Source organism: Aliiroseovarius sp. F47248L, from assembly GCF_023016085.1.
Classification (GTDB): Bacteria; Pseudomonadota; Alphaproteobacteria; order Rhodobacterales; family Rhodobacteraceae; genus Aliiroseovarius.
Map to the genome: position 1 here is coordinate 2,329,330 of NZ_JALKBF010000001.1, position 112,615 is coordinate 2,441,944.

Annotated in this window: 113 protein-coding genes and 1 other RNA gene (2 of these 114 running past the window's edge); 63 read left to right on the forward strand and 51 right to left on the reverse strand. The window is 57.6% G+C overall.

Annotation, left to right across the window (positions count from 1 at the left end; translation table 11 throughout):
• Together MWU51_RS11585 and MWU51_RS11590 are read right to left on the reverse strand one after the other, a co-directional pair.
• A protein-coding gene (locus tag MWU51_RS11585; RefSeq protein ID WP_247037344.1) for a nitroreductase family protein crosses the window boundary here: on the reverse strand, positions 1-234 show its beginning. It extends 345 nt beyond the left edge of the window; only the first 234 of its 579 coding nucleotides appear in the window; the start codon lies at positions 232-234; its stop codon lies off the left edge, out of view.
• Positions 235-332: 98 nt separating this feature from the next.
• Positions 333-1,445, reverse strand: coding sequence for a class II histone deacetylase (locus MWU51_RS11590; protein ID WP_247037346.1), 1,113 nt, complete (start codon positions 1,443-1,445; stop codon positions 333-335).
• 74 nt (positions 1,446-1,519) lie between these two features.
• Between MWU51_RS11590 and MWU51_RS11595 the strand changes: the two genes are divergently transcribed.
• Entirely contained in the window at positions 1,520-1,774 is a 255-nt protein-coding gene (locus MWU51_RS11595; protein ID WP_247037348.1) for a DUF167 domain-containing protein, read from the forward strand.
• 2 nt (positions 1,775-1,776) lie between these two features.
• On the opposite strand, the gene MWU51_RS11600 is transcribed toward MWU51_RS11595, so the two are convergent.
• The 5 genes from MWU51_RS11600 to MWU51_RS11620 are packed head-to-tail and all read right to left on the reverse strand — an operon-like array spanning position 1,777 to position 5,558.
• Positions 1,777-2,241 (reverse strand): DUF805 domain-containing protein, encoded by a 465-nt coding sequence (locus tag MWU51_RS11600; protein WP_247037350.1) that lies wholly within the window; start codon positions 2,239-2,241, stop codon positions 1,777-1,779.
• Positions 2,242-2,260: 19 nt separating this feature from the next.
• Positions 2,261-2,869 carry a glycerol-3-phosphate 1-O-acyltransferase PlsY gene (gene plsY, locus MWU51_RS11605; protein WP_247037352.1) on the reverse strand — a complete coding sequence of 203 codons (609 nt, stop codon included), beginning with the start codon at positions 2,867-2,869 and terminating at the stop codon, positions 2,261-2,263.
• Positions 2,862-4,133, reverse strand: a complete 1,272-nt coding sequence (gene pyrC, locus MWU51_RS11610; protein ID WP_247037354.1) for a dihydroorotase — start codon at positions 4,131-4,133, stop codon at positions 2,862-2,864. The genes plsY and pyrC overlap by 8 nt, the downstream gene beginning before the upstream one ends.
• Complete coding sequence (locus MWU51_RS11615; RefSeq protein WP_247037355.1) at positions 4,130-4,603, reverse strand: hypothetical protein; 474 nt, start codon at positions 4,601-4,603, stop codon at positions 4,130-4,132. Before MWU51_RS11615 ends, pyrC begins: the two co-directional genes overlap by 4 nt.
• Complete coding sequence (locus MWU51_RS11620) at positions 4,596-5,558, reverse strand: aspartate carbamoyltransferase catalytic subunit (RefSeq protein ID WP_247037357.1); 963 nt, start codon at positions 5,556-5,558, stop codon at positions 4,596-4,598. Before MWU51_RS11620 ends, MWU51_RS11615 begins: the two co-directional genes overlap by 8 nt.
• Before the next feature lie 123 nt (positions 5,559-5,681).
• Between MWU51_RS11620 and MWU51_RS11625 the strand changes: the two genes are divergently transcribed.
• The 5 genes from MWU51_RS11625 (at position 5,682) to MWU51_RS11645 (ending at position 12,561) form a co-directional block, all read left to right on the forward strand.
• A complete protein-coding gene (locus MWU51_RS11625) occupies positions 5,682-6,482 on the forward strand; it encodes a uracil-DNA glycosylase (protein ID WP_247037359.1) in 801 nt (266 codons plus the stop codon).
• Positions 6,479-7,081, forward strand: coding sequence for a metallophosphoesterase (locus MWU51_RS11630; protein WP_247037361.1), 603 nt, complete (start codon positions 6,479-6,481; stop codon positions 7,079-7,081). The genes MWU51_RS11625 and MWU51_RS11630 overlap by 4 nt, the downstream gene beginning before the upstream one ends.
• A 9-nt stretch (positions 7,082-7,090) precedes the next feature.
• The gene (moaB, locus tag MWU51_RS11635) at positions 7,091-7,645 is read left to right on the forward strand and encodes a molybdenum cofactor biosynthesis protein B (RefSeq protein WP_247037363.1); all 555 of its coding nucleotides are present in this window, start codon (positions 7,091-7,093) and stop codon (positions 7,643-7,645) included.
• A gap of 125 nt (positions 7,646-7,770) precedes the next feature.
• Complete coding sequence (locus MWU51_RS11640) at positions 7,771-9,231, forward strand: HlyD family efflux transporter periplasmic adaptor subunit (RefSeq protein ID WP_247037365.1); 1,461 nt, start codon at positions 7,771-7,773, stop codon at positions 9,229-9,231.
• Positions 9,232-9,234: 3 nt separating this feature from the next.
• Positions 9,235-12,561 carry an efflux RND transporter permease subunit gene (locus tag MWU51_RS11645; RefSeq protein WP_247037367.1) on the forward strand — a complete coding sequence of 1,109 codons (3,327 nt, stop codon included), beginning with the start codon at positions 9,235-9,237 and terminating at the stop codon, positions 12,559-12,561.
• Here the strand turns inward: MWU51_RS11645 and MWU51_RS11650 are convergent.
• Together MWU51_RS11650 and greA are read right to left on the reverse strand one after the other, a co-directional pair.
• Positions 12,558-13,625 carry a hypothetical protein gene (locus MWU51_RS11650; protein ID WP_247037368.1) on the reverse strand — a complete coding sequence of 356 codons (1,068 nt, stop codon included), beginning with the start codon at positions 13,623-13,625 and terminating at the stop codon, positions 12,558-12,560. The two genes, MWU51_RS11645 and MWU51_RS11650, sit on opposite strands and share 4 nt — an antisense overlap.
• A 29-nt stretch (positions 13,626-13,654) precedes the next feature.
• Complete coding sequence (gene greA / locus MWU51_RS11655) at positions 13,655-14,125, reverse strand: transcription elongation factor GreA (protein WP_247037369.1); 471 nt, start codon at positions 14,123-14,125, stop codon at positions 13,655-13,657.
• Between the two features lie 316 nt (positions 14,126-14,441).
• Between greA and MWU51_RS11660 the strand changes: the two genes are divergently transcribed.
• The 3 genes from MWU51_RS11660 (at position 14,442) to MWU51_RS11670 (ending at position 18,777) form a co-directional block, all read left to right on the forward strand.
• On the forward strand, positions 14,442-16,094 hold the full coding sequence (locus MWU51_RS11660; protein WP_247037370.1) for an electron transfer flavoprotein-ubiquinone oxidoreductase: 1,653 nt from the start codon (positions 14,442-14,444) through the stop codon (positions 16,092-16,094).
• Between the two features lie 131 nt (positions 16,095-16,225).
• A complete protein-coding gene (locus MWU51_RS17150; protein ID WP_247037371.1) occupies positions 16,226-17,950 on the forward strand; it encodes a tetratricopeptide repeat protein in 1,725 nt (574 codons plus the stop codon).
• A complete protein-coding gene (locus MWU51_RS11670; protein ID WP_247037372.1) occupies positions 17,947-18,777 on the forward strand; it encodes a 4-(cytidine 5'-diphospho)-2-C-methyl-D-erythritol kinase in 831 nt (276 codons plus the stop codon). The genes MWU51_RS17150 and MWU51_RS11670 overlap by 4 nt, the downstream gene beginning before the upstream one ends.
• Here the strand turns inward: MWU51_RS11670 and MWU51_RS11675 are convergent.
• Positions 18,770-19,765, reverse strand: a complete 996-nt coding sequence (locus MWU51_RS11675) for a polyprenyl synthetase family protein (RefSeq protein WP_247037373.1) — start codon at positions 19,763-19,765, stop codon at positions 18,770-18,772. The genes MWU51_RS11670 and MWU51_RS11675 overlap by 8 nt on opposite strands.
• A gap of 71 nt (positions 19,766-19,836) precedes the next feature.
• Between MWU51_RS11675 and MWU51_RS11680 the strand changes: the two genes are divergently transcribed.
• The 3 genes from MWU51_RS11680 to MWU51_RS11690 all read left to right on the forward strand — a co-directional run bounded on the left by MWU51_RS11680 (position 19,837) and on the right by MWU51_RS11690 (position 21,104).
• Positions 19,837-20,052 carry a DUF2007 domain-containing protein gene (locus MWU51_RS11680; protein ID WP_247037375.1) on the forward strand — a complete coding sequence of 72 codons (216 nt, stop codon included), beginning with the start codon at positions 19,837-19,839 and terminating at the stop codon, positions 20,050-20,052.
• A 3-nt stretch (positions 20,053-20,055) separates the two neighbouring features.
• Entirely contained in the window at positions 20,056-20,817 is a 762-nt protein-coding gene (locus MWU51_RS11685) for a methyltransferase (RefSeq protein WP_247037376.1), read from the forward strand.
• Positions 20,818-20,936: 119 nt separating this feature from the next.
• Positions 20,937-21,104, forward strand: coding sequence for a DUF465 domain-containing protein (locus MWU51_RS11690; protein WP_247037378.1), 168 nt, complete (start codon positions 20,937-20,939; stop codon positions 21,102-21,104).
• A gap of 16 nt (positions 21,105-21,120) precedes the next feature.
• Here the strand turns inward: MWU51_RS11690 and MWU51_RS11695 are convergent, their stop codons facing one another.
• The 5 genes from MWU51_RS11695 to MWU51_RS11715 form a co-directional block, all read right to left on the reverse strand.
• A complete protein-coding gene (locus tag MWU51_RS11695) occupies positions 21,121-21,996 on the reverse strand; it encodes an EamA family transporter (RefSeq protein ID WP_247037380.1) in 876 nt (291 codons plus the stop codon).
• Positions 21,993-22,934, reverse strand: a complete 942-nt coding sequence (locus MWU51_RS11700; protein WP_247037382.1) for a transcriptional regulator GcvA — start codon at positions 22,932-22,934, stop codon at positions 21,993-21,995. Before MWU51_RS11700 ends, MWU51_RS11695 begins: the two co-directional genes overlap by 4 nt.
• A 286-nt stretch (positions 22,935-23,220) precedes the next feature.
• Positions 23,221-23,943 (reverse strand): acetoacetyl-CoA reductase, encoded by a 723-nt coding sequence (phbB, locus tag MWU51_RS11705; protein ID WP_247037384.1) that lies wholly within the window; start codon positions 23,941-23,943, stop codon positions 23,221-23,223.
• A 172-nt stretch (positions 23,944-24,115) separates the two neighbouring features.
• Positions 24,116-25,291: an acetyl-CoA C-acetyltransferase gene (locus MWU51_RS11710; protein ID WP_247037386.1), complete on the reverse strand. Its 1,176-nt coding sequence runs from the start codon at positions 25,289-25,291 to the stop codon at positions 24,116-24,118.
• Positions 25,292-25,455: 164 nt separating this feature from the next.
• The gene (locus MWU51_RS11715; protein ID WP_247037387.1) at positions 25,456-26,280 is read right to left on the reverse strand and encodes an EAL domain-containing protein; all 825 of its coding nucleotides are present in this window, start codon (positions 26,278-26,280) and stop codon (positions 25,456-25,458) included.
• A 106-nt stretch (positions 26,281-26,386) separates the two neighbouring features.
• Here MWU51_RS11715 and MWU51_RS11720 point away from each other — a divergent pair, with 106 nt between their 5' ends.
• Entirely contained in the window at positions 26,387-26,986 is a 600-nt protein-coding gene (locus MWU51_RS11720; RefSeq protein WP_247037389.1) for a DNA-3-methyladenine glycosylase I, read from the forward strand.
• Here MWU51_RS11720 and MWU51_RS11725 read toward each other — a convergent pair.
• Positions 26,943-28,139 carry a lytic murein transglycosylase gene (locus MWU51_RS11725; RefSeq protein WP_247037390.1) on the reverse strand — a complete coding sequence of 399 codons (1,197 nt, stop codon included), beginning with the start codon at positions 28,137-28,139 and terminating at the stop codon, positions 26,943-26,945. The two genes, MWU51_RS11720 and MWU51_RS11725, sit on opposite strands and share 44 nt — an antisense overlap.
• A gap of 243 nt (positions 28,140-28,382) precedes the next feature.
• Between MWU51_RS11725 and argH the strand changes: the two genes are divergently transcribed.
• The 3 genes from argH (at position 28,383) to MWU51_RS11740 (ending at position 33,780) form a co-directional block, all read left to right on the forward strand.
• Positions 28,383-29,780, forward strand: a complete 1,398-nt coding sequence (gene argH / locus MWU51_RS11730) for an argininosuccinate lyase (protein WP_247037391.1) — start codon at positions 28,383-28,385, stop codon at positions 29,778-29,780.
• 138 nt (positions 29,781-29,918) lie between these two features.
• On the forward strand, positions 29,919-31,184 hold the full coding sequence (lysA, locus tag MWU51_RS11735) for a diaminopimelate decarboxylase (protein WP_247037393.1): 1,266 nt from the start codon (positions 29,919-29,921) through the stop codon (positions 31,182-31,184).
• Between the two features lie 16 nt (positions 31,185-31,200).
• The gene (locus MWU51_RS11740) at positions 31,201-33,780 is read left to right on the forward strand and encodes a TIGR02302 family protein (protein ID WP_247037395.1); all 2,580 of its coding nucleotides are present in this window, start codon (positions 31,201-31,203) and stop codon (positions 33,778-33,780) included.
• 22 nt (positions 33,781-33,802) lie between these two features.
• On the opposite strand, the gene recR is transcribed toward MWU51_RS11740, so the two are convergent.
• The 3 genes from recR to MWU51_RS11755 all read right to left on the reverse strand — a co-directional run bounded on the left by recR (position 33,803) and on the right by MWU51_RS11755 (position 36,622).
• Positions 33,803-34,399, reverse strand: coding sequence for a recombination mediator RecR (gene recR / locus MWU51_RS11745; RefSeq protein WP_247037396.1), 597 nt, complete (start codon positions 34,397-34,399; stop codon positions 33,803-33,805).
• Between the two features lie 13 nt (positions 34,400-34,412).
• Complete coding sequence (locus MWU51_RS11750; RefSeq protein WP_247037397.1) at positions 34,413-34,757, reverse strand: YbaB/EbfC family nucleoid-associated protein; 345 nt, start codon at positions 34,755-34,757, stop codon at positions 34,413-34,415.
• Positions 34,758-34,843: 86 nt separating this feature from the next.
• Positions 34,844-36,622 carry a DNA polymerase III subunit gamma/tau gene (locus MWU51_RS11755; RefSeq protein WP_247037398.1) on the reverse strand — a complete coding sequence of 593 codons (1,779 nt, stop codon included), beginning with the start codon at positions 36,620-36,622 and terminating at the stop codon, positions 34,844-34,846.
• A 109-nt stretch (positions 36,623-36,731) separates the two neighbouring features.
• On the opposite strand from MWU51_RS11755, the gene MWU51_RS11760 reads away from it, so the two are divergent.
• Entirely contained in the window at positions 36,732-37,223 is a 492-nt protein-coding gene (locus MWU51_RS11760) for a dual specificity protein phosphatase family protein (protein WP_247037399.1), read from the forward strand.
• An 84-nt stretch (positions 37,224-37,307) separates the two neighbouring features.
• Here the strand turns inward: MWU51_RS11760 and rsgA are convergent, their stop codons facing one another.
• The 3 genes from rsgA to MWU51_RS11775 all read right to left on the reverse strand — a co-directional run bounded on the left by rsgA (position 37,308) and on the right by MWU51_RS11775 (position 40,621).
• The gene (rsgA, locus tag MWU51_RS11765) at positions 37,308-38,324 is read right to left on the reverse strand and encodes a ribosome small subunit-dependent GTPase A (protein ID WP_247037401.1); all 1,017 of its coding nucleotides are present in this window, start codon (positions 38,322-38,324) and stop codon (positions 37,308-37,310) included.
• Between the two features lie 248 nt (positions 38,325-38,572).
• An RNA gene (gene ffs, locus MWU51_RS11770) (signal recognition particle sRNA small type) lies at positions 38,573-38,670 on the reverse strand.
• 37 nt (positions 38,671-38,707) lie between these two features.
• Positions 38,708-40,621 carry a bifunctional 2',3'-cyclic-nucleotide 2'-phosphodiesterase/3'-nucleotidase gene (locus tag MWU51_RS11775; RefSeq protein WP_247037402.1) on the reverse strand — a complete coding sequence of 638 codons (1,914 nt, stop codon included), beginning with the start codon at positions 40,619-40,621 and terminating at the stop codon, positions 38,708-38,710.
• 193 nt (positions 40,622-40,814) lie between these two features.
• On the opposite strand from MWU51_RS11775, the gene nudC reads away from it, so the two are divergent.
• The gene (gene nudC / locus MWU51_RS11780; RefSeq protein ID WP_247037403.1) at positions 40,815-41,780 is read left to right on the forward strand and encodes an NAD(+) diphosphatase; all 966 of its coding nucleotides are present in this window, start codon (positions 40,815-40,817) and stop codon (positions 41,778-41,780) included.
• A 45-nt stretch (positions 41,781-41,825) separates the two neighbouring features.
• A complete protein-coding gene (locus tag MWU51_RS11785) occupies positions 41,826-42,305 on the forward strand; it encodes an SRPBCC family protein (RefSeq protein ID WP_247037404.1) in 480 nt (159 codons plus the stop codon).
• A 10-nt stretch (positions 42,306-42,315) separates the two neighbouring features.
• Here the strand turns inward: MWU51_RS11785 and MWU51_RS11790 are convergent, their stop codons facing one another.
• Entirely contained in the window at positions 42,316-43,149 is an 834-nt protein-coding gene (locus MWU51_RS11790; RefSeq protein WP_247037405.1) for a prephenate dehydratase, read from the reverse strand.
• A 120-nt stretch (positions 43,150-43,269) separates the two neighbouring features.
• On the opposite strand from MWU51_RS11790, the gene MWU51_RS11795 reads away from it, so the two are divergent.
• The 5 genes from MWU51_RS11795 (at position 43,270) to MWU51_RS11815 (ending at position 49,701) form a co-directional block, all read left to right on the forward strand.
• Positions 43,270-43,803 (forward strand): cytochrome c family protein, encoded by a 534-nt coding sequence (locus MWU51_RS11795; protein ID WP_247037406.1) that lies wholly within the window; start codon positions 43,270-43,272, stop codon positions 43,801-43,803.
• A gap of 168 nt (positions 43,804-43,971) precedes the next feature.
• Positions 43,972-45,864, forward strand: a complete 1,893-nt coding sequence (locus MWU51_RS11800; RefSeq protein ID WP_247037407.1) for an extracellular solute-binding protein — start codon at positions 43,972-43,974, stop codon at positions 45,862-45,864.
• Positions 45,865-45,908: 44 nt separating this feature from the next.
• On the forward strand, positions 45,909-46,988 hold the full coding sequence (gene yejB / locus MWU51_RS11805) for a microcin C ABC transporter permease YejB (protein WP_247037409.1): 1,080 nt from the start codon (positions 45,909-45,911) through the stop codon (positions 46,986-46,988).
• Positions 46,989-46,990: 2 nt separating this feature from the next.
• Complete coding sequence (locus tag MWU51_RS11810) at positions 46,991-48,097, forward strand: ABC transporter permease (protein ID WP_247037411.1); 1,107 nt, start codon at positions 46,991-46,993, stop codon at positions 48,095-48,097.
• Entirely contained in the window at positions 48,094-49,701 is a 1,608-nt protein-coding gene (locus MWU51_RS11815) for an ABC transporter ATP-binding protein (protein WP_247037412.1), read from the forward strand. The genes MWU51_RS11810 and MWU51_RS11815 overlap by 4 nt, the downstream gene beginning before the upstream one ends.
• 15 nt (positions 49,702-49,716) lie before the next feature.
• On the opposite strand, the gene MWU51_RS11820 is transcribed toward MWU51_RS11815, so the two are convergent.
• A complete protein-coding gene (locus MWU51_RS11820) occupies positions 49,717-51,258 on the reverse strand; it encodes a serine hydrolase (RefSeq protein WP_348646751.1) in 1,542 nt (513 codons plus the stop codon).
• A gap of 450 nt (positions 51,259-51,708) precedes the next feature.
• On the opposite strand from MWU51_RS11820, the gene clpS reads away from it, so the two are divergent.
• The 6 genes from clpS to MWU51_RS11850 all read left to right on the forward strand — a co-directional run bounded on the left by clpS (position 51,709) and on the right by MWU51_RS11850 (position 56,681).
• A complete protein-coding gene (gene clpS / locus MWU51_RS11825; protein WP_247037413.1) occupies positions 51,709-52,050 on the forward strand; it encodes an ATP-dependent Clp protease adapter ClpS in 342 nt (113 codons plus the stop codon).
• A 20-nt stretch (positions 52,051-52,070) separates the two neighbouring features.
• Positions 52,071-53,060, forward strand: coding sequence for a class I SAM-dependent methyltransferase (locus MWU51_RS11830; protein ID WP_247037414.1), 990 nt, complete (start codon positions 52,071-52,073; stop codon positions 53,058-53,060).
• Positions 53,061-53,095: 35 nt separating this feature from the next.
• The gene (locus MWU51_RS11835) at positions 53,096-53,923 is read left to right on the forward strand and encodes an SDR family oxidoreductase (RefSeq protein WP_247037415.1); all 828 of its coding nucleotides are present in this window, start codon (positions 53,096-53,098) and stop codon (positions 53,921-53,923) included.
• Positions 53,924-53,997: 74 nt separating this feature from the next.
• Positions 53,998-54,888, forward strand: coding sequence for an oxygen-dependent coproporphyrinogen oxidase (gene hemF / locus MWU51_RS11840; protein WP_247037416.1), 891 nt, complete (start codon positions 53,998-54,000; stop codon positions 54,886-54,888).
• Between the two features lie 66 nt (positions 54,889-54,954).
• Positions 54,955-55,419, forward strand: a complete 465-nt coding sequence (locus MWU51_RS11845; RefSeq protein ID WP_247037417.1) for a MarR family transcriptional regulator — start codon at positions 54,955-54,957, stop codon at positions 55,417-55,419.
• 86 nt (positions 55,420-55,505) lie between these two features.
• Positions 55,506-56,681 carry an acetyl-CoA C-acyltransferase family protein gene (locus MWU51_RS11850; protein ID WP_247037420.1) on the forward strand — a complete coding sequence of 392 codons (1,176 nt, stop codon included), beginning with the start codon at positions 55,506-55,508 and terminating at the stop codon, positions 56,679-56,681.
• 44 nt (positions 56,682-56,725) lie between these two features.
• On the opposite strand, the gene hemC is transcribed toward MWU51_RS11850, so the two are convergent.
• Positions 56,726-57,682 (reverse strand): hydroxymethylbilane synthase, encoded by a 957-nt coding sequence (gene hemC, locus MWU51_RS11855; protein ID WP_247037422.1) that lies wholly within the window; start codon positions 57,680-57,682, stop codon positions 56,726-56,728.
• A 118-nt stretch (positions 57,683-57,800) separates the two neighbouring features.
• Here hemC and hemE point away from each other — a divergent pair, with 118 nt between their 5' ends.
• Together hemE and MWU51_RS11865 are read left to right on the forward strand one after the other, a co-directional pair.
• Positions 57,801-58,835 (forward strand): uroporphyrinogen decarboxylase, encoded by a 1,035-nt coding sequence (hemE, locus tag MWU51_RS11860; protein ID WP_247037423.1) that lies wholly within the window; start codon positions 57,801-57,803, stop codon positions 58,833-58,835.
• Positions 58,836-58,976: 141 nt separating this feature from the next.
• Complete coding sequence (locus tag MWU51_RS11865) at positions 58,977-60,164, forward strand: MFS transporter (RefSeq protein ID WP_247037424.1); 1,188 nt, start codon at positions 58,977-58,979, stop codon at positions 60,162-60,164.
• Here the strand turns inward: MWU51_RS11865 and MWU51_RS11870 are convergent.
• Positions 60,161-61,450, reverse strand: coding sequence for a DEAD/DEAH box helicase (locus MWU51_RS11870; RefSeq protein WP_247037425.1), 1,290 nt, complete (start codon positions 61,448-61,450; stop codon positions 60,161-60,163). The two genes, MWU51_RS11865 and MWU51_RS11870, sit on opposite strands and share 4 nt — an antisense overlap.
• Before the next feature lie 386 nt (positions 61,451-61,836).
• Between MWU51_RS11870 and MWU51_RS11875 the strand changes: the two genes are divergently transcribed.
• Complete coding sequence (locus MWU51_RS11875) at positions 61,837-62,859, forward strand: aspartate-semialdehyde dehydrogenase (protein ID WP_247037426.1); 1,023 nt, start codon at positions 61,837-61,839, stop codon at positions 62,857-62,859.
• Positions 62,860-62,930: 71 nt separating this feature from the next.
• On the opposite strand, the gene MWU51_RS11880 is transcribed toward MWU51_RS11875, so the two are convergent.
• The 6 genes from MWU51_RS11880 to MWU51_RS11905 form a co-directional block, all read right to left on the reverse strand.
• Positions 62,931-63,467, reverse strand: a complete 537-nt coding sequence (locus tag MWU51_RS11880) for a flavodoxin domain-containing protein (RefSeq protein WP_247037427.1) — start codon at positions 63,465-63,467, stop codon at positions 62,931-62,933.
• A gap of 156 nt (positions 63,468-63,623) precedes the next feature.
• On the reverse strand, positions 63,624-64,157 hold the full coding sequence (locus tag MWU51_RS11885) for an SRPBCC family protein (RefSeq protein WP_247037428.1): 534 nt from the start codon (positions 64,155-64,157) through the stop codon (positions 63,624-63,626).
• A gap of 47 nt (positions 64,158-64,204) precedes the next feature.
• Entirely contained in the window at positions 64,205-64,822 is a 618-nt protein-coding gene (locus MWU51_RS11890; RefSeq protein ID WP_247037429.1) for a CDP-alcohol phosphatidyltransferase family protein, read from the reverse strand.
• 18 nt (positions 64,823-64,840) lie between these two features.
• Complete coding sequence (locus MWU51_RS11895; protein WP_247037431.1) at positions 64,841-65,782, reverse strand: phosphatidate cytidylyltransferase; 942 nt, start codon at positions 65,780-65,782, stop codon at positions 64,841-64,843.
• Positions 65,779-66,417: a lysophospholipid acyltransferase family protein gene (locus tag MWU51_RS11900; protein WP_247038835.1), complete on the reverse strand. Its 639-nt coding sequence runs from the start codon at positions 66,415-66,417 to the stop codon at positions 65,779-65,781. The genes MWU51_RS11895 and MWU51_RS11900 overlap by 4 nt, the downstream gene beginning before the upstream one ends.
• A gap of 16 nt (positions 66,418-66,433) precedes the next feature.
• Complete coding sequence (locus MWU51_RS11905) at positions 66,434-67,081, reverse strand: carbonic anhydrase (RefSeq protein ID WP_247037433.1); 648 nt, start codon at positions 67,079-67,081, stop codon at positions 66,434-66,436.
• Between the two features lie 142 nt (positions 67,082-67,223).
• Here MWU51_RS11905 and MWU51_RS11910 point away from each other — a divergent pair, with 142 nt between their 5' ends.
• The 3 genes from MWU51_RS11910 to MWU51_RS11920 all read left to right on the forward strand — a co-directional run bounded on the left by MWU51_RS11910 (position 67,224) and on the right by MWU51_RS11920 (position 69,894).
• Positions 67,224-67,604, forward strand: coding sequence for a hypothetical protein (locus tag MWU51_RS11910; RefSeq protein WP_247037434.1), 381 nt, complete (start codon positions 67,224-67,226; stop codon positions 67,602-67,604).
• 86 nt (positions 67,605-67,690) lie between these two features.
• Positions 67,691-69,073 (forward strand): leucyl aminopeptidase family protein, encoded by a 1,383-nt coding sequence (locus MWU51_RS11915; RefSeq protein WP_247037435.1) that lies wholly within the window; start codon positions 67,691-67,693, stop codon positions 69,071-69,073.
• Positions 69,073-69,894: a C40 family peptidase gene (locus MWU51_RS11920; RefSeq protein WP_247037436.1), complete on the forward strand. Its 822-nt coding sequence runs from the start codon at positions 69,073-69,075 to the stop codon at positions 69,892-69,894. The genes MWU51_RS11915 and MWU51_RS11920 overlap by 1 nt, the downstream gene beginning before the upstream one ends.
• A 5-nt stretch (positions 69,895-69,899) precedes the next feature.
• Here the strand turns inward: MWU51_RS11920 and MWU51_RS11925 are convergent, their stop codons facing one another.
• The gene (locus MWU51_RS11925; RefSeq protein ID WP_247038837.1) at positions 69,900-70,247 is read right to left on the reverse strand and encodes a DUF2794 domain-containing protein; all 348 of its coding nucleotides are present in this window, start codon (positions 70,245-70,247) and stop codon (positions 69,900-69,902) included.
• A gap of 317 nt (positions 70,248-70,564) precedes the next feature.
• Here MWU51_RS11925 and paaI point away from each other — a divergent pair, with 317 nt between their 5' ends.
• The 4 genes from paaI to MWU51_RS11945 all read left to right on the forward strand — a co-directional run bounded on the left by paaI (position 70,565) and on the right by MWU51_RS11945 (position 73,473).
• Positions 70,565-70,996: a hydroxyphenylacetyl-CoA thioesterase PaaI gene (paaI, locus tag MWU51_RS11930; RefSeq protein WP_247037437.1), complete on the forward strand. Its 432-nt coding sequence runs from the start codon at positions 70,565-70,567 to the stop codon at positions 70,994-70,996.
• 35 nt (positions 70,997-71,031) lie between these two features.
• Positions 71,032-72,339, forward strand: coding sequence for a phenylacetate--CoA ligase PaaK (gene paaK / locus MWU51_RS11935; protein WP_247037438.1), 1,308 nt, complete (start codon positions 71,032-71,034; stop codon positions 72,337-72,339).
• Between the two features lie 3 nt (positions 72,340-72,342).
• Positions 72,343-72,921: a TetR/AcrR family transcriptional regulator gene (locus MWU51_RS11940; RefSeq protein WP_247037439.1), complete on the forward strand. Its 579-nt coding sequence runs from the start codon at positions 72,343-72,345 to the stop codon at positions 72,919-72,921.
• 102 nt (positions 72,922-73,023) lie between these two features.
• Positions 73,024-73,473, forward strand: coding sequence for a cytochrome c (locus MWU51_RS11945; RefSeq protein WP_247037440.1), 450 nt, complete (start codon positions 73,024-73,026; stop codon positions 73,471-73,473).
• A 34-nt stretch (positions 73,474-73,507) separates the two neighbouring features.
• On the opposite strand, the gene MWU51_RS11950 is transcribed toward MWU51_RS11945, so the two are convergent.
• Positions 73,508-73,774 carry an I78 family peptidase inhibitor gene (locus tag MWU51_RS11950; RefSeq protein WP_247037442.1) on the reverse strand — a complete coding sequence of 89 codons (267 nt, stop codon included), beginning with the start codon at positions 73,772-73,774 and terminating at the stop codon, positions 73,508-73,510.
• Positions 73,775-73,896: 122 nt separating this feature from the next.
• Here MWU51_RS11950 and MWU51_RS11955 point away from each other — a divergent pair, with 122 nt between their 5' ends.
• From MWU51_RS11955 to MWU51_RS11990, 8 genes are all read left to right on the forward strand, one after another.
• On the forward strand, positions 73,897-75,009 hold the full coding sequence (locus MWU51_RS11955) for an S-(hydroxymethyl)glutathione dehydrogenase/class III alcohol dehydrogenase (RefSeq protein WP_247037444.1): 1,113 nt from the start codon (positions 73,897-73,899) through the stop codon (positions 75,007-75,009).
• A gap of 128 nt (positions 75,010-75,137) precedes the next feature.
• A complete protein-coding gene (mbfA, locus tag MWU51_RS11960; RefSeq protein ID WP_247037446.1) occupies positions 75,138-76,115 on the forward strand; it encodes an iron exporter MbfA in 978 nt (325 codons plus the stop codon).
• Between the two features lie 84 nt (positions 76,116-76,199).
• Positions 76,200-77,126 carry an AEC family transporter gene (locus tag MWU51_RS11965; protein ID WP_247037448.1) on the forward strand — a complete coding sequence of 309 codons (927 nt, stop codon included), beginning with the start codon at positions 76,200-76,202 and terminating at the stop codon, positions 77,124-77,126.
• Positions 77,123-78,235, forward strand: coding sequence for an NnrS family protein (locus tag MWU51_RS11970; RefSeq protein WP_247037450.1), 1,113 nt, complete (start codon positions 77,123-77,125; stop codon positions 78,233-78,235). The genes MWU51_RS11965 and MWU51_RS11970 overlap by 4 nt, the downstream gene beginning before the upstream one ends.
• A 34-nt stretch (positions 78,236-78,269) precedes the next feature.
• Positions 78,270-79,103 carry an S-formylglutathione hydrolase gene (fghA, locus tag MWU51_RS11975; RefSeq protein ID WP_247037451.1) on the forward strand — a complete coding sequence of 278 codons (834 nt, stop codon included), beginning with the start codon at positions 78,270-78,272 and terminating at the stop codon, positions 79,101-79,103.
• A 6-nt stretch (positions 79,104-79,109) separates the two neighbouring features.
• On the forward strand, positions 79,110-79,559 hold the full coding sequence (locus MWU51_RS11980) for a YaiI/YqxD family protein (RefSeq protein ID WP_247037453.1): 450 nt from the start codon (positions 79,110-79,112) through the stop codon (positions 79,557-79,559).
• Between the two features lie 329 nt (positions 79,560-79,888).
• Positions 79,889-80,743, forward strand: a complete 855-nt coding sequence (gene sseA, locus MWU51_RS11985) for a 3-mercaptopyruvate sulfurtransferase (protein ID WP_247037454.1) — start codon at positions 79,889-79,891, stop codon at positions 80,741-80,743.
• A gap of 3 nt (positions 80,744-80,746) precedes the next feature.
• Positions 80,747-81,931 (forward strand): amino acid aminotransferase, encoded by a 1,185-nt coding sequence (locus MWU51_RS11990; protein ID WP_247037455.1) that lies wholly within the window; start codon positions 80,747-80,749, stop codon positions 81,929-81,931.
• 45 nt (positions 81,932-81,976) lie between these two features.
• Here the strand turns inward: MWU51_RS11990 and MWU51_RS11995 are convergent, their stop codons facing one another.
• The 3 genes from MWU51_RS11995 to MWU51_RS12005 all read right to left on the reverse strand — a co-directional run bounded on the left by MWU51_RS11995 (position 81,977) and on the right by MWU51_RS12005 (position 84,233).
• On the reverse strand, positions 81,977-82,381 hold the full coding sequence (locus MWU51_RS11995) for an SRPBCC domain-containing protein (RefSeq protein ID WP_247037456.1): 405 nt from the start codon (positions 82,379-82,381) through the stop codon (positions 81,977-81,979).
• A 176-nt stretch (positions 82,382-82,557) separates the two neighbouring features.
• Positions 82,558-83,883 (reverse strand): ammonium transporter, encoded by a 1,326-nt coding sequence (gene amt, locus MWU51_RS12000; RefSeq protein ID WP_247037457.1) that lies wholly within the window; start codon positions 83,881-83,883, stop codon positions 82,558-82,560.
• An 11-nt stretch (positions 83,884-83,894) separates the two neighbouring features.
• On the reverse strand, positions 83,895-84,233 hold the full coding sequence (locus tag MWU51_RS12005; RefSeq protein WP_247037458.1) for a P-II family nitrogen regulator: 339 nt from the start codon (positions 84,231-84,233) through the stop codon (positions 83,895-83,897).
• A 266-nt stretch (positions 84,234-84,499) separates the two neighbouring features.
• Here MWU51_RS12005 and MWU51_RS12010 point away from each other — a divergent pair, with 266 nt between their 5' ends.
• Complete coding sequence (locus tag MWU51_RS12010; protein ID WP_247037459.1) at positions 84,500-86,698, forward strand: transglycosylase domain-containing protein; 2,199 nt, start codon at positions 84,500-84,502, stop codon at positions 86,696-86,698.
• A 21-nt stretch (positions 86,699-86,719) separates the two neighbouring features.
• On the opposite strand, the gene MWU51_RS12015 is transcribed toward MWU51_RS12010, so the two are convergent.
• The 3 genes from MWU51_RS12015 to MWU51_RS12025 all read right to left on the reverse strand — a co-directional run bounded on the left by MWU51_RS12015 (position 86,720) and on the right by MWU51_RS12025 (position 88,648).
• Complete coding sequence (locus MWU51_RS12015) at positions 86,720-87,163, reverse strand: MarR family winged helix-turn-helix transcriptional regulator (protein WP_247037461.1); 444 nt, start codon at positions 87,161-87,163, stop codon at positions 86,720-86,722.
• A gap of 143 nt (positions 87,164-87,306) precedes the next feature.
• Complete coding sequence (locus MWU51_RS12020; protein WP_247037463.1) at positions 87,307-87,912, reverse strand: ABC transporter substrate-binding protein; 606 nt, start codon at positions 87,910-87,912, stop codon at positions 87,307-87,309.
• Positions 87,905-88,648 (reverse strand): VacJ family lipoprotein, encoded by a 744-nt coding sequence (locus tag MWU51_RS12025; protein ID WP_247037465.1) that lies wholly within the window; start codon positions 88,646-88,648, stop codon positions 87,905-87,907. The genes MWU51_RS12020 and MWU51_RS12025 overlap by 8 nt, the downstream gene beginning before the upstream one ends.
• Before the next feature lie 259 nt (positions 88,649-88,907).
• Here MWU51_RS12025 and MWU51_RS12030 point away from each other — a divergent pair, with 259 nt between their 5' ends.
• The 5 genes from MWU51_RS12030 to MWU51_RS12050 all read left to right on the forward strand — a co-directional run bounded on the left by MWU51_RS12030 (position 88,908) and on the right by MWU51_RS12050 (position 94,448).
• On the forward strand, positions 88,908-90,593 hold the full coding sequence (locus MWU51_RS12030) for a type I secretion system permease/ATPase (protein ID WP_348646738.1): 1,686 nt from the start codon (positions 88,908-88,910) through the stop codon (positions 90,591-90,593).
• Positions 90,580-91,881, forward strand: a complete 1,302-nt coding sequence (locus MWU51_RS12035; RefSeq protein WP_247037466.1) for an HlyD family type I secretion periplasmic adaptor subunit — start codon at positions 90,580-90,582, stop codon at positions 91,879-91,881. The genes MWU51_RS12030 and MWU51_RS12035 overlap by 14 nt, the downstream gene beginning before the upstream one ends.
• A gap of 122 nt (positions 91,882-92,003) precedes the next feature.
• Positions 92,004-92,465, forward strand: coding sequence for a RidA family protein (locus MWU51_RS12040; protein WP_247037467.1), 462 nt, complete (start codon positions 92,004-92,006; stop codon positions 92,463-92,465).
• Positions 92,462-93,229 (forward strand): glycerophosphodiester phosphodiesterase family protein, encoded by a 768-nt coding sequence (locus tag MWU51_RS12045; protein WP_247037468.1) that lies wholly within the window; start codon positions 92,462-92,464, stop codon positions 93,227-93,229. The genes MWU51_RS12040 and MWU51_RS12045 overlap by 4 nt, the downstream gene beginning before the upstream one ends.
• A 31-nt stretch (positions 93,230-93,260) precedes the next feature.
• The gene (locus tag MWU51_RS12050; RefSeq protein WP_247038842.1) at positions 93,261-94,448 is read left to right on the forward strand and encodes a GNAT family N-acetyltransferase; all 1,188 of its coding nucleotides are present in this window, start codon (positions 93,261-93,263) and stop codon (positions 94,446-94,448) included.
• Here MWU51_RS12050 and MWU51_RS12055 read toward each other — a convergent pair.
• The gene (locus MWU51_RS12055; protein WP_247037469.1) at positions 94,445-94,939 is read right to left on the reverse strand and encodes a peroxiredoxin; all 495 of its coding nucleotides are present in this window, start codon (positions 94,937-94,939) and stop codon (positions 94,445-94,447) included. The two genes, MWU51_RS12050 and MWU51_RS12055, sit on opposite strands and share 4 nt — an antisense overlap.
• 82 nt (positions 94,940-95,021) lie before the next feature.
• Between MWU51_RS12055 and MWU51_RS12060 the strand changes: the two genes are divergently transcribed.
• Entirely contained in the window at positions 95,022-96,230 is a 1,209-nt protein-coding gene (locus MWU51_RS12060) for an FAD-dependent oxidoreductase (RefSeq protein WP_247037470.1), read from the forward strand.
• Entirely contained in the window at positions 96,227-96,787 is a 561-nt protein-coding gene (rsmD, locus tag MWU51_RS12065; protein ID WP_247037471.1) for a 16S rRNA (guanine(966)-N(2))-methyltransferase RsmD, read from the forward strand. Before MWU51_RS12060 ends, rsmD begins: the two co-directional genes overlap by 4 nt.
• Here rsmD and map read toward each other — a convergent pair.
• Together map and sfsA are read right to left on the reverse strand one after the other, a co-directional pair.
• On the reverse strand, positions 96,784-97,620 hold the full coding sequence (gene map, locus MWU51_RS12070; protein WP_247038844.1) for a type I methionyl aminopeptidase: 837 nt from the start codon (positions 97,618-97,620) through the stop codon (positions 96,784-96,786). The two genes, rsmD and map, sit on opposite strands and share 4 nt — an antisense overlap.
• Before the next feature lie 48 nt (positions 97,621-97,668).
• The gene (sfsA, locus tag MWU51_RS12075; protein ID WP_247037473.1) at positions 97,669-98,367 is read right to left on the reverse strand and encodes a DNA/RNA nuclease SfsA; all 699 of its coding nucleotides are present in this window, start codon (positions 98,365-98,367) and stop codon (positions 97,669-97,671) included.
• Between the two features lie 38 nt (positions 98,368-98,405).
• On the opposite strand from sfsA, the gene MWU51_RS12080 reads away from it, so the two are divergent.
• From MWU51_RS12080 to MWU51_RS12095, 4 genes are read left to right on the forward strand one after another with little or no spacing between them, the layout of a single operon-like run.
• On the forward strand, positions 98,406-99,134 hold the full coding sequence (locus MWU51_RS12080; RefSeq protein ID WP_247037474.1) for a molybdopterin-binding protein: 729 nt from the start codon (positions 98,406-98,408) through the stop codon (positions 99,132-99,134).
• Positions 99,131-99,862, forward strand: coding sequence for a GNAT family N-acetyltransferase (locus MWU51_RS12085; RefSeq protein WP_247037476.1), 732 nt, complete (start codon positions 99,131-99,133; stop codon positions 99,860-99,862). Before MWU51_RS12080 ends, MWU51_RS12085 begins: the two co-directional genes overlap by 4 nt.
• Positions 99,863-99,873: 11 nt before the next feature.
• Positions 99,874-100,449, forward strand: coding sequence for a peroxidase-related enzyme (locus tag MWU51_RS12090; protein ID WP_247037478.1), 576 nt, complete (start codon positions 99,874-99,876; stop codon positions 100,447-100,449).
• Positions 100,446-101,387, forward strand: a complete 942-nt coding sequence (locus MWU51_RS12095; protein ID WP_247037479.1) for an OmpA family protein — start codon at positions 100,446-100,448, stop codon at positions 101,385-101,387. The genes MWU51_RS12090 and MWU51_RS12095 overlap by 4 nt, the downstream gene beginning before the upstream one ends.
• A gap of 12 nt (positions 101,388-101,399) precedes the next feature.
• Here MWU51_RS12095 and MWU51_RS12100 read toward each other — a convergent pair whose 3' ends face one another.
• The 7 genes from MWU51_RS12100 to MWU51_RS12130 form a co-directional block, all read right to left on the reverse strand.
• Complete coding sequence (locus MWU51_RS12100) at positions 101,400-102,305, reverse strand: LysR family transcriptional regulator (protein WP_247037480.1); 906 nt, start codon at positions 102,303-102,305, stop codon at positions 101,400-101,402.
• A gap of 132 nt (positions 102,306-102,437) precedes the next feature.
• Positions 102,438-103,358, reverse strand: a complete 921-nt coding sequence (locus tag MWU51_RS12105) for an AEC family transporter (protein ID WP_247037481.1) — start codon at positions 103,356-103,358, stop codon at positions 102,438-102,440.
• Positions 103,359-103,395: 37 nt separating this feature from the next.
• Positions 103,396-105,423 (reverse strand): NADPH-dependent 2,4-dienoyl-CoA reductase, encoded by a 2,028-nt coding sequence (locus MWU51_RS12110; protein ID WP_247037482.1) that lies wholly within the window; start codon positions 105,421-105,423, stop codon positions 103,396-103,398.
• An 82-nt stretch (positions 105,424-105,505) separates the two neighbouring features.
• Positions 105,506-105,991 carry a DUF523 domain-containing protein gene (locus MWU51_RS12115; protein WP_247037483.1) on the reverse strand — a complete coding sequence of 162 codons (486 nt, stop codon included), beginning with the start codon at positions 105,989-105,991 and terminating at the stop codon, positions 105,506-105,508.
• Positions 105,992-105,993: 2 nt separating this feature from the next.
• On the reverse strand, positions 105,994-106,374 hold the full coding sequence (locus MWU51_RS12120) for a hypothetical protein (RefSeq protein ID WP_247037484.1): 381 nt from the start codon (positions 106,372-106,374) through the stop codon (positions 105,994-105,996).
• Between the two features lie 12 nt (positions 106,375-106,386).
• A complete protein-coding gene (locus tag MWU51_RS12125; protein WP_247037485.1) occupies positions 106,387-107,160 on the reverse strand; it encodes a DUF6478 family protein in 774 nt (257 codons plus the stop codon).
• 64 nt (positions 107,161-107,224) lie between these two features.
• A complete protein-coding gene (locus tag MWU51_RS12130) occupies positions 107,225-107,989 on the reverse strand; it encodes a hypothetical protein (RefSeq protein WP_247037487.1) in 765 nt (254 codons plus the stop codon).
• Between the two features lie 168 nt (positions 107,990-108,157).
• On the opposite strand from MWU51_RS12130, the gene MWU51_RS12135 reads away from it, so the two are divergent.
• Genes MWU51_RS12135 through MWU51_RS12145 form a run of 3 tightly spaced genes read left to right on the forward strand, consistent with a single transcriptional unit; the run spans position 108,158 to position 111,342 of the window.
• Positions 108,158-109,075 (forward strand): type II CAAX endopeptidase family protein, encoded by a 918-nt coding sequence (locus MWU51_RS12135; RefSeq protein WP_247037490.1) that lies wholly within the window; start codon positions 108,158-108,160, stop codon positions 109,073-109,075.
• 30 nt (positions 109,076-109,105) lie between these two features.
• A complete protein-coding gene (gene accD / locus MWU51_RS12140) occupies positions 109,106-110,071 on the forward strand; it encodes an acetyl-CoA carboxylase, carboxyltransferase subunit beta (RefSeq protein WP_247037492.1) in 966 nt (321 codons plus the stop codon).
• Complete coding sequence (locus MWU51_RS12145; protein WP_247037494.1) at positions 110,068-111,342, forward strand: folylpolyglutamate synthase/dihydrofolate synthase family protein; 1,275 nt, start codon at positions 110,068-110,070, stop codon at positions 111,340-111,342. Before accD ends, MWU51_RS12145 begins: the two co-directional genes overlap by 4 nt.
• A 488-nt stretch (positions 111,343-111,830) precedes the next feature.
• On the opposite strand, the gene zapE is transcribed toward MWU51_RS12145, so the two are convergent.
• A protein-coding gene (gene zapE, locus MWU51_RS12150; RefSeq protein WP_247037496.1) for a cell division protein ZapE crosses the window boundary here: on the reverse strand, positions 111,831-112,615 show its 3' portion. Its footprint extends 298 nt past the window's final position; only the last 785 of its 1,083 coding nucleotides appear in the window; its start codon lies beyond the right edge, outside the window; the stop codon is at positions 111,831-111,833.

The following is a 112,615-nucleotide window of genomic DNA, read 5'->3' on the forward strand; positions in this document are numbered from 1 at the left end:
CTCATTCAATGCTTTGCCCCGTTCACCGACCAGTTCTGCCAGTCGATCCAAAGCGCCACGTTCCAATACGATAAACCGCCACGGTTCCAACTTGCCGTGATCCGGGCTGCGGGCAGCAGCGGTTAGGATGGGTGCAAGGGCCTCGCGATCCGGGGCTGGGCCGGTCAAAGTCTTGGCCGGGCGCGAACGGCGGGTAAGCAGGAAATCCAGCGCAGCTTGGTTGCGGTCAGGCATGGTTTTGTCCTTGGTATGGCAAAATGCAGGCTTGGCCGCAAACGCGGCTGGCTTGGTGCACATGTCGGGTGTCGCGTGGTCCACGTCAAGATGTTACGTCACTTAACATCGAAAAAATCCTGCAGATCGGTGATCAGGTCCGAAAACACCCCGACCATATGCGTGTTGGGTTGGCGCGCGGCAAAGGTCTCGGCCAGTGGATCGGGGGCATGGTGTTCAGCGCCGGACATTTCCTCAAGCACTGCGTGGCCGCAGAACGGCACATAGACTTCGGAATATCCACCCTCATGCGCCATCATGAGGCGTCCACCACACAGATCCTCTGCAAGATCCATGACCATACGTGTCATGTGCCGGAACGTGTCAGCGGTGGCGAGCATGCAAGACAGCGGGTCGATCAGCGCTGCGTCATATCCACAGGCAATGACCATCACCTCTGGCTCATGAGCGCGGATGGCTGGCAGGACAAGACGCTCCATCGCTTCCAAATAGGTAGCGTGCCCAGCGCCCGGTGGCAGCGGGATATTCATGTTTGCGCCTTGCCCAGCCCCTTCGCCACGCACTTCCGCATCGCCTGTGTCGGTAGGATAATTCCTTTCCTGATGCAGCGAGATCGTCAGTACATCGGGGTCATTGATGAATATCGCTTCGGTTCCATTGCCGTGATGAACGTCCCAGTCCACCACCACAATCCGCTTGGCCAACCCATTGGTCTGTGCATGACGGATTGCAATCGCAAGGTTGGCCAACAAGCAAAACCCGTTGGGAAACTCGGGAAGGCAATGATGGCCGGGCGGGCGGGACAGAGCATAGGCGTTGTCCACCTCGCCTTTCAAAACCGCCCCAAGTGCCGCGACGGACAACCCGGCAGATAGTGCGGCAATCTCGTATCCACCCTGCCCGAACGGCGTGCGCAAGCCAAGTTCTCCACCCCCGGCATCAGACACGCGCTTGAAATTGTCAAGGAACACAATGGGATGTACCCGCGCCAGCATCTCGCGCGTGGCTGCAGGGGCAGTCTGTGCATAAAGCGCACCGGTCAGCCCAGTCACATCCATCAGGTTCTTCAAGCGCCGCTTGGTTTCCGGATTTTCCGGCAATCCACCCGCCGCCAAAGGTTGCACCAATCCGCCCACAGGCAGGTTGCCCGCATAGTTGCCACCAGAATGCCAAAAGCACTTTTCGTCCCAGAAAAAGCCGGTTCTTGTCATGTCAGCCTCCCGTATCCGGTGCAGAGTGACGCAGGGGACTTGCGCCGTCCACCCCTGCCCGACAGGATGATGCCATGAAGAAAGGCGACTTGTCTCATCTGGCCAAGCCCGGCGCGTTGCTGTCCGTGCGCGTCACACCCAAAGCGGCACGCAATCTGGTTGAAGAACGGGATGGCCTGCTTCGCGTCTCGGTCACAACCGTGCCCGAGGATGGCAAGGCCACGAAAGCTGTGGTGAAGCTGCTGGCGCAGGCTTTGGGCATATCAAAATCGCGCCTTTTTTTGACACAAGGCGCGACATCTCGAGACAAGGTGTTTCGAGTCGATTAGCCTTAATCGCCTGCGCGCGGAATGGATGACGTGGCATAGGTTCCTTCGTTCGGATCACTGTAGCCACCACCGCCGCCCATCGGATCAGGGCCATATTTGTTGGCGCCGTCCGTGCCTTTGCTGGCATACCAGACAATCAGGATGATGATGCCGACCAGCGGGATCAATGCCAGCCAATACCACCACCCGCTGCGGTCGGTATCATGCAGGCGGCGCACAGTGACCGAGATCATGGGAAGCAAGGTGGCAAGCCCGAACAGGCCAGACAGAACCGGCGTGTTCGTTTCCGCCTGAAAGCCACCCTCCATAGTTGTCACAGTCCCGAAAAGAACGCTGTCAATCATGCCAAGCACCAACTGCCCGGCAAACACGAATAGCACAAACCACCAGAACTCCGACCGCTGGGCACGGCCCTTGAAAGTGACGTATTTCGAGAAACACGCCCGAATTGATTCCATGAAACTCATGATCTGTCCCCTGTTCAGGTTATTTTTTACCACCGATACGGGGTTCATCCCCGGCGATCAGTCGCTCAATGTTTGCGCGATGGCGCAGGAAAATCAACAACGCAAGCGCGACTGAAAGGATCACGTACGCTGGAAAGCCTAACAACACAGCCCAGATCGGCGATAGGGCGGCAGCCGCCAGTGCCGCCAGCGACGAAATGCGAAACAGCACGGCGACCACAAGCCATGTGGCACAGGCGGCCAGTCCGATGGGCCATGCCAGCGCCAGCATCGTGCCCAGCCAAGTGGCGACCCCCTTGCCGCCATTGAAGCCCAGAAAGATGGGGAAGCAATGGCCCAGAAAGGCTGCGAAACCTGCAATCTGTGCGGCGTCCTCGGCCAGAAAAGCTCGCGCCAGCAGAACCGCCGCCGCTCCCTTGCCCGCATCGCCCAGAAGCGTCAGCAAGGCCGCGGGTTTGTTCCCAGTGCGCAGCACATTGGTTGCACCGATGTTGCCCGACCCGATCTGGCGCAAATCACCTAACCCGAATAGGCGGGCCATAACGATACCGAAGGGTATCGAGCCCAGCAGATAGCCCGCGACAGCGACCAGCGCGAGCAAGGGCAGAGAGGTGATCAGCTCAGGCATCATCACCTCCAAACACCCGTTCACCGCCAACCCATGTGCCCAGCACGCGCCCCTCCATCCGCGCCCCGTCGAAGGGGGTGTTCTTGGATTTCGAATTCAGCTTGAACCGGTCCAGCACGAAGGGTGCATCAGGATCGAACAGAACCAGATCGGCGGGGGTGCCTTGGGTCAGTTCACCACCCGGCAAGCCGAAACGACGCGCAGGGTTCAGTGACAGCGCCCGCCACAGCGTCGGCAGGTCAATCAGCCCGGCATGAAGCAGACGCATGGCAGCGGGAAGAAGCGTTTCCAAGGCGACCGCGCCCGAAGCCGCTTCTTCAAACGGCAGGCGTTTGCTTTCTTCGTCCTGCGGGGTGTGCATGGACGAGATGATGTCGATCACCCCGCGCGCAACTGCGTCTGCCATGGCCAACCGGTCATCCTCGGGCCGCAGCGGGGGCTTGACCTTGAAGAAAGTGCGATAGTCGCCCACGTCCAGCTCGTTCAGGGTCAGGTGGTGAATGTTGACCCCGGCGGTCACGTCCAGCCCGGCAGCCTTGGCGCGCTCCAGCGTAGGCAGGGCGTGGGCGGTGGACAGGTTATCAGCGTGATAGGCAACGCCCGTCATTTCGACGAGCGCCAGATCACGTTCAAGCCCCATCCGTTCAGCCATGGGGCTGACAGCAGGCAATCCGCGCAAGGACGCAAATTTGCCCGAGGTTACGGCCGCCCCTTTCGACATATTCGGGTCTTGCGGGTGGCCGATTATCAGCGCGCCAAGGCTGCGCGCATATGTCATTGCGCGGGAATATACCTTGTTGTCGGTGACAACGTGATCGCAATCAGTGAACGCCACGGCGCCTGCATCCAGCATGAACCCCATCTCGACCATCTCGCGGCCCGCGCGTCCCTTGGTTAGTGCGGCCATGGAATGCACGTTGACCGGTGCCGCCTGCGAGGCCCGACGGGCGACGAATGCCAACGCCTCAGGCGTGTCCACTGCTGGTGTGGTATCCGGGCGAATGACCATCGTGGTGACACCGCCCGCTGCAGCCGCCAGCCCAGCGCTGCGGAAGCTTTCCTTGTGGCGTTCACCCGGCTCACCGATCTTCACGCCGATATCTACGATGCCGGGGGCAAGACATTTGCCGCCGCAGTCGATCACGTCGCCGCTTTCCCCGCCATTTACGTCGACGATCAGCCCATCCTCGATGGTCAGACTGCCCAGCGCGTCAGTGCCCGTTTCAGGATCAATCAGGCGCGCATTGGTGAAAGTCGTTGTCATACAGTGTCCCCCATCACACCCCGCGCACGGTCAATCGCGGCTTGGGTGGCCTTGGTGTCGGCCTGATATTTCATCATGTATTTGTCGCCCGTTGTCGTCACCACCTGAGCGGCCGAGAATATGGTGTTCACCTTGGCGATGTTGCCCAGCAGGATCGAGCGGTCCCCCGGTCCAATCAGCCGCCGGTTTGTCAGATACCATGTGAACCCCACCTGTTCGCGCGCCACGTAAACCCCGCGCACAGCGATCGCCGCGACGGCGCCGACAACGCCGGTCCACGCATGGGGATTGCCCATATAGATCAGGATGCCCGACATCAGCACCGCGCCGAGCGCGGCCAGCAGGACGTGCTCTTTCACATAGGTGATCATGTTGCCTGAAAAGCTTTCGATCAACCGCTCGCCCGGATCAAGCTCGGGGCCCGTCTGGCTTTCCAAACGGGGTTCCAATTCGGCATCTTGCTCAGACATAGACACCCTCGGGCTGGGCGGCGCGTTCGGCACGCAGGTTGCGGGCCAGAAGGTCCATCGCGGCCATGCGCACGGCGACGCCCATTTCGACCTGTTCCTGAATGACGGAGCGGTTGATGTCGTCGGCAATGGTACCGTCAATCTCGACCCCCCGGTTCATCGGACCGGGGTGCATGACGATGGCGTCGGGCTTGGCATGGGCCAGCTTTTCTGCGTCCAGACCAAAGCGGTGATAGTATTCACGTTCGGACGGGATAAAGCCGCCGTCCATCCGCTCACGCTGAAGGCGCAGCATCATGACAACATCGGCGTCCTTCAGACCTTCCTCCATGTCGTCATAGACCTCGACCCCGAACTGGTCGATTTGGGAGGGCATCAGCGTTGGCGGCCCAACAAGGCGCACGCGGTTTTCCATCTTGCCCAGCAGGATCAGGTTGGAGCGCGCCACGCGGCTGTGGGCGATGTCGCCGCATATGGCCACGGTCAGGCGATGCAGCCGCCCCTTCTCGCGCCGGATTGTCAACGCATCCAACAGCGCCTGCGTGGGATGTTCGTGCTTGCCGTCACCTGCGTTCAGAACCGCGCAGTTCACCTTTTCGGCCAACAGGTTTACCGCGCCCGAATGGGGGTGACGCACCACCAGCAAATCCGGGTGCATGGCGTTCAGTGTCAGTGCCGTATCAATCAACGTCTCGCCTTTCTTGATCGACGACGCCTGCATTGCCATGTTCATCACGTCCGCACCCAGACGCTTGCCAGCAATCTCGAAGGAGGCCTGCGTGCGGGTGGAGTTTTCGAAGAACATATTGATCTGCGTCAGCCCGGCCAGAGCGTCAGATCGTTTCTGCGTGGAACGGTTCAAATCCACATAGCTGTCGGCCAGATCAAGAACGGTTTTAATCTCTTCGGGGTGAAGCTGTTCGATCCCCAAAAGATGGCGTTGGCGGAATGTCATTTGGGCCTCCGTCCTGTGGTTAGGTGCTTATAGGATCGGGGGGCGGGCGCGTCCATCCCTTCTGCGTCTGATTGGCACAACAGATCGTTTACCTTCCTCGCGCGCGCACTTAGGCTGTGCGGCATGGAATCGGCACAAGACTGGCATAGCGCGAAGGCACTTCTGGAGTGGCAAATTGAACTGGGCGCGGTGGACGCGATCGGGGATGTGCCTGTTGATCGCTATACGCTGGAACAAAACCTTGCGAAACACACAAAAGCCTCATCGACCGAGCCGACACCCGTTAGGCCGACAACACCGCCAGCAGTCCCCCAGCACGACCATGTCGCATTTGCGAAGCAGGCGGCTGCGGCTGCTGCTGATCTGGAGGCGCTGCGGGCCGCAATCGACGCGTTCGAAGGCTGCGAGCTGAAGCGTGGGGCGCGAAACACAGTTTTTGCTGACGGCAACCCTGCCGCCCGGGTCATGGTCATCGGTGAAGCGCCGGGTCGGGACGAGGATATCGCAGGCAAACCCTTCATCGGGCGCGCGGGGCAGCTTCTGGACAAGATGTTTGCCGCCATCGGTATGGGCCGCGACACCCCGCTGTCGAAAGACGCAATCTATATCACCAACGTGATGGCGTGGCGCCCGCCAAGCAACCGCGACCCCAGCGCCGACGAGATCGCGATGATGACGCCGTTTCTGGAACGCCATGTGCAACTCGTCGCGCCCGATCTGCTGGTCTTGATGGGGAACACACCCTGCCAGACCGTGCTGGGGCGCAAGGGCATTATGAAGATGCGCGGAAATTGGGATGAGGCATGGGGCAAGCCCATCATGCCCATGACCCACCCCGCCTATCTTCTGCGCAACCCCGCCGCAAAGCGCGAGGCTTGGGCGGACCTTCTGGCGATACAGGCAAAACTGCGGGATCTGGCGTGAATATCCTTGCCTTTTCAGACCTGCACCTGAGCCAACCTGCAGCAGACAGGTTGCTCGAGGCCGCAAAGGACGCTGATCTGATCCTGGGTGTGGGAGATTTCGCCAGTCGCTGCGAAGGGTTGGTGGATTACATCGCGCAATTTGCCGGTTGGGGCAGGCGCGCAGTTTTCGTTCCCGGCAACAACGAAACAGAAACCGAATTACGTGCAGCTCTTGCAGACAGCGACATCACGGTGCTGCATGGGGACAGCGCAACCATCGGCAACGTTACCATTGTTGGCATTGGGGCGGCAATCCCGCCCTTGCCGGCGTTACCTTGGCAATCGTTCGACCTTACGGAAAACGAAGCAGTTGAAAAGCTGTCGTCAATCAAGCACGCCGATATTCTCATCTCGCACTCTCCGCCCAAAGGCATCGCCGATCAACACACAGAACTGGGGTCGCTAGGATCACAGGCGGTGCTTGATGCGGCGAAACGCCTGTCGCCAAAATGGCTACTTTGCGGTCACATTCACGATGCCTGGGGCACACGCGGACAGATTGGGGCTACACAGGTCTTGAACTTGGGTCCGACGCCCAACTGGATCACACTCTGCTAGGATCAGACGATGTCCCATATCACACCTCAAGCCGCTGCCACCCGTGACTTCATCCCGGTTCGCATCGCCATTTTGACAGTTTCGGACAGCCGCCAGATGCACGAAGACCGATCTGGCGACACGCTGGTTGCGCGGTTGGAACAAGCCGGTCACATCTTGGCCGACCGCAAGCTTTGCCCCGATGAACGTGATCAGATTGCGGATCAACTGCGCGCCTGGTCTTTGGATCCTGACATTGATGTGGTCATCACGACTGGCGGAACTGGTCTAACCGGACGTGACGTGACCGTCGAAGCGCATCGCGATGTATACGAGAAGGAAGTCGAGGCATTTGGCACGGTTTTCACCATCATCTCGATGAACAAGATCGGCACATCGGCCGTGCAAAGCCGCGCAACGGGTGGTGTTGCGAACGGCACCTATCTGTTTGCCCTGCCCGGCAGCCCGGGTGCTTGCAAGGATGCGTGGGACGATATTCTGGTGCATCAACTGGACTATCGCCACATGCCGTGCAACTTCGTCGAAATTTTTCCGCGTTTGGACGAACACAAGCGACGGAAATGATCTGCTCGTTCGTTTGAAACGTAACTAGGATGCACACCGTCGACGTGCCGAAACTGTGACTACGCGCCGCTTGCCTGCCACGTCAGAGCAGGACAGGATGTTTTGGCGATCAGTGGAGTAGTAATATGCGATTTATAGGCCGCAGCCTGACCGGGTTGTTCCTACTGGCGTTAACCATCGGCTTGCTGGCAATGGCCGTCAGCATGGTCAACTCGGCTTTCAAAACACGAGCTGAACGCGACAGCGCAGAACCCAGCGCCAGCGAACGAGTATTTTCTGCCAATGTCATGACTGTCACCGCGCAAACCCTCACCCCTGTACTGATCGCCTATGGCGATCTGTCATCGAGACGAGCACTGGATGTGCGCGCCTTGACCGGCGGCACTGTCACCGAAATTGCAGCGAATTTTGTAACCGGTGGCGCGGTGCGCGAGGGCGATCAGCTTTTGCGTATTGATCCGACAGACTTCGAATTTTCACTGGAACTGGCAAAAACTGACGTTTCTCAGGCCGAGGCCGAATTGCGGGATGCGCTTGCAGCGCTGGAACTGGCCCGCGACGATCTGGATAATGCCACCCGGCAGGCCGACTTACGCGAAGCTGCTCTGACCCGACAGCGCGATCTTGTTGAACGCCGAGTGGGAACCGAGGCAGCGGTCGAAACGGCTGCGCTAGCCGCTTCGGCGGCGCAACAGGCAGTGCTGGGCAAACGGCAATCTGTAATCACCGCGCAAGCCCGCGTCTCGACTGCAGAAGCTGCCCTGCGGCGCAGTGAAATCCAACTGGACGAAGCTGAACGTCGCCTTGAAGAAACACAGATCACGGCTGAAATCAGCGGCATTCTGACAGATGTCTCCGTGCTGCGCGGTGGGGTTGTTACGGCGAACGAAAAGATCGGACGTATCATTGATCCGACCGCGCTTGAGGTTCGGTTTCGCGTGTCAGCAGCCCAGTATGCAAGGCTTCTTGGCCCTGATGGTCGACTGACCAACACCGACATCACGGTCCAACTGGCCGCTGCTGGTCTTAACCTGACAGCAACCGGACGGATCGACCGTGAAAGTGCCGATGTGGGCGAAGGTCAGACTGGACGCCAGATTTTTGCCACGCTGGAACCCTCACCCGGTATGCGACCGGGTGATTTCGTCACGGTCAGTGCGGCTGAACCGGCCCTGCAGGAAACTGTTCTGTTGCCCGCATCCGCGCTAAGCGCCCAAGACGAAGTTTTGGTGTTGGGGCCGGAGGACCGTCTGAGCAGCGCCAAGGTCGAGCTTTTGCGTCGCCAAGACAACAACGTCATCGTGCGTGCGACTGCACTGGAAGGCAAAGAGATCGTGACCGAGCGCACCCCCGCGCTGGGCGCCGGTATTCGTATCCGCCCGGTCCGCCCCGGTGAAAGCGTTGCGCCCGAACCTCAGGCCGAGATGGTCACCCTTGCCCCCGAGCGGGTCGCGGTTCTGCGCACGTTTGTTGAAAGCAATAGCCGCATGCCGGAAGAGGCTCGCGAACGCATTCTGGCCCAACTTGATACCGGCACCCTGCCCGCAGACACGCTCGCGCGGCTGGAACAAAGGATGGGGAACTAGCGCATGGGACGCGGTCTGAACCTTCTGTCCTATTTCACGCGCCACGCCACGGTGGCGAACCTTCTGCTGCTGGTACTGATCGCCCTCGGCCTGTTCGCCTACCCTAGGATGCGCGCGCAGTTCTTTCCCGATGTGGTGATCGAAAGCGTGTCGGTCCAGACATCGTGGCGGGGCGCAGGGGCTGAAGATGTGGACGAGGCAATTGTGCAGGTCATGGAACCTGCCTTGCTGACGGTCGAAGGTGTGGAAAGTGTCAGCTCGCGTTCCTTCGAAGGCAGCGCTAGCATCACGTTGGAGTTCGAACCTGGCTGGGACGTTGCCCGCGCCGCAGATGACGTGCAAACGGCGGTGGATGAGCTATCCGACTTGCCAGAGGATGCCGACACCCCGCAGGTCAGGCGGGGGGCTTGGCGCGACAGCGTGACCGATGTTGTCATTTCTGGTCCTGTCGGAATTGAACAGCTTGGTCGTTTCGCCGACGAAATGATTATCCGCCTGTTCGAACGCGGCGTGACGCGCACGGGTATACGTGGATTTGAAGCACCGCGAACAATTGTCGAGGTGACCTCGCTGTCATTGATCGAAAACGATGTCACCATGGCTCAGATCGCCGAGGCCATCGCAGGCGAGGCAACCGCTGCGCCGGCAGGTGATGTCGCGTCAGGTGCGGCCCGAGTTCGCACGGGGATTGCCAAACGCAGCGCCGATCAGATTGAAGCAATTGTTCTGCGCTCCAATCCCGACGGATCGAAACTAACCGTCGGCGATGTGGCACAGGTGAATGTGGAAGGGGTCGACCGCAACCGATCTTATTTCGTGGGCAGCGATGCCGCGATTGCTTTGAACGTGTCCCGTTCAGCGCAAGGCGACGCCATCCGCATGCAGGAAATCGTCGAAGAGGTCCGCGCCGAGCTTTTGCCCACCCTACCCGACGGGGTGAAGATATCGCTGGTGCGCACTCGCTCCGACCTGATTACGGCGCGGATCAACATCCTGATGAAAAACGGTTTGCAGGGCTTGGCCCTAGTACTTTTACTGTTGTTCCTGTTTCTGAATGCTCGCACCGCACTTTGGGTCGCCGCAGGTATACCCGTCGCGATGACTTCAGCGATTTTTCTAATGTATATGTCGGGGCTAACGCTGAACATGATCTCGCTGTTTGCGTTGATCATCACGCTTGGGATCGTGGTCGATGATGCGATCGTCGTGGGAGAACATGCCGACTTCCGCGCCCGCAGGCTGGGGGAAGGTCCGGTTAAGGCCGCCGAGAATGCCGCCAAGCGTATGTTCCCACCCGTCTTTTCGGCCACACTCACTACGGTGATTGCGTTCTTTGGCCTGACCGCCATCGGTGGACGGTTCGGCGATATGATCGCAGATATTCCCTTCACCGTGATCGTGGTGCTGGCGGCGTCACTGATCGAATGCTTCCTGATCCTACCGCACCACATGGCACACGCCTTGACCCACACCGCGAAGGAACACTGGTATGACTGGCCGTCGCGGCAGGTGAACAAAGGGTTCCGCTTTGTCCGCGATAAAGCGTTCCGACCCGTGATGGGATGGGTGATCAAAGCCCGCTATCCGGTCATTGCAATGACGCTTTTGATCCTGGCCAGTCAGGCGTCGATTTTCATCCGCGGTGACCTGGCATTCCGTTTTTTCAATGCGCCCGAACGGTCTTCCGTCACAGGCAACTTCGCGATGGTATCGGGCGCGACACGCGACGACACATTAGAGATGATGGGTCTGGTGCAAAATGCCGTGGAAAAGACGGCCGCCGAATTTGAAGAAAAGCATGGTCGTAATCCGGTGGTGCACGCTCTGGCCCAGATAGGTGGCAATGCCGGTCGCGGCCTATCGGGTGTGGACGGAAAGGACAATGATCTTCTTGGCTCGGTATCAGTCGAACTGATCGATGCGGACCTACGCCCCTACAGCGCGTTCGCCTTCGTTGGCGCCTTGCAAGACGCCGTTGACAACCACCCGTTGCTTGAAGTTCTGTCGTTCCGTGGCAACCGCTATGGCCCTGGTGGCGACAGTTTGGATGTGGAGCTTTACGGGGCCACATCCGATCAGTTGAAAGCCGCGTCCGAAGCGTTCATCACCCGCATGTCCGCCTTTCCCGAAGTGTCTGCGCTTGAGGACAGCCTGTCCTATGACAAGGAAGAGCTGATCCTTGACCTGACCGCGCAAGGGCAGGCGCTTGGTTTTACCATCGACGGGTTGGGGCGCGTTCTGCGCAACCGCCTGAACGGGATCGAGGCGGCCAGCTATCCTGATGGAACGCGGTCAGCCGAGATACGCGTGCAACTGCCTGAATCCGAGCAGACATCGGACTTTCTGGAACGCACCCAACTGCGCACTGACAGCGGCACATATGTGAACCTTGCCGATCTTGTTTCGGTTCGGTCACGCACCGGCTTTGCCAGCGTGCAGCGTGAGAACGGCATCCGACTGGTCAAAGTCACGGGCGATATCGACGAAAACAACGCGGCTCGAGCCGAGGAAATTCAACGCACCACCGAAACAGAGATCCTGCCGCAACTGGCCGAGGAATTCGGCATCGCCTTCCAACTGGGCGGCTTGGCCGAGCAACAACAGGAATTCCTGTCCGACGCAAAATCCGGTCTGATCCTCGTCCTTTTGGGCATTTTCCTGACGCTGGCATGGATATTCTCAAGCTGGACGCGACCGCTGGTGGTCATGGCGATCATCCCCTTCGGTCTGGTCGGTGCCATTTTTGGTCACGTTCAGTGGGAAGTGCCATTGTCCATGTTCTCGGTGGTCGGCTTGATCGGTATGACCGGGATCATCATCAACGATTCCATCGTTCTGGTCACGACCATCGACGAATACGCGCGTGAACGCGGATTGGTGCCCGCCATCATTGACGGGGCGGCAGACCGACTGCGGCCGGTGATGCTGACGACGATGACGACGGTGCTGGGGCTTGGACCGTTGCTATATGAGACCTCGCGACAGGCGCAGTTTTTGAAACCTACGGTTATCACCCTGACCTATGGGCTGGGCTTCGGCATGGTGCTTGTGCTGCTTGTCGTGCCCGCGCTGGTGGCTATCCAAGCGGATATGGGTCGCATGGTTCATGCGCTGAAACGGGTCTGGCGGGGACGTGGGCGCGAAGGATTGAAACCTGCCATCCTGCTGGTTGCTGGCGTAGCGCTATCAATGCTGGCAGCATTTGTCCTTGCGGTTGGCCTTTGGGGGCTGACCACGCAAAGCATCGCAGTCTTCGTGGCAATCAGTGCAGGTATAGCGGTTCTTGGCTATCTGGCTGGAGCAGTCGCAATGCGCGGGCGCCGGGCTTAATCAAACGTCCCCGTCACACGCCCCAGCAGCATAAACGCCCGCGCGGTTCGTGTGTCGGCCAACGCCGCGATATCCGCGTCGGACGCATTCTTTTCGAAGCCTGCGAAGGTCTGATCGAACCGGCGCAGAAAATGGTGGGCTGCGTCGCGGAAGATCGGGTCTTGCTTCATCCGCCCGGCGGTCAAGGCCAGCGACGAGCGATCACGCACACCGCCCAGAGCAGCAACGCCGCGCCCGCGTTCACCCGCAGCAAACTTGCGCCAGATTTCAGGGCGCGCACGGTCAGGACGCAGATCGTCCATGTAAATTCCATCTTGCGACAACAGGGTCAGAACGTCTTGCGACGCTTGCACCAGACCGGCAACCTGCCGGTCATCCAGCGCCCGGCGCAGCGCCCGGAAGCCATCAGAATCTTCGGCTGTTTCTGGGAAATGCAGCGCGCGGATGAAATCCTCGATCGATAGAGGCGGGTTCAGCTCTTCGACCGGCGTGCCCAGCGCAAGGCTGGTCTGGTCGGCAGTGGTCTGCGCCGCGCTTTCGGTAACAATCGCCGGGCTGGGATTGACCGGTGTCGGATTGGCGAGTGTTGGCATACCAGGACGGATTGAGGTAAACGTCGCCAGAGCGCTTTCCGTCTTGCGGCTAACCTGGGCGATCTCTTCCAGCTTCTGTTCCACCTTTGACGCCTGAGCGGGCGTGCCGGTGAAGCCTTGCTGTTGCTGGATGTAAGCTGACCGCATCGCATCTATTGCGGCACTCAGACGCACGCTTTCCTCGCGCATGATGCGCGCCGACCGCAAAGCAGCAACCGCAACCCAAATCACGGCCACGGGCATGATAACCGCCACCAAGGTCATCAGAAATTGCAGCGGCTGCGACAGGCCGTCGCCATCGCTGCTGCCGAAGCCCAGAACCAGGAAAAACAGGATACACCCTGCCAGCCACAGGCCAGACAGCAAAAGGCCGATGACCTCGCCCCCGCTCAGCGACGGAACCTGTGCGTTCAAGGCGCTCAAACGCCCTGTTCCCAGACTTGCGGATCCGCTTTTCGTCTTGTCGTTCATCCTGTTCCTCGTGTCCGCATGTTGCGGCGTCAGATCCATTCGATCTTCAGGATCTCGTAGGCCTTTTCACCGCCCGGTGTGCGCACTTCAACGCTGTCGCCTTCTTCCTTGCCAATCAACCCACGTGCCAGAGGCGACTTGATGTTCAGCTTGCCGTTCTCGATATCGGCTTCCGGCTCGCCAACGATCTGATAGGTCTTTTCTTCATCCGTATCTTCATCGACGATCGTGACCGTGGCGGAAAATTTCACCGCCCCAGACAAGGTGGCTGGGTCGATCACTTCGGCCAGCGACAAAACACCTTCCAGTTCCTTGATCCGGCCTTCAATAAAGCTCTGCTTTTCGCGGGCGGAATGGTATTCAGCGTTTTCGGACAGATCGCCATGCTCGCGTGCTTCGGCAATCGCGCGGATGATCGCCGGGCGTTCCTCGGACTTGAGTAGTTTCAGTTCGTCGTTCAGCGCAGTGTGACCCGCGCGCGTCAGCGGTATCTTATCCATGAGGCCTATCGTTCTGCCGTGGCCACTGCGCGCGGGGCACAGTGGCAATGTTCATTGTCGTATCATCTTGATCATTGTTGCGGGAAATCAACCCGGTTGCGCCGAAAGTCTAGCAAACACGCGCGATTTGCAACGGCATTATTTGGCAAAGTGGTTCCAAATGGGCACGACATCGCCGAAAGGGAATGTCAGCGCAAACAGGCGAAAAAACCGGCCAAAACCCCGACGGAATGCCTTTGTAACGCAGTGTCCCAATTGACCCGCGGGGTGGGCCAAGCTAACGATCTTGCGAAACGGACCATCCGGGGAAAAGAAAATGAGCGACATAGAACGCGAGAGCATGGAATACGATGTGGTCATCGTGGGCGCAGGCCCGGCTGGCCTATCTGCTGCGATCCGCCTGAAGCAACAGAACGCCGACTTGAACGTCGTGGTTCTGGAAAAAGGGTCCGAGGTGGGCGCGCATATCCTGTCCGGCGCCGTGCTGGACACCTGCGGTCTGGACAAGTTGATCCCTGACTGGAAAAACAAGGGCGCACCGATCAACGTGCCGGTAAAGAAAGACAACTTCCTTGTGCTTGGCCCGGCGGGCCACATGCGCGTGCCCAACTGGCCAATGCCGCCGTTGATGAACAACCACGGCAAATACATCGTCTCGATGGCGAATGTCTGCCGCTGGATGGCTGAACAAGCCGAGGAGCTGGGCGTTGAAATTTTTCCCGGCATGGCCTGTTCCGATCTGGTTTTTGGCGACAAAGGAGAGGTCAAAGGCGTGATCGCCGGAGTCTTCGGGTTGGAAGAAGACGGCAGCTATGGCCCGAACACCGAGCCTGGGATGGAACTGCACGGGAAATACGTCTTCATCTCGGAAGGGGTGCGTGGGTCGCTGGCGAAAGAGATCATCGCCAAATACGACCTGCAAGCCGGACGCGACGCGCCAAAATTCGGCCTTGGCATGAAAGAAATCTGGGAAATCGACCCTGAGAAGCACCGCGAAGGCACCGTGACCCACACGATGGGCTGGCCCTTGGGCAAGAACGCAGGTGGCGGATCCTTCATCTATCACCTTGAGAACAATCAGGTGTTTGTGGGCTTCGTGGTTCACCTGAACTACAAAAACCCGCACTTGTATCCCTATATGGAATTCCAGCGCTTCAAGCATCACCCTGAGATCGCGAAGCTGCTTGAGGGCGGCAAACGCGTGGCCTATGGCGCGCGGGCCATTTCCGAAGGCGGGTATCAGTCGATGCCGAAAGCCTCGTTCCCCGGCGGGGCACTGTTGGGCTGTTCAGTCGGGCTGGTGAACGTGCCGCGCATCAAGGGTAACCACAACGCCATGCTGTCAGGTATTGCCGCCGCAGATGCCGCGGTAAAAGCCATCGCGGCGGGTCGTTCGGGCGATGAGCTTGCCGATTACGAAGAAGAACTGCGCACCGGCGATGTTGCCAAAGACCTGAAAAAAGTGCGCAACGTGAAACCGCTTTGGTCGAAGTTTGGCCTGACTGCTTCGCTGATGCTGGGCGGATTTGACATGTGGGTTCAATCCCTCCTTGGCTTTTCGCCCTTTGGCACGGTCAAGCACGGGAAGAACGATGCGCAGGCCACCGGCAAAGCAGCAGATTACCCGGTCATCGACTATCCGAAACCCGATGGAAAACTGTCCTTTGATCGCCTGACCAACGTGTCATTCTCGGCGACTAACCACGAAGAAAGCCAGCCCTGCCACCTGAAACTGATCGACCCCAGCGTGCCGATCGGTGTAAACCTGCCAGAATACGCAGAACCTGCGCAACGCTATTGCCCGGCTGGCGTTTACGAAGTGGTCGAGGAAGACGGCAAAGACCCGCGCTTTGTCATCAACTTCCAGAACTGCGTGCATTGTAAAACCTGCGACATCAAGGACCCCAGCCAGAACATTACCTGGACGGTCCCGCAGGGGGGTGATGGGCCGAACTATCCGAACATGTGACACTCAGACTTGGAAAAAACGCAAAAGTGAGGGGTGGCCATGTGCCGCCCCTCATTGTTTTCACCGAACATGCCGATTAGGTTCCATCTCAACGCTTCCACCTGCGAAGCCATCTAACAAGAAAGTTGTCCGTGGTGCCTCTTAGATCTTCCACTTCTCGCCAACTTGTTGCGGCAATTGCAGCAGCCGTCTGTCTTGCCGATTTCACCCCTTCTGCAGCTTCGGCGGATGCGGCAGGCCCGTATCTTGCGGCGCGCCAAGCCGACCTTTCGGGCGATTTCGCGAAGGTGGTCGAATATGGAACGCGGGCGCTGGTCGATAACCCTGAACGCGCGGATGTTCTGGAAGGGCTGGTTGTAGCACACACCGCAATGGGCGATATCGACAAGGCCTTGCCAATTGCGCACCGTTTGGCCTCGATCAATCCCGATAACCAATTGGCGGGTCTTGTGCTTCTGGGCGATGCGTTGGCCAGCGAAAACTGGGAAGAAGCGATTGCGCTGCTGCAAAGTGGTATATCGGTGGCCGGAGTCGTCGACCAGATGATCACCGCGTGGGCCAGCCTTGGCCAAGGCCGCATGTCGCAGGCGCTTGAGATTTTCGACGCTCTGTCGGAAGACCCGAACAGCCGCAGCTTTGCGCAGTTTCAAAAAGCCCTTGCACTGGCACAAGTGGGGGATTTCGAAGGCGCTGCAAACATCTTCAGCGGCAGCGAAGGCGACATGCAACTGAACCGCGGCGGCATTCTGGCTTATGCTCAAGTTCTCAGTCAACTTGATCGGCATGCCGACGCACTGGAACTTATGAACGCCAATGCTTCTCCGCTGGTTGACCCCGAGGTTGACGACATCATCGCCCGGCTTGAAGCAGGTGAAGTGTTGCCGTTCACTGGCATCACCTCGCCAAATGACGGTGTCGCGGAACTGTTCTACGCCGTCTCTGAAAGCCGTAGCGTTGACAGCGATCCGACCATCGCGCTGATTTTCAGCCGTTTGGCAGAGTATCTGAATCCCAAGAACGCCGTCGCAACTTTGCTATCTGCGCGTTTGCTGGAGCGTTTGGAGCGTCACGAACTCGCGGTCGAGGCGTATGGCCGTGTGCCGCAGGACAGTCTTCTGTATCAGGAAGCCGCATTGGGGCGCACCGATGTCCTGCGCAGGTCTGATAAATTCGAGGAAGCCATCGACGAGCTAAAAGCATTGGCCGAAGCCTATCCCGACACTCTGCGGTTCAGGGTCGCCTTGGGCGACACGCTGATGCAGCTGGACCGGTTCAAAGAGGCACGTTCGGCGTATGATCAGGCCATTGCCGGATTTTCGAGCGATCTTCCCGGCCAGTGGGCCACCTATTTTCAGCGTGCAATTGCGCTGACCAAACTTGACGAATGGACAGCCGCTGAAGCCGATTTCCGCAAAGCGCTGGAACTCAGCCCTGAAGAGCCAAATGTGCTAAACTATCTTGGCTATACCTATGTCGAACGACAGGAAAACCTAGACGAGGCGCTGGACATGATCGAACGCGCCGTCGCTGCCCGCCCAGACAGTGGATACATCGTTGATAGTCTGGGCTGGGTCTTTTTCCGGTTGGGACGCTATGACGAAGCCGTTGAACAAATGGAACGCGCGGTCGAACTTATCCCCGTCGATCCCATCCTAAATGATCATCTGGGCGATACTTATTGGGCGGTGGGTCGCAAACGCGAAGCCGAATTCCAGTGGAGCCGCGCCCTTAGCTTTGTCACTGACGACACGGATATTGAGGAAATGAACCCAGATCGCGTCCGTCGCAAGCTTGAGGTCGGATTGGACGTTGTTCTGGAAGAAGAAGGGGCCGCCCCCCTGCATCAAGCCGAATGACCATCAACAAGGTTTTTGCTCCTGCGAAGGTGAACCTGACACTGCACGTGACAGGCCAGCGCAAGGATGGCTATCACCTGCTGGACAGTCTGGTGGCGTTTGCAGATGTCGGTGATCGGATCACCGTTATGCCCGCCGACACACCACGATTCGAGGTTATCGGGCCACGCGCCGCCGGTGTGCCGACAGATGACACCAACCTAGTTGTGCGCGCTGCCGCACTTTTTGGAATCCCGGTTCACATCATCCTATCCAAATACCTTCCCGCTTCGGCTGGGATCGGGGGTGGCAGCTCGGACGCTGCTGCAACCCTTCTTGCGCTGTCTGATCTTGCCGGTGACACACGGCTGCCCAACGGGGCCGTAGAACTGGGGGCGGATGTGCGGGTTTGCCTGCTGCGGCAGGCTGCGCGGATGCGTGGCATTGGCGAGGATGTGATCCCCTACTCCGATTTGCCGCCGCTATATGCTGTTCTTGCAAATCCGGGCATCGAGGTGCCGACGCCTGCCGTCTTCAAGGCGCTTGAGGACAAAGAAAACCCACCTATGCCCAAACGACTGCCGCAGGGTATGAAGTCGCGCGCGTTCATCAAATGGCTGGCTAGCCAGCGCAACGACCTGCAAGACCCCGCGATCGCCGCCGCGCCGGTGATTGGTGATGTTCTGAACGCACTGTCATCCCTGCCCGACGCCCGCCTTACCCGTATGTCGGGGTCCGGGGCGACATGCTTCGCCTTGTTTGATACAGAAAAGGCCGCGCAAGACGCGGCCAGATTGTTTTCAAGTCAACAACCGGGCTGGTGGATCGAACCCGCCCGCCTTAGCTGATCCGCGCCACTACATAATCCGCAATATCATTCAACATATCGCGAATGGGATCGTTGGGAAGCGCCTTCAAAGCGGTTTTCGCCTTGTCGGCCCAGACCATCGCATCGGCGCGCGTATCTTCCAACGCACCATGCTTGTTCATCAATTTCAGTGCATGATCCAGGTCACCATCCTGCTGGCGACCTTTTTCGATAGTGCGGGTCCAAAACGCGCGTTCTTCGGCATCCGCATTGGCAACGGCTTTTATCAACGGCAATGTCAGCTTGCGCTCGCGGAAATCATCACCAATGTTTTTGCCAATCGCATCACCGCCGGTGAAATCCAACAGATCATCTACGATCTGGAACGACACGCCCAGCGCATCGCCATAGTCGAACAACGCCTTGACCTGCGCCTCGGAAGCGCCGGCAATCACGCCTCCCACTTCGGTGGCGGCTGAAAACAGCGCGGCGGTCTTGCCGCGCACAACTTGCAGATACACAGCTTCGTCCGTTGCCAGATCCTGCGCAGCAGTCAGTTGCAACACTTCCCCTTCGGCAATCGTGGCCGACGCGTTGGCCAGAATGTCCAGTACCTGCAAGTTGCCGGTCTCGACCATCAACTGAAAACTGCGTGAAAACAGATAATCACCCACCAGCACGCTGGACTTGTTGTCCCAAAGCAGGTTGGCAGTGGGCCGCCCACGCCGCTGACCGCTTTCGTCCACCACATCATCATGCAGCAGCGTAGCGGTATGAATAAACTCTACCGTGGCAGCCAGATGAATGTGATACGGGCCCGTGTAGCCACATAGCTTTGCCGCCGCGAGTGTCAGCATGGGGCGCAGACGCTTGCCGCCTGCGTCCACCAAATGCGCTGTTACCTCAGGAATACGCGGTGCATTCTTCGATGCCATCCGCTGACTGATCAAGGCATTCACAGATGCCATTTCGTCCTTGAGGTGCGCGCCCAAACGTTCGTGCGGTTTATGTGCTGCTTCGATCAGCATGATCACCTTCCCGTCAACTTGCCCGACATCCGGCTCGACAAAGCAATGGCCCTGTCATTAAGTCCATATCTATGAGAGAGCTTCTTCGGACAACAGACCCAACTTTGATCCCTTTTGTCACAGCCCTGCTTGATGGCGAGGATATAGACTGCTTTGCAATGGACGTCCATATGAGCGCGCTGGAAGGTTCGATTGGAATCTTGCCCCGACGCCTGATGGTTCTTCAACGCGATCTGTTCCGTGCGCGCGCCATCCTGCGCGACAATGGCGTGGACTATGAAGGCTGACCGATGAGTTCTTCCGCCCCCGAGCTGACGAATGACGCGTTTCTAGGCGGACAGTTGACACTGACGCAACCCGCCGCAGGCTATCGTGCTGGCGTTGACCCGGTGTTTCTAGCCGCCGCCATTCCCGCCCATACAGGGCAATCCGTGCTGGAACTGGGCTGTGGGGCAGGTGCAGCAAGTCTTTGTCTTGGGCACCGCGTCGCCGGGTTACGCCTTGTGGGGCTTGAACGACAAACCATCTATGCCGACCTGGCCCGTCACAATGCCCAGCAGAACGCCATTCTCATGACCGTTTACCAAGGCGATCTGGAAAATATGCCGGCCGATTTGCGGCAAGACCGGTTCGATCACCTGATCATGAACCCCCCCTATTTTCGGCGCGACCGAGGCACCGCTTCGCCCAACGAGGTTCGCGAAGGCGCATTGGGCGAGGATACGCCCCTAACCGCTTGGCTTGATCACGCCACCCGTCGCCTTCTGCCCGGCGGTTACATGACGCTGATCCAGAACGCAGAGCGTTTGCCCGAAGTATTGCGCGCCATGGACCAAAGGCTGGGGTCTGTCGTCGTGAAACCCCTTTGCCCGCGTATTGGGCGTGCAGCATCACTGGTGATTGTTCAGGCGCGCAAGGGTGCGCGCGGTGCGTTTCGTCTCGCGGCCCCGCTTGTTTTGCACGAAGGGGCACAACACACGGTAGACCGCGAACACTATACTCCTGAAGTTGCTGACATTTTGCGCAATGGTGCTGCAGTTTTACTTGAATGAGTGAGCCAGTTTGTTCCGCTTGTTCCGGCTTTTTTTACCAACTCCCCTTCACTCTTAGTGACAAGCCCCCAAATATGTGGTGCACTTAACTTGTCCAAATACATCAGAGGAGGAACGCCATGAGCTTGAGTTCGCATCTTGAAGAGCTGCGGAGAAAACACGAGGTTCTCTCTGAAAAGGTCGAGGCGATCCAACGGTCGCCCGGCAGCAGCGACCACGAGATTTCTGAGCTTAAGAAGCAGAAACTCCTGCTCAAAGAGGAAATTGAGCGTCTCGCAACCGCCTAAGGCCAATCAGACCGGGTCAGTTGCCTGCGCTTCGTGCCGAACTGGCCCGCGCGGCCATCGCCGCGCCGAATGTGATTAAAACACCGGCAAGAATCAATGATGGTCGAGGAGTTGCCACACCGGCAACGACCAGAACAAGCGTCGACAACAACGGTGCGCCATAACTCGCAACGCCAAGAAGCTGTATGTCGCCCTGCTTGACGCCGATATCCCACACATAAAACGCCAAACCAACCGGCCCCAGTCCAAGCCCCAGAACGGCGGACCAGCCAAGTGTATTTGTTGGCCAAACCGTTGCTTCCCAGAGCAAATGCGCCCCTGCCGAAAGAACCGCCGTTGACAGGCAAAACACCACGACAGAAGCCGTTGGCGTATGGCCCAACTTGCGCGACAAGACGGAATAGCCAGACCAGCTCAAAGCACAGAGAAAAGCCAACCCAAACCCTGGAAGCGCATCCTTAGCGAACCCACCGGCACCCCCCAGAACGATGATCGCTGCGCCGATAAAAGACACAATCGCACCAACTATGTGCAACGGCCTAAGACGCTCGCCCGGCAATAAGCCCGAGAACAACACGATCAACAGCGGCCACAAATAGGCAATCAGTCCAGCTTCAGCGGCCGGAGCCATTCGCAACGCCGAAAAATATAACGCGTGATATCCAAACAAGCCCAGCGTTCCGAACAGATAAACGCGCCAGCCAATCTGTCGCAACACATGGAATTCACCCGTCCAGCCGATCCAAACCAGCCCTACCGAGCCACCGATAAGAAACGCCATCGCCGTCAACTGAAACGGCGGCACTGGAACAGTACCCACCGTAAACAAGGCCAATAACGACCAAAGCAGCACCGCAACGAAGCCGGTAACTGTCGCCTTGCCTCGCGTCATGATAGCACTTCCACCGGAACGACGGTCATGTCCGTTGCACAGGATGCTGTTTTTGCCATCTCGGCCAAGATCCAGTCTCGAAAAGCAGCGATTTCTGGCCGAACTTCTTGGCCCGGACGGCAAAGGAACCGAAACTTTGCAGCCGTCCCCAACGCGATTTTGAACGGCGCAACCAATCGTCCATCTGCCAGATATTTAATGACGAATGCACGGCGCCCCAAAACCACGCCAGCCCCGGACAAAGCAGCGTCTAATGCGTGGTCGGGCTGTGAAAAACTCGAAGAAATCCGCGGCACCTCGTCAATACCGACCGCCTTGAACCAAGCTGGCCAGTCACAGCGAGGGTTCAAGAAATCGTCCGAACTGTTGTGGATCAACTGCGCATTCAAAAGATCCTGCGGCGTAGTAACCCGCTTTGCAAGCTCAGGCAGCATAACCGGCGCTAGCCACTCAGGCTCAAGCGGCTGCGAAAACAGCCCATCGTCCGGCCCATAACCAAACCGGATCGCGACATCGACTTCATCTTTGGTCAGATCCATTATGCGCAAGCCTGCGGTAAACCTAAGTTCGATATCGGGATGGTCTTGCGCAAAATCATACATACGCGGAGCAAGCCATTTAGCAGTAAAAGCAGGCCCAGCAGTTACTGTCAGCACATCGGTTTCCACACTACGCCGCGCTCCTCTCCAGGCCGCAGTCAACGCCGCAAACCCCTCGGATGTCCCAGAGGCAAGAACGCGCCCTGCTTCGGTCAATTCAACAGCCCTATTCAGCCGGTTGAACAGCGGTGCGCCAAAATGTTCTTCAAGTGATTTGATCTGAAACGACAAGGCTGCCGGGGTTACGTTCAGTTCAGCCGCTGCACGTTGAAAAGACATGTGACGCGCAGCGGCGTCAAAGGCACGCAATGCAGTCAGCGGAGGCAGTCTTTCATTCATTTCGGTTAAGTATCATTAATGTGAAACCAGTAAAAGTCTCATTTGTATAAATATTACATTCATACAATATCCTATCAGGAAAGAATATTTAAAGGATAGCGCTATGTTGGAAACAGCGACAAATGATAAACGGCTTCGTCGGGCATATGACCGCGCGCATGCGCAACGTGCAATCATTTTTTGTGCCTACCTCCGCCGACTGCGCTCGTTCCTGCACTGGCCACTTGCGAATAGAAACGGGGCCAGCCTGTTCAGCCAGCCCCGAAAAAACGATTGCCCTGCGTGATCAGACGAAGAATTGTGCCCCGTTGGCCGAAATGGTTGATCCGTTGATAAACTGCGCGTCATCGGATGCCAGGAACGTTACACAACGCGCGATCTCTTCTGGTTCGCCAAGACGACCTGCCGGGATGCCCGAGATGATCGACTCGCGCACTTTTTCCGGCACAGCCATCACCATCTCGGTGGCGATGTAGCCGGGGCAAATTGCGTTGGCGGTGATGCCCGCACGCGCGCCTTCTTGGGCCAGAGATTTGACGATCCCAAGATCGCCCGCTTTGGTCGCAGCGTAGTTCACCTGAGCGAACTGACCTTTCTGGCCATTGATTGAACTGATGACGATGACACGGCCAAACTTGCGTTCGCGCATGCCGGGCCAGATCGGATGGACCGTGTTGAACACGCCCGTCAGGTTGGTGTCGATCACCTCCTGCCACTGTTCAGGTGTCATTTTGTGAAACGGAGCATCCCGTGTGATTCCAGCGTTGGCAACCACAACGTCGATTGGTCCGACTTCGGCTTCGACTTTCGCCAAACCGGCCTTGGACGCCTCGTAGTCACCAACATTCCATTTGTATGTCTTGATGCCGGTTTCTTTGGTGAAGGCCGCGGCCTTTTCGTCGTTGCCAGCATAAGTGGCAGCCACGTCGTAGCCTTCTGCTTTCAAGGCCTTGGAAATAGCCGCGCCAATACCGCGCGACCCGCCTGTGACCAGTGCAACTCGAGCCATGTAATCCTCCATTATTGAATCTAGGTATGGAAACACTGTTACCTTTTACGCACCTACTGCGCAATATTGTTGCGTAAACATTTTGCCGCAATGCAGATATATTTTTCTGCATTACCTCAGTGTAACAAAAAAGGCGCCCGCGGGCGCCTTTTCTTCAAGATATTTCGATGCGTTAAGGACGTTCAAGGCACATGGCAACACCCATGCCGCCACCGATGCACAGTGTCGCCAGACCTTTCTTGGCATCGCGGCGTTTCATCTCGAACAACAGTGTGTTCAGGATACGGCAGCCGGATGCACCGATTGGGTGGCCGATGGCAATCGCGCCACCGTTCACGTTCACGATGGAGGTATCCCAATCCATATCTTTGTTGACGGCGCAGGCCTGAGCCGCAAATGCTTCGTTTGCTTCGACAAGATCAAGATCCTGCGCTTTCCAGCCGGCCTTTTCCAACGCTTTGTTCGACGCATGGATCGGACCGACACCCATGATCGACGGGTCCAGCCCGGCGGTCGCATATGAGGCAATGCGCGCCAATGGTTCCAATCCGCGTTTTTCCGCTTCATCGGCTGTCATCAGAAGCACTGCCGCAGCTCCGTCATTGATGCCCGAAGCATTCGCGGCCGTCACCGAGCCGTCCTTGGTAAAGGCCGGGCGCAGTTTCTGCATGGCTTCCATAGTTGCGCCGTGGCGGATGTACTCATCCTGATCGACAACCGTCTCGCCTTTGCGGGTTTTTACGATGAACGGAATGATTTCATCTGCGAACTTACCCGCTTTTTGGGCCGCTTCCGCCTTGTTTTGCGATGCAACCGCAAATTCATCCTGCATATCGCGGGTGATTTGCCATTGCTGGGCAACATTCTCGGCGGTTTGCCCCATGTGATAGCCATTGAAGGCATCCCAAAGACCGTCTTTAATCATGCAATCGATGAACTTCATATCGCCCATCTTGTGACCTGCTCGCAGATGCGCCACATGGGGGCTGAGCGACATATTTTCCTGACCACCTGCTGCGACAATGGCGGCGTCCCCAAGCATCACATGTTGCGCGCCAAGAGCGACGGTGCGCAGGCCAGATCCGCAAACCTGGTTGATCCCCCAGGCCGAGCTTTCTTTGGGCAGCCCTGCATTGATATGTGCCTGGCGTGCGGGGTTCTGACCCTGACCGGCTTGCAGCACCTGCCCCAAGATGGTCTCGCTGACTTCAGATTTGTCGATACCGGCACGGGCAACGATCGCCTCAAGCACAGCGGTTCCAAGGTCGTGGGCAGGCGTGTTGGCAAATGAGCCCGAAAAGCTGCCGACGGCAGTCCGCGCAGCAGATACGATTACAACGTTGGTCATGATGGGTCCTTTTCCTCCGAACTGACGGATCCGCACCTTCAAATCGTCGCCAAAGGACGGAATTAAGGCAGGAAACCGATGTTAGGCGCATCCTGTGCTGCATTGCAGAGGAAATCAAGTCGCACGCACAGCTTGCGACCGTACGCCCCCTTCGCACGATTGGTTCAGGCGACCTTCTGCCAATAGGGATTTATCGTTGGCGCACCAAAATAATACCCCTGCATGCAGTCCACACCGATTGAAGCCAAATAGGCTGCGTCCAGATGGTTTTCGACGTTTTCGGCCACCGTGAACATGTCGAAGTGCCGGGCCAAAGACAGCATGGCTTCGGTCAGGATTTGATTATCCGCGTTCTGGTGAATACCCCGAATGAACTCGCCATCAATTTTTAGGATATCGAAATAGAAGTCCTTGAGATACCGAAAGGAAGTGAAACCGGCACCAAAATCATCCAGTGCAAAGCTGATCCCTTTTTGTTGCAGCTCTGCCATGAACACCTGAACAAGATCGGGCACGGTGATCGCGGTGCGTTCCGTAATCTCTAGGATCAGACGTTCGCCCACTGTTGGGTTGTCCTGCAATCCGCGATCCAGAACCTGCTTCCATCCCGGATAGGCTATGGAACGGGCTGACATATTGATCGCCAACCGCAATCCGGGTTCTGCTGTCAGAACCTCAAGCCCTTTTTCCAGCGCAAGCATGTCCAGAATGCGCCCTTGTTCGGTGTCTTCAACGGCGTCGATAAAGCTTTTTGCGGGAATCACTCGGCCTGAACTGTCGTGCACGCGAAGTAAACCTTCGTAGAACGCCATACGGTCGGGATTGGCGGTTTGTACAACGGGCTGATAGGCAAGTTTGACCTGCTTGTGGCGCAATGCATGACGCACAAGGTCCAATGCTTCGCTATCACGCAGTTCAACCGCGACAGACAACGGGTCGCTCATCACAGACGGTATTGGCGTATCGTCCCGTTTCAAACTGTGCATCATTGAATCTCCGTCGCAGCAATGAGACATTGATGTGCGATAGATGCTAACAAGCTGTAAAATCCCGAATTTGCGGATAATTGTAAGTATTGACCGGAAAGGAGCCGCCATGACCCAGCGCTGCACATGGTGCGGAGAGGATCCTCTGTATGTCGCCTATCACGACGCCGAATGGGGGGTGCCTGAATATGACGGGCGGGCTTTGTGGGAGAAACTGATCCTTGACGGGTTTCAGGCCGGCCTGAGCTGGATCACCATCCTGCGTAAGCGTGACGCCTTTCGCGAAGCATTTCAGGGGTTTGATCCTGCAGTTATCGCCAACTGGGGCGAAGACGATGTTGTTCGCTTGCTCGGCAATCCTGGCATTGTCCGCCACCGCGGTAAAATAGAGGCGACCATCGGAAACGCGCGGGCCTATCTTGAACTTGGTGGCGCACAACCGTTCGCGGACTGGATCTGGGGATATGTGGATGGCGAACCACAGGTGGGAGCCTATACCAGCTTGGTCGAGATTCCGGCCTCGACCCCGCTGACGTCCCAAATCTCGCAAGACCTGAAGAAAGCCGGGTTTAAGTTTTGCGGTCCCACCATCGTTTATGCGTGGATGCAGGCCTGTGGATTATTCAACGACCATGTCACCGGGTGTTTTCGCTTTGATCAAGTCTCTAGCGAAGTGCCACCAGCAAGTCCCGGCTGGGAACTCCCGTAACCGGAACACCACGTGCCGTTTCATAGGACCTGATCGCTGCGCGTCCCATTTCCCCGATCACACCATCTGGGCGTCCGGCTTTGAAACCAAGCGCATTCAGACGTTTCTGAAGCTCTTGTCGTTCAGCCGTCGTCATACCCCACGGGTTACCAGGAAATTTCGCAGCAATAGGAGCGCCACCAGCCAGACGATCGGATAAGTGACCGACGCCGATCGCATAACTGTCAGCGTAGTTATACGATTTTAACACATGAAAATTGTCAAACACCATGAACACCGGCCCAGTGGGGCCTGCAGGCAGGATCAGCGCCCCTGCGTCTGGCCCGCTAAGTTTCTTGCCCGACGCGTGCATCACACCAATCTGCGCCCAATCCCGTAGCCGCCGCGCATACACCCTGCCGGTGTGGGCTAGATTAAAGCCTTTTGGTAACTGTACTTCATAGGCCCAGGGCTGGCCTTGGCGCCACCCTTTAGCCCGGAGGAAAGCGGCAGTCGAAGCCAGCGCATCAGTCGGATCATCAGCCCAGATATTGCGCTGCCCATCACGGTTGAAATCAACCGCATAACGTAGAAATGAAGTTGGCATGAACTGTGTATGGCCCATCGCCCCTGCATAAGATCCGGTTAGTTGCGCGGGCGTGGTGTCGCCTAACGCAAGGATCTGCAAAGCGGCCATAAGCTCGTTTTCGAACAATGCGCGGCGACGGCCTTCATACGCCAGTGATGCCAGAGTTGACAAAACCGGAACCGAACCGCGCACCGCGCCAAAACTGCTTTCCATCCCCCAAATGGCAACGATCACTTCTCGTGCCACACCATATTTTTGTTCGATTCGCCCTAGCAACGTCGGATAACGCGCCATCACGACCTGCCCGGCCTTGATTCGCTGAGGCGACACTGCTGATGCTATATAGTCACCAAGCGATTTTGTTGTTTCTGCAGGCGTATTGTCCAAGGCGACGACCTTGGGAAGGAACCGCGCCTCGTCCAACATATTCAAAGCATCTGAGGGCACACCAGCCGCGACTGCGCGCGCGCGAAAATCGGCGCGCCATGCTTCAAACCCTGCATTGGCCATCACCGCCTTGGGCATCATGCTGGCAGCTACAAACAGCCCCGCAGCCTGCCGCCGAGTAAACGTTCCTGTGTGCATGTCTTTCGACACCCCTGTTATCGCAGCCTCAACCACGCACCCTCACAATGCGTCGGTGGCGCACAATACGCCTGTTTAAGCGCACCTCAAAGCGGCGTGGTTTGGATCGGCAATCTGACGCTGATCGGGCAAAACTAGCATATCGGACCATACCAATGTGGCCAATTTCCCTTGCCCAATTGCGCCTTCGGCCCGTGCCGCGTATAGCAATCCAAACAAGCTTGAAGACCCGAAAGGCCAACCATGAGTGACGACAGCAAATCCGCAAACGCTATGTGGGGTGGCCGCTTTTCCGCAGGCCCCGATGCAATCATGGAAGCGATCAACGCCTCGATCGGCTATGATCAGCGCATGGCGCGGCAGGACATCGACGGCTCGCGTGCGCATTCCTCGATGCTGGCGGCAGTTGGTGTCATCACAAAAGAAGACGCCAGTGCGATCCACGACGGTCTGTCGCAAGTCCTGACCGAGATCGAGGATGGAAAATTCGCGTTCTCAACCGCGCTGGAAGACATCCACATGAACGTCGAGGCCCGGTTGAAAGAGATCGTCGGCGAACCCGCAGGCCGCTTGCACACGGCCCGATCACGCAACGATCAGGTCGCCACCGATTTCCGCCTGTGGGTGCGTGATCAAATGGACGCGGCGATTGACGGGTTGGAGGCGCTCATTCGCGCGCTTTTGGGTCAGGCCGAAGCTGGCGCTGACTGGGTCATGCCCGGCTTCACCCATCTGCAAACCGCGCAGCCCGTGACGTGGGGCCACCACATGATGGCCTATGTCGAGATGTTCGCGCGCGACATGTCCCGTTTTCACGACGCGCGTGCCCGGATGAACGAATGCCCGCTTGGGTCCGCCGCGCTGGCCGGCACATCCTTCCCGATCGACCGCTACATGACCGCGCAAGCTCTGGGCTTTGACCGCCCCACCGCCAATTCACTGGACGCCGTGGCTGACCGCGATTTCGCGCTGGAATTCCTCTCCTCTGCCACGATCTGCGCCATGCATCTGTCGCGTTTTGCCGAAGAGCTGGTGATCTGGTCCTCGGCCCAGTTCCGGTTCGTCCGCATGTCGGACAAGTGGTCGACGGGATCGTCGATCATGCCGCAGAAACGCAACCCCGACGCCGCCGAGCTGATCCGCGCCAAGATCGGCCGGATCATGGGGGCGAATATCGGGTTGATGACCGTGATGAAGGGACTTCCGCTGGCCTATTCCAAGGACATGCAGGAAGACAAGGAGCAGGTGTTTGACGCCGCCGATAACCTGATGTTGGCGTTGGCTGCGATGACCGGGATGGTGTCGGACATGGCTGCCAATACGGACGCGCTTGAAGCTGCGGCGTCGTCCGGCTTCTCGACCGCCACAGACCTTGCCGACTGGCTGGTGCGCGCGCTGAACATGCCGTTCCGCGACGCCCATCACGTGACCGGTTCGCTGGTCGCCATGGCCGAGGGTCGCGGTTGCGACCTGCCCGATCTGTCACTGGCCGACATGCAATCGGTCCACGATGCGATCACCGAAGAGGTGTTCGGCGTGTTGGGCGTCCACAATTCTGTCGCAAGTCGCACGTCTTACGGCGGTACGGCCCCATCCGAGGTTCGCAAACAAATCGCCCGCTGGAAGGAGAAACTGGCATGATCCGTGTGACCCTGATCCTTGCCCTGTTGGGCCTTGCCGCCTGCGGCGCAGATGGCGAGCCCATCCGCCCGGGCAGCCCGGAAGACATCGCCGAACAACAAGCCCGCCAATAAGCCCAGACGCCCGAAAGGCCCGCCCATGGACCATTTCCTTTACCGCGACGGCATCCTGCACGCCGAAGATGTGGCCATCCCCGAGATCGCCGCGCAGGTCGGCACGCCCTTCTATGTATATTCCGCCGCCACCCTGCGACGCCATATCGGCCTGTTTACCGAAGCATTGGACTGGGCCGATCATCTGGTGTGCTTCGCAGTCAAATCCAACTCGAACCTTGCCGTTCTGAAACTGCTGGGCGACATGGGCGCCGGCATGGACGTGGTGTCGGGCGGGGAATACCGCCGCGCGCGCGCCGCTGGAGTGCCCGGGGATCGGATCGTCTTTTCCGGCGTCGGCAAGACGCGCGATGAAATGCGGCTGGCCCTGACCGAAGGCATCCGACAGTTCAACCTGGAAAGCGAACCGGAAATGCGGGTGTTGTCGCAAGTGGCGACCGAGATGGGCGTGGTGGCCCCCGTCACCGTGCGCGTAAACCCGGATGTGGACGCCAAGACCCATGCCAAAATCTCGACCGGGAAGTCTGAAAACAAATTTGGCATTCCGATTGCCCGCGCCCGCGACGTCTATGCCGAGATTGCCACCCTGCCCGGCTTGAAGGCCGTCGGCATCGACGTGCATATCGGCTCGCAGCTGATTGAGCTTGAGCCATTCCGGCAAGCTTATCAAAAAGTCGCCGAACTGACCGAGGCGCTGCGCGACGACGGCCACGACATTACGCGGCTCGATCTGGGCGGCGGGCTTGGCATTCCTTACCAACGGTCAAACACCGCCCCGCCCCTGCCTATCGAGTACGGCCAGATGGTGCGCGAAACCGTTGGCCACCTTGACTGTGAGATCGAGATCGAGCCGGGTCGGTTGGTGTCAGGTAATGCCGGGCTGATGGTCACTTCAGTCATTTACGTCAAAGAAGGCGAAGGCCAAGACTTTCTGATCGTAGATGCCGCGATGAATGATCTTTTGCGGCCCGCAATGTATGAAGCACACCATGATATTGTGCCGGTCATCGAAGCAAAGCCCGGCTTGAACAAAGCACGCTATGACATCGTGGGACCAATTTGCGAAACCGGTGACACCTTTGCCAAGGGTCGCGATCTGGACACATTGCAACCCGATGACCTGATCGCTTTCCGGTCGGCGGGGGCTTATGGTGCAGTGATGGCATCAGAGTATAACTCCCGCCCTCTGATCCCCGAGGTTTTGGTAATGGGTGATCAATTTGAAGTCATCCGGGCCCGACCCACCTATGAAGACATGCTGGGACGGGATACCATCCCTGTATGGCTGTGAACCCAACGCGGGTCCAATGACCCGCCCCACCTTACCCAACGAGGTACATCAGCACCTCAAATGGCCCCTGCGTCTGACAGGGGCAGGGATGGTATTGGAACGATTCTGGCAGGCTTTCTGGCCCCTTATCTCGATCCTACTGACGGCATTCGCAATCTGGAGCTTCTGGTCCATTGGTCCGTCAAGCGTGGCAACCGGCTTGATGTCCTTAGGCGGCATTGCCACCCTGACCGCGCTGGTCTGGGGTGCGCACAAGTTCTCATGGCCCAGCCACGCGGAGCAGTTGGCGCGACTGGATAACAGTCTTTCCGGCCACCCGATCGCTGCCTTGATGGATGATCAGGCCACGGGGCGCGACGATATCGCTTCGCGCAGTCTGTGGCAGGCACATCTGACGCGTATGACCCAACGTCTAAAGGGCGTACGGCCCGTATCACCCAACCTGCGCGTGGCCCGAGCCGACCCCTTTGCACTGCGTTTGATCGCGGCGACTGGCGCAGTGCTGGCCATCGGTTTCACCCCGTGGCTAGAGCGCTTGGGCGCGCCGACAGCGGCCAGCAGCGCTACAAGGGCACAGCCAGCTGCGAGCGCCAGTTGGGAAGGCTGGATCGAGACGCCCGGCTATACTGGTCGCCCAAGCCTGTATCTGGCCGACCAGTCCCCTGGTCTGCTATCCGTGCCGGAAGGCAGTCGCCTGACGCTGCGGCTTTATGGTGATCTGGATACGCTCGGGGTGTCAGCGGACCTGTCCGACACACCGATTACCGGACCGGCACAGCAAAGCTACTTGCTCGTAATAACCAAAAGCGGACCGCTGGACATCGAAGGACCGGGCGCCGCGCGCTGGCAAATCAACGCGATTGGCGACGCTCCGCCGACCGTGAGAACGGTTGGTGACCTGACCCGCCGCCTTGCCGGCGATTTCTCGCTGCCGTTCGCGGCCACGGATGACTATGCCGTCACGAAGGGCAGCGCTGCGGCGACCCTTGGGTTGGCGCGCGTCGACCGCCGTCATGGTCTGGCAACCGATCCCGAAGTTCGCCCACCGCTGATTGTAGATCTGCCTCTGCCCTATCGCGGCGCGCGGACACAGATTGACGGCGTATTGGAAGAAAACCAGATCGAACATCCATGGGCCGGGCTGCCCATTGATCTGTCCCTGAGGGTCGAGGACGGGGCCGAACAGTTTGGCACATCGCCCCCCCTGAACATCATCTTGCCTGCGCGCCGGTTCTTGCATCCGGTCGCTAAGGCACTGATCGAACAAAGACGCGATCTTCTCTGGTCACGCGACAATGGCCGCAGAGTGGCGCAGATTCTGCGCGCAGTTTTGAATCGCCCGGATGATCTGGACCTGCCTGAGGGCGTCTATCTGCGCCTGCGCAGCGCCATTCGGCGGCTGGAAGGCGGTCTGGCGTTTTCCGATCTGCCATCGGGTTTGCCGGAAGACTTGCGGGACGAGGTTGCGGCGCTGCTTTGGGACGTTGCTGTCGAGCTTGACGACGGTCGCCTTGCCGACGCGCTCGCCCGGATGCAACAGGCGCAGGATAGGTTAGAGCAAGCCATGCGCGACGGTGCCAGCGAAGAAGAACTGGCCGAGTTGATGGATGAGATGCGCGAGGCTATGCGCGATTATCTTGAGCAACTGGCCGAGAACCAAAAAAACGGTCCACAGTCCGACCAACCCCCGCCCCAAGACGGTGTCGAAATGAGTATGGCTGACATCGAAGACATGATGGAACGGATCGAGGAATTGATGCGACAGGGGCGCGAGGACGAAGCGATGCAGATGCTCGATCAGTTGCGCCAGATGATGGAAAACATGCAGATGGCCCAGACCGGCCCATCGAACCAGCCCGGCCAAAGTGCCCGCGAAGGGTTGCAGGAGACATTGCGCGAGCAACAGGGCCTGTCGGATCAGGCCTTCCGTGATCTTCAGGAACAAGGTCAGGGATCACAGGCTGGCGAAGCAGAAGGCAACGAAGGGCGCGATGGCGGTCAGGGGCGCGGGCAAAGCCACAATGGCGCTGACGGTCAGCAAGGGCAGGACGGTCAGGGGGCTGGCCCCGAACAAGGCGGCAATGAAAGCGGGCAAGGACGTGATCTAGCCCAGCGCCAAAGTGAATTACAGCGACAACTGGAAGCTCAGCGCCGTAACCTTCCCGGTGCCAGCGACGAAGCCGGACAAGCTGCCCGCGATGCATTGGACGAAGCTGGCCGCGCGATGGGCAACGCCGCAGATGCTCTTGAGCAAGGCGATCTTCCCGAAGCACTGGACCGACAGGCCGATGCCATGGAAGCTCTGCGTGAAGGCATGCGTCAGTTTGACGAAGCGATGGCGAACCAACAGGCCGAGCAACAAGGTGAACAGGGCAGCAATCCGGGCGAAGGCCGGCGCTCTAGCCAGCGCGACCCGCTTGGTCGCAGCCCGGACGGCCAGAACGGCGCCACCGCTACAGATAGTCCTCTGGAAGACGGTGAAGACGTCTATCGCCGCGCGCAGGAGTTGATGGAAGAATTACGCCGCCGCTCAGGCGAGGGCGACCGCCCGGATCTGGAACGCGATTATCTGAAACGTCTGCTGGATCAGTTCTGAACGGGTGCGGACTTCGACAGTTTCAGAACCGCTTGCGCGCTGCCAGTGCCGCCGAAATCGTGCCTTCGTCCAGATAATCCAGTTCGCCTCCAATAGGCACGCCTTGTGCCAGCGACGACACTTCGCATCGGCCTTCCAGTTCTTCAGCGATGTAATGTGCCGTGGTCTGACCATCTACGGTGGCGTTCAACGCTAGGATCACTTCGGTGACCCCTTCATCCTGAACCCGCTGAATCAAGCGCGGAATGCCCAGATCATCCGGGCCAATCGCGTCTAAAGCGGACAAAGTGCCACCCAACACGTGATAGCGCCCCTTGAATCGGCCGGCGCGCTCCATCGCCCACAGGTCGGCAACGTCTTCGACCACGCAAATCTCGCCCACTGCGCGCTTTTCCGACAAGCAGATATCGCAACGATCCGCGGTCGAGACATTACCACAAACCACACATTCCCGCGCCGTTTCCGCCACGGCCTGCATCGCATCCGCCAACGGCATCAACACCAGCGCCCGTTTGCGGATCAGATACAGCACCGCACGCCGGGCCGAGCGTGGCCCAAGCCCCGGCAGCTTCGCCATCAGCTCGATCAGGTTCTCGATATCGCGTGGGGCTTCCGACATGCGTATGCCTGCCTCAGAAAGGCAGGTTCATGTCCTTGGGAAGACCAAGTTCTTCGGTCAAACGTGACATCTCGCTTTCGCTTCGTGCCTGCGCCTTGGCTTGCGCATCCTTGATCGCGGCCAAGATCAGGTCTTCGACCACTTCCTTTTCGTCCGGGTTAAAGATCGACGGATCTATATCCAACCCAGTCAGCACTCCCTTGGCGGTGGCCGTGGCGCGCACCAGACCCGCGCCGCTTTCACCTACTACGGTCATGGAAGACAGGTTTTCCTGCAGATCGGACATCTTGGTCTGCATCTCTTGTGCGGCTTTCATCATCTTGGCCATGTCGCCAAGACCACCCAGTCCCTTCAGCATGTCATGCTCCTCGAAAAATTCTCATTGGTTCCGTCTTAGATACGGTCAGGCGGCAGGGCTTACAAGAAGCCCGTACGACGAAAACCCTACTCTTCCTCAAACGGGTCCCACTCGTCTTCCACTTCGGGCAAGGCGTCGGACGCGGCTTCATCGGCGATATCTTCTGCTGTGCGAATCTCGGTGATCCGCGCTTTTGGGAAGTTGGCGATCACCGCCTGGACCAATGGATGCGCAACCGCTTCCTGTTCTAGTGCAAGCTTTTCTCCATCCAGCGTCTCGGTGATGGTTGCGGCATCACATCCGTTGACCAGCGTCACACCCCAACGCACCCCGGTCCAAGCCTGCAAACGCTGCGCCAAACGAGCGGCAAGATCAGATGGGGCATTGTCACTTGGCGTAAACTCGATCCGTCCGGGCGCGTATGAGGCCAGCCGAACACCGCCCTCTACTTCGACCAGCAGTTTTACATCGCGGTTGGCCCGGATCAGTTCGATCACATCCTCAAACCGGGCATAGCGTGCCAGCGCATTTTCCGGCGCTTGAGACACCGCCAGGGCGGTCGCGCCAGACCCGGCGGAGTGAGTCCCACCCGACATCCGAGGCGTGTTCGATGCCTGCCCCACTGGCCCACTATCACCGGACGGTGAAGGTCCGCCACCTGACGGCCCTGCAAGCGGAACGGGCTGATCTTTCAACTTGCGCACCAGTTCCTCGGGCGAGGGCAAGTCGGCCACATGAGTTAAGCGAATGATCGCCATCTCAGCCGCCATCATCGCGTTGGGCGCGACCGACACCTCTTCAATTGCCTTCAACAGCATTTGCCACATGCGCGAAAGAACCCGCATCGGCAGTGCTTCCGCCATCGCCTGACCACGACGACGCTCGTCAGAAGACACAGTTGGATCTTCAACCGCTTCGGGCGTGATCCTGATCACGCTCACCCAATGCGACACCTCAGCCAGATCGCGCAAAACAGCCATCGGATCGGCCCCATCGGCATATTGCCCCCCAAGTTCAACCAACGCGCCTGCGGCGTCGCCCTTCATGATCATATCCATCAGATCCAGAACCCGACCACGGTCGGCCAGACCCAACATGGCCCGCACTTGTTCAGCTGTGGTTTCCCCCGCACCATGACTTATGGCCTGATCCAGAAGCGACTGCGCATCCCGCGCCGACCCTTCTGCCGCGCGCGTAATCAAGGCTAGTGCGTCATCTGCAATCTCGGCCCCTTCGGCATCGGCAATCCGGCGCAACATGGCCAGCATGTCCTCAGGCTCAATCCGACGCAGATCGAACCGCTGGCACCGACTTAGAACCGTGACCGGCACCTTGCGAATTTCTGTCGTCGCAAAAATGAACTTCACATGCTCCGGCGGTTCCTCCAACGTCTTCAGAAGCGCGTTGAACGCGTTCTTCGACAGCATGTGAACTTCGTCGATGATATAAATCTTGTATCGCGCCGAAGCTGCCCGATAATGCACACTGTCAATGATCTCGCGAATATCATCCACACCGGTGCGCGAGGCTGCGTCCATCTCCATCACATCCACGTGGCGGCCTTCGGCGATCGCCACGCAATGCTCGCACTGACCACATGGCTCGACGGTCGGTCCGCCCTGCCCGTCGGGACCAACGCAGTTCATGCCCTTGGCGATGATCCGTGCGGTGGTGGTCTTGCCGACGCCCCTAATGCCCGTCATCACAAAGGCCTGCGCAATCCGATCCGCTTCGAACGCGTTTTTCAGCGTGCGTACCATCGCCTTTTGCCCGATCAGATCGGCAAATGTTTCAGGGCGGTATTTCCGGGCGAGAACCTGATAGGGCTTTGCCTTTGGCGTATCTGTGGAAGCTGCGTCTGACATGTGACCCTTCGGTGCCGGATTCGTATCCGGGACAGATTAGGCCGGGCATCACACGGCGTCCACCGAACTCTGGGTTGGAGCCGTCCTGCCCGCATGATAAACGCATAATATGCCAAACAGCTTCACCATTTCAGACCTTGCGCTGGGAAGCGGACATCTGGGCATCTGCCCGCTTCCGGGGCGCTGGGGCAGATATTCTGATGACATTGCTACGATACGGAAATGGCGTCCATCGCTTGTTCTGTCCATGACCACTGTCGACGAAATGGCCGCATATGGGGCATCCAGCCTTAAGGCTGATCTGACCGCAAGCAGCATCGCGTGGCATCACTTGCCCGTTCGCGACTTCGGCGCACCAGAAGCAGAGACAATCGTTCGTTGGACCGAGATATCATCCCTCGCACAGCAGGCTTTATCCCAAGGCGGCAAGGTGCTGGCCCATTGCAAGGGCGGTTGTGGACGCTCCGGCATGATTCTCTTGCGCCTGATGGTCGAAATGGGCGAAGCGCCTGACGATGCTCTTTCCCGCCTGCGCACGACACGCCCCTGCGCTGTCGAAACGGATGCACAGTTGCACTGGGCCAGCCTGCCGGCACGCTAACCCCTCCTTCCGTCTGCTGTTTCTTCTGGTCGAAAATATCCTGGGGTGAATGCGCGCATCGCAGAGGGGCTAGCCCCTCTTTTTTTACCGCCCCTTCCGCTTTCCCGCGCCTTTCGTGACCCCCTTCACCATCTTCGAGAACTTTCGCTCCCGTGCCCAGCTTTCTGCCAAGGTCTCGGTGTTCTTGGCCTCGCCTGCCCGAAGCTTACGCCACCGTTGCAACCGTTCCAGATCCAACTCTCCGGCCTCAATAGCCGCGCGGACGGCACAGCCCGGCTCAGTTTCGTGGGCGCAGTCCGAGAACCGACATTGCGTCTCCAACTCGGCCAGATCGTCAAAAACGCTGTCGATCCCCTCTCGCGTGTCCAGCAGGCGCAAGGCCCGCATCCCCGGCATGTCGATGATCCAGCCACCGTTCTGCATAGGGTGCATACTGCGCGCGGTCGTCACATGTCGCCCTTTGGCATCATCCTCGCGAACGCCACCGGTCGCCGCATCGCCCCCAGTCAACCCATTTGTCAGGGTGGTTTTCCCCACACCCGATGACCCGATAAACGCCGCTGTCTGTGGCGGTTTGCACCACGCGGCCACAGCTTCGGCGGCATCAGGGTCACGCGCATTCACGGTCAGGATTGTCAGCATAGAGTCCAGCGCCTGCGCTTCGGATTCGTACTGGCGGGGATCATCGCACAAATCGGCTTTGGTCAGCACCAGCACGGGGTAACACCCAGCCTCGTGCGCAAGAGCCAGAAACCGTTCGATGCGGGCGATGTTGAAATCGTCGTTGCACGAGGTCACGATGAAAAGCGTGTCCACATTCGCCGCGATCAATTGTGTCTGTGCATCCGTTCCCGCCGCGCGTCGTTGCAGCAGAGACTTCCGCTCTAACACCTGCTGGATACGCATCTCGGGATCCGCAAGCACCCAGTCCCCGACCGCCAGTTCACCTGCGGCCAGTTTGGGTGAGGTCAGCGTTACCTCTCCTACGGCGCCCAGCGCGTTCATTTGGCTGCGATGGATTTCCGTAAGACGATAAGGCGTTAACCCAACTGCATCATCACATTGGGATTGAAAATAGGAACACCATCCAAGGTCCGTCATTTGATATGTCATTGGTTTGCCTGTTTCTGCATGGCATTTCACCCCGCGCGCAGTTGCGGCTTGGGATGTGCGTGCTCAGGCAGAAAGGCGATACACCCGCTTAGCAAATTCCTGCCCGAAGGGGGGTGACGTCAATCATGATATCCCTCCGTTCATTGGTCCGCGCTGGCGCAAACCATAATCAGTATCCCGGTTCGACAAAAAAATGTTTTGCCTGTCGGTGTTTCAATTGTTTTGCAATTGAAAGTAGGTGAGAGGCTGAACACGACCCAAGCGGGGCTCGTTGTGGCTGCTTCCTTCCGGACCTGACCAGATTGGCGAGGCGCCTGCCCGCGCCAACCTCTCGACCCTCATATATGAGGCAGATTAGACCGATGCAAGCCTCAGAGTTCCATCTCGTAATGTGCAAACCCTTGGTGGTCACACATATCTACACAACGGATGGGCAACCAAGGATAGTGCACACGCGATTTGCAGGCCGCGGGCGACGACTTGAACCGGACACTGGCCCCGGCCACTTCGGCGAACCGCCAGATCGGGTCAGTTGAGATATCTACCAAGCCCGTCCGTAGCACAAAGCTTTTCAGTACATCGCGGATGGCGAAAGGGGGCATGACAACAACCCGATCCTTGGGGACAGCCGGATAACCGCCGCCTCCGCAGACGCGAAAATCGCTGGTTGCCAGCAGAAACTCATCCGCGTCCTGAACCCGCCGCCCCTTGTGCTTCAGATCGACGATGCGTCGACCGCTTAACCCAGATGCAGCCCCGTCTGGCGTGAAACGAGCGGGTTGGCTTAGATCTATCTGATACGTTAACCCCAACACAGACTCGAGCAGATAGCCCGGCGTTCCATCGTCTTTCAACGGAACAGCCCGCTCCCCCGGCAACACCCGATTGAACAGGCTCGCGGATCGCTCAAGCCAGCTATACAGATAGGCGCCAGTTGCACGGATCAATGTCAGTTCATTCGGGAACACATACAGGTCGGACAAGCACCGCAGTGTCATCTGTCCTGCACGCACATTGGAATAGTAATTCGGCCCGGCCAATCCCCCAGACTTGAACGGCGCGCTGGAGGCAAGAACGGGTAGATCCCAACCCAGATTATCTGCCTGATACTGTGTGGCGTGGGCGATCATCGCCTCTTGCACAAGACGTGTCGCGTGATCACCCCCAGCCAGCGCAAAGAAGTTGTCGAGATCTTTTGCACAACGGGCAATCGGCGTGCGCATATGACCAAGTGTGCTTTCATGCAGTTTCTGAACCCAGTTCGGAAATTGCTTAGGCGCCTTGGGCACCGCGCATATATCCCGCACGCCCTTGACCTTTCTTAACGCGGCTTGACCTGCTGCGACGGACCACCGGTCGCCATCATGGACCAGATCAAGGTCAATCACCCCAAGATGCGACCCCCAGAAGCCCGGCACGATGGTTGGCACATTGTTCAGATGCTCGCTTAGCCCGTCTGACCCGACGGGAAAGGTACCTTGCTCGGGAAAGACCTGATGGGAATGACCGCCGACAATCGCATCAATTCCCGCCACACGCGACAAAGGAAGTAACGCGTTTTCCATCCCTTCGACATATGTTTCGTCACCCAGTCCGGAATGCGCCAAAGCTACAATGATGACCGCCCCACGCGCTTTAAGATAGGGCACAAAGGCCTGAGCAGTTTGGATAATATCGCGTGTCTGTGGCGCTGCGCCCGAATTGTGCCCAAGTTTCAGTGACCCTGGAGGAAGAAACCCGATTACACCGATGCGGATCGCGCGCTCCATGCCCGTTGAATCGATAATCTTTCGGTTCAGAATGGTGAAGGGCGGAATAAGCGTGGCATCCTGCAAAGGCGTTGCCGCCCGCCGAACGATTGTGTTGGCGGACACAATGGGAAACTCTGCTTGTTCGATGGCGTCAAACAGAACTTCGATCCCGCGATCGAAGTCGTGATTGCCCAACGTCGCTGCGTCATATCCCAAATGATCCATGGCGGCGATCATGGGATGCACCGAGGGAACGTCCGCCCCACCTGCCACACGATACTGTTCGACAACTAGATCACCCATTGCAGTGCCATGCAGGAAGTCCCCGTTGTCGACTAAGATCGTATTCGGTTCTTCGGCGCGCGCATCCGCAATCAGATCAGCTGTATTTGTCAAACCCCAACCATCCACCGGCCTGTCAGCCAGATAGTCATAAGGCAGGATGTGCATATGCAAATCGGTCGTTGCAAGAATGCGCAACCGGGCGCGGATCGTCTCCTCGCAGCCTGAAATCTGCTCAACAAGCGTCGACACCAATGTCCCTCCTGCCCGTCTAGGGATGTTCCCTTTGGGAAACTCTTTCGTTCATTGAAAAACATTCAAGAGTAATTTGAAAGAACTCATTTGCAACTTTAACGTGCTTAATCGCAACTTCAATAATGCGGGTGTTAAATTGTTGACGTCCTGTTAGCGTGCCCTAACGCAACACGACACGTTTGAGGTAAGTATGAAAATTGCCGAACAGGTTACTTTCGGCACCGGACTTCTGGACCGTGCTACGGAATTGCGCACCGACAGCTCTGAACTGCTTCGTCTGACCCAGATCGCACGCATCCTTCCCATCTGGCGCGGAAAACCATTATTCGAACGCGGACTGGAACATCACCTCACACTGGCTTTTTTAGAACTGGACCACCCGCAACTGCGATCGCGGCAAGATCGGTTGGTATTTCTCGGCCGTGACGAAAGTGGCCCGATATTTGCCGTAGATGTCTCGGACTGGGTCGCCGAAGGGGATATCCCTGATCCCAGTGCCTTCGTTGATCAAACATGGCAACACTTCCCCGACACGCCCGACACCCAGGGATTTGCTGAACTTCGCGGTGTCATGGCACAACTGACACCGCTGGAGGCAGAGATCGCCGCAACCGGCCGCAGTATATTGGAATGGCACCGCATCCATGGGTTCTGCGCCAACTGCGGGAATAAAAGTGATCCTGTGCTGGGTGGCTGGCAACGGGATTGCCCGACCTGTGCTCGGCCACATTTTCCGCGCACCGATCCCGTGGTCATCATGCTGATCACGCATTGCAACGCAGTTCTGGTTGGTCGCAATGCCCTGTGGCCAGATGGTATGTTTTCACTGTTGGCCGGGTTTATGGAGCCGGGGGAAACCATCGAAGCTGCGACCCGCCGCGAGGTATTTGAAGAAACCGGCGTGCGTATCGGCATAGTCAACTATCTGGCATCCCAACCCTGGCCTTTTCCATCATCGCTGATGATCGGAACTCATGGGTTGGCAACCACAACAGACATCACGCTCGACCCCACCGAGTTGGAAGAAGCAGTATGGGTCAGCCGAGAAGAAATGCTGGAGGTGTTCGCCGGGCATAACCCTGATATGTTGCCTGCCAGAAAGGGATCAATCGCGCATTTTCTACTGTCAAACTGGCTTGCAGACCGGCTTGAATAAGACCACAACCGGCCCGACAGCATCCGAAACAAAAAGAGACCCCGTATGAAGTTCAAGACCCGCGAAGACATAGAGGCCACACTGGAGCAGGTGTTCGAAGCTGTGTCAGATTTCGATGGGATCGAGCGGGCCGCTATGCGTCGCGGAGCCGAAGTCACGCGCACCGACAACCTTACTTCACCGGGTCAGGGCATGACATGGCATGCGTCATTCCCGTTTCGCAATCGCACCCGCACTGCGGACATGTTGTTGAAAACCTACGAAGCCCCGCATCAGATCGAACTGTTTTCGAAAGTCTCGGGGATCGAGGCAACGGTCGAGGTGGAGCTTATGTCGCTGTCACGCAATCGTACGCGCATGACAATGAGCATCGACATGCGACCCAAGACCATTCCCGCGCGACTGCTTTTGCAATCCATGAAGCTGGCACGCGCGTCTTTAGTGAAACGCTATCGCAAGCGAGTGGCGAACTATGCGCAGTCCATCGAGAGCCGATATCGCACCACAGTTCATCCGATTCGCTGATCGGTTTTGATCAATCGCGGGCCGGATCGCGCGGATAGACCCCCAGAATTTCAAGCGTCGAAGTGAAATAAGCCAGTTCTTCCAGCGCAAGCTGAACCGGACGATCTTCCGGATGGCCCTCAATATCGGCATAAAAACGGGTCGCCGTAAACGATCCGTCCACCATATAGCTTTCCAGCTTGGTCATGTTCACGCCATTGGTCGCAAACCCGCCCATTGCCTTGTAAAGGGCGGCAGGGATGTTGCGCACTTCGAACACAAAGGTCGTCATCATGCCATGATCGCCACGACGCGAAAGATCGGCCTCGCGCCCCATGATCACAAAGCGCGTCGTGTTGTGGCCATGGTCTTCCACGTCCTCGGCCAGCACATCCAGCCCATAAATCTCGGCGGCCAGGGCCGAGGCGAGCACGCCTTCACCTTGCGCCTTTGTCTGGGCGAGCGTCGCTGCCGCACCGGCACTATCCGCCGCAGAAACCCCGCGAATACCATGGCTTTTCAAAAAAGCCGCCGATTGCGGGATCAGCACCATATGGGCACGGACTGTCTTGATGTCATCCACCTTTGCCCCCGGAAGGCCCAATAAGCTGATACGCACACGCACGAAAGCTTCATCCAGAATGTGAAGCCCACTTTCGGGTAGCAGACGGTGAATGTCAGCGACCCGGCCATAGGTCGTATTCTCGATGGGCAACATTGCCTGTTCGGCAGCGCCACCGCGTACAGCCGCGATCACCTCTTCAAAGGATTCGCAGGGCATTGGCTCAAGATCAGGACGGGCTGCAATACAGGCTTCGTGCGAATACGCGCCAGGCTCCCCCTGAAAGGCGATACGGCTGGTCATTTCGCAGTCCCCTTTTTGCCGGTTAGCGTTAAAGTGCAACACGTCGCGCCTCATATCGCTTGAAACATGGCAATGGAAGCGGCTAGAAGGCTTTTGACTTTGGATGAGACGGAACGCGACATGTTCGACACAATGACAATGACGAAAGCCGGGGCCGCTGTAATCGGCGCCCTCCTGTTCTTCCTGCTGGGCTCTTGGGCGGCAGACGGACTGTATTCGACCGGTGCCGGTGGCCACGGTGGCGAAGACGGTCATACTGAAACCGGCTATATGATCGCGACCGACACGGATGGCGGCGAGGCTGAAGTGGAAGAAGAGGCCGTGCCGTTCGCCGACCTGTTGGCTGCAGCCGACCCCGCCAAGGGCGAAAAGGTCTGGGGCAAATGCCGCGCCTGTCACAAGCTGGAAGATGGCGCCAATGGTACCGGGCCGCACCTCTATGGTGTTGTCGGCCGTGAAGTGGCCAGTGTCGGTGGCTTCAATTACTCCGATGCGTTGGCTGGACATGGCGGAAGCTGGGGACCGGACGAGCTAAACGAATGGCTGGCCAATCCCAAAGCTTATGCACCTGGCAACAAGATGACATATGCCGGTTTGAAGAAAGTCGAAGATCGGGCTGACCTGATTGCCTATCTTCAAACCATTGGCGGCTAGACGCTGACAAATTCAAAATTTCTGGGCCGCTCCTTATCTGGGGCGGCCCTTTTTCTTTGCGATTTCACCTGATCTCGGCCAGATCACCAAATCGCGCCTTGCAGTTTATCAGGCAGCCCCATTAGCTTACAAAAAACGATTTTCGTCGATCCGCTGAAGGAGTCCCAGATGAAGCCAATCCAAACACGCGCCATCGCTCCCATATCCAATACCCGTATGCAGGCATTCTGGGGTTTGCTGATTGGGTTAGTGCTGTTGCTTTCGCCACTGCTTGCGCAGGCCGAAACGACTGTTAAATCCCATGCTTACTCATACTTCGGCACCCCGAAATATGGGCCGGACTTTCCCCATCTGGATTATGTGAACCCTGACGCACCAAAGGGCGGTGAAATAATCATATCGTCCGAGAACGGTACGTTTGACAGCTTCAACCCCTTCGCGCGCAAAGGCGTGCCGGGTGCGCTTGCCTCCAGCAACATTGAACGGCTGATGACCGGCACCGCGGACGAGATCGGCACTTCTTACGGGTTGCTGGCCGAAAACCTTGAGTATCCCGAAGACGAAAGCTGGGTAATCTTCACATTGCGGCCTGAGGCTCGATTTGCTGATGGCACCCCAGTAACCGCCGAGGATGTAGTGTTCACCCACGATCTGTTCATGGAGCAAGGGCTGGTGAGCTTCCGTGAAGGTGTCAGCCGGATCATCGCCAGTGTCGAAGCCCTTGATGCACACCGCGTCAAATTCACCTTTCATCCCGACAGCTCAGTCCGTGATCGCATCGGGCAGGCCGGAGCAACTCCGGTATTGTCGAAAGCGTGGTTTGAAAAGACCGGCGCGCGTCTGGATGAAAGCCGTCTTGAACAAGCCATGGCCACAGGCCCCTATGCGCTCGACAGCTATCAGATCAACCAGCGCATCGTTTACAAACGCAACCCGGACTATTGGGGGGCGGACCTGCCGATCAACAAGGGGCGCTGGAACTTTGATACGATCCGGATCGAATACTTCGCCGACAGCAACGCCGCGATGGAGGGCTTTTCTTCCGGCAGCTACACATTCCGCGTCGAAAACAGCTCGAAAGAATGGGCAACGTCTTATGACTTTCCGGCGGTGAAGTCCGGCCATGTCATCAAGGCCGAATTGGATGACGGCAATCAAGCCTCGGGTCAGGGGTTTGTCTTCAACTTACGTCGAGAGAAGTTTCAGGACATTCGCGTGCGCGAAGCACTTGGCCTGATGTTCAACTTCACATGGTCGAACGAGGCGCTTTTTTATGGCCTTTACGAGCGGGTGAACAGCTTCGCAGAAAACTCGTATCTGGAAGCTACGGGCTTACCCTCGCTCGAAGAATTGGCCTTGCTGGAGCCGCTGGGTGACAAGCTGCCAGAAGGAGCATTGGGCGAAGCCATCATGGCACCAACATCTGGCGACAAGCAGTTTGACCGACGCAATGCCCGCGAAGCGTCGCGGTTGCTTGAAGATGCAGGCTGGACGGTTGGCAATGACGGAATGCGCCGTGATGCTGCAGGAAAAACGCTGAAGGTCGAGTTTCTGACCTTCTCTCCTACTTTCGACCGGGTGATCACGCCCTATGTTGAAAACCTGCGCAAGATCGGTGTCGATGCAGTTCTGAACAGGGTGGACACTTCGCAATTTGTCGATCGTCGCTATGCATTCGACTATGACATTATCACCGATCAACTGGCATTCGGTTCTGAACCCGGCAGCAATCTAGCACAGGCTTTCGGCTCGAAAGATGCTGCCGTTTCCGTCTTCAACTCGCCCGGCGTTGCTGACCCGGCAGTGGACAGCTTGATTGAGATCATTCGCAATGCCGACACCGAAGAAGAACTGATCACCGCAACAAAGGCGCTGGATCGGGTCATGCGTGCAATGCGGATTATGGTGCCACAATGGTATAAAAACAAGCACACCGTCGCGTACTACGACCAGTTCGAACATCCCGACCCCATGCCCCCTTATGACCTGGGCTATCTGGACTTTTGGTGGTTTAACGCAGAAAAAGCAGAAAAACTGAAGGCAGACGGCGTGCTGCGTTGACGCGACCCGCACGACCAAGGCACGAATAAGAGAGCGAGACCCAAATGGGCGCATATATTCTGCGCAGGCTTCTTCTGATTATCCCGACCCTGTTTGGGATCATGGTGATCAATTTCACCCTCACCCAGTTTGTCCCGGGTGGCCCCATCGAACAGATCATCGCCCAGATGGAGGGCGAAGGCGACGTGTTTGCCACCATTGCCGGCGGCGGAGCTGATGCAGGCGGCGGCGGTGGTGATGAACGCTATCTCGGCGCTCGGGGGTTGCCGCCCGAATTCATTGCGGAGCTAGAGATAGAATTTGGCTTCGACAAGCCACCCGTGGAACGGTTTTTTTCGATGCTCTGGAACTATATTCGGCTGGATTTCGGCGAAAGCTATTTCCGGTCGATTGGCGTCTTCGAATTGGTTGCAGAAAAGTTGCCGGTGTCAATTACTCTGGGCCTTTGGTCAACCGTAATCGCCTATATCATCTCGATCCCATTGGGTGTGCGCAAAGCCGTGCGCGATGGGTCGCGCTTTGACACATGGACATCCGGTGTGATTATCGTGGCCTATGCGATCCCCGGTTTCCTGTTCGCAATTCTTTTGCTGGTTGTATTCGCCGGAGGGTCTTACTTGCAATGGTTTCCGCTGCGCGGCCTGACCTCGGACAATTGGAGCGAGTTGAGCCTTGGCGGCAAGATCATAGACTACTTCTGGCACATCACATTGCCGGTTTTTGCCTCGACCATTGCCAGCTTCGCAACGCTGACCCTTTTGACAAAAAACAGCTTTCTGGACGAGGTTAAAAAACAATATGTCGTCACAGCCCGCGCCAAGGGCCTGACTGAACATCGTGTGCTTTATGGCCATGTCTTTCGCAACGCCATGCTGATCGTTATTGCGGGCTTCCCGGCTGTGTTCCTTGGCGTTTTCTTTGGCGGTTCGGTTATCATTGAAACGCTTTTCTCGCTGGATGGGTTGGGCCGGTTGGGCTTCGAGGCCGCATTGCAACGCGACTACCCCGTGATTTTCGGAACGCTGTTCGTTTTTGGGTTGATAGGCCTTTTGATCGGCATCTTGTCTGACCTCATGTATGTCTTTGTCGATCCGCGCATCGACTTTGAAGGGCGCGAGGTCTGACCATGGCGCTGTCTCCCCTCAATCAACGTCGCTGGCGCAACTTCCGCCGAAATGGCCGCGCCTTCTGGTCGCTGATCCTGTTTTGCATCCTGTTCGGCTTGTCGCTGATGGCCGAGTTTCTCGCCAACGACAAACCAATCTTGGTCAGTTATCAGGGTGAACTGTATGCCCCGATTTTCAAGTTTTATCCCGAAACAACATTTGGCGGCGATTTTAAAACCGAAGCCAACTATGACGATATCGAAGTGCGATGTCTGATCCGGTCGGGAGGGCTTGAAGCCTGCTGGGACGACCCGGAAAACGTGATCGCACAGTCCGAAACTGGTGTGGTTAACGGGACCGAGATCGACAAGGGATGGCTGCTTTGGCCGCCCATCCCTTACAGCTTCACCACCATCGTGGACACGGGTGGCGCGGTGCCTTCACCACCCACCAGCCAAAATATTTTGGGTACTGACGACACGTCACGTGATGTGGCGGCACGGGTGATCTATGGCTTCCGGCTGTCGGTGTTCTTTACCATCATCGTTACTGTCCTGACGTCGCTGATCGGGATCGCAGCGGGCGCAATCCAAGGTTATTTTGGTGGCTGGGTTGACCTTGTGTTCCAACGCATTTTGGAAATCTGGAGTTCGACCCCATCTCTCTATGTGATCATCATCCTGTTTGCGATTCTAGGGCGAAGTTTCTGGCTTCTGGTCTTTGTGACCGTGCTGTTCGGCTGGCCCGCCCTGGTGGGCGTGGTTCGGGCCGAGTTCCTGCGTGCCCGCAACTTTGAATATGTCCGCGCGGCAAAGGCGCTGGGTGTCGCAAATCGTGTGATCATGTTCCGCCATGTGCTGCCCAACGCAATGGTCGCCACACTGACCATGCTGCCCTTCATCATCACCGGCACGATCTCGACCCTTGCCACGCTGGACTTCCTTGGCTTCGGCCTCCCCTCGTCCGCGCCGTCGCTGGGCGAGTTGACGCGCCAGGCCAAGGCCAACCTGCAAGCGCCGTGGTTGGGCTTTACCGCCTTCCTGACCTTCTCGATCCTGCTGTCGCTGCTCGTCTTCATCTTTGAAGGCGTGCGTGACGCGTTTGACCCGCGAAAGACCTTCCAATGAGCGTTCTTCACGTCAAAGACCTGCATGTCGGCTTCCGTCAGGATGGCCAGCTTCACCCCGCAGTGCGCGGCGTGAGTTTCGAGGTTGGCAAAGGCGAAACCGTTGCCATCGTAGGCGAAAGTGGGTCCGGCAAATCCGTCACTGCCCTGTCCACAGTTTCGCTGCTGCCGGACAGTGCGCAGATCAGCGGGTCGATCACCTATGACGGACGCGAGTTGATTGGCGCGTCACCGTCCGAATTGCGTGACGTGCGCGGCAATGACATCAGCTTCATCTTTCAGGAGCCAATGACGTCGCTGAACCCGTTACACACAATTGAGAAGCAGTTGACCGAGTCAATTGAACTGCATCAGGGGCTGAAAGGCGATGCCGTTCGCGCCCGCATTCTTGAGCTTCTAAACAAAGTGGGCATACGCGATGCTGAAACGCGGCTGGCGCATTACCCGCACCAACTGTCGGGCGGACAGAGGCAACGTGTGATGATTGCAATGGCTTTGGCCAACGGACCAGAGCTTCTGATCGCGGACGAGCCGACCACGGCGCTGGACGTAACCATTCAGGCCCAGATCCTCGACTTGCTGGCCGAATTGAAAGACATCGAAGGGATGAGCCTTCTGTTCATCACCCATGACCTTGGCATCGTGCGCAAGATTGCAGATCGGGTCTGTGTGATGAAAGATGGCATCATTGTCGAGGAAGGTCCGACAGCCGACCTGTTCGCCAATCCCTGCCACGAATACACGCGAATACTGATCAATGCGGAAGCCCAAGGTCGCCCCGACCCCGTTTGCGATGACGCACCCGAGATCGCCGCGACCCAAGACCTACGCATCTGGTTCCCGATCCAACGCGGATTGTTGCGTCGCACGGTTGGGCATGTGAAGGCAGTGAACGCCGCCAGCTTCACCGTGCGGGCGGGTGAAACCGTTGGGATCGTCGGCGAAAGCGGGTCCGGAAAGACAACGCTGGCGCTGGCGGTGATGCGGCTGATCAGTTCGGACGGGCCAGTGGTGTTTCTGGGCGAAGATATTCAAGGACGTAAATCGCGCCAGTTGCAGCCGCTACGTCGCGACATGCAGATCGTATTCCAAGACCCTTATGGCTCGCTTTCACCGCGAATGACGGCAGAAGAAATCATTGCCGAAGGGTTGTCAGTTCACGGGCTGGAACCCGGCCGCGATCGTCGGGAAATGGTCGCGGAGATCATGGAGGAGGTCGGGCTCGACCCCGCCACGATGGATCGTTACCCGCACGAGTTTTCCGGTGGTCAACGTCAGCGTATCGCGATTGCGCGGGCGATGATCCTACGGCCCAAGCTGGTGGTTCTCGATGAACCTACGTCTGCGCTGGATATGACAGTTCAGGTCCAGATTGTCGATCTGCTACGCGAGCTGCAAAAAAAGCATGGGCTGGCTTATCTGTTCATCTCACATGATTTGAGGGTGGTACGCGCGCTTGCGCACAAGGTTCTGGTTATGCGCGCGGGTGATGTGGTGGAAAGCGGCCCCGCAGATCAAATCTTCGACGCCCCGCAAACAGATTACACCCGCGCCCTGATGGCCGCAGCCTTCGATATCGAAGCCGTGCAAGGTGTGTCGGACTAGCGCAAACGTCGCAGCTCAGGACGGCCCCAGCACCTTGCAACGCGTATTGCGAGCGTTCAATCGACGACAAGCCAGATCAGCCTGGGCCTCGGACATGCCCACGAAATTAGCGTGCCAACCATTGGACCGGCGCACCACTTTGCGCAGGGCTTCGTCCAACGTGTCGATCTCTTTCAACGCGGTTTTCAACAACGTGCGTTCGGCCTGATAGCGTGATCCAAGAACACCCACATTGATCGCCCAATGGCGACCGCCAGAGGTCGACATCCGGGTAACAACTTCTGGTTCGGCAGTCGTGTTGGTCTGTGGTTGCAGCGAAGTCAGGACAATCGCTGCAGGGCGTGCAGGCGGTGCCGCAACCGTTACAGGTGCGACAACAGAGGCCGGTTGCACGGCTTCAGGCGCGGCTGTCGCCGTGATCACAGGTTGCGTGGTTTCAGGCTTGGCGAGCGGAGCAGTTGCCACTGGCGCGGACGCTACAACGATCTCGGCAACCGGTTCGGCTGTTTTGGCTGGTTGTTCAGATGCAACCTCTGCCACCACCGACGATTCTTCCACCGGCTCTGCGATCGCGGTCACAACGGCATCTTTGATGCTTTCGGTCAGGGCTGCAAGTTGGGCTTGTGCTGCCGGGTCCTGAGTGATCGGGCGCGGCGTGGGACGCGGGCTAAGCTTAACCGCCCCGACCAAACGAATGGTTTTGCCAGCTGCGCCCGGTTCGGCGGGCTCTGGATCCACATTGGCATAAACGGGAAGGGACGGCTTGCGTGTCGGCGCACGGCTTGGCGCGCGGCGGAAACCAAGATCCATCAGTTCGGCAACTTTCGCGTTACGTGACGCGGTGGACCGCCCCCCAAACACCGTTGTGATTATGCGCTCGGACCCACGTTCAGCGGATGCAACAAGGTTGAACCCCGCGGCACGGGTATATCCGGTTTTAATCCCGTCAGCACCTTTGTAGCTGCCAAGAAAACGGCGGTTGGTATTGGAAACAGCCCGCATCCCCGCATCCGTGGTGATGCGTGAAAACAGGTTGTAGTACTGCGGGTGGTCGAAGAACAGGTGACGACCCAGGTTGGTCATATCCCGTGCGGTTGACAGGTGCCCGTTCTCGGTCAAACCATGCGCGTTTTTGAAATGCGTCCGCGTCATGCCCAGCGCTTTTGCTGTCCGGTTCATCCGGCGGGCAAATGCCGCTTCGGATCCCGAAATCGCGATACCAATAGCAGTGGCTGCATCATTGGCCGATTTCACCGCAGCCGCGCGGATCAAATACCGGAACTTGATTTTCTGTCCTGTGCGCAGGCCCAGCTTTGAAGGCGGCTCTGCCGACGCCTTACTGGTTATTGTCACCACCGTATCTGGAGAAATTTCACCGCGTTTGATTGCTTCGAATGCAATGTAAAGCGTCATCATCTTGGTCAGGGATGCGGGATGAAGCCGCGTGTCTGCGTTGCGCGAATGAAGTACCTCGCCAGTGCGCGCATCTATCACCATCGCCGCATAGGGCGCGGCTTGCGCACGGCTTGGCACAATTTGCACGGCACAGATTATCACTGCAAGAAACAGCCCAAAACGGGCCCACTGCCACGGACGTAAATGCACGTCGTCCACCTTTTCTGCCTCAATCGCCTAGATCTTTTTGTCCGGCTGATTTGTTTTTTTCAGCGTAACACGAAGAATGCGCTCGAGAAAACACCTTATTTTCAATACGCTAATTCGTGGCTGATGGGACACGAACCGCAGATATTGTAGCAAAAACCAAAATCATGCCTATATCTGGGATCAAGCGACCCATTTCGAACCAGATCGCTTTCAAATATTTTCTTACAACGCAACGTTGTGTCATCACTCACATTCAGCGTCGAAACCAATTGTTGTGACTTTGCCGTCCATTTTGTATGTGGCTTTATCAAGACACAGCGCCTTGCCCCTTTTCTTTGGCGGCGGTGACAATATATTCTGAGTGCCAAGCGGCCCAATCATAGCAATCGGAGCAAAGCCCAAATGGCCAAACTGCCCTTCATCATGTCTCAAGGCGATGACGCCGATGACGGCGATGCAGGCCTTGCGGTGGTCACGAAGCCGAAGACCAAGCGGCCTCCCATGTATAAGGTTTTGATTCTGAATGACGACTTCACACCGATGGAGTTTGTCGTCATGATCCTTGAACGGTTCTTCGGGATGAACCACGCACAGGCGTTTGAGCTGATGTTGACCGTGCACAAGAAAGGGCTGGCAGTGGTCGGTGTCTTTTCGCACGAGGTTGCCGAAACCAAAGTGACACAAGTGATGCATTTGGCCCGCGAGCATCAGCACCCGCTGCAATGCACCATGGAAAAGGAGTAGCCGCAACAGCGGTGACCGCCATGTTTCACACTAGATTGTCCTTAGCCTTGCGCGATGGCGCAGTGTCGCTACCGCAGGATGGCCGGCTTTTGGTCATCGGTCCCAGTGCACAACATGATCTGTCGGCTCTGCCCACGGACCGCGTAACCATCTATAGCCGTATCTTCCACGAACATGCCCACTGGACCTCTCGGGGGTATGACACAGTTTCGACATTGCCTGACATAGGGTTTGCCGCCGCACTCGTCTGTGCCCCGCGATCAAAACCCTTGGCTCAGGCCTGGGTCGCCGCAGCAACGAAAGCAACTGATGGTGGGCAGGTTTTGCTGGACGGACAAAAGACCGACGGTATCGACAGCCTGCTGAAAACAATCAGGAAAAAGGCGGACCTGCTTGGGACGCTGTCCAAGGCACATGGCAAACTGGTCTGGTTTGACAAAGCCGACGTTGCCGATTGGGCCACCACCGACACGCAGCTTGATGGCGGCTTCACCACCCGCCCCGGCGTATTTTCGGCCGACGGGATCGACAAGGGGTCAGCAGTGTTGGCCGCGGCAATGCCTGATGACATCGACGGCCGAGTGGCCGATCTGGGCGCGGGCTGGGGTTTTCTGTCGCAGCATATTCTTCAGCGGTCGGGCGTCACGTCGCTGGACCTGATCGAGGCCGATTTGGTCGCGCTGGACTGCGCCAAGCTGAACATTGACGATGCCCGCGCCAATTTCGTCTGGGGCGATGCAACGCAGTTTCGGCCGCCCCAACTATATGATGTTGTCATCTCGAACCCGCCGTTTCACACCGGGCGCGCCGGCAACCCCGAACTTGGGCGGGCCTTCATTCGTGCCGCCGCCGCGATGCTTGCCCCTTCAGGGCGTTTCGTCATGGTTGCCAATCGCCACCTGCCCTACGAAGACACTTTGGCGGAACAATTCAACGTTGTCGAAGATCTGGACGGCACGCCGGGCTTCAAGCTTCTCAGCGGCGTAAAGCCCCGTCGCACACGGCGCTAAGATCAGCTACGCTCATCGGGAATCAGGAGGCACACATGTCCTTTTCCATCGCTGGCAAGACTGCCATCATCACAGGTGCCGCCAATGGCATCGGCTTGTCGATCGCTCGCCATTTTGCCGACAATGGTGCGAATGTCATCTGCGCTGATATCGACGAGGCGCGCTTGCTGGATGAGTGGGGACCGAATCCCGACAACGATACAGACGAACCGTCAAACACTCGCACCTTTGCGGGCGATCTGCGCGAAAAGCTGACCATCGCCAACCTTCTATCCGCCACCATCGACGCGTTCGAGCGGGTCGACATTTTGGTGAACGCCTCGCGGCAGGTCATGCTGACCGATCCACTGGACGCTGATAATAAAGCCGTGCAGATCTTGTTGGATCAGAACCTCATGACCAGCTTGCGGCTGAGCCAATTGGTCGCCAAGCGGATGATACAACAAGGCGAAGAACTGGGGGACGACGACCAGAACTCTCCCCTAGGTGCCATTGTTAACTTATCCTCCATCGCTGCCAGCCGCACCCAGCCTGGTCTGATGGCCTATTCGATCGCCAGCGCCGCGCTGGATCAGATGACCCGTTCACTTGCGGTCGCGCTGGCCGCAAACCGCATTCGCGTGAACGCTGTCGCCTTCGGGTCAGTGATGAGCGCCAGTTTGCGCGACACGATTCGCGAAGCCGGTGAGACCCGCGAAGATATTCTTGAAGGTACACCGCTGGGTCGTATCGCATCGGCCAACGAAGTGGCGGAAGCGGTGCAGTTCCTGTCATCGGAAGGGGCCGGTTTCATGACCGGACATATCCTGACCGTAGATGGCGGGCGCAGTCTTCTGGATGCTGTCGGTAATCCAGCACACTGACCACTTTCCTGACAACTTAACCTTATCGTTTACGACATCAGAACTGTGCAGACCTGCACCTGAAGGAGAGCATTATGACCGACAAGATGGACGATCAAAAAACCCGCGCCAGCGCTTGGTTTCGTGACCTTCGCGACCAGATCGTCGCCGCCTTCGAAGGTCTAGAAGACACGCAAACCACCGGCCCTTTTGCCGACCAGCCTGCCGGGCGGTTCGACATCAGCGAAACATCACGGGCGTCAGACGATGGCGCAGATGCGGGTGGCGGATTGATGAGCGTCATGCGCGGGGGACGTGTTTTCGAGAAAGTGGGCGTCAATATCTCGACCGTTTATGGCACTCTGGGCAAATCCGCACAAAAAGCGATGGCCGCGCGTGGCGTGGCGGGGATGGAGGATGACCCGCGGTTCTGGGCATCAGGCATCAGCCTTGTGGCCCATATGCAAAACCCACATACGCCCGCCGTTCACATGAACACACGCATGTTCTGGACGCCCAACGCCTGGTGGTTCGGCGGCGGGGCGGACCTGAACCCTTGCATTGAATACGCCGAAGACACCGCGCATTTCCACAGCCAGTTGGAAGCAGCTTGTCAGCGCCACGACCTAAGTTACTACGACAAGTTCAAAGCGTGGGCGGATGAGTATTTCTTTGTCCCGCACAGGGGCCGTGCACGCGGCGTTGGTGGGATTTTCTACGACGATCTGAACACCGGCGACTGGGAGGCCGATTTCGCCTTTACCCAGGATATTGGGCGCGCCTTCCTGCCTGCCTTCGTGCCGGTGACGGAAGCCCGCTGTGACACGCCGTGGACTGACGCAGACAAGGACAAACAGCTGATCCATCGCGGTCTCTATGCCGAATACAATCTGGTTTATGATCGGGGCACCAAGTTCGGCCTGACCACCGGGCACGATGCCAATGCCGTCTTGATGAGCCTTCCACCCCTTGCGAAATGGACCTGACCTGAGTGACTTGCCTTGCATTGCAGATAAGGGCAACCTGCTGGGAACAAGACGAAAGGTGAGCGCGTGACCTCATTTAAACTTAACGATTTCCTGCCTTATCAGTTGGCGGTGCTGTCCAGCCGGGTCAGTGCCGGATTTTCCAACCATTACAGGAAAGCCTATGGGATTTCTGTGTCGGAGTGGCGTGTGGTGGCCCATCTGAGCCAGGCTGACAGTGTCAGCGTGCGTGAAATTCACGAACGTGTCGACATGGACAAGCCAAAAGTCAGCCGCGCCGCATCGCGGCTTGAGGCCGCAGGTTACGTCACCAAAACGGTTAACCCGCAGGACCGGCGACTGGTCGAGCTAAGCCTGACCCCCAAGGGGCGCGAGATGATCGAGGTGCTGACACCGATCGCCCATTCCTATGAGGCACAGTTGTCGACACTTCTGGGTGACGATGACGCCGCGTTTCGCCAGCGTGTCGGGAAGCTGATTGCGGCACTCGGGACCGACGCCGTCGACGACGACCCGACGTTCTCGGACTAACCGTCTGGTCTGACGGAGCGTCAGAGGCGACAACAGCGCCACATCTGTGCGATCCTGCCCCTAAACCATATAACAGGGGGATTCTTATGTCCGACATCGTAATTCTTGGCGGCGCACGCACGGCAATTGGCACGTTTGGTGGCAGCTTGGCCGCCACCCCGCCCAGTGCCCTTGGCGCGCATGTCACGCGCGAAGCAATGGCCCGTGCTGGGGTCGAACCCGGTCAAATCGGTCATGTCGCCTTTGGCCACGTCATCAACACCGAACCGCGCGATATGTATCTGTCGCGCGTCGCGATGATCGAGGCCGGCATCCCCGACACTACCCCGGCCATGAACGTGAACCGTCTATGCGGGTCCGGGCTTCAGGCCGTGGTGTCTGTTGCACAATCCCTGATGCTGGGGGATAGCGACTTTGGTGTGGCAGGTGGCGCCGAAAGCATGAGCCGTGCACCCTACATTCTACCCCAAGCTCGTTGGGGCCAGAAAATGGGCGACACTGGTGCACAAGATATGATGCTGGGCGCGCTGAACTGCCCATTTGGCACCGGGCATATGGGTGTGACCGCCGAAAACGTCGCGGCCGAACATGACGTCAGCCGCGCAGACCAAGACGCCTTCGCGCTGGAAAGCCAAAACCGCGCCGCTGCGGCCATAGAGGCAGGCCATTTCGACAGCCAGATCGTCCCGATCGAGGTCAAACAGCGCCGCGAAACGGTGGAATTTGCGCGCGACGAACATCCCAAACCCACGACAGCCGAGGCTTTGGCCGGTCTACGCACCGTGTTCCAGAAGGATGGGAGCGTCACGGCGGGCAACGCCTCGGGCATCAACGACGGGGCCGCAGCATTGGTACTGGCGCGTGCCGACGCGACCGAAAGCGCGGGATTGAAACCCATGGCCCGCATCATCGGCTATGGCCACGCAGGCGTGCGGCCCGAGGTGATGGGCATCGGTCCCGTTCCAGCGGTTGAAAACCTGTTGGCAAAAACTGGGCTGAGCGTCGCGGATTTCGATGTGATCGAATCGAACGAGGCGTTCGCCGCACAAGCCATCGCGGTGAACAAGGGTCTTGGTCTGGATCCGGCCAAGGTGAACCCGAACGGCGGAGCGATTGCGTTGGGACACCCCGTCGGGGCAACCGGCGCGATTATCACGATCAAGGCGCTGTATGAATTGGAGCGGATCGGCGGGTCAAAAGCGCTGATCACCATGTGCATTGGCGGCGGTCAGGGCATCGCGCTGGCGATCGAACGTATCTGAGCCGCACGTATGGTTTTGCCCGGCAAATCGCGCCGGGCAAGTCGTTACTTCCAGTCGAAGAAGTCGTCCCCAACCCGCGACAACAGTTCTTCCGCCAGCTTGACCCCAAGAGCAGGCCCATCCGCAATTGGTCCCGAAATCTGATCTGACCCGGCCTCTGACCCGTCGGTGCGCAGTATTTCCCCGCGCAGGGTAAGCGTGTCGCCGTCCAGCGTGGCAAGCGCGGCAATCGGCGTTTCGCAAGACCCGTCCAATGCGCCCAGAAACGCGCGCTCAGCCGCCAGCCGTTGGCCAGTTTCCGCGTCGTGGATGGCATCCAGCATCTCTTTGGCGCGCATGTCGTCGGCACGGCGCTCGATGCCGATGGCGCCCTGGGCCACTGCATTCAGCATCTCGTCAGTCGGAATAGCTGTTTTCGGCACGCCATCCATCCCCAGGCGGTTGAGGCCAGCCATCGCAAGGAACGTCGCCTCGGCCACACCATCTTCCAGCTTTTTCAGGCGGGTCTGGACGTTGCCGCGAAACTCGACAACCTCAAGATCGGGCCGACGGTTCAGAAGTTGGGCTTTGCGGCGCAAGGACGAGGTGCCGACAACGGCACCCTTGGGAAGATCACTGATCGAGCGGTAATTGATCGAAACGAACGCATCGCGCGTATCCTCACGCGGCAGGTTGCAGTCCAGGACAAGCCCGTCGGGCTGTTCGGTCGGCATATCCTTCATCGAATGCACGGCGATGTCGATACGGCCATCCAGCATCGCCTCTTCGATTTCCTTAGTGAACAGACCTTTGTTGCCAATCTCTTTCAACGGGCGGTCCGCGTCAATCAGGGCACGGTCATCGCCGGTGGTGTGAATGACAACCACCTCGAAGGCCGCTTCTGGCAGGTCAAAGGCCGCCATCAGTCGACGGCGGGTCTCATAGGCCTGCGCCAGTGCCAGCGGGCTGCCACGGGTGCCGATTTTCAGCGGAGCGTCGGGGGTCGGATATGCATGTGTCATGGCACCCCATTTACGCCGGAAGATCGGGGCTGTCCATGCCTGCGGCACCCCGCACGCTTGACATCCTGTCGCGTGTGAGGGACGACGCTTCAAACGCAGTCACGAAAGGCCCGCACTCATGACCCAGCAAAAGACAATTCTGCGCGCACTGGCGGGCGAGACACTTCCCACACCTCCGATCTGGATGATGCGGCAGGCGGGACGTTACCTGCCAGAATATCGCGCCACACGCGCGCATGCAGGCGATTTTCTGAAGCTTTGCTATAACCCCGAGCTGGCCGCCGAGGTCACGCTGCAACCCATTCGCCGTTACGGGTTTGACGCTGCAATTCTGTTCGCAGACATCTTGCTGGTGCCGCAGGCGCTTGGCGCTGATCTGTGGTTCGTCACCGGCGAAGGGCCGCGCCTGTCCACGATCACCGGCCAGACTGATTTCGACAAGCTGTCGGGCAAAGATGACATCCACAAAACACTGAACCCGATTTACGAAACGGTCCGTATCCTGCGGGGTGCATTGCCGGACGAAACCACCCTAATCGGCTTTGCTGGGATGCCTTGGACCGTCGCGACTTACATGATCGCAGGGCAAGGCACCAAGGACCAAGGTCCAGCACATGCGTTAAAAGCCGAGCAACCCGCCGTGTTCGACGCGCTGATGGATCGTCTGACCGAAGCGACCATCGAATACCTCTCAATGCAGATCGAAGCTGGCGCCGAAGTGGTGAAGCTGTTTGACAGCTGGGCTGGATCACTAAACGCTGCCGATTTCCAGAAATACGCAGTCGAGCCTGCCTGTGTGATCACGCAGGCCTTAAAAAAGCGTCACCCTGGCATTCCCGTCATCGGCTTCCCGCGCGAAGCGGGCGATGGGTACATCGGTTTTGCCAAGGCGACGGGTGTGGACTGCGTAGCGCTGGACAACTCTGTCAGCCCGGAGTGGGCGGCCAAGCACGTGCAAGTTGATGGTTGTGTTCAGGGCAACTTGAAATCAAGTCACATGGTCACGGGCGGTCAGGCGTTGGTGGATGAGACCCGCGCCATCGTCCAAGCCTTCAAAAACGGACCGCATATTTTCAATCTGGGTCACGGGATCACACCTGATGCGGACCCGGAAAACGTGCAGTTGATGATCGACACTGTGCGGGGCGGCTAAGGTCGTTGGGGGCGATGCCCCCGTGCGAAAGCCTGTCGGCTTTCACCCTCCCCCAGGATATTTTGGGCCAGAAGAAACACGCGGGCTTGTCAAGTTGAACAGGCCCGTGTCTTCTGACCAGGTTGTCGAAAGGAAGCTGGAATGCGGCTTGGTATTGCCACCCTGATTATCGCTTACGTGCTCAGCCAGTTTTATCGTGCTTTTTTGGCGGTGATGACCCCAGCGTTGAAGGCTGATTTGGGGGCTACTCCCGAAGATCTGGCCCGCGCCTCGGGAGCATGGTTTCTGGTGTTTGCGTTGATGCAGATACCGGTCGGTTGGGGACTGGACAATATCGGGCCGCGGAAGGTGGCGGCTGCGCTTTTGGCGCTTGGCGGTGCTGGAGGGGCGGCACTGTTTGCGATGGCCAACACACCCGATCATATTCTTTATGCAATGGTTCTTATCGGGATTGGTTGCTCGCCAGTTCTGATGGCAAGTTATTTCATCTTTGCCCGAATGTACTCACCTGCTGTATTTGGCACGCTTGCCGGGATGGTGATTGGCATCGGGTCGCTTGGCAATATTGCGGGCGCGCTTCCTCTGGCGCTGGCGGTCGAGCAGTTCGGCTGGCGTTCTTGCCTCTGGGTGCTTTCGGCGGTGACTGTATTGGTGGCCGCGTTGATCATATTGGCGGTGGACAATCCACCGAAGTTGGAACGTCACGAGGGTGCTCCAAAAGGGTCGGTGTTGGACCTTCTGAAGATGCCTGCGCTGTGGGCAATCTTTCCTATCATGTTCGTGAATTATGCCGCTGCGGCTGGGCTTCGCGGCAGTTGGGCTGGGCCTTATCTGCGAGACGTCTATGGGCTGGACACCACTGGCATTGGCTGGGCAACCATGGCGATTGCACTGGCGATGGTTATCGGCAGCTTTGCCTATGGCCCGATGGACCGGATATTTGGCACGCGTAAATGGGTGGTATTTTCCGGCAATCTGCTGGCGACTGGGCTGGTGTTTCTGCTGTGGGCGGTGCCTGACGCTGGGGTTTGGAAGGTGTCGCTGACAATGGCCGCCATCGGGTTGTTGGGGGCAAGCTATCCCTTGATCATTGCACATGCACGCAGCTTCGTGCCCGACCACTTGATCGGACGCGGCGTGACCCTGATGAACATGTTCGGGATCGGTGGTGTCGGATTGTTCCAATATGCTTCGGCAGGCGTGTATCGCGCGGCCCAAGATGCGGGCGGGCCAATCACGGCCCCATATCAGGCCGTGTTCCTGTTTTTTGCGGTACCTGGTTTGATCGGCTGCCTGCTGTATCTGCTGAGCGCCGACCGCACCGATTAAGCGCTTCTACGACGCCGTGGGCGATGTTTTTTCGCGGGACCTGTTTCCGTGCGAGGTTTGGCGGGCGCAGCACCTGAAGATCTGGGATTGCGACCTCCGCCTCCGCCGCAGCGTCGTCCGCCGCCTTGATTGCGGGTCGGGCGTTTTTCTTCGGCCGGACGTTTGCCACCAAGGATCGGGATCTCGATCTTCATGACTTTTTCAATATCGCGCAACAAACCAAGTTCGACGCCCGAAACGAAGGAGATCGCATCACCATCGGCACCTGCCCGTGCTGTCCGTCCGATGCGGTGCACATAATTATCCGCAACCTCGGGCAGGTCGAAGTTGTAGACGTGGCTGACGCCCGGAATGTCGATACCACGCGCGGCCACGTCGGTGGCGACCAGCACGCGAGCTTCGCCCGACCGGAATGCTGCCAAAGCACGATCACGTTGGCCTTGGCTCTTGTTGCCGTGGATGGACACTGCCTTGAACCCCTCGGCCACCAGTTGCTTCATCAACTTCTCGGCTCCGTGCTTGGTGCGCGAAAATACCAGCGAAAGCGCGTCCTTGTCATGGCCCAGCAGGTCGATCAGAAGCGAGATCTTTTCGTTGCGACCGGGGACGTAGTAAAGCCCCTGTGTCACCTTGTCAGCAGCCTTGCCCGGAGGCGAAACCTGCACTTTTGCTGGGCTCGTCAAATAAGCGCGCGAAAGTTCCTCCATCTGTTTCGGCATGGTGGCCGAAAACAGCATGGTCTGGCGCGGTGTACCCAGTTCAGGCGCGATACGGCGCAGCGCATGGATGAAACCCATGTCGAGCATCTGGTCGGCTTCGTCCAGCACAAGGAAGGTCGCGGTATCAAGGCGAATGGCCTTGCGATCCAACAAGTCGATCAAACGGCCCGGCGTGGCGACAAGTATGTCGATCCCCGGTGCCAACATGCTGATTTGTTTGTTGATTGACATACCGCCGACAACGGTGCGCACCTTCAGATGTGTGCCCTGGACATAGTCTCGCAGGTTCACTGCAATCTGGTTCACCAACTCACGGGTCGGCGCGAGGATCAGCGCCTTGACCGACTTGGCTTGGCGTTTGTCGTGATTGGACAGAAGCTGGTGGATCAGAGGCAGGCCGAAGGCTGCTGTCTTGCCGGTGCCCGTCTGGGCCAGTCCCATCACATCGCGGCCTTCAAGCACCAGAGGAATGGCCTTGATCTGGATTGGCGTCGGCGTTTCATATCCGGCTTCGGTCACGGCTGTGACCAGCTTCGGGTCAAGCCCGAGCTCTGCAAATTTTGTCATAATCGTCTTTCTGGCGCACACTCTGGAACGCCGCTGTCACACGGGTGGGGGCTTTAAGCCCATCGCATCGGTTGCGGTCAATACTCGCGCCGGGCCGATTGCCCCATGCGCCGAATGGCCGTCAGAACCCCGCGTGATTTGGGAACTTGTCGAAAGGGGCGTGTTGCCCCGAGCTCTGTCTGCCTCGTGTTTCTTGGGCGGGTCGCTCACGCGTCGACCGGACAGATTGCGCCCGTATCACAGCGAAAAGCACACAAGTCAACGACAAATCATGGCAGATCGCGCGTATGACGCTTTCGCAGGCGCGGCAATTGCGCTATGGACGCCCTCGGTTCGACCAGACTCACAAGGGGTTTGGGGGACCGAATGACAAAGAGGAGGCCGTGATGGGCTATAAAATCGCTGTCGTTGGTGCCACGGGGAACGTGGGCCGCGAGATGCTGAACATTCTGGCAGAACGCCAGTTTCCTGTGGACGAGATTGTCGCGCTTGCGTCGCGTCGGTCGCTCGGCACCGAAGTCAGCTTTGGCGATACCACCCTGACCACCAAAGATCTGGACGCGTTTGATTTCACCGGCTGGGATATCGCGCTGTTTGCCGTGGGGTCCGAGGCCACCAAGAAATACGCGCCCAAGGCGGCGGCGACAGGCTGTGTCGTGATCGATAACTCGTCGCTCTATCGTTATGACGCCGACATTCCGCTGATCGTGCCCGAGGTGAACCCGCAGGCGATCCACGGCTATGCCAAGAAAAACATCATCGCAAACCCCAACTGCTCGACCGCGCAAATGGTCGTGGCGCTGAAACCATTGCACGACCGCGCAAAGATCAAACGCGTTGTTGTGTCGACATATCAGTCGGTATCGGGGTCGGGCAAAGACGCGATTGACGAGCTGTGGAACCAGACCAAAGGCATGTATGTGCCCGGGCAAGAGGTTGACCCGAAGGTCTATCCCAAACAGATTGCCTTCAATGTGATCCCGCACATTGATGTCTTCATGGACAGCGGCGATACGAAAGAAGAATGGAAGATGGTCGCCGAGACGAAAAAGATCGTCGATCCTTCGATCAAAGTTACCGCGACTTGTGTGCGCGTGCCGGTTTTTGTCGGCCATTCGGAATCGGTGAACATCGAGACCGAGGAATTTCTGGACGAAGACGAAGCCCGCGACATCCTGCGCGAAGCCCCCGGCATTCTTGTCGTGGATAAGCGCGAAGACGGTGGCTATGTCACCCCTGTTGAATGCGTTGGTGACTTCGCCACCTTCATCAGCCGCATCCGCCAAGACGTGACCGTGGAAAACGGCCTAAACCTGTGGTGTGTCTCAGACAACCTACGTAAAGGTGCTGCTTTGAACGCGGTGCAGATCGCAGAGCTGCTGGGCCGTGAGGTTTTGAAAAAAGGTTAACCCCCTATCGCACCGATATTAAGCCCCCGCATTGCCGGGGGCTTATTTGGCTTCCGAGCAGACCTTGGTCTCTATTCAGGAATTTTAGCCAGCCAAGCGTCCACTTCTGCGCCGAGTGATTGCCAATCCGTATACTCGTGGTCGATGCTCAGATCTTTGTCCGGATCTTTCTGCGCTATTACTCGCCGCATCACAAAGCGGCGAACCATATCGTACTCCGACGGTTTATAGGCCCCGGCAACCTGCACAAACCGGTCCGGGGACCACCCGGTCGCCGCATAAAACTCTTCTGAAATCCGGTCTAGACCACGCCAATCTTCTGCGTCATGTCCGGCCGCCGCCAGCGAAACCGACAGGAATAATGTCGGCTGATTTACAAGCTGTTTTGCGGCTTTGTGCGCGAACTCGGCAACCTCGGGTTGGTAGTGACCCAAATGGATTGATGCCGCCAGAATCACACCATCGAACCGCCTAAGCTCAATGTCATCGATCTCTGAGAGCGGAGCAATTTCGACGGTATGTGACTGCTCAAACATCCGGTCCGCAACCCATCGCGCAACCTTTCTTGTTTGCCCTTCGGTCGTTGCATATGCGACCAGAATTTTCATTGTGACCTCCTTTTACCTGCCCATTGACAGGTGCCAATGTCGCGTCGGCACGCGGCGTGAAAACGCCAAGTGCCCTCTGCTTGAAGCAGGGCATTTCGGGGCAACACACGCCATGATGCGTATCAAATAGAGTGTCATTTCTAAGGGTTTCAGCGGCTATTTTCCCTCGACCAAAGCCTTCAGATTGGCCAGGCCTTTTTCATAGTCTGCACCGATCCAGCGGTCGAACATCAAACCCATCCAGCGGGCAAAGGGGTTCATGCCTAACTTGGTGTCAAAACCCCATGTCACCAATGTGCCGCCGTCCGCCGGTTGCAGATCGAAATAGGCATTCGCAAGACCCTGAGGCCCAAAATCAATCGCGGTATCCACCCGTTCGTTCGGGGTGCTGGCGGTGATCACTTGAATGCCATTGCCAACGCTTGGCTCGTCTGACGACCAGCGAAGCGTGTTGCCAACACCCTCTTCCGGACCTTCATAAGCAAGCTCTACATTCGGATCACGAGACAACCACGGCGACCACGCCTCAGTGGCTTGCATCGAGTTGACATGGGGGAACACTTCCTCGGCCGGTGCCGCAATGACCGTTGAACGACTGACCGACACTTCCGACGGCAACAAAAATGCAATCGCGATCAGGGCGACCACGACAATCGCGAACCCTTTCAGCAGGCCAATAACGAGTTTCATAATTAATCCTCTCCATACAATGGACGAAGGATAGCATGGATTGAGGTTTAACGCGATTTCAGCTCGGCAATCATATGTTTACCACGCCGAAGCGCTGTGAACACGGTGCCCAGGAAAATGACCCACAGCGCAAGTTCCAGAGTGTTTAGTCCGAAGACCACCGGCGCAAACACCGCGACGATGGCAGCCATGGTGGCCAATGCCATGCGATGCTGCTTGGCCATCGGGCCGGTAAAGTCAGGCTCCAACCCCTGTGCAGCGCCGGCTTCGCGGGTATAGGCGGTCAGAACCGCCATCGTGGCAGTGGCCCAGCCCAACGCGGGTGCGCCAACCCCGAACCCAATACCGACAAGGATGAGGATGTCCGCATATCGATCCGGAGCCTCGTTCCAGAAAGGACCATCGGGTTCCGCACGTCCCCCCTCAACGGCGACCATCCCGTCAAACAGGTTGCACAACAGTCGTCCTTGCACCGATAGAGCGGCAATGATCAGCCAGACAGCCGATGCCCCGCCTGACAGCCAGAAGGCCACCCCGGCAAACATCGCACACAAGATAGACGCCTGGCTGATCTGGTTCGGCGTTATGTCTTTCTGCGCAAGCCAAGTGGCTGCTCGCTGTGCCCATTTGCGGTCACGGGTTGCGATGGGACGTCGTTGTACCATGAGACCTCGTTCTATTAATCAAACGACGGACCAGAAATAGCGCGTCAGGTGGAAAAAAATGGGTGCGGAAAAGACCACACTGTCCAGCCGGTCAATGAACCCACCGTGACCTGCGATCAGATGCCCCCAATCCTTCACCCCTTTGTCGCGTTTGATAGCGGACATCACAAGCCCGCCGAAAAAACCCATCAGGGTGATGATCAGGGACAGACCCGCCGCCTCAAGAGGGGAAAACGGTGTCATCCACCACAAGCCTGCGCCCACTGCCGAGGCGCTGAGAATACCGCCCAGAAACCCCTCCCATGTCTTTGACGGTGACAGCCGCGGCGCAATCTTGTGGCGCCCAATCAGCTTGCCCCAGACATATTGCAGAACGTCCGACAATTGCACCACGACGACTAGAAACGCGACCAGAAGCACGTTCTTGCCTTCATATCCGGGAAAGTTCAACGACAGCAGTGCAGGTACATGGCTGGCTGCAAATACACAGATCATGAGCCCCCATTGCGTCTCTGCGACGCGGGTCAAAAACCCGTCCGTGTCGCCGTGAACGGCCATAATGATCGGCAACAAAAGGAAGGCATAGACCGGGATGAACACGGAAAACATCCCATACCAATCTGCCCAGATCAGGACGTATTGCACTGGCAGGATCATAAAAAAGCTGACCACCAAGGCCCAGTGATCGGCGCGCCGCTTGGCGGTCAGGGTCAGAAACTCCCGTAGCCCCGCGAAGCTGAGGATCGCAAACAGGATGACAACTCCAGCCTGCCCGCCCAGCATGGCCAACGCCAGCAAGACAACCATGCCCCACCATGCGTTGATCCGCGCCACAAGGTTGTCGATTACGTCGTTGCCTGGCCCCACTTTCGCTTTCAGCACCTGTCCAATGACGGAGGCAACGATCAGGATTGCCAGCACCCCTCCGATCAGGGTCGTGAACTCTGCAGGAGCATTCATCGAGCAACCTCTTCTGCGACAGCTATCAGGGCTGCTTCGGCGCGCGCCAGAAAAGCCGCCTTGTCTTCGTTCTCGACCACACAGAGCGGTTCCCCAAATGTGACCGAGCATAAAAGCGGCACCGGGATCACCTTGCCCTTCGGCATGACCGAGGTCAGGTTGTCAATCCATGTCGGCACAAGCTCCACATCGGGTCGCGCCTGCGCTAGATGGAAAAGCCCCGGTTTGAACGGCAAAAGCGTGTCGTCTGTCATGTTTCGGGTGCCTTCGGGAAACAGGATAAGGCTTGCATCGTCATCCAGCGCAGCGACCATTTGACCTATGGGATCTTCGCGGCGTGTTTCGGGATTGCGATCAATCAGTACAGCGCTAAAAACCTCGCGCCCGATAAACGTCTTCAATCGGCCTTTCAGCCAGTAATCCGCTGCCGCAACCGGACGGGTGCGCGCCCTGAGCGCAGGCGGTAACACCGTCCAGATCAGCACGAAGTCACCGTTCGAGCTGTGATTGGCAAAATAGATACGCTGGCGCGGCGCTGGCTCGACCCCCTGCCACACTCCGCGAACGGCAGTGATCAGACGGGCAAAAAGCGCGATCGTAGTACCCGCCAACAAGGATAAACTGTCACGAAACATCCGCCCGGCAGACCGGTCAGACGGGACGGAAAGACTTGGCCTTGGCGTCATAGAATTCTAACCCGCCTTCACCAATGTCATTCCACAACCCGTGCAACGTCAGCTTGCCATCTGCCACCGCGTCCTGAATAAAGGGAAAAGTCAGCAGGTTTTCCAACGAGATCAGCACGGCTTCTTTTTCAAGTGTTGCGCTGTCAATCTCGGCGTCATTTCCCCCAAGACGCTCATACCCCGGCTTCAGAATGTCAATCCAGCGCCCGACAAAGGACGTTTTTTCGGCCAACTCTGGTGCGCGCCCATGACACAGTTCGTGAAACCCTTTCACACCGCCGCAGCTGGAGTGGCCTAGCACGATCAGATGGGCGACCTTCAGGGCGGTCACCGCATATTCGATCGCCGCCGATGTACCGTGATAGTCGCCATCCGGCGCATAAGGTGGAACAAGATTGGCAATATTGCGGTGAATGAAAAACTCGCCCTGATCTGCACCGAAAATGGCGGTGACGTGTACCCGGGAATCGCAGCAGGAAATCACCATGGCGCGTGGATGCTGCCCTTGTTCGGCCAGTTGACGATACCAGGATTGATTGTCGGCATAACCCGTGGCTTTCCAGCCTTGATAGCGATGTACAAGGTATGATGGCAGTGGTTGCGCGCGTTCCATAGTGTCCTCCGGTTTCAGTTGACCAGTATGTAAGCGGCAATCGTATGTAATTCGAGGAAATTTTGCAGTATCGATATACGATTTCTTGAGGCCGTTACGTCACGATCACCACGAGAGGGAATTTTTTACTAGGGGTGAACAGGTGACTGTCGTTGTTAAGTTATGCCACAGGGAATCCGTGCGTCTGGATCGCGCGCAATTGGAACGCATGTATGTGCAATGGGGGCCAGTGCGCGCCGACAAAGAGGTCAATCAGGCCCTTGAGGAATTGGCGATCGGCATGGCAGATGTTCAAAAATCGCACCGTCAGGGGCGGCATGAGGATTTGCGCGATCACGTGCGCGATCTGATTGGGATTGCCAACAGAATCGGAATGACTAGCCTTGGTCGGGTAGCCCGCGACGTTCTTGATCTGTCGACGGCAAACGACATCCCGGCATTCAACGCAACGGTCGCACGGCTGGGTAGGATCAGCGAACGAAGCCTGATTGCTGTGTGGGATATTCAGGATATGTCGATCTAGGCCGCTGGCAGCCGGGTTGCGGCTTTGCCTTGCGGTGCTGCGCTGGAGCGTTAAGTTGGCTTCAACTCAACTTCTCCGAGGCCAAGATGACACTAACATTTGCCCCCGAAACTCCTGACGCCATCCCATTGATCGCGATCGAAAAAGGTGATGAAACCGTTCTGAGCGCCTTGCCGGAACCCGCACGGTCCTGGGCCCGTGCGAACGGATTTCAGGGCGCATTGGGTGAAGTTCTTGTCGTCCCAGACGAGAACGGCGTACCAGCACTGGCCCTGGTCGGCAACGGAGATGAAGCCACTCGCGGCCGCAACCGCTTTGGCATGGCGGCGGCACGCGCCAAGCTGCCCAAGGGCACCTATCGTCTGCAACACGCGCTGGAGACGACCGCCTTGGAAGAGGCTATGCTTGGCTGGCTTCTGGAAGGTTATCGGTTCGACCGCTATGCCAGCCAGAAACGGCCCGAGGCGATGATCGTCGCACCAGATGGGATCGATGCAAATCGGTTAGAGGTAATCGCGGCAGGCGAAGCGCTGACGCGCGACCTGATCAACACCCCGACCGAGGATATGGGGCCGGATCAACTGGAACAGGCCATCGCTAAGCTTGCCAAGGATCACGGCGCCAAGATTTCTGCAACCACGGGCGATGCGCTGTTGAAAGACAACTTTCCGATGATCCATGCCGTGGGCCGTGCAGCAGACCGCGCACCCCGGCTGATCGACTTGCGCTGGGGGAATGCGGGCCCGAAGCTAACGCTTGTTGGTAAAGGCGTCTGCTTCGATACGGGTGGCCTGAACCTGAAACCCGGTTCGTCCATGGGTCTGATGAAAAAGGATATGGGCGGGGCGGCGACTGTATTGGGTCTGGCACAGATGATCATGTCACTGGGTCTGAAGCTCCAACTTCGAGTACTAATTCCCGCAGTGGAAAACGCGGTCGCAGGCAATGCGTTTCGTCCTAGTGACATCCTGACATCGCGCAAAGGGTTGACGGTCGAGGTGAATAACACCGACGCCGAAGGGCGACTGGTTTTGGCCGATGCGTTGGCCTTGGCGGATGAAGAAACGCCTGACCTGATCATATCGATGGCGACCTTAACCGGGGCCGCACGAGTCGCGGTCGGCCCCGACCTGTCGCCCTTTTATGCGACCCGACCTGCGGATGCCGATGCGCTGCGCAAAGGGGCCGCTGCCGCAGCTGATCCAGTCTGGGAGCTTCCATTGTGGAAGCCATATGAAACCATGATCGAACCCGGTATCGCCGACCTGGACAACGCGCCCAAGGGCGGCTTTGCAGGCTCGATCACCGCGGCATTGTTTCTGAACCGATTTGTCACCGACACTCCGCGCTACATGCATTTCGACATTTATGGCTGGAATCCCACCGCTGCCCCAGCCCGCCCCAAGGGCGGGGTCGGCATGGGTGCGCGGGCGCTGTTGGCGGCGCTTCCTGACATGTTGGATCTGTAATGGACCCCCGCGTGACCCCCGCCAACACCCGCGTCGCGCATGAGAGCCTGCGCGGTCAGGTTGATGCACCCGTGTATACCAAAGGCACTTGGCGACGAATTTCGGTCGGTGTGGTCGATATCCTGAAAGCACCCGGCGGGCCGCGAAACCGTCAGGCTCTATGGGGCGAACGCGTGCTGGAACTGGAAATCCATGACGGGTTCGCCTTCGTACGAGCCGAGAAAGACGGTTATGTCGGATACATCGCCGCAGCATGCCTTACAGACGACGCCGAGGCCACGCATTGGGTCAGCAGTCTTGGCTCTCACCTGTATCCTGCCCCCGATATGAAACATCACGAAGTTGATACGTTGTCCTTCGGCGCGCGTGTGACAATCATGGGTGCGGTCAACCGGTTCTTGGAAACCGACACCGGACATTTCGTGCCGACGGCGCATCTCAGCCCGGTAGGAGCGGTGCGAGACGATGTTGTTGCCAGTGCGGAGTTGTTTTTAGGGACACCCTACTTGTGGGGTGGCAACTCGCGCGCAGGCATAGATTGTTCGGGTCTGGTGCAGGCGGCCCTTCTGGCAGCAGGCCATGACTGCCCGGGCGACAGCGACATGCAGGAAATGCTGGGCACCGCGATTGCAGATGGTGCAACGCTTGAACGCGGCGACCTTCTATTCTGGAAGGGTCATGTTGCACTGGTCGTCGATCAAACGCGGATGATCCATGCCAACGCTTATCACATGGCCATTGCGTATGAAGAGATTGACGCTGGCATCGCACGGATCAAAGCTCAAGGCGACGGGCCGATCACGGCACGCCGGCGGCTCTGACATCTTTAGTCGACCGCGCGGATCAGTTTGCGTTCCAACACCCTAAGCACGGCTTGAAGATCGCTGCCACGTTTCAGAATACGCCCATCCATACCGATCACCGCATATTGCCCTTGCTTATTGCGCAGCTTGGGGCGTTTTTCGATCCGGTAAAGGGGGGTTTCCGCCGTACGACGAAAGACCGAGAAAACCGCGACCTCTCGCAGAAAGCTCATCCCATAGTCGCGCCATTCTCCGGCAGCGACCATGCGCCCATACAGGCCCATGATGGTGCCAAGTTCCCTACGATGAAAGACAACTTGGTCGGCTGGCTGGCCTTGCCCGGGAAAGGGCGTCAGGTTTTGCATGTTCATATGTTCAGCTTGCCGTTCAATGATAAACAAATCAATCCCTGCCCAGATTTGGTCGCGTTTTCGTGCGGAAGATACCACAACACCTCCTTTTTGACGCCGCGTTAACGCGCAATACGTAACCTTGTAGAGAGAGCGTAAGCTCAGCCCGGTGCCGTGGTAACAGCCCCCACCCAGTTTGCGGCACCGGGTCTACTGTTAGCCCCCCTTGCTTTTGTCGAAATGCTTCGCCGCGCACATTCATGTGAGTGGTTAAACACAACACTATTGACCGAACGGTCAGCTTTGTGCATCCTCAAGTAAACGAGCTCGGGGGAAATATGACGCCACAAGACCGTGCAGAACGCGCCGCCAAGGTGATGTGGGACGACGATCCCGCCTCGCAAGGGTTGGGAATGTCATTAGATCAGATTGGCCCCGGTCATGCTGTTCTTTCGATGACAGTGCGCGGCGACATGTCGAACGGGCATGGAATTTGCCATGGCGGGTTTATTTTCGCGCTGGCAGACAGCGCCTTTGCCTTTGCCTGCAACAGCTACAATCACCGCGTGGTCGCACAACACAACTCGATCACCTATCTGGCGCCAGGAAAGCTGGGTGAACGCCTTGTGGCAACTGCCAACGAAACAAGCCGCGCCGGCCGGTCCGGCATCTATGACGTGACTGTAGCGGGAGAAGACGGGCGCAACGTCGCCCTGTTCCGCGGTCACTCGCGCCAGATTTCCGGCGCACATTTCGACGAGAACGAATGACATGGGGTGGGACTCGGTCCCGCCGGAGGAGAGACATGAAAGACCTGACGCCCCGCAAGGAAGATCTGGATCCGATCGAAATCGCATCCCGCGACGAGATTGCCGCAACCCAACTTGAGCGCATGAAATGGTCGTTGAAACATGCCTACGACAACGTGCCGTTCTATCGCAAAAGTTTTGATGATGCGGGTGTTCATCCGGATGACCTGCACAGCCTGTCCGATCTGGCAAAATTCCCATTCACCGTGAAGCAAGACCTGCGTGACAACTATCCATTTGGCTTGTTTGCCGTGCCGCGTGGTGAAATCGCGCGCGTTCATGCAAGCTCGGGCACCACGGGTCAGCCGACCGTAGTTGGTTACACCAAGAATGATCTGAAAATGTGGGCGACTGTTGTGGCGCGGTGTATGCGCGCCTCGGGTCTGCGGCGCGGCGACGTGCTGCACAATGCCTATGGCTATGGGCTGTTCACCGGCGGTTTAGGCGTTCATGGTGGGGCCGAGGAGTTGGGCCTGACAGTGGTACCGGTGTCAGGAGGTATGACCCAGCGACAGGTGCGCCTGATCGAGGATTTTCGCGCCGACGGCATCACTGTGACGCCATCCTATGCACTGTCCATTCTTGATGAGTATGCCAAGCAAGGGCTGGACCCGCGCAAAAGCCCGCTCAAGGTCGGCATTTTCGGAGCCGAACCTTGGACCAACAACATGCGCCGCGAAATCGAAGATGCGTTCGACATGCATGCGGTCGACATTTATGGGCTATCCGAAGTAATCGGGCCGGGTGTCGCCAATGAATGCGTTGAGACCAAGGACGGTCTACACATTTGGGAGGATCATTTCTATCCCGAAATCATCAACCCAGACACCGGCGAAGTGGTCGAGGATGGCGAACTGGGCGAGTTGGTTTTTACCTCTCTGACCAAAGAAGGCTTCCCGATCATCAGATATCGCACCCGTGATTTGACCCGCCTTCTGCCGGGCACGGCCCGGTCAATGCGACGGATGGAAAAGATTACCGGGCGGTCCGATGACATGATCATTCTGCGCGGCGTCAATGTCTTCCCGACACAGATCGAGGAGCAACTGATGGACGTTCCTGCCCTGAGCCCGCACTTCCAGATCGAACTGATCCGCCCCGGCCGCATGGACGAAATGCATGTGCACGTGGAAATGGCCGAGGGTGCGCCGCAAGAGGGCGCTGAAGCCGCCGCCCGCGCCTTATCAGCCAAGATAAAATCCAACGTGGGTGTCAGCGCCAAGGTGCATGTCGCAGACGGTGGAAAGGTTGCGCGCAGCGAAGGGAAGGCTGTAAGGGTCGTCGACAGCCGACCGAAGGAGTGACCGATGCCACGAGGGATCGCCCGCGACCATGAAGAAAAACGTGCCGCCATCCGCAAGGGGGCGGCTACATATTTCGCCAGACATGGATTTGACCGGGCTTCGATGACAGCAGCGGCCAAGCATTGCGGTGTGTCGAAGGCTCTGATTTATCACTACTATGACAGCAAAGAGTCGCTGCTTTTCGATATTTTGGACACCCATCTTTCGGGTCTCGTCGCCAGAGTTGAAGCCGCGCCCCAGACCGACGGGTTGCGCGGTTTGGTGCGGGCCATCCTTCAGGCCTATCGCGGTGCCGACGCAGAACACAAACTTCAACTGGACAGTCTTTCCGTGCTGGAACCGGAACAGCAGGCTCCGCTAATTGACCTTCAGCGCCGTTTGATCGACATGATGGGTACTGCCCTACAAAACGAAGCGCCCGAGGCATTCACCGGCAACCGCAATTTGCGCGCCGTGACGATGTCAGTTTTTGGTATTCTGAACTGGTATTACATGTGGAACCGGCCCGGTAAGGGACTGGATCGCGACGAATACGCTGACCTTGTCACTGACATGGTTCTAGGCGGTATCCACGCGCTGTAACCAGATGCCTGATCCGGGCGGTAGTGATCACAGCCCTGTCATTTTCCTTTTTCCTTTCCGTGCGTAAGATTGCCGAAACACGACACACTAAAAGGATCACCCATGACGTTTCTCAGACCCGCTTTGCTCGCCCTGACCATCAGCGTTCCACTAACGGCCCCTCTATTTGCCCATTCTGAAGTAAAGAACCCGGTCGTGATGGAACGCATGAAAACGATGGAAGCCATCAGAGACGGGATGAAAACACTGGGGGACATGGCAAAGGGTAAAGTCCCGTTTGATGCGGATAAAGCCACTGCCGCCGCGGCCATAATCGCAGAAAGCGCCGAACAGGTTCCCCAGAAATTCGAAGCCAACGAAATGGATCCGGCTTCAGAAGCTCTGCCTGCAATCTGGGAGAGTTTTGACGATTTCGTGCAGAAATCCAACGATATGGTGATTGCTGCAAAATCTGTGGGGACAATCAGCAACGAGTCTGCACTGGGGGCTGCATTGGGCCAGATCGGCGGCACCTGTAAGGCTTGCCATCGCGACTACCGTGCAAAGAACTAGCCCTTAAACTCTCGGCTAGTCGGCACGTCAGAGGTCATGAGCACCAGACGCGATCGATTATCCCATCTCCGTCAATCGAGATGTTCAGTCTGTCCGGTCGGTAATCCTGGGTTAGGGCCATGCCGGGTTTCACCACACGGGTCGCGCTTGGCAGGTCAATCTCGCGCAGGGTTCCCGCGTCCTGACCGACCAGCCCACGGAAACGGTCCTGTCCACAATTGGGAATAAAGGTGTCCGGTTCTGGCGCAAGTGGTACAGTCGTCAGACATCCGGTTAGGGCCATAGTGGCGGTCAGGATCATGATAAGTCTCATGCTCCTATTTGTGCTGCAATGTCGCGACATGGCAAGGGGAGGTCGCTCCGAGGTTGATATATTCGCGCCTTTACCGCAACCTTGTTCAAGAGACAAATAGGAGAGACACCATGCGCACCCGTGCCGCTGTTGCCGTCGAAGCCGGTAAACCCCTTGAGATCATGGAGGTGAACCTTGAAGGCCCTAAAACGGGCGAGGTTCTGGTCGAAGTCAAAGCCACCGGGCTATGCCATACCGATCTGTTTACCCTGTCAGGTGCTGACCCCGAAGGGCTTTTCCCCGCAATCCTTGGTCACGAAGGGGCCGGCGTCGTGGTCGAAGTTGGGCCGGGCGTCACCTCGCTTGAGGTTGGCGATCACGTGATCCCGCTCTACACCCCCGAATGCCGCGAATGCGAATACTGTCTGAATCCAAAGACGAACCTTTGTCAGTCGATCCGCATAACTCAAGGCCAAGGCCTGATGCCCGACGGCACCAGCCGGTTCTCGATGCTGGATGGCACGCCGATCCTGCACTACATGGGCTGTTCGACCTTTGCCAATCACACCGTCCTGCCCGAAATCGCACTGGCGAAAGTGCGCAAGGACGCGCCCTTCGACAAGATTTGCTATATCGGTTGCGGTGTGACGACGGGCATTGGGGCTGTGATCAATACCGCCAAAGTCGAAATCGGTTCAACCGCAATCGTCTTTGGTTTGGGCGGCATCGGTCTGAACGTTTTGCAGGGCTTGCGCCTTGCGGGTGCGGATCAGATCGTCGGTGTAGACCTGAACGATTCCAAAGTCGACATGGCGACCCGGTTCGGCATGACCCATTTCGTGAACCCCTCAAAAGTCGAAGGCGATCTGGTCGCCCATCTGGTCGAACTGACAGGCGGCGGTGCAGACTATACCTTCGATGCCACCGGCAATGTGGGCGTTATGCGCACGGCGTTGGAAAGTGCGCATAAGGGTTGGGGTGAAAGCGTCATCATCGGCGTGGCCCCTGCCGGGGCCGAAATTTCCACCCGCCCGTTCCAGCTGGTCACTGGTCGCGTCTGGCGCGGCACGGCATTTGGCGGCGCGCGCGGTCGCACAGACGTGCCGCAGATCGTCGATTGGTACATGGACGGCAAGATCGAGATCGACCCGATGATCACCCACACAATGGGACTGGAAGACATCAATAAAGGGTTTGATCTGATGCATTCGGGCGAAAGCATCCGTGGCGTAGTCCTTTACTGACTCTGGTTTCAAAGTTGAAGAAGATGACGAGGCAGGTGGCAACACACCACCTGTCCCGCGTCAATTTGCAGGCTTGCGTTGCTACGGAATATCCATAAGTTAGAACCATTCTAAAACAGGAGCTTTCCATGCTGTCTGGCACCCTTAACCGTCGTCGTTTTTCTGATCTGTCCGAACAGGAAATTCTTGCCCTCGCCATTTCGAACGAGGAAGACGATGCGCGTATTTACCGTCAGTATGCCGAGCTTCTGCGAACGGGCTTTCCAGCCTCGGCCAAAGTGTTCGACGGCATGGCGGAAGAAGAGGACGAGCATCGGCGGTTGCTGATCGACGCGCACAAGGCGCGGTTTGGGGATATGATCCCATTGATCCGCCGCGAACATGTCGCGGGTTTCTACGCCCGGCGCCCCGTTTGGCTGGTTGAAAACCTTGGACTAGAAACCATCCGGGGTGAGGCGCGCGAAATGGAGCGTCAGGCCGAACAATTCTATCGCAAAGCAGCTGATCGTACATCGGACGCGAATGTGCGAAAGCTGTTGGGCGATCTGGCTGCCGCGGAAGCCGATCACGGCAATGTCGCAGGTCAGTTAGAAGCCGATCACCTTAGCGGCGATGCCCGGTCAGAAGAGGATGCAGACGCCCATCGCCAGTTCATTCTGACATGGGTTCAACCGGGTCTTGCGGGCCTGATGGATGGGTCGGTTTCGACCCTTGCGCCGATCTTTGCCACCGCTTTTGCCACGCACGACACCCACACGACTTTTCTAGTGGGGCTCGCCGCCAGTGTCGGGGCGGGTATCTCGATGGGGTTTACTGAAGCTGCATCGGATGATGGCGAGCTGTCGGGGCGTGGCAGCCCAGTAAAGCGCGGCTTTGCCTCGGGCATCATGACCACATTGGGCGGGCTCGGGCACGCCCTGCCCTATTTGATTACCGATTTCTGGACCGCGACGACCATCGCCCTTATTGTTGTGTTCGTCGAACTCTGGGCCATTGTCTGGATTCAGAACCGTTTTATGCAAACACCTTTCATGCGGGCCACTTTGCAGGTGGTTGTCGGTGGTGCACTGGTTTTCGCAGCGGGGGCACTTATTGGCGGCGGTTGACGTCTGCTGATGGGGTCAAAACATTGCCGTAGAACAGCACACTGCCATCTCGTCAATGCGCAATCCTCATGCTAGGGCTTGGCGATGATCGACGTTTTGTTACAAACACTTCCGTTCTTCGCTGTTATCGGGCTGGGTTATGGTGCTGCTGTTCGCGGCTTCTTCCCGCCCGAGGCTACGGCCTATTTGACGCGGTTTGTGTTCTACTTCGCGCTGTCTGCCATGCTATTCCGGTTCTCGGCCAACCTTGGTTTGTCCGAGGTCGTCAGTTGGCCGTTCATCTGGGCATACGCGATTGGTGGCGGGGCGGTCTATCTGCTTGCGACCGCCGTTGCTTTGTTTCGCAAACGCGGACTGGAAGAAGCTGCCGTCGAAGCACAATGCGCCGTCATCGGTAATACAGGGTTTCTCGGGGTGCCAATGCTGGCGCTTCTCATGGGTCAAGAGGCCGTGGGGCCAGTGATGTTGGTCTTGGCTGTTGATCTGTTCCTATTCGGCAGCCTTATCGTCATATTGATCACCGGATCACGCGATGGTCGGATCAGCCCAGCGGTATTGGGAACGGTGGGCAAAGGGTTGATCACCAACCCAATGATTGTTTCGATGGCCCTTGGTTTTGCATGGGCCGCATCTGGTTGGACCTTACCCGAACCATTCAGTCGGTTTCTGGACCTGCTGGCTGGCGCGTCGACACCCGGTGCCTTGTTTGCCATCGGAGCTTCGCTTGCCGCCAAATCTGCCGAGCGGATCAGCGTCGCAGCATGGCTGTCATTCGCAAAGCTGATCCTGCACCCGCTGGCCGTTGGCATTCTTGCGTTTCTTGTCTTTCCAGTGGATACATTCTCAGCCAGTGTGATGATCGCCGCTGCCGGGCTTCCGGTTGCTGGCAACGTCTATATCCTGGCTCAGCACTACGGCGTTGCGCCGCAGCGCGTATCGGCGGCAATCCTGATATCGACAAGCGCATCGATACTAACCGTTTCCGCCATTCTTGCCTGGTTGTCCCCATGATCCTACTTGCTGGTGCTTACCGACTTTTCTTTCCCTTCGCAGCCCTGTTCGCCGGAACTGCCATCCCCATTTGGCTGATCTATCACGCCGGGCTGGTCGAACGCATGAACGACCCCCTGCTGTGGCACCAGCACGAGATGCTGTGGGGCTATGTGCCCGCTGCACTTGCAGGTTTTCTGTTCACGGCGATCCCAAACTGGACGGGCCGCCCGGCTTTGGGACCAAAGATGGTGTCCGGGCTGTTTGCTCTATGGATGACCGCGCGTATTGCCATGTTTGCCACCCCCGAAGGTGCGCTGTCACACACTGTGGCCTTGGCGTTTCTGCCGATCATTGCCCTGCTGGTGCTGCGTGATCTGATTGCCGCGCGCAATCGGCGCAACTATGTCGTCGCAGGCGTTGTACTTGCTCTGGGATTGGCGCAAGCGGTGTTCCTGATGTCGGATGCCCATCTGGGCCTGACCATGGGCTTTGCCTTGACCTTTATTCTGATGGTTCACATCGGCGGACGCGTGACCCCCGCTTTCAGCCGGAACTGGCTCAAAAAACGTGGCGAAACGAAGTTGCCCGCCGCGTTCGGCACCGTCGATCAAGCCGCCATTGGTCTGAGCGCGGCAACAGCAGCAAGCTGGATCGTGTTCGACACAGGTGTGATGACCGGCGTGCTGGCCACACTGGCCGCTATCGCCCTTGCCCTTCGCCTGTCTCGCTGGCGGGGCTTTTCCGTCACACAAGAGCCGCTTTTGTTCGCACAACACGCTGGCTACGCTTGGCTCCCGTTTTCAATGGTGTTGTTGGCGCTGACCTCGCTGACGACTCTGGCCAACATCGGGCAGGTTCATCACGCACTTGGGGCTGGAGCCATCGGTTCGATTACGATGATCGTAATGCTACGCGCCTTACTGGGCCATTCAGGCCGCCCTATTGAAGGCTCCCGTTTTGACCGTGTGTATCTGAACTTTGTGCATATTGGCGCGGTCCTGCGCGTTACCGCCGATTGGACCGGCGACCCCACTCATTTCTACCACCTTGGGGGCGTATTCTGGTCGGTGGCGATGATCTGCTTTTTCATTCGCGTATTCCCCATTGCACTGGCGCCGCGTGTCTAGTTAGCTCTAGTGATTGAATTGGGAGGAACCGCAGATGAAAACGCTATCAGAGAACGCCTGTTTCGGAGGCACACAAGGCGTCTATGAACATGCCTCGAAGGCCACCGGCACTGATATGACCTTTGGCCTATTCGCTCCCGTTGAGGCGCAGGATGGCCCGGTGCCCGTCCTTTGGTATTTGTCCGGTCTAACCTGTACGCACGAAAACGCCATGACCAAAGCAGGCGCTCAATGCTGGGCGGCCGAACATGGCATCGCCCTTATCTTCCCCGACACCAGCCCGCGCGGAGACCATGTGGCGGATGACGAAGCCTATGATCTGGGAAAAGGCGCAGGCTTTTACGTTAATGCCACCCAAGATCCGTGGGCCGCGAATTTCCAAATGTGGGATTATATCACCGAAGATCTGCCCGGTCTGGTATTCGACCACTTCGCGTTGGACCCGGAACGCCAGGGGATTACCGGGCATTCAATGGGCGGGCATGGTGCGCTGACCATCGCGATGACATTGCCTGAGCAGTTTCGATCCGTCTCGGCCTTCTCTCCGATCTGCAATCCAACCGCATCCGACTGGGGTCGAAAGCAGCTTGAGGCCTACTTGGGCGACGAAGACGATGTCGACTGGCTCGCCCATGACGCAAGTCACCTGATGGCCCAGCGTGGGTTTGACGGTCCGATGTTGATCGACACAGGTACGAAGGATCAGTTCATCGACCTTTTGCGCCCCGAAACTCTGGCCCAAGCCATCGCCGCACGCCGCCAACAGGCTGTGTTTCGAATGCAGCCGGGTTATGATCACAGCTATTTCTTCGTGTCTTCATTCATGGAAGAGCATATCGGTTTCCACGCCGAAGCACTCTGGGCTTGACCTGGCATGGTGGTCTATGTCGATGCCGATGCCTGCCCGGTTAAGGCCGAAGCTGAAGCCGTCGCAACCCGCCACCAGACCAAAATCCTGTTCGTGTCCAATGGTGGTTTGCGCCCGTCGCAAAACCCGCTGGTCGAAATGATCTATGTTCCCGATGGTCCCGACGTGGCCGATATGTGGATCGCTGATCGCGCGGGGCCGTCGGATGTTGTGGTCACTGGGGACATTCCGCTTGCGGCCAAATGCGTCGACGCCGGCGCACAGGTGTTGCGTCATTCTGGCGAACGTTTCACCGAAAGCAATGTCCGTGAACAGCTTGCGATGCGTGACTTGATGACAGACTTGCGCGCCGCCGATCCGTTTCGACAAGGTGGCGGGAAAGCCTTTTCGAAATCTGATCGAGCGCGGTTTCGCGAGGCCTTGGATATCGCGCTGCGCCGTGTCGCATCTACCTAGGCGATAGTCTGAATTACCCAACAATACCAGACGGTAAGGGGGAGCCGCAGGAAGCGATTCCCCATTCATCATTCCCCCGGCATCGTGTCTAGTGAACTTGACCAGAGGCGCTGCCGGACTGGGGCCATCCAATGCACCCCCGACGGCAAATTTGCCCACTGGCCTGTCTAGAACGAGAGATTAGGCAACAAGACCTTTTTATAACGAGTGACAAGGGAAGGCTTTGGCCTTCCCTTTTTTCATTTGCGCTTTTCATGTTTGCGCGCTCAGTCTTGCTTATCCGCGGCTTGCGCTCTAGGCAGTTATGCAAACTGACCGGAGGGAAAGTCATGCCGCATAGCGACCCGAGAACGCTGGTTTCAACCGACTGGCTTGCCAAACATTTGAAAGACCCGGACCTGCGCGTCATCGACGCCAGCTGGTATATGCCGGACATGGACCGCGACGCGCGTGCCGAATATGACGCCGCCCATATTCCCGGCGCACGCTATTTCGACATAGACGAAATTGCAGACCTGCGATCAGACCTTCCGCACATGATGCCACCGGTTGAAAAGTTCATGTCCCGCGTGCGCGCCATGGGCATCGGCGATGGCCACCAGATTGTCGTCTATGATGGTATGGGCCTTTTTTCCGCCGCGCGTGTCTGGTGGATGTTCCGCCTGATGGGTCACAAGGATATTGCCGTTCTGGATGGCGGTTTCCCGAAATGGCAGGTCGAAGGTCATCCGATCGAAGACCTGCCCCCCGTCGTCCGCGATCGCCACATGTCGGTCGTGCGGCAAGCGCACATGGTCAAGGACGTCACGCAGGTGGCTGCGGCGTCGAAACTCGGCGATTATCAGATCTTCGACGCGCGCTCGGCCGAGCGGTTCCGCGGCGAAGTTCCTGAACCGCGCGAAGGCTTGCGCTCGGGCCATATCCCGAACTCAAAGAACGTCCCCTTTGGCACGCTGCTCAACAATGACGGCACAATGAAATCACCTGACGAGATGCGCGTGACCTTCGACGCGGCGGGTGCCAATCTTGAAAAACCCGCGATCCTGACCTGCGGGTCGGGCGTGACCGCAGCCATCCTTGCGCTGGCGCTGGAACGGATGGGCCATGACCGCCACGCTGTCTATGATGGCAGTTGGGCCGAGTGGGGCATGTATAACGACCTGAAAGTCGAGACCGGAGAATAGACGATGTTCAACAATCTGAACCCTCAGCCCAAAGACAAGATCATTGCGCTGATGAGCCAATACCGCGAAGACCCGCGTGAAGGCAAGATCGACCTTGGCGTCGGTGTCTACAAGAACGCGCAAGGTGTGACCCCGGTCATGCGCGCTGTCAAAGCGGCTGAGAAAGTCTTGTGGGAACTTGAAAGCACGAAATCCTACACCGGACTGGCAGGCGATCCTGCCTATGGTCGCGCTCTGTCTGGCTTGGTCTTGGGCGATAGTGTAGCGACCGACCGTCTGTCCATGGCCGCCCAACCCGGCGGTACGGGCGCCATTCACCAAGCTGTCGAACTGATCAAGATGGCGTCACCTGATGCCACGATCTGGCTGTCGGCGCCGACGTGGCCGAACCACCCCTCGATCATCAAGCATCTGGGCATGAAGATGGCCGAGTATCGGTATTTCGACAATGAAAGCCGCGCGGTGGATTTCGACGGAATGATGGAAGACCTGAAGGGCATCGAAGCGGGCGATGCTGTGCTTCTGCACGGCTGCTGCCACAACCCGACCGGCGCGAACCTGACCCCGCCCCAGTGGAAAGAGGTCGCCGCGCTGATCGTCGATAAAGGCGCGACGCCATTGATCGACATCGCCTATCAGGGCTTTGGCGACGGCCTGGAAGAAGACGCCGCTGGCGTGCGCCTGATCGCACAATCGGTGCCCGAAGCGCTGATCGCCGCAAGCTGTTCGAAGAACTTCGGCATTTATCGCGAGCGCACCGGGCTGCTGGTGGGGATCTCGGAAACAGCCGAGCAGGCGGGCATCACCCAGCAAAACCTGACCCACCTGAACCGCCAGAACTTCAGCTTCCCGCCCGATCACGGCGCGCGTCTTGTGACCATGATCCTTGAAGATGACGGCCTGAAAGCCGACTGGATGGCCGAGTTGGAACAGGTCCGGTCAGGCATGTTGAAACTGCGCGAGCAGTTGGCGGGAGAGCTGCGCGTCCGCACCGGATCGGACCGCTTCGGCTTCATCGCCGACCACCGCGGCATGTTCTCACGCCTCGGTGCCACGCCCGAACAGGTAGAGGCCCTGCGCGTGGATCACGGTATCTATATGGTCGGAGACTCGCGCATGAACATTGCGGGGCTGAATGAAGAAACCGTGCCGCTGCTGGCGGAGGCAATTGTGAAGGTTGGGGTTTAATATGTACCCCAGCGCGTCCTGAACCAACGATCGGGGCGCGCTTTCCTACTTTGCTTCGACAAAACGCTTGAAGTTGTCCAGTATCGCTTGCCACCCGGCGCGCTGCATGTCGATGGAGTTCATATCCTCAGGCTCAAACGTTTCGCGCACCGTTGTTTTCCCATATTCTTCTGAGAATTCAACACGAAGCATCCGCCCACCAAACTCCGCCTCCAGCAGATTTGGTTTCTCAATACGCGTATATATGCCTGCGAAATCAAACCCCATCGAACCATCCTTGGCTTCCATCCGACTGCTGAATTCTCCGCCTACGCACAAGTCGACGCGAGATGTGGTGGTGTGCCAATCCTCTGACGCCGCATTCCACTGAACGATAGTCTCTGGGGTGGTCCAAGCGGTCCAAACCGATTCGATGGGGGCATTGATCGTCGTTTCGATGGTGATTTCCATATCAATTCTCCTTTAGCCGTAGCTGTGAAACCGGCGGGCAAGTCGGACGGCAGTATCCACGATCCGCGTGTAAAAAACAAAAGAGAAGGGGGCAATTGCCCCCTTCTCTCTCCCTGTTGGCCTTGGCTTTGCGCGGCCAACGCGTGCCGGGGTTGATCCCCGGCACATTTTTTTGATTACCCGTTGGTGAACTCGGGATAGGCTTCCATGCCCAATTCGGCCATATCGAGGCCGTTGACCTCTTCCTCTTCACTGACCCGCAAACCTATCGTGGCTTTGATGATCGAGAAGACGATGAAGCTGACCACGAAGACAAAGATGCCGATGGCAAGGAACCCCATGATCTGTGTGCCGAAGCTGGCGTCTGCGTTGGTCCAGGCCACGATGAAGGTGCCCCAGAAGCCAGCGACCAGGTGAACCGGGATTGCACCGACCACGTCGTCGATTTTCAGCTTGTCCAGCAGCGGCACCATAAAGACAACGATCGCACCACCAATGCCGCCAATGATTAGCGATTGGAACAGCGACGGGGCCAGCGGCTCGGCGGTGATCGACACCAGACCGGCAAGTGCACCGTTCAAGGTCATCGTCAGGTCGACCTTTTTGAACATCACTTGTGTCATGATCATCGCCACGATTGCACCGGATGCAGCGGCCATATTGGTGTTGGCAAAGATACGCGCCACGTCCGAGACATCGCTGATCGTGCCCATGGCAAGCTGCGAGCCGCCATTGAAGCCGAACCAACCCAGCCACAGGATAAACGTGCCCAAAGTGGCAAGCGTCAGGTTGGAACCGGGCATCGGAACCGTGCGGCCATCTTTGTATTTGCCGATACGCGGACCAAGGATCAGAGCGCCAGCCAGGGCCGCGAAGCCGCCTGCTGCGTGAACAAGGGTCGAGCCTGCGAAGTCCGAGAAGCCTGCTTCCGACAACCAGCCACCGCCCCACTGCCAGCTTGCTTCGATCGGATAGATGAAGCCGGTCAGCACGACCACAAAGGCAAGGAAGGGCCACAGCTTGATACGCTCTGCCAATGTGCCTGACACAATCGACGCCGTGGTGGCACAGAACATCAGCTGGAAGAAGAAGTCCGATGCACCCGAAGCATAACCTACGTCCACGGATTCGGCCGCAACGCCAGCCGGGTCAAGCGATGTGACCGCGAAGAACGGCCCCAACCAGCCTTCGATCAGCCAGTCAGCGGGATACATGATGCCGTAACCAGCCAGCCAATACATGACCGCCGCAATGGAAAACAGCGCGATGTTCTTGGTCAACTGCATGGTCACGTTTTTGGACCTGACAAGGCCAGCTTCAAGCATCGCAAAGCCTGCCGCCATCCAGAACACCAAGGCCCCGCCCAGAAGGAACAGAACGGACGTCAGAATAAATTGTGTGTGGGCAGCCGCTTCGCCGCTTGCTGCCTCTTGCGCAAGGGCCAATCCCGGCAAAACCGCCAGAAGGGCCGATGAAATCATTAATTTGCGTGTCATATTCATTCCTTTCACGCTTACACCGCGTCCATGCCGGTTTCGCCGGTGCGCACGCGCATGGCATCAGCCACATCAAGAGTGAAGATTTTGCCGTCCCCGATTTTGCCGGTATGGGCAGCCTTCGCGATGGTCTCGACCACATCTGTCGCCAGATCATCGGCGACGACGACCTCGATCTTGACCTTGGGCAGGAAGTTCACGGCGTATTCCGCGCCGCGGTAGATCTCTGTATGCCCCGACTGTGCGCCGAAGCCTTTGATTTCGGAAACCATCATGCCGGTTACACCCACAGAGGTCAGTCCTTCACGGACCTCTTCGAGCTTGAACGGCTTGATCGCTGCTATGATCAGTTTCACGATCTTGTCCTTTCTGAATCGCTGCGGCACTTGCTTGGTGCAAATCCGCTTGGCTTAATTCAAAGAAGGAACCGCGTCGTAAGGACAGGTGCGGCAGAGGTCCGCCTACCCCTAAAACAGCGGTTGCGCAAAAATTGCTGCACCTGCACAATGGTGTGCTTATATTTTGGACATTGCGAAAAGTCGCAGGCGCCGGGTGAACCGGCTACACTCTAGTAAAACGATTCGTTACATTGGATCGACCGAGCAGACGCGGAACCAGTATCATGAGCCCATCCGGACCAAAGCGCCCCAAACTGGTGGCAGACAAGCGGTATTCGAAAACCAAGCCGGCGGCCAAGAAGCCCGCGCGGCGTAAATCGCGCAAACCCGCCACCAAACGCACGGCACGGAGCAAACGGCCCAAGGGTATCCTGGGCTGGCCAATTTTTCTGATCGGCTGGGTTGTTCGTCTGATCTGGCGGCTGACATGGAAAAGCGCGGCGGTTGTCGCACTACTTGTTGCGGCGGCGGTGTTCTACTTCGCTTCGACAATTCCTGATCTGAATGCACTTTTGGATGGCCGGGCGAAGGGATCGGTCACGATTTTGGACCGCTATGGCGCGGTTTACGCATGGCGGGGCGATCAGCGTGGTCGCACCATCACCACCGAAACTGTCAGCCCATATCTGCGCGACGCGGTTGTAGCGAGCGAGGACAAACGGTTTTATGGCCATCTGGGGTTAAGCCCACGAGGTATCGCCAGCGCGATCCGCATCAACCTGAGCGAAGGTCGTGGCCCCTTGTCTGGTCACGGCGGTTCAACTCTTACCCAACAGGTCGCAAAGCTGCTGTGTCTGGGTGTGCCGTTTGATCCCGACCAGTGGAAGAACGAAGCCGCTTACGAGGCTGACTGCCGCCAAGGCTCATTGCGCCGCAAGATCAAGGAAGCGGTTTATGCGTTGGCGCTTGAGACCAAGTTCTCGAAAGATGAAATTCTGACCATCTACCTGAACCGCGCCTATCTTGGGGCCGGATCGCACGGCTTTGATGCCGCAGCGCAGCGTTACTTTGCCATCCCGGCGTCGGATCTGAATCCCGCTCAGGCCGCGATGTTGGCGGGCATGTTGCCGAAGCCCTCGGTCTATGCCCCCACCGCCAACTTGAAACGGTCGCAAGATCGGGCGGCAACGGTTTTGCGCCTGATGAACGAGCAAGGCTATTTGAGCGACGCGGAGACGGCTCAATTCCAAGCCGACCCTGCAACCTTGTCCAGTGCGGCAAAAGCTCAGGCGGGTGGGTATTTCGCAGACTGGATCATGGGCGACCTGCCAGCCTTCCTGACGCGCAAGACAACCGAAGACGTGATCATCAAGACCACGCTGGACCCGCGTATTCAGACTGCCGCAGAAGACGCTTTGGCCGAAATCTTTAAAACGAAGGTCTCGGAAGGATCCGAAGCCGAAGCTGCGATCGTGGTCATGAGCTCGGACGGTGCCGTACGCGGCATGGTCGGGGGGCGTGAAACCAAAGTGACGGGCGCATTCAACCGGGCCACGCAGGCGAAACGCCAAACCGGCTCTGCGTTCAAACCCTTCGTCTATGCCGCCGCGTTGGACATGGGCTATCGCTGGGACGATTTCATTCTTGATGAACCCTATTGTGTGAATGTGGCCGGATCGGGCGAATGGTGCCCAAAGAACTATACACGCAAACATTACGGCAATGTCAGCTTGACCGAGGCGCTGGCCCGTTCTTTGAACATCCCCGCCGTGAAAGTCGCTGAAGATGTAGGGCTTGAAGCAGTGCGCAGCGTCGCGTCGATGTTCGGTATTGAAAGCGATCTGGCGGCTGGCCCCGCGTTGGCACTGGGCGCGTCAGAAAGCACATTGCTTGAAACCACGGGTGCCTTTGCGGGCATTTTGAATGGCGGTTCGGCGGTAATACCCTATGGCTTGACGGAACTCAGCCTAGTCGGTGAAAGCGATCCTCTGATGACGCAAACGGGCGGCATCGGCGAGCGTGTCATCTCGCAACAGGCCGCGCAGCAACTTGTCTATATGATGAGCCGCGTGGTCGAAGCCGGCACCGGCACGCGCGCCAAGATTGACGGGCTTGAGATTGCCGGCAAGACCGGCACCACCAACTCAGCGCGCGATGCTTGGTTCATCGGATTTACGGCCGAATATGTGATGGGCGTTTGGATGGGCTATGATGACAATACGCCTTTGAAAGGTGTCACGGGTGGTGGTCTGCCTGCCGAAATGTGGCACGAGGCGATGGTCCGCATCCAGTCAGAGCTTGTGCCTACACCACTTCCGATGATCAGACCGGGCAGCGCACCGCAATTTGATGGACAGGTAATCACATCCGATGGCCGTGTCATTCAGGGTCAAGGAAACCGGCCGCAGGGTGGACAGAATGTCGGACAAGCCGTCGAAGACGCGCTGATTGGTGTCCTTCGCTCTATCTTCGGAAAAAACTGAGGTTCGGCCGGAAATAAGAGATCAGTCCGTCAAAGACAGGATCCGTTGCAGCATGTTAATCAGCGTGACCCGCTCTTCGTGGGTCAGCGCGCTTAGAAAGCTATCATTCAGGTTGTTGATCAGCGGTGGCAGTTGCTGTGCCAGTTCGCGCCCATTAGCCGTCAGAAACACCAGAGTGGTGCGGCGGTTGGACGGGTCTGTCCGCCGTTCAATCAAGCCATCCGCAGCCATGGTATCCAGGTTTCGGCTCACCTGATATTCTGGCAAGGACAGCTTTGCGCCCAATTCACGCTGGCTTTGCCCATCCTCGGCGAGCAGTTGCATCAGGGTCATGAAGAACCGGAAATCCAAGTTCAAGTCGGCCAACTGCTTTTTCATCGCCTGGTCCACGCGACGCGCCAACACTTGCGACAGAAACCCGAAGCTCTGATTTTGCGTGCCTTTGGGCCAGTTCGCGCCCGTCATTGCATGTCTCCCATCACACAGCCTCATGGAATTGCTTGCGCTTGCAACATTTGTCAACCCTGCGGATTAAGCACCCCAACAACGAAAAACGCCCCCGTGACAACACGAGGGCGTTCAAAAACCTGAAAGATAGAGTGGTTGGATCAGCCTGCCTTCAGATCAGCAATCAATTTGTTCAGGTCGCCGCCGCGGCGATCCAGCATCGCGCCAATTTCCTTGCGTTCGGATTTTACGATGGAGATTCCTTCGACCTGCATGTCAATGAACTTTCCGTTCTTGGCAGATACGACAAACACAACATCGAATGGAGATTTCCCCTTGAGCTGGGTTTTGGTCAGAACCTCAAACCGGCTTTTCACCTCTTTCGTACCGACGACATTGATGCTTCCACCCTCGAATTCGCGGAAACGGCTGCCATAACGGCGGGCGATGTAGACGCGGAAGGCTTTGATGAACGCGCTTTTTTGCGAAGCGCTGGCCGAACGGCCATCCGGGCCAAGCGCCGACAACGCGATGAAACCGACATCCGCATATTTTGCGAACACGTTTTCGAACCGTTTGATCATCGTCGCCTCAGACGCACCAGAATTGATGATCCCATTGATTTCACTAACAACCTGATCAATCAGGCTTTCCGCTTTCGCGGCACTGATTGCAGCCATCGCACGACCCGGCAGCAAGGCCATCACGCCCAGTCCGGCCAGCCCGCCCAGAACAGCGCGGCGAGTCAGTGAGGTTTGGTTACCCATCATACGCATCATAAATATCCTCAAGTTCATTGTCCTCGACTTCGATGCCAAGCTCGTATCGGCGCGAATCGAGATAATAGAGCCGCATCAGCTCATATCCCTCTTCACTATTATAGAACTCTTCAATCGTATCTCCGAACGTGTAGCGATCACCAAATTTTGACAGAACCCATGTGGCCTTGGGAAGGTGTTTAACTTCGGTCGGCAAAGCTAAGCTTAGCGGGTTCAGCACAAAATCGACAAGAATGCCAAATCCATCCCGCTCGGTCGACGGTCCGAAGAACGGCAGCACGACATAGTCGCCTTCAGGTGCGCCCCAGACGTGAAGTGTTTCACCAAAATCGCTGTCGCGCTCATCCAGACCGATGTCAGTTGCGACATCTACCATACCCAACAGCCCGAAGGTCGAATTGAACAGGAACCGTACGGTGTTGTGAACCGCATCCTCGACATTGCCTTGCAGGATGTTGTTGGCCACGACCCCCGGCAGTCCGGCATTGTCCGAAAACACCGAAATCGTGTCACGTACGCCGCGCGGCAGAATCTCGCCATAGGCGGTCGATGCAGGGGAGACCAACGCCCGGTCCAAATCAATGTTCGCACCATGGGTGCGACGGTTCTGAACTTCATGCGGGTCGTCATAACCCGATGGATTCGGTGCCTTCGCACAAGCCCCCAGCGTCAGAAGCAGCAGGCCAGCCATCGCCGGTAATGTGTTCGAAATCGGTTTGGTCACAGTGATATCTTTACTTTGGCAGCAATCTGAAGAGTTGGGGGTCACACATAATGCGCAGCGTATCAATGCAAAGCCGTTAAGGGATTTGCAGCCTTTTATGTGTCTATTTGGCGACAGTTTACAAGCCGAATCCCGCCAATATCTGTGCGCTTTGCTTGCGCGCTGAAACGGGCGGCCATTTTTAGGTCAGATTGTTATGAGGCAACAGCAACACGCATACGGCCAAGAAGAACTGCGCAAGGTCTGCCGCAGAATGCGAATGCTGCTGTTCAGCGCCGCAGTCTTTTCATTTTTTGTGAATCTTCTGATGCTGACAGCACCAATCTACATGTTGCAGATCTATGATCGCGTCCTGACCAGCAGGTCGGAAGCTACTCTTGTCACGCTATCGCTATTAATGGCCTTCCTGTTTCTTATGATGGGCAGCCTTGATTACGCCCGTGGACGTCTGCTTACGCGGGCGGGCGCTCGATTTCAGACCGACCTGGATGAGCGTGTTTTTCTGTTGGATATAAACGCTGATCAGAAAAATAAGGATCGACCGGCCCCCACGGGCGCGACACGCGATATCGACGCCATACGACGGCTGTTTTCAAGCCCGGTTATGACCGCCTTATTCGATCTTCCCTGGACGCCGTTTTTTTTACTGGCAATCACGGTCTTTCATCCGTGGCTGGGGGTGCTGGCGGTGGCAGGCGGGGCTATTCTCGTGACAATAACGCTTCTTACCCAATGGGTTTCACGGGGTCCAATGTCGGTGTTGCGGGCGCAAGTATTGCACACGGATCAGGTTGCCGGGCGGTTGCAAACCGAAGGGCAATTGGTTCGCGCACTTGGATTGGCGGAAGTTACAGCCCGACACTGGTCGCAGCTTCGCAATGCAGCAATGGAAACCGGGTTGAGGATATCTGACCAGCAAAGCCTGTTCGCTGTGATGACAAAGACATTTCGGCAATTTCTTCAGTCAGCAATGCTGGGCTTAGGGGCTTATCTGGCATTGCAGGGCGCGATGTCGCCTGGGGCCATGATTGCCGGATCCATTCTTCTGTCGCGCGCGCTCGGGCCCGTCGATATTGCTGTCGGGCAGTGGTCCGTGGCCCAACAGGCAAAAGCGGCTTGGCACTCTCTGACTCTGCGTTTGTCAGAAACTCCGACCGCAATCGTGAAAACGGCACTACCCGTGCCCGTGGCCAATGTCGCTGTCAGCAATCTGACCGTGATACCAACTGGCCAGAGCTTCGCAGTCTTGCGGAATGTATCTTTCGTGCTGTCACCGGGCATGGCATTGGGCGTTATTGGCCCGTCGGGTGCCGGAAAATCGACGCTGGCGCAGATCATGACTGGCGCGCTTCGCCCCACTGCTGGCTCGGTGCGGTTGGGTGGTGCGGCGCTCCACCACTATTTGCCCGAAGTTCTTGGTGGGCATATCGGCTATCTCCCACAGCGCGTAACGCTGTTTGATGGCACAGTTGCGGACAATATCGCGGGGTTTCGCGCGAATGCCGATGACGCCGATATCGTGGCCGCGGCCACCGCTGCCGGAGCGCATGAATTGATCCTGTCCCTTCCCGATGGCTATGACACAGTTGTCGCGCGGGGAAGTAGCCCTATTTCCGGCGGCCAGTTGCAGCGCATTTGTCTGGCACGCGCACTGTTTGGCGAACCAACATTGGTGGTTCTGGACGAACCAAACTCCAATCTGGATCATGACGGCTCAGTTGCGCTCAGCACAGCCATACACGGGGTGAAAGCGCGCAACGGTGCAGTCGTGATCATGGCACATCGTCCATCGGTCATCCAACACTGCGACCAGCTAATGGTTCTGGATCATGGCCGTATCTCCAACATCGGACCGCGCGAGGATATCCTTCGGAAGACCGTGCGAAACGCGCATCAACCATACTCCCTACACAGCATCGAGCGAGGTGGCGATGGACAAGCCTGACCTATCCGCACGCGGTATTACTTTGTTTGGGTTCCTTGCTCTGGCGGTCTTGATCGCCGGTTTTGGCGTATGGTCTGTCACGGCGCAGATTGCGGGGGCTGTGGTGGCCGATGGCATCATCCGCCCGGATCAGGTTCACCATATCCTGCGCCACCCTGAAGGTGGCGTGGCAACCGCGATCCGGGTGAACGACGGTATGCGGGTCAATGTGGGTGACAGTCTTCTTACATTGGATGATACGCGTCTCAGGTCACGACGCACAGTGTTGGAAAGCCAACAGGGCGAAATTCTCGCCCGTATCGCTCGACTGAAAGCAGAACAAGACAGCGCGGCGAACATCACATTTTCAGCCGATTTGCATCTGTTGATACAGAACAGACCGGACCTTGCTGAGGCGATGCAAGGGCAGATCCGCCTGTTTCTGTCGCGCCGCGACCTCGCGCAATCACGGTCGGCCCAGCTCGATCAGCGCGCATCACAGATTGATCAGCAAAAAAGCGGGCTGGATGCACAGGCATCAGCATTGACGCGGCAGATCGCGCTGCTGCGGGATGACTTGTGGCGGCAACGCGAATTGCTGGAACAAGGTTTGGCCCAATATCCGCGGGTCGCAGCGCTAGAACGAGAAGAAGCTTTGCTTGCCGGCCGTTTGGCCGAAGTCGCGGCCTCCAAGGCCGAGGCGGATGTTCGGCTGACCGAAACCCACCTGCAGAAGTTGTCGATTGAAGCTGAGCATCGCGAGCAAATCATCGCAGAACTGCGGGACTTTCAGTCCAAAGCAGCCGAACTGTCCGAAAACCTCCGCGCCATTGATTTCGAATTGGAACAACTGACTCTTCGTGCCCCCGTGTCCGGCCTGGTCCATCAAATGACTATCCACACGCCGCAATCTGTGGTTCAGCCCGGCCAACCCATTCTGACCATCATCCCCCAAGACGACGCAGTGCGCGTCGCGGCACGGATTAGCCCACAGGATATTGATCAGCTTTTTGTAACCCAGGAGGTCACATTGGCCTTCCCAGCGCTTGCGCGAAAAAATGATCCAGTTTTAAAGGCAAAGATCGAGAAAATATCGGCGGATGCGGTGACGAATGAACAGACCGGGCAGCGTTACTACGAGATCGAGATGGGCATCCACCGAACGCAACGCGCCCAGCTTCCCGACGATGTCATTTTACTTCCAGGGATGCCAGTCACAGCGTTCATCAAAACTGCAGATCGCAGCCCACTATCCTATCTGTTGCAACCATTCAAAGAGTTCTTCCGAAGCGCCCTTCGCGAAAAATAACTGGTGGATTGCAGCAAGCGCCAAATTATGATCGCTTTCACCCTTTTCAGCAACCAGATGGCAAGCTAGCGTCCCAGAAACCGCCCCGCGCGATACGACGGACCAATAGAGAAGGAACCAGTATGAGCAAATTTGAAACCAGACTTGCAGAATTGGGTGTCACCCTACCCGACGCACCGGCACCGGCTGCAAATTATGTGCCATATGTCAATATTGGCGATCTTGTGCATGTTTCCGGGCAAATTTCCATGAAGGACGGCGCATTCCTGACCGGAAAGCTGGGAGAGACCATGACAGCCGAAGAGGGTGCACAGGCCGCGCGAAGCTGCGCAATCAGCTTGCTGGCACAGGTCAAAGCCGCCTGTGACGGAGATCTCGATCGCCTTCAACGGGTGGTCAAACTGGTCGGCTTCGTAAACTCGACCGACGCGTTTGGCGACCAACCCAAAGTGATCAATGGAGCGTCGGATTTTATGGTTGAAGCACTAGGTGACGCCGGGCGACACGCACGTTCTGCTGTCTCGGCAGCCAGTCTGCCATTTGGCGTTGCGGTTGAAATCGAAGGCATCTTCCAGATCAAATGACGCGATCCCCGATCCCACTGCCAGAAAGCTTTTTGGCCCGCCCGATTGCCCACCGCGCGCTGCACGACGTGGCCGCGGGTCGCCCTGAAAACTCGCGCGCTGCCATACATGCCGCCATCGACGCAGGCTATGGGATCGAGGTTGACCTGCAACTGTCAAAGGACGCGCAGGCAATGGTTTTTCACGACTATGACCTGCGGCGATTGACCGGTGAAACTGGGCCGATCCAGCAACGCACGTCTGTTGAACTGGGTGGGGTCGAACTGTCTTATGGCAATGAAGGCATTCCAACTTTCGCAGAGGTGCTTCAGATCGTGTCTGGCCGCGTGCCTTTGTTGGTTGAGATGAAGGATCAGGATGGTGCGATGGGCCCACGCACCGGACCGCTTGAACAGGCTGTGGCATCTGCGCTTGCCGGTTACGAAGGTGACGTGGCTGTCATGTCGTTCAATCCGCATTCGGTCGCCACGCTTGGCGAACTTGATCCCGGCTTCGCTTTGGGCCTGACCACCGAGGCTTTCCTGGAAAAGGATAACCCGCTTCTGCCTGCAGCCACACGTCGTTACCTTCGCGATATTCCGGATTTCGACCGCGTGAACGCAAGTTTCATCAGCCACGACATTCATGACCTTCGAAGCCCTGCGGTGGCGAAGTTGAAGGCAAAAGGTGTGCCCATTTTGTGCTGGACTGTGAAATCAAAAGCCTCTGAGGTTGAAGCGCGCAAGATTGCCCACAACATCACGTTTGAAGGTTATGTGGCTTGACCGCATCGGTCGGGTTGGGCCCAATGCCACGGTGACAGATACTCAGATCGAAATCTGCACCCATCAGAGCATTTCCAGTATTGCAGCCCGCGACTGGGATGCCTGTGCCTGCCCTGAAACTTCGGATGGCGGACGTCCTGTCGATCCGTTCACGACACATCGTTTCCTGACAGCGTTGGAAACATCTGCCAGCGTCGGTGCTGGAACTGGCTGGCATCCGCATTACCTGAGCGTTCATGCTGATGGCCAAGTCATAGCCGTTGCACCTGTCTATGTAAAAACCCACAGCCAGGGTGAATACGTGTTCGACTACAGCTGGGCAGATGCCTATGAGCGCGCGGGTGGAAGATACTATCCGAAGCTGCAAGTTGCGGTTCCTTTCACACCTGTCACTGGCCGCCGCTTTCTGACGCAAACTCAATACCAAACCGTTGGTCGAGCCGGTTTGGTGCAGGGACTTGTGCAGATCGCCGCAGATAAAGGCCTGAGTTCTGCACACGTCACCTTTTGCACAGACGAAGAAGCGCAGGTGGGCAAGCAGATGGGTCTTTTGCACCGGGTCGGGCAGCAGTTTCATTGGGAAAACGATAGCTACCAGACTTTCGATGCGTTTTTAGACAGCCTAAGCTCGCGCAAACGCAAACAGATCCGGAAAGAGCGACGGCAAGCGCAGGGGTTTGGCGGAAGGATCGTCACGCTAAACGGCGACGCCATCGAACCGCACCATTGGGACACGTTCTGGCGGTTCTATCAGGACACAGGTGCGCGCAAATGGGGTCGACCTTATCTGACGCGCTCCTTCTTTGATGAAATGCATCAAACTATGCGCGATGATGTTCTTTTGGTATTGGCATTAGAAGGTGATCACGCTGTTGCCGGGGCACTGAACATTATCGGACGCGACACATTGTTCGGACGCTATTGGGGCGCGCTGGAGCACCATCCCTGCCTACATTTCGAGCTTTGTTATTATCAGGCCATCGACTTCGCAATTTCGCAAGGGTTGCTCAGGGTCGAAGCTGGGGCGCAAGGCGAACATAAACTGGCGCGTGGCTATTTGCCCGTGGCAACCCATTCGTTGCATTGGATCGCAGAACCCGGATTTCGAAATGCGGTCGAACAGTTCGTAACCGCCGAAAAAGAGGCCGTTGAGGGAGATATCGACATCCTCACCTCTTACGGCCCCTTCCGAAAGACGAATATACGCGAGCGTGATTAGTCTGACATATCGGCCAACAGTGCTTCACCGCCGGAGGTCTCACACACACCCGGGTTTTCTTCGGCATTCAGCACTTTAACCACCCCATCATCGGCATAAAGCGCATAGCGGCGCGACCGGTTAATCAATCCCACAGGTGGTGCGTCAAAGCTCATACCGACAGCCCTTGTGAACGTGCCCTCTGCGTCACCCAACATGGTGATCCCTGCCGCTGCCGCACCAGTGCTTTCACCCCAAGCATGCAAGACGAACGGGTCGTTGACGGAAATGCAGATTACAGCATCAATACCTTTTTTATCGAATTCCGGTTTGGTCCGCATAAAACTGGGCACGTGAGCCGTCGTGCAGGTGCCGGTATAGGCACCCGGCAACGCAAAGATCACGGCCTTCTTCCCCTTCGTCAGTGACGAAAGTTCGACCGGTTCCGGTCCGTCCGCGCCCATCCGCAACAACGTCGCATCTGGCAGATTGTCACCTACTGAAAGTGTCATTATCAACATCCCTGATTGTGTTTCTGGTTCCTCTAGTCATAGTCTGCAAACCGCGTCAGGTCAGTAAGAATGGAAACCCATTATGCCTCACATTGTTGTCATCGGTGCCGGGCAAGCCGGTGCATCATTGGTTGCGAAGCTTCGAAACTCTGGATTTGACGGCGATATCACCCTGATCGGAGCCGAGCCAGCACCACCGTACCAACGCCCACCGCTGTCAAAGGCGTATTTGCTGGGGGAGATGGAGTTGGAACGCCTGTATCTGCGCCCGGAAAGCTTCTACTCCGAAAATAACATCACCTTGCGGCTGAACACCCATGTGGAAGCGATTGATACCGGCTCGCGTGAGGTGGTGATCGGTGACGAACGCATTTCTTATGACCAACTCGCCCTGACAACAGGGTCAGTGCCGCGACACCTTCCTACTGCGATTGGCGGAACGCTTCAGGGCGTCCATTTGGTGCGTACTCTGGAAGATGTCGACAGAATGGCCACCGAATTCACGCAAGGCCGCCGTGTTTTGATCATCGGTGGTGGCTATATCGGGCTGGAAGCTGCTGCCGTGGCCGCCAAGAGGGGGCTGAACGTCACCTTGGTTGAAATGGCCGACCGTATCTTGCAACGGGTCGCAGCCCCTGAAACATCGGACTACTTCCGAGCACTGCATCGCGCCCACAGGGTCGATATTCGTGAAGGGGTGGGGTTGGATCGCCTGACAGGCGACGGTCGGGTGACCGGAGCGGTCTTGTCAGATGGCAGCATGCTGGACGTTGATTTCGTGGTGGCTGGTGTAGGGATCGTCCCGGGCACGGCCCTGGCTGAAGCGGCCGGGCTTGAGATCGACAACGGGATCAAGACCGATGCCCATGGCCGCACGTCCGACCCAGTAATCTGGGCGGCAGGTGATTGCGCCTCGTTCCCCTATCGCGGCACACGTATCCGGCTGGAAAGTGTGCCCAATGCCATTGATCAGTCAGAAGTGGTGGCGCGCAACATGATGGGCGAAAACGCCGAATATGTTGCCAAACCGTGGTTCTGGTCGGATCAGTATGATGTAAAACTGCAAATTGCAGGTTTGAACATAGGCTATGACAATATCGTATCACGGACAGGCGAACACGAGGGCAGCATGAGCTGCTGGTATTATCAGGGTGACACGCTTCTGGCGGTGGACGCGATGAACGATCCGCGCGCCTATATGATTGGCAAGCGATTGATTGAAGGCGGCAAATCGCCGGACAAGGCAATCATTGCCGACCCAACTGCAGATCTGAAACCGCTGTTGAAATGAGGATCATCGCAGGTCGATTTCGCGGACTGGCACTGGCCAATGTTGGCAAGGGAGACACGGGTGCTCATCTGCGCCCCACCACTGACCGTGTGCGCGAAAGTCTGTTTTCGATTCTGACCGGGGGACGGTTTGGCAACCCGATCAATGGCGCGCGCGTGTTGGACCTGTTCGCTGGCACTGGCGCATTGGGTCTGGAGGCCCTGTCGCGCGGAGCTATTCATGCGACATTTGTCGATGACGGTCGCAAATCTCTGTCCCTAATCCGTGAAAACATCGCCAAATGTCGATGCGCTGAGGAAACCACGATCATAAAGCGCGATGCCACCCGGTTGGGGGATGGCCAACCCCACAATCTTATTTTTCTGGACCCGCCTTACGGGAAGAGGTTGGGGGAAAAAGCGATGGACGCAGCCATTGCAGGTGGCTGGGTGGCCGAAGATGCATTGATCGTTTGGGAAGATAACACGACGCTTATGCTGCCCGATGGTGTGTCACAGTTAGACACCCGTCGTTATGGCGCGACAACCATCACCATCTGTACGTTTTCAACAGCTTAACCCCAAGTCGGGTGGAATTTACCGGCAGGCGACAGCGTGAAGATTTCGCAGCCATCCGCCGTCACGCCGACCGAGTGTTCAAACTGCGCTGAAAGTGATTTGTCGCGGGTGATCGCGGTCCAATCATCGGCAAGTATCTTGGTCTCGGGGCGCCCCAGATTGACCATTGGCTCGATAGTGAAGAACATGCCTTCTTCCAGCACTGGTCCAGTTCCGGGTCGACCGTAGTGCAACACGTTGGGCGGGGCGTGGAAAACTTGGCCAAGACCGTGTCCACAGAAATCGCGTACAACCGACATACGCTGGCTTTCCACATGGGACTGGATCGCGTGGCCGATGTCGCCAAAGGTGTTGCCGGGGCGCACAGCCTCGACCCCTTTCATCAGGGCGTCATGGGTCACTTGGATCAGGCGTTCCGCAAAAGGTTTCAGCGTGCCAACCTTGTACATGCGGCTTGTGTCGCCATACCAGCCATCAACGATCACCGTCACATCGACGTTCAGAATATCGCCATCAATCAACTCATCATGTTTGCGGGATGATTTCTCGTTCTTGCCCCTGGGCGTCTTTGATCCGGGAATGCCGTGGCAGACCACATGATTCAATGAGATGCAGGACGCGTGTTTGTAACCTTTATAGCCAATCGTTGCAGACACGGCGCCAGCCTCATCAACCATCGCCTCGATCGCGGCGTCAAGCTCGGCTGTTGTCACGCCAAGTTTCACCATCGGTGCGATCCGATCCAGAATGTCGGCTGCCAGACGGCCCGCCGCATGCATCCCGGCGAAGTCGGAAGTGTCGTACAGGCGGATGCCTTCTTTTGTCACGCGCATGGTGTCGTCCACGGTTTGGTCCTCTTGCTTCGCCCCTAAATAAGGTGTTCAGGCCAAAGACACCAGAGGGCCTGCAATTTCAATGCCCTCGGGGTTGATCCGGGTGCCAAGCACAATGATCTTCACCCCAGCAGCGCGGGCGTCATCGAAGGCGGCGCCATAAGCTGGATCAATATCCCGCGCCAGATCGAACTGATCACAATCGGTGCGCTGCACCAGATAGAGCATCACCGCGCGATGGCCTTGCGCAACCATATGCTCAAGCTCGCCCAGATGTTTGGTGCCGCGCGCGGTCACGCTGTCGGGAAACTCGGCAAGACCAGATTGCCGACATAGAGTCACCGACTTCACCTCAACATAGGTCAGCGCATCACCTTCCAACAGGAAATCAATGCGGCTGTTATCGCCGTATTTCACCTCGGGTCGGACGGAATGATAGTTGGCTAGACCCGGTACAGATCGCGCTTCAAGCGCCGCGCGCAAGGCACGGTTTGGCACCGAAGTATCCACACCTGTCAGATGCCCATTCTCGTGATCCACCAATCGCCAACCAAATTTCAACTTCTTCTTGGGGTCGTCATTCGGCTCAAGCCAGATTTTCATGCCCGGCTCTGCCAGTCCCATCATCGATCCGGGGTTGGCGCAATGCGCCACCACCTCACGACCGTCTTCCAACCGACAATCAGCCAGAAACCGTTTGTAGCGTCGAATAAGTCTGGCGGGCACAAGAGGGCTGGGAAATTGCATGGAGCGGGCCTATACCGGAAGTAGGATAGGAGCAAGCAATGCCAAACCCAACCGCCGCCATGTTGGTCATTGGTGACGAGATTTTGTCAGGCCGGACAAAGGATGCAAACATGCATCACCTGGCGGGCAAACTGACCGAGCATGGCATTGATCTAAAAGAAGTGCGCATCGTATCCGACGATGCTGCCGCCATCGAAGCTGCGGTAAAAGCCCTTTCCAACAGCTATGACCACGTATTCACATCGGGCGGTATTGGCCCCACGCATGACGACATCACCGCCGACTGCATCGCGCGCGCTTTTGATGACCACATCGACATCAGAGACGATGCACGTGCCCTTCTGGCCACCCATTACGCGCGGCAAGGGCACGAGTTCAACGCAGCACGCCAGCGTATGGCCCGCATCCCAGACCGCGCTACATTGATAGAAAACCCAATCTCGGTTGCACCCGGATTCACGCTGGAAAATGTGCATGTGATGGCAGGCGTTCCATCCGTCTTCGAGGCTATGGTCGACAGCATTTTGCCCAGCCTGACAGGCGGCGCGCCCCTGCAATCCCATTCGATCCGGATCGAACGCGGAGAAGGCGAGATCGCTGGCCCCTTGGGGAAACTGGCAAACGAGTACACAGACCTGAGTTTCGGGTCATATCCATTTATTCAAAACGGCGTTTTTGGTGCGAATATTGTGATCCGGGGTACAGATTCCTCCCGACTTGATGCAGCCGCCCGAAGCCTGTCCCAGCTATTTTCGGAGGACATATGAAACACACTCTTCCCAGCGTTGACCAAGTTATAGAGGCTTGCGAAGTGACTTGGCCACCTGCCGCCACCAAACGTGTCGGCGCATGGGTCATCCGTGATGGAGCGGGCGGAGGCAAGCGTGTCTCGGCTGCGACCGAAAACTGGCCGACCACAGAAGCAGACCTGCCGGTCGCAGAAAAAGCGATGCGCGATCTTGGGATGGACCCGTTGTTTCAGATCCGTCATGGCGATGAGCATCTGGATGAAATGCTGGAAAAGCATGGCTATCACATCGTTGATCCGGTCAATTTCTGGGTGATCGAAGTTGAGGAACTGATCCAAGACGCACCACCACCAGTATCTGCCTTTTCGATCTGGCCAACCTTGTCCATCATGCATGAGCTATGGGACGCAGGTGGCGTTGGCAAAGAACGACGCGCCGTGATGGAGCGGGCTGACTGCCCCAAAACGGGCCTGCTGGCCCGCACCGATGACGCACCCTCAGGCGTTGGGTTTGTCGGACTGCACGGCGAAATCGCGATGGTCCATGCATTGCATGTGGACAAGGATATGCGTCGGATGGGCACAGGGTTGAACCTGTTGAAGCAGGCGGCAATTTGGGCCAGTTCACAAGGGGCTAAATATGTTGCTTTGATCGTCACACAGGGCAACCATGCGGCCAATCCCCTTTATGCCAATATCGGGATGCACCTGATCGGGCACTACCATTACCGCACCAAGCCACAATAAGGGGAACCATCATGCCGCATAACAACAATGGCGTGACAGCGCTTGACCTGCCGATAGTCGATCCACTGCCCGACGACATTCAGAAATATTTCGACATCTGCGACGAGAAACTTGGCCTCGTGCCGAATGTGCTGAAAGCCTATGCGTTCGACATGGAAAAACTACGCGCATTTTCGGCGATGTATAACGAGCTGATGTTGGGTGACAGTGGCTTGTCGAAGCTGGAGCGCGAGATGATCGCCGTGGTGGTCAGCTCGATCAATCGCTGCTGGTATTGTCAGGTCGCCCATGGCGCCGCCGTGCGAGCCCTGTCGGGCAATCCGCAGCTGGGTGAAGCGATGGTCATGAACTGGCGAATGGCTGACTTGGACAAGCGTCAGCGTGCGATGTTGCAGTTTGTCGAAAAGGTCACCAAAACCTCGTCCGAAATCTCCGAGCCGGATCGAGAGGCTTTGCGACAAGCCGGCTTTTCAGATCGCGACATCTGGGATATCGCGGCAACCGTGGGTTTTTTCTCGATGTCCAACCGCATGGCGTCGGCAGTAGGCATGCAACCAAACGACGAATACCACGCCAAAAACCGATGATCTGCCCGTCACGACAACTTTGGATTGCCGTCTTTCTGGTGTGCGCGACCATTGCGACGCACCCTGCCCGTGCCTTTGACCTGCCAGCCGGTGCGAAGCTGCGCGCAGAAGAGCGGGACGATGCAAACCGTGCATCCCTTGCGACAGATCGTTATAACGGCGAAACGGTACCATCCTTCTTTGCAGAAGGTCAGATAGTTCGGCAGGCTTGGAAGGTGGATGGCACCAGTCAAACCAGTTTTCAGATCCTGACCGGGTTACGCGACCAGTTGGAGCGGGACGGTTTCGATATATTATTTCAATGTCAGTCCGTGTCTTGCGGCGGTTATGATTTTCGCTTTGGAATCGGCCATTTCCAGGCGCCGGTCATGTTTGTCGATCTTGGCGATTATCACTATTTAAGCGCACAGAAGGGAGACCTGTTGACCAGTGTTCTGGTCAGTCGCTCGAAAGAGTCTGCATTCATCGAAACGCTGCAGGTCAGCCCTGAAGGCAGCACCCCGCCCACCGTTACAATACAGACGACCACCACCCCATCACCGGTGCGCACCCCGGCGTCGGGACCCGTAGGAGCACAGTTGGAAAACAGCGGGCGTACCGTTTTGGACGGGTTGAGTTTCGCAACGGGATCATCCGAACTGACCGATGAAAACGTGCCGATTCTGACTGAACTTGCGACCTATCTGAACCAAAACCCTGACCGGCAGGTGATACTTGTGGGCCATACAGACGCCGAGGGCAGCCTTGCAGGCAATGTCGCGCTATCCCGCAAACGCGCAGCCGCTGTGATGAACAGCCTGATCCGACTTTATGAGGTTAGCCCTGCACAGATGTCTGCTGAGGGCATAGGATATCTGATGCCGCTTGCTCCGAACCTGACACCCGAGGGGCGAGAGGCGAACCGGCGGGTTGAAGCTGTCTTGATCAGCACGGACTAGGCGCCATTCAGATCACCAGTTGTCCGGGCCTTTGTCAGCAAAGGCATGCACCAGAAAATCTATGAAGGCGCGCACTTTCGGCTGAGTAAACCGACCCGGAGGATAGACCGCATAAATGCCCTGCACGTCTTGCGGCAGATCGGGGATTGCATCGATGACCAGCCCTTGTTCCAGCGCGTCAGCATAAAGAAAGCTGGGCAGATAGGCGATGCCAAGACCCGAAATAGCCGCGTTCAGAAGCGATTGCCCGTCATTGACGCTCAGCCATCCGGCCGAGCGGACCTGCCGCACTTCGCCTGACGGGGCCGGCACCTTCCAAACATTGCCTGAACTTTGGTTCGAGTAATGCAGAAGTTTGTGCTCGTTCAGGTCATCAATTCGGGACGGACGGCCATACTGTTCAAAGTACTCAGGGCTGCCAACCATTCGACGCGTGGTCGTCGAAATCTTGCGGGCGCGCAGCGAGCTATCTTCAAGCTCGCCCACACGAATGGCCATGTCGAACCCTTCGGAGATCAGCTCCACATAACGGTTGGCCAGATCCATATTCACATGCACATCGGGGAAATCATGCAGAAACTCGCCCAAAACCGGGCTAAGGTGATTGACGCCAAAATCTGTCGCAACTGAAATTCGCAGAATTCCCGAAGGTGCAGATTGCATGGACGTGACAAGCGCATCCGCTTCGCCTGCGTCGTTCAAAACACGGCGTGCGCGATCGTAATAGGCAAGACCGATTTCGGTCGGGCTGACCCGTCGCGTTGTGCGGTTTAGAAGCCGCGCTCCAAGCCGTGCCTCAAGGCTAGACACGTGTTTGGACACCGCGGATTTCGAGATCCCCATCTTCTTGGCAGCGTCCGTGAAACCGCCTTGATCCACAACAGTGGCGAAGGCTTCCATTTCGGTCAGTCGATCCATTTCACTCTTTCCAACAAGTTCTCCCCAGTGCCGTCGTTTATCCGGGCCAATTGGGGCAAGACTGTGAAGAACAACCGACAATACGGGGGTAATTGCAGGGATCGTTACAGCTCTGGAAACGGTGGTGGTCGGCTATCGTGTTGAAAAGATTAGCTCTGCGACACTGATCCAAATTGGCAATGTGACAGCGGCCAATAAAGTTGTCTGCGCGATCAGTGTTGCGACCAGATTTCGGTTTGCCCCGAAGGCCGAAGCTAACACATGCGCCGCTGAGGCGGTCGGAAGGGCTGCAAACACGATCAGCACCGATGCGATGGCTGGATCAAGCGACAGAGCCAAGCTGACACCCAAAGCAAATGCAGGCAGCGCCACCAATTTTATCGCACAGATCGCCCCATTGAAGCGGTCCAACCGCGCCAGTGCGCCCCAATTCATCGTCGCACCGATTGACAGAAGCGCAATGGGGATGGCAGCACGCGCGAGCATTTCGATCGGGGCCATGATTGGTGTGGGTAAACGCCAACTCATCACGCCAAATACTACGCCACCTAGGCTGGCCAGCAAAAATGGGTTCAAGGCGATCTTCGCCACCGTCGCACCAAGCCCCAACGCACCGCCGCGGGACAAGGCAGAAACTGCAAAAAGGTTTGCGACGGGCACACCCATGCCGACTGCTACAGCCATCTCGCCCACTCCGCCATGGGTCAGCAATCCGACCGAGACCAGACCAAGGGCGGTATTGAAACGCCAACACACTTGCCAAGCCCCCGCGAAGTCCAGAAACCTCTCGGGTCCGACGCGGCGCAAAAACCACCCCAGAACCAACCCCATGGACAAGATACCCCAGACAATGGGTGCCATGACGAACAACTTTTCGGGATCAATGGGGCGACTTGCGGCCGCGACGAACAGAAGGGCGGGAAACAGGATCTCGAAGTTCAGACGATCCAGACCTTGCCACGCATTCTCAGACAAGCGGTTGCGCAAGAGCCCACCCAGTCCAACCAAAAGGAAACTGGGCACAATTCCGAAAAAGACGGCGATGAAAACCATGTGACCTCCGGGCCGAACCCAAGATCACATGATCAGATCAGAGCGAGGCCGCCAAGCGCGATCCTTGGTCGATTGCCCGTTTGGCGTCAAGCTCGGCCGCCACATCTGCACCGCCAATCACATGCGGAGACTTGCCGCGCGCTTCAAGCGCATCTGCTAGGCTTCGGTCGCTGATCTGACCGGCGCACATGATGATATTGTCGACCTCGACCAGACGCGGGTTCTCACGCGCCTCGCCATTCGAGACCATCAGGCCTTCATCCGTAATGCGTTCGTAATTCACGCCGCCCACCATCTCGACGCCTTTCATCTTGAGGGTTGCCCGATGGATCCAACCGGTCGTCTTGCCCAACCCTTTGCCCAGCGCTTTGGCTTTGCGCTGCATCAAGGTGACGTGGCGCACGGGCGCTTCGGGCTTCGGCCCGTCGGGCGACAACCCGCCCCGCGCGGTGGCGGGATCGACCACGCCCCATTCGGCCAGCCATTCGTCAAGGTTCTCGGTCGGGCTGTCCCCGGCCTGGGTCAGATATTCAGCCACATCAAAGCCGATGCCACCGGCTCCGATGATGGCCACGCGGTCGCCCACTGGAACCTCGTGGCGCAGCACGTCTATATAGGACAGGACGTTGTCAGACCCCTGCCCGTCGATCCCCGGATCGCGTGGGATAACACCGGTGGCAATGATCACCTCGTCAAACCCATCAAGGTCATCCGCCGTGACCTCTTTGCCCAGTTGCAGGTCGATGTCCGAGGCCGCGACCATCCGGTCATACCAATCGACCAGTCCGATGAATTCTTCTTTGCCGGGGATTTTCTTGGCCATGTTCAGCTGACCACCCACCTGATCGGCCCTATCAAACAGCGTGACCTTGTGGCCGCGTTCGTCTGCCACCAGCGCGGTGGACAGACCCGCGGGGCCAGCGCCCACGATGGCGATGGATTTGGGCGTGTCGGTCATGTCATAGCGCAGCTCGGTCTCGTAACAGGCGCGCGGGTTCACAAGGCAGGTCGAGATCTTGCCGCCGAACGTATGGTCCAGACAGGCTTGGTTGCATGCGATGCAAGGCGCGATATCGCCTGCGCGCCCTTCGGCGGCCTTCGCCACAAAGTCCGGGTCGGCAAGGAAAGGCCGTGCCATCGACACCATGTCAGCTGCGCCGCCCGCCAGAACCTCTTCGGCCACGTCGGGGTGGTTGATCCGGTTTGACGTGATGATCGGCAGCGACACTTGCCCCATCAGCTTTTTCGTCACCCACGTAAAGGCCGCGCGCGGGACCGAGGTCGCGATGGTCGGAATGCGTGCCTCGTGCCAGCCGATGCCTGTGTTGATAATGGTGGCGCCCGCTTTCTCGATCTCTTTGGCCAGTTGGACAACCTCGTCGAAGGTCGATCCGTTAGGCACAAGGTCGATCATCGACAGTCGATAGATGATGATGAACTCAGGCCCAACAGCGGCGCGCACGGCTTTCACGACCTCGATGGGCAGGCGCATCCGATTTTCATACGACCCACCCCAGCGGTCTTCGCGTTTGTTGGTGTGGGTGACAAGGAACTGGTTCAGGAAATAGCCTTCCGACCCCATAACCTCGACCCCGTCATAACCTGCCTCTTGCGCGCGGGCGGCGGCGGTGGCGAAATCGGCGATCTGTTTCTGGATGCCGTCTTCGTCCAGCTCTTTCGGCGGGAAAGGCGAGATTGGGGATTTGATCGCACTGGCCGACACACAATCGGGACCGTAGGCATAGCGCCCCGCGTGCAGAATCTGCATCGCAATTTTGCCGCCTTCTGAATGCACGCGGTCGGTGACGATGCGGTGATTGGCGATGTCTTCGTCGGCGTAAAGACCTGCCGCGCCGGGATACACACCGCCTTCGGGGTTCGGGGCCATCCCGCCGGTCACGATCAACGCCGCCCCACCACGGGCGCGTTCGGCATAGAACTCGGCCACGCGCGGCCAGTCGCCACGTTCCTCAAGCCCGGTGTGCATGGACCCCATCAGCACGCGGTTCTTCAGGGTGGTGAAGCCCAGATCAAGGGGGGCGAGAAGGGTCGGATAGCTGGTCATGCTGGCGGTCTCCTGTGGTGTCGGGCAAATCTGGACGAGCGGCTTTGCGCTGTCACCCCAAACGCTGCGTAACCAGATGGGTTTACCACGCGCAATCCAAGGACAAGGCGTCGATCTGATGCGGAGCATAAACGGCCACCCCTGCCGCCCGCAACGCAGCCGTGGTTACCCCGAACCCTGTCCGCCGCATGCCATTGTGATGCCCACTGTAAAGAAAGCTTGATCCACAGGACGGACTGGCTTCGGTCAGCAAAGCGTGGGAGCAGCCGCGAGACTGGGCTATCTTCACGGCCTGAGCTGCACCTGCAAGAAAGGCGGCCGTAACATCACCCCCGGCACGGTCCACAACCTTTGCCTGACCAGCCAGAACGTCATCACCGTCCTGTTCCGGTTCGATCTCGGCGGGTAGACGTGGAACGGCCAGACCTCCTGCCAACTCCGGGCAAAATGGAACAACCCGACCTTCAGAGTTCCAGCGCGCTAAACACGTGTGCAGAAGCGTTTTGGCTTGCCCATCATAGCGCACCTTCTGTCCCATCAGGCACGCGCTAACCAACAGACGGGACATAATCAGCTACTTTCCATACAGTGCCGCCGAAACGCGCGTTTGAGCATGTCCAGCTCTTCCCGTAACAGATCGACCTCGGCCCGAATATCAGTCTCAAGCGGTTGCCCGGTCACAATCGAAAATGAATTCAGGGTTGCACCACTGTTCTTGTCGGAGATCAGAAAGGTCTGGACGCCATCAGTCAGCAGTTCTGCCGGGATCGGCACTTTGACAGCATATCTGCCGGGCTGATCCGGCTGCGGCACCGCTGTCAAACCATCAATCTTCTGGGAAAGATGTGTTACCTGAAGCTCGGGCGGCGTGCCCTGCGTGTCTGCAATTGTCAGAACGCCTTCCCATACGCCCGCTTGAATGCGCGCTTTTACCAGCTGGGGTTTTGTCACTTCACGCTCCTATCAAACCTCTGCCCGCGGACGTCGGCTGAATGTAACGTCGCGCAGGATCACTTGGCTCATTTCGGGGTTCTCGAACACCAGATCGACCCACATCCGGTCGACCCGTTTTTCGTTCAAGTTTGTATAGGCGAGGTCGAATTCGACTATCGCCTCGGTCTGTTCGACCGGTAAGGCGCGGACGATTTGTTCTGTGTTCGGCCCATGTTGGATATTCAGACGTGCATATACTTCAAGCGGCTTCTCCATCTCGACCAATGCGGTCAGACGCACAAGGTGGTTGCGTTTAAGCCCATCGACGGCAGATTGCGGAAGTTCGACCACGAGCGATAGAAACGATCCGTCAAACCCAAACACATCCATCCTAAGACCAAAGGGCGCAAGGTCACTTTCACGGGTATTGCGGATCTGCCGGACCGTCAGTTCCGACACCCGACAATCGTGAAATACGGTCGCCTCGCTACCGAAGTTCGACTTGCTTTCAACAGCTGCCCGCCCCGGTGGAGACAACGGGCCGCGCCACAGTTCTGGGCGATAAGCCCAATCACTGTGCAAAGGCTTTTGGATCGCGCCTGAGCCGATCAACGGCAGTGTCAGTCGCCCATCCGCGACGTGGAGAACCCGATCCAACGCCTGCCGCAACATGCGCGCGCGTGTGCGGACACTGCGTAAAGCCGCAAGATCAAGAGCTTCAGCGCGCTGCAGAACAGAATTCCAGCGCAGCAGTGAGCGTCGCTGAAGCCAGTGATCAAGGATGCCGTTCACACGTCGCGCCATACTGTGGTGTCGCCCTGCTTAGATTCGTCCGCCTGCCCGCTCTTATTCTTAGAACAGAATCGGATCAGTTGCGCAAACCGTCTAGCCAACCTTTGACGCCGCCAGCGCCCTTGCTGATCTTGTTTGCCTTGCGGATCTGGGCGACGAATTCGCGCAGCAGTTCATAACCTTTGCCCTGCCCAAATGGTTGTTCCGCGAACGCCGTAGCACTGGCAGTGACCAGCCGTCCGTTCACCTCGAGAAACGCGCGCCAAGTTGTGTTGGAAAGCGCCGCGGGCAAGCCTTCCGAGGTATCCCGAAGTCGGACATACAACACACCGGATGCTGTTTTAACATCCAGTAGTTTGACAGTATCCGCCTTACCCACCCTGCTCAACGCGGCACGCCCTACATCGCTTTGCACAAATTCGCGCGCCTCGCGCAGTCGGATGTTCGGGTCATCTGATATCGCTGTAGCCTGAAGAGGCATGGGCAGCACCGTTGCTGTCAGAAATGCCGGTTTAGGCGGCTTGGGATCAGCTGGGTTTTTGGTCAGGGCTGCGCAGGCCCCGATGGGAATAAATGCGCCTGTCTCGGTATCCTGATAAGACGACGCGTCGATGCAGAACCCCTTCGGTGCCGCGATCGTTACAGCCCCCCCCATGACCGCTTTGTGGCGCATCAGGCTCTCACGCGGCGTCGCCCGCTCGTCCGAGAATATCGGGCTTTCTGACAGATTGGGGCCAGACTTACCACTGCCACCAAAACATCCTGTCAGACCGAGTGCGACACTCAGCACCATACCGGCGCGCAACGCTGCCCTGCCGCAGCACTTCCATTTATTGACCATTACTTCCCCCCCAACCCGAGGCAACATAATCCGGGCACCACTTCAACGCAGACACATGTCCACCAACTTTTCCCGGTTGTCCATCCATCAGATCACCCTCATCATACCGCAAATCAGTTTACATCGTCAGGTATCCAAGTGCCCGCTTCCCACCATCAAGACGACCTTTTGGCCAAGCAAACCTTCTGGTCCCCTGCTTATCCGCGTATTCAGCTCTGGCGCACGATCGTTGGCATACTTGTCATCCATGCCCTGTTTTTTGCCGCGACTTTTCTGGTTTTCATCGTCGGCGCCCGTTTGCTTGGCACCGATCCGGGTCTTATGCTAGGAGCTTCAACCCCGGCCGAGGCGACGGTGTTCTTCCTGACCTTTCTGGGGTATCACATCGGGCTTTGGCTGACGGTCAGGATGCTGCACAAACGCGGATTTCGCAGCCTGTTCGGACCAGCTCTTCGCGTGAATTGGCATCATTTCAAGCGGGGTCTGATGGTGGCCATCGGGATCAGCATCGCGGCCATCCTGTTGCAACTCGTTCAATCCCTGCTCTTGCCACCGGGTCCGGAAACCTCGGCCCAGCAATCCATGCGGTTCGTCGACTGGGCGCTGTTGGTGGTGCCCGCGCTGATGCTGGTACTAATGCAGGTATTTGCCGAAGAACTGGTATTTCGGGGCTATGTCCTGCAACAGTTACGCGCACGATTTCGGTCAATCTGGATCTGGGCGATCCTTCCCTCGCTTGCCTTTGGGGTTTTGCATTACGACCCTGTGACCTATGGCATCAACGGTGTATTCTATGTCACGCACACGGCGGTTATTGGGATCCTGTTGGCGGTCGTTACCTTGCGCACAGGCAATATCGGTGCCGCTGCTGGTCTGCATTTCGGCAACAATGCCATGCTGATCTTTTCCGGCACCAAGGGCACGTTGGATGGCTTTTCTCTGTTCCTGACCGAAATGGACCTGACCAGCGCGCAGATGACATGGTCCATCCTGACCCAGACCTTCGCTGTCTTGGCCGCGTTTGCCCTTTGGTGGAAGTTGACCCAGCACAACCAGCCAATTGCAAATGCCGCACAGGCGGACTAGTTAAAACGAAACGACCAAGGAAGACAGGCGATGAACTGGATATCGAACTACGTCCGCCCCCGCATCAACTCGCTGTTCTCACGCCGCGAGGTGCCCGAGAACCTGTGGACCAAATGCTCGGAATGCGGGACGATGCTGTTTCACCGCGAAAGTGCCGAGAACCTGAACGTCTGCACGAACTGCGACCATCACATGGCGATCACCCCACGCGAACGGTTTCAAGCACTGTTCGACGCCGGTGTATTCACCGAGGTGGACGTTCCAGCCCCGGTTGATGATCCACTGCATTTCAAGGACCAGAAGAAATATCCAGAACGCATGAAAGCCGCCCGCAAGGAAACCGGCGAGCGTGAGGCAATGCTGGTCGCCGAAGGCGAGATCGGGCGCACCCCAATTGTGGCCGCGGCGCAGGATTTCAGCTTCATGGCCGGGTCGATGGGCATGTATGTGGGCAACGCCATCATTGCCGCGGCAGAACGCGCAGTCACAGCCAAGCGCCCGCTTGTCCTGTTTTCTGCTGCTGGTGGCGCGCGGATGCAGGAAGGCATCCTGAGCCTGATGCAAATGCCGCGCACCACGGTTGCGGTGCAGATGCTAAAAGAAGCCGGGCTGCCCTACATCGTTGTATTAACTCACCCCACCACGGGTGGTGTTACAGCATCTTATGCCATGCTGGGCGACGTTCACATTGCAGAACCCAACGCACTGATCTGTTTTGCCGGTCCGCGCGTGATAGAACAGACCATCCGCGAAAAGCTGCCGGACGGTTTCCAGCGCGCTGAATACTTGCTGGATCATGGGATGCTGGATCGCGTGACCCATCGCAAGGACATGAAAGACGAGCTTGTCACGATCCTGCGCATGCTGACCGGCCAAGGCCCGGCGATCAAAGGCGATCTACCGAAGCCCGAAGACGTTGCAACACCGCAGAATGACGCCAAAACGACACCCTCCAAGCCGACGACCGAGGCTGAGGTGAAGGCGAAGAAAGCGTGAGCGAAAACGGTTCGGACGTCATCCTTGACCGGATGATGTCCCTTCATCCCAAGATCATTGATCTGACGCTCGATCGTGTCTGGCGCTTGTTGAACGCGGTTGACGACCCACAAGACAGACTGCCACCGGTCATCCATCTGGCGGGCACCAATGGCAAAGGTTCGACTCTTGCGATGTTGCGGGCCGGGCTGGAAGGCGCGGGAAAACGCGTGCATGCCTATACGTCACCGCACCTGGCGCGGTTTCACGAGCGTATCCGGCTGGCAGATGAACTGATCAGCGAAGAGTCTCTGACCGAGGTGCTGGACCGCGCCTATGCCGCCAATGGTGGCGATACCATCACATATTTTGAGATTACGACCGTCGCCGCCCTGATGGCATTCGTGGAAACGCCCGCGGACTATACGTTGCTTGAAACCGGGCTGGGTGGGCGACTGGATGCGACTAACGTGGTTGATAAACCTGCGCTGACCATCATCACACCAATCTCGATTGATCACACTCAGTTTTTGGGCGACACGCTGACCGCCATCGCAGGCGAAAAGGCGGGCATTCTGAAGCGTGGCGTGCCCTGCATCGTCGGCCCACAACCAGATGAAGCCCTTGAGGTGATCGAAGAGCGCGCCGCCCGTCTGGGTTGCCCCCTGTTCGCCCATGGTCAGCACTGGCATATGGCTGAGGAGCGTGGGCGATTTATCTTTCAGGACGAAACCGGATTGCTGGATCTTCCGATGCCCGCGCTGATCGGCCCGCATCAATTGCAAAATGCGGGCGCCGCCATTGCCGCCCTGCGCCAGTTGGGGTTCGGCGAATCGGCCTGCGAAGCCGCTATGCGGGACGTAACGTGGCCAGCGCGGATGCAGCGTCTGCGCCACGGTCCACTTGTCGAAGCGGCCGGGGATGCCGAACTTTGGTTGGACGGCGGCCATAATCCAGCGGCAGGTGAGACACTGGCCAAGGTGTTGGCGGATCTGCCTACACGCTCTACCCACCTGATCTGCGGCATGTTGAACACCAAGGACATCGCCGGGTATTTGCGCCCTTTAGCACAAGTGGCCGACAGTCTCATAGCTGTGTCTATCCCTGGTGAGGCCAATACGCTGCCTGCCGATGTCACGGCCCGCGAAGCCCGCGCTGTGGGATTTGATGCGGCCGAGGCAGCCTCGGTCGCGGATGCAATTGCAGCGATCCGAAAAGCGACACCCGACAGTCGTATCCTCATCTGCGGCTCGCTTTATCTGGCTGGTTCGGTTTTGAAACGGAACGGATAGTCACCGAAAGGTCGAAATTTCGTCCGTGATCACAAATAAAATTTCACGAACTCCACCCAGCAGGATTCACTTCGACCACCAACCCCCCGAAAAGAATCACTTTTTTGGACTTCAGCGAATCACCATATGATTCACCACAATATGTTGACAGATTAAGCAGTTAGTCTCTACAAATAGGGTATTCTTCAGGTAAAGTTCACAACAAGTGAACGGCTTGTCGAGCAGTACTTTGACCAGGGGGTCTTATGTTTCGGTTGGCGCGGTATAGAACGGATCATTTTGTGATCACAAACTTGCCTGCACCCGCGATTGAAACCAAGATCACCCTTGCCATTTCCGCTTCCGGCACAGGTTCACCACTCTAGGCACGCTTGTCGCGCCCGATTGTGTTGGTCCTGAACGCGGGTGGCTGAGTTCGGGTTTTGGTCGCGATGCGCTAAGTTAAGCGGGCAGGACAAGACCTTGGGGTCGCCAATGGCGGCCCCGTTTCAATCGCCGCCCCAATCCTTATCCTGCATTTCGCGCAAACGGCTAGCCGTGCGTTCAAACTCGAATGATCCCTCGCCTTCGACATAGAGCATCTCAGGTTGGGCGGCTGCAGAGGCAATCAACCGCACCTTCGCTTCGTACAGTGCATCGATCAGTATGACGAAGCGCTTTGCTTCGTTGAAATTCGAACGGCTGAGGCGTGGAATATTCTCCAACACCAGCAGCTTTACGTTTTTCGCGATGGTCAGATAGTCGCCCGGCCCCAGCATCGCGCCACACAAGTCGTGAAACCCTGCCCGCGCTGCGCCATTGCGATAGGCAGGCAGGACCACATCCCGCCCTTTGACGGTCAGGGTTAGTGGCTCGGCTTCCCCGCCCGTCAGATCGCGCCATATCGCGTCGATCGCCTTGCGCGCATCCACGTTTGCCGGGGTAAAGTAAACCTGTTCGCCCGCAAGACGGTCCTGCCGATAGTCATTCGGGCTGACCAGTTCATGAACGACCATCTGCTCTTTGATCAGTTCGATGAACGGCAGGAAAAGCTGTCGGTTCAATCCGTCCTTATACAATTCGTCCGGATGCCGGTTTGACGTTGTCACCACCACGACACCTGCATCAAACAGCTTCTCGAACAGGCGTCCCACAAGCATCGCATCGGTGATGTCAGTGATCTGCATCTCGTCAAATGCGAAAAGACGGACGTCCGCGGCGATCTGTTGAGCCACCGGGCTAAGCGGATCATCAACACCGGATTTGCGCGCCGCCGCCATGCCCTCGTGCACTT

What these genes read in the sequence shown, in the direction of transcription:
- MWU51_RS11890 (WP_247037429.1), bottom strand. Translation starts at nt 64,822, where the DNA reads ATGGTACAACGACGTCCCATCGCAACCCGTGACCGCAAATGGGCACAG.
- MWU51_RS11925 (WP_247038837.1), bottom strand. Translation starts at nt 70,247, where the DNA reads ATGAACATGCAAAACCTGACGCCCTTTCCCGGGCAAGGCCAGCCAGCC.
- MWU51_RS11710 (WP_247037386.1), bottom strand. Translation starts at nt 25,291, where the DNA reads ATGACCAACGTTGTAATCGTATCTGCTGCGCGGACTGCCGTCGGCAGC.
- MWU51_RS11880 (WP_247037427.1), bottom strand. Translation starts at nt 63,467, where the DNA reads ATGAAAATTCTGGTCGCATATGCAACGACCGAAGGGCAAACAAGAAAG.
- clpS (WP_247037413.1), top strand. Translation starts at nt 51,709, where the DNA reads ATGGCCAAACTGCCCTTCATCATGTCTCAAGGCGATGACGCCGATGAC.
- recR (WP_247037396.1), bottom strand. Translation starts at nt 34,399, where the DNA reads ATGTCGGAAGCCCCACGCGATATCGAGAACCTGATCGAGCTGATGGCG.
- pyrC (WP_247037354.1), bottom strand. Translation starts at nt 4,133, where the DNA reads ATGACAACGACTTTCACCAATGCGCGCCTGATTGATCCTGAAACGGGC.
- MWU51_RS12115 (WP_247037483.1), bottom strand. Translation starts at nt 105,991, where the DNA reads ATGTCCCGTCTGTTGGTTAGCGCGTGCCTGATGGGACAGAAGGTGCGC.
- MWU51_RS12030 (WP_348646738.1), top strand. Translation starts at nt 88,908, where the DNA reads ATGCTGCTGTTCAGCGCCGCAGTCTTTTCATTTTTTGTGAATCTTCTG.
- MWU51_RS11620 (WP_247037357.1), bottom strand. Translation starts at nt 5,558, where the DNA reads ATGACATTCCGCCAACGCCATCTTTTGGGGATCGAACAGCTTCACCCC.
- mbfA (WP_247037446.1), top strand. Translation starts at nt 75,138, where the DNA reads ATGCTGTCTGGCACCCTTAACCGTCGTCGTTTTTCTGATCTGTCCGAA.
- MWU51_RS12125 (WP_247037485.1), bottom strand. Translation starts at nt 107,160, where the DNA reads ATGGCGCGACGTGTGAACGGCATCCTTGATCACTGGCTTCAGCGACGC.
- MWU51_RS12130 (WP_247037487.1), bottom strand. Translation starts at nt 107,989, where the DNA reads ATGGTCAATAAATGGAAGTGCTGCGGCAGGGCAGCGTTGCGCGCCGGT.
- MWU51_RS11795 (WP_247037406.1), top strand. Translation starts at nt 43,270, where the DNA reads ATGTTCGACACAATGACAATGACGAAAGCCGGGGCCGCTGTAATCGGC.
- MWU51_RS12015 (WP_247037461.1), bottom strand. Translation starts at nt 87,163, where the DNA reads ATGACGGGCGCGAACTGGCCCAAAGGCACGCAAAATCAGAGCTTCGGG.
- MWU51_RS11920 (WP_247037436.1), top strand. Translation starts at nt 69,073, where the DNA reads ATGGACCCCCGCGTGACCCCCGCCAACACCCGCGTCGCGCATGAGAGC.
- MWU51_RS11685 (WP_247037376.1), top strand. Translation starts at nt 20,056, where the DNA reads ATGAGTTCTTCCGCCCCCGAGCTGACGAATGACGCGTTTCTAGGCGGA.
- MWU51_RS11755 (WP_247037398.1), bottom strand. Translation starts at nt 36,622, where the DNA reads ATGTCAGACGCAGCTTCCACAGATACGCCAAAGGCAAAGCCCTATCAG.
- MWU51_RS12055 (WP_247037469.1), bottom strand. Translation starts at nt 94,939, where the DNA reads ATGACACTTTCAGTAGGTGACAATCTGCCAGATGCGACGTTGTTGCGG.
- lysA (WP_247037393.1), top strand. Translation starts at nt 29,919, where the DNA reads ATGGACCATTTCCTTTACCGCGACGGCATCCTGCACGCCGAAGATGTG.
- phbB (WP_247037384.1), bottom strand. Translation starts at nt 23,943, where the DNA reads ATGGCTCGAGTTGCACTGGTCACAGGCGGGTCGCGCGGTATTGGCGCG.
- MWU51_RS12085 (WP_247037476.1), top strand. Translation starts at nt 99,131, where the DNA reads ATGAAACACACTCTTCCCAGCGTTGACCAAGTTATAGAGGCTTGCGAA.
- argH (WP_247037391.1), top strand. Translation starts at nt 28,383, where the DNA reads ATGAGTGACGACAGCAAATCCGCAAACGCTATGTGGGGTGGCCGCTTT.
- MWU51_RS11740 (WP_247037395.1), top strand. Translation starts at nt 31,201, where the DNA reads ATGACCCGCCCCACCTTACCCAACGAGGTACATCAGCACCTCAAATGG.
- MWU51_RS11600 (WP_247037350.1), bottom strand. Translation starts at nt 2,241, where the DNA reads ATGAGTTTCATGGAATCAATTCGGGCGTGTTTCTCGAAATACGTCACT.
- paaI (WP_247037437.1), top strand. Translation starts at nt 70,565, where the DNA reads ATGACGCCACAAGACCGTGCAGAACGCGCCGCCAAGGTGATGTGGGAC.
- rsgA (WP_247037401.1), bottom strand. Translation starts at nt 38,324, where the DNA reads ATGACGGACCTTGGATGGTGTTCCTATTTTCAATCCCAATGTGATGAT.
- MWU51_RS11790 (WP_247037405.1), bottom strand. Translation starts at nt 43,149, where the DNA reads ATGACCAGCCGTATCGCCTTTCAGGGGGAGCCTGGCGCGTATTCGCAC.
- MWU51_RS12010 (WP_247037459.1), top strand. Translation starts at nt 84,500, where the DNA reads ATGAGCCCATCCGGACCAAAGCGCCCCAAACTGGTGGCAGACAAGCGG.
- plsY (WP_247037352.1), bottom strand. Translation starts at nt 2,869, where the DNA reads ATGCCTGAGCTGATCACCTCTCTGCCCTTGCTCGCGCTGGTCGCTGTC.
- MWU51_RS11980 (WP_247037453.1), top strand. Translation starts at nt 79,110, where the DNA reads ATGGTGGTCTATGTCGATGCCGATGCCTGCCCGGTTAAGGCCGAAGCT.
- MWU51_RS11590 (WP_247037346.1), bottom strand. Translation starts at nt 1,445, where the DNA reads ATGACAAGAACCGGCTTTTTCTGGGACGAAAAGTGCTTTTGGCATTCT.
- MWU51_RS11625 (WP_247037359.1), top strand. Translation starts at nt 5,682, where the DNA reads ATGGAATCGGCACAAGACTGGCATAGCGCGAAGGCACTTCTGGAGTGG.
- MWU51_RS11835 (WP_247037415.1), top strand. Translation starts at nt 53,096, where the DNA reads ATGTCCTTTTCCATCGCTGGCAAGACTGCCATCATCACAGGTGCCGCC.
- MWU51_RS11760 (WP_247037399.1), top strand. Translation starts at nt 36,732, where the DNA reads ATGCCAAACAGCTTCACCATTTCAGACCTTGCGCTGGGAAGCGGACAT.
- MWU51_RS11800 (WP_247037407.1), top strand. Translation starts at nt 43,972, where the DNA reads ATGAAGCCAATCCAAACACGCGCCATCGCTCCCATATCCAATACCCGT.
- yejB (WP_247037409.1), top strand. Translation starts at nt 45,909, where the DNA reads ATGGGCGCATATATTCTGCGCAGGCTTCTTCTGATTATCCCGACCCTG.
- MWU51_RS11875 (WP_247037426.1), top strand. Translation starts at nt 61,837, where the DNA reads ATGGGCTATAAAATCGCTGTCGTTGGTGCCACGGGGAACGTGGGCCGC.
- nudC (WP_247037403.1), top strand. Translation starts at nt 40,815, where the DNA reads ATGAAAATTGCCGAACAGGTTACTTTCGGCACCGGACTTCTGGACCGT.
- MWU51_RS12090 (WP_247037478.1), top strand. Translation starts at nt 99,874, where the DNA reads ATGCCGCATAACAACAATGGCGTGACAGCGCTTGACCTGCCGATAGTC.
- MWU51_RS11945 (WP_247037440.1), top strand. Translation starts at nt 73,024, where the DNA reads ATGACGTTTCTCAGACCCGCTTTGCTCGCCCTGACCATCAGCGTTCCA.
- MWU51_RS11830 (WP_247037414.1), top strand. Translation starts at nt 52,071, where the DNA reads ATGTTTCACACTAGATTGTCCTTAGCCTTGCGCGATGGCGCAGTGTCG.
- MWU51_RS11895 (WP_247037431.1), bottom strand. Translation starts at nt 65,782, where the DNA reads ATGAATGCTCCTGCAGAGTTCACGACCCTGATCGGAGGGGTGCTGGCA.
- MWU51_RS12045 (WP_247037468.1), top strand. Translation starts at nt 92,462, where the DNA reads ATGACGCGATCCCCGATCCCACTGCCAGAAAGCTTTTTGGCCCGCCCG.
- MWU51_RS11645 (WP_247037367.1), top strand. Translation starts at nt 9,235, where the DNA reads ATGGGACGCGGTCTGAACCTTCTGTCCTATTTCACGCGCCACGCCACG.
- moaB (WP_247037363.1), top strand. Translation starts at nt 7,091, where the DNA reads ATGTCCCATATCACACCTCAAGCCGCTGCCACCCGTGACTTCATCCCG.
- map (WP_247038844.1), bottom strand. Translation starts at nt 97,620, where the DNA reads ATGCGCGTGACAAAAGAAGGCATCCGCCTGTACGACACTTCCGACTTC.
- MWU51_RS12080 (WP_247037474.1), top strand. Translation starts at nt 98,406, where the DNA reads ATGCCAAACCCAACCGCCGCCATGTTGGTCATTGGTGACGAGATTTTG.
- MWU51_RS11850 (WP_247037420.1), top strand. Translation starts at nt 55,506, where the DNA reads ATGTCCGACATCGTAATTCTTGGCGGCGCACGCACGGCAATTGGCACG.
- MWU51_RS11650 (WP_247037368.1), bottom strand. Translation starts at nt 13,625, where the DNA reads ATGAACGACAAGACGAAAAGCGGATCCGCAAGTCTGGGAACAGGGCGT.
- sfsA (WP_247037473.1), bottom strand. Translation starts at nt 98,367, where the DNA reads ATGCAATTTCCCAGCCCTCTTGTGCCCGCCAGACTTATTCGACGCTAC.
- MWU51_RS11815 (WP_247037412.1), top strand. Translation starts at nt 48,094, where the DNA reads ATGAGCGTTCTTCACGTCAAAGACCTGCATGTCGGCTTCCGTCAGGAT.
- rsmD (WP_247037471.1), top strand. Translation starts at nt 96,227, where the DNA reads ATGAGGATCATCGCAGGTCGATTTCGCGGACTGGCACTGGCCAATGTT.
- MWU51_RS11715 (WP_247037387.1), bottom strand. Translation starts at nt 26,280, where the DNA reads ATGATGCACAGTTTGAAACGGGACGATACGCCAATACCGTCTGTGATG.
- amt (WP_247037457.1), bottom strand. Translation starts at nt 83,883, where the DNA reads ATGAATATGACACGCAAATTAATGATTTCATCGGCCCTTCTGGCGGTT.
- fghA (WP_247037451.1), top strand. Translation starts at nt 78,270, where the DNA reads ATGAAAACGCTATCAGAGAACGCCTGTTTCGGAGGCACACAAGGCGTC.
- MWU51_RS11725 (WP_247037390.1), bottom strand. Translation starts at nt 28,139, where the DNA reads ATGCACACAGGAACGTTTACTCGGCGGCAGGCTGCGGGGCTGTTTGTA.
- MWU51_RS11595 (WP_247037348.1), top strand. Translation starts at nt 1,520, where the DNA reads ATGAAGAAAGGCGACTTGTCTCATCTGGCCAAGCCCGGCGCGTTGCTG.
- MWU51_RS12105 (WP_247037481.1), bottom strand. Translation starts at nt 103,358, where the DNA reads ATGGTTTTCATCGCCGTCTTTTTCGGAATTGTGCCCAGTTTCCTTTTG.
- MWU51_RS11785 (WP_247037404.1), top strand. Translation starts at nt 41,826, where the DNA reads ATGAAGTTCAAGACCCGCGAAGACATAGAGGCCACACTGGAGCAGGTG.
- MWU51_RS11955 (WP_247037444.1), top strand. Translation starts at nt 73,897, where the DNA reads ATGCGCACCCGTGCCGCTGTTGCCGTCGAAGCCGGTAAACCCCTTGAG.
- MWU51_RS11870 (WP_247037425.1), bottom strand. Translation starts at nt 61,450, where the DNA reads ATGACAAAATTTGCAGAGCTCGGGCTTGACCCGAAGCTGGTCACAGCC.
- sseA (WP_247037454.1), top strand. Translation starts at nt 79,889, where the DNA reads ATGCCGCATAGCGACCCGAGAACGCTGGTTTCAACCGACTGGCTTGCC.
- MWU51_RS12110 (WP_247037482.1), bottom strand. Translation starts at nt 105,423, where the DNA reads ATGACCAGCTATCCGACCCTTCTCGCCCCCCTTGATCTGGGCTTCACC.
- MWU51_RS11885 (WP_247037428.1), bottom strand. Translation starts at nt 64,157, where the DNA reads ATGAAACTCGTTATTGGCCTGCTGAAAGGGTTCGCGATTGTCGTGGTC.
- MWU51_RS11640 (WP_247037365.1), top strand. Translation starts at nt 7,771, where the DNA reads ATGCGATTTATAGGCCGCAGCCTGACCGGGTTGTTCCTACTGGCGTTA.
- MWU51_RS11680 (WP_247037375.1), top strand. Translation starts at nt 19,837, where the DNA reads ATGAGAGAGCTTCTTCGGACAACAGACCCAACTTTGATCCCTTTTGTC.
- hemF (WP_247037416.1), top strand. Translation starts at nt 53,998, where the DNA reads ATGACCGACAAGATGGACGATCAAAAAACCCGCGCCAGCGCTTGGTTT.
- MWU51_RS11965 (WP_247037448.1), top strand. Translation starts at nt 76,200, where the DNA reads ATGATCGACGTTTTGTTACAAACACTTCCGTTCTTCGCTGTTATCGGG.
- MWU51_RS11660 (WP_247037370.1), top strand. Translation starts at nt 14,442, where the DNA reads ATGAGCGACATAGAACGCGAGAGCATGGAATACGATGTGGTCATCGTG.
- MWU51_RS11940 (WP_247037439.1), top strand. Translation starts at nt 72,343, where the DNA reads ATGCCACGAGGGATCGCCCGCGACCATGAAGAAAAACGTGCCGCCATC.
- MWU51_RS12060 (WP_247037470.1), top strand. Translation starts at nt 95,022, where the DNA reads ATGCCTCACATTGTTGTCATCGGTGCCGGGCAAGCCGGTGCATCATTG.
- paaK (WP_247037438.1), top strand. Translation starts at nt 71,032, where the DNA reads ATGAAAGACCTGACGCCCCGCAAGGAAGATCTGGATCCGATCGAAATC.
- MWU51_RS11720 (WP_247037389.1), top strand. Translation starts at nt 26,387, where the DNA reads ATGACCCAGCGCTGCACATGGTGCGGAGAGGATCCTCTGTATGTCGCC.
- MWU51_RS11970 (WP_247037450.1), top strand. Translation starts at nt 77,123, where the DNA reads ATGATCCTACTTGCTGGTGCTTACCGACTTTTCTTTCCCTTCGCAGCC.
- MWU51_RS11810 (WP_247037411.1), top strand. Translation starts at nt 46,991, where the DNA reads ATGGCGCTGTCTCCCCTCAATCAACGTCGCTGGCGCAACTTCCGCCGA.
- MWU51_RS11905 (WP_247037433.1), bottom strand. Translation starts at nt 67,081, where the DNA reads ATGGAACGCGCGCAACCACTGCCATCATACCTTGTACATCGCTATCAA.
- MWU51_RS12100 (WP_247037480.1), bottom strand. Translation starts at nt 102,305, where the DNA reads ATGGATCGACTGACCGAAATGGAAGCCTTCGCCACTGTTGTGGATCAA.
- MWU51_RS11690 (WP_247037378.1), top strand. Translation starts at nt 20,937, where the DNA reads ATGAGCTTGAGTTCGCATCTTGAAGAGCTGCGGAGAAAACACGAGGTT.
- MWU51_RS11995 (WP_247037456.1), bottom strand. Translation starts at nt 82,381, where the DNA reads ATGGAAATCACCATCGAAACGACGATCAATGCCCCCATCGAATCGGTT.
- MWU51_RS12035 (WP_247037466.1), top strand. Translation starts at nt 90,580, where the DNA reads ATGGACAAGCCTGACCTATCCGCACGCGGTATTACTTTGTTTGGGTTC.
- greA (WP_247037369.1), bottom strand. Translation starts at nt 14,125, where the DNA reads ATGGATAAGATACCGCTGACGCGCGCGGGTCACACTGCGCTGAACGAC.
- MWU51_RS11915 (WP_247037435.1), top strand. Translation starts at nt 67,691, where the DNA reads ATGACACTAACATTTGCCCCCGAAACTCCTGACGCCATCCCATTGATC.
- accD (WP_247037492.1), top strand. Translation starts at nt 109,106, where the DNA reads ATGAACTGGATATCGAACTACGTCCGCCCCCGCATCAACTCGCTGTTC.
- MWU51_RS12040 (WP_247037467.1), top strand. Translation starts at nt 92,004, where the DNA reads ATGAGCAAATTTGAAACCAGACTTGCAGAATTGGGTGTCACCCTACCC.
- MWU51_RS12095 (WP_247037479.1), top strand. Translation starts at nt 100,446, where the DNA reads ATGATCTGCCCGTCACGACAACTTTGGATTGCCGTCTTTCTGGTGTGC.
- MWU51_RS11695 (WP_247037380.1), bottom strand. Translation starts at nt 21,996, where the DNA reads ATGACGCGAGGCAAGGCGACAGTTACCGGCTTCGTTGCGGTGCTGCTT.
- MWU51_RS11750 (WP_247037397.1), bottom strand. Translation starts at nt 34,757, where the DNA reads ATGCTGAAGGGACTGGGTGGTCTTGGCGACATGGCCAAGATGATGAAA.
- MWU51_RS11675 (WP_247037373.1), bottom strand. Translation starts at nt 19,765, where the DNA reads ATGCTGATCGAAGCAGCACATAAACCGCACGAACGTTTGGGCGCGCAC.
- MWU51_RS11700 (WP_247037382.1), bottom strand. Translation starts at nt 22,934, where the DNA reads ATGAATGAAAGACTGCCTCCGCTGACTGCATTGCGTGCCTTTGACGCC.
- MWU51_RS11990 (WP_247037455.1), top strand. Translation starts at nt 80,747, where the DNA reads ATGTTCAACAATCTGAACCCTCAGCCCAAAGACAAGATCATTGCGCTG.
- hemC (WP_247037422.1), bottom strand. Translation starts at nt 57,682, where the DNA reads ATGACACATGCATATCCGACCCCCGACGCTCCGCTGAAAATCGGCACC.
- MWU51_RS11950 (WP_247037442.1), bottom strand. Translation starts at nt 73,774, where the DNA reads ATGATCCTGACCGCCACTATGGCCCTAACCGGATGTCTGACGACTGTA.
- MWU51_RS11865 (WP_247037424.1), top strand. Translation starts at nt 58,977, where the DNA reads ATGCGGCTTGGTATTGCCACCCTGATTATCGCTTACGTGCTCAGCCAG.
- MWU51_RS11615 (WP_247037355.1), bottom strand. Translation starts at nt 4,603, where the DNA reads ATGTCTGAGCAAGATGCCGAATTGGAACCCCGTTTGGAAAGCCAGACG.
- MWU51_RS12020 (WP_247037463.1), bottom strand. Translation starts at nt 87,912, where the DNA reads ATGGGTAACCAAACCTCACTGACTCGCCGCGCTGTTCTGGGCGGGCTG.
- hemE (WP_247037423.1), top strand. Translation starts at nt 57,801, where the DNA reads ATGACCCAGCAAAAGACAATTCTGCGCGCACTGGCGGGCGAGACACTT.
- MWU51_RS11900 (WP_247038835.1), bottom strand. Translation starts at nt 66,417, where the DNA reads ATGTTTCGTGACAGTTTATCCTTGTTGGCGGGTACTACGATCGCGCTT.
- MWU51_RS11670 (WP_247037372.1), top strand. Translation starts at nt 17,947, where the DNA reads ATGACCATCAACAAGGTTTTTGCTCCTGCGAAGGTGAACCTGACACTG.